Raw genomic sequence first — 115,343 nt, 5'->3', positions numbered from 1 at the left:
GATAAAAAAACATTTGCGCCTTCATCTTTGCTTTTTTATGTAGGGTTTGACAAGAAGTTAAAAAATGTATGTCATCATACCTTGTTTTTTGATACAGATTTTGATGCGCATGCGAAAACAATATATGATGTTCCTTGTTGGCCAAAAGAACCATTGTTTTATGCTAGCTTTCCCTCAATTACAGATGGTTCTTTTGCGCCTAAAGGAAAAGAGGCTGCTACTTTTTTAATTCCATTGGCGCCTGGTATAGAAGATACTCCGGAGCTAAGAGAACGTTATTTTAATATTATAATAGAGAGGTTAGAAAGACTAACAAATCAATCAGTAAAAAAACATGTGTTGTTTAAAGAAAGCTTTTGTGTAAATGATTTTATTAAGGAATATAATTCGTATAAAGGAAATGCCTACGGTTTGGCAAATATTTTAACACAAACAGCATTTTTAAGACCAAAAATAAAAAGTAAAAAAGTAGAGAATTTATTTTTTACAGGACAATTAACGGTACCAGGACCAGGAGTTCCTCCGTCTTTAATTTCAGGAAAAATAGCTTCAGATTTAATTTTAAAAACGTATAAAGATGAAACAATTATTTGATGAGGTTTCTTATGCATGTAGTAAGTTAGTAACTCAAAAATACAGCACCTCATTTTCGTTAGCTACGAAGATGTTATCACCAAAAATACGTACAGATATTTATAATATTTATGGTTTTGTACGCTTTGCGGATGAAATAGTAGATTCTTTTCATCAGTACGATAAGAAACAATTATTATTAAAGTTCGAAAGAGATTATTACGAATCTAAAAATAGAGGAATTAGTTTAAACCCTATTTTAAACTCGTTTATACATACTGTAAATAAGTACAAAATTTCTGATAAGCAGGTTCAGGCTTTTTTAAAAAGTATGAAAGCAGATTTGTATAAAACAGCATATACAACTACAGAAGAGTATAATGAATATATATATGGTTCTGCTGATGTTGTAGGGTTAATGTGTTTAAAGGTTTTTGTAAATGGGAATCAGCAAAAATATGAGGAGCTAAAAGAGCCTGCAATGCGTTTAGGGTCAGCGTTTCAAAAAGTAAATTTTTTAAGAGACTTAAAAGAAGATTTTAACGAATTGAATAGGTCTTACTTTCCAAATATCAATTTTGGAGATTTAAGTACAGAAGGAAAAAATGCAATTATTAAAGAAATAGAAGATGATTTTGATGTTGCTTATAAAAACGGAATTTTAAAGCTGCCTGTTGAAGCAAAATTTGGAGTATATATGGCATATAGGTATTACAAAAAACTATTAAAAAAGCTAAAAAACACACCTTCAACAAAAATCATGGACACAAGGATTCGAATTTCAAACCCGATGAAAATTAATCTTCTAGCAAGAAGTTATGTAAGGTATAAATTAAACTTTTTATGATAAAAAGTGGTATCTTAGGAGTACTGTTATTTATGTCGATAATAAGCTTCAATAATGCACCTAATCATGTTAAAAAATACCATGAATTAGTTACAAAAGAAGCTGAGTTAGCCTATATAGCCAATTATAAAAATAGTAAAGAAGTGAGTATTCAAGGCTATATAATTTCTCTTGAAATGAAACAGGCAAAATATAAAATAATGCCTTGGAGTAAACTAAAAGTTTTTAACACAAATAAAAACAAATTAGAAGAGTTGATTTTAAAGAATCCTAATAATGTTCACCTAAGGTATCTAAGGTTAATAATACAAGAAAATACACCAAGTGTTTTAGGATATACATCTTCTATTAAAAAAGACAAGCAGTTTTTAAAAGAAGTGCTTCAAAAAAAAGACAGTGTAAGTTATTTACATACATATATAATTAACAATACATCATTATGAATATAGTAATTTACATAGCAGTAACTACACTAACGTTTATTGTTATGGAGGGGGTTACTTGGTGCACGCATAAATATGTGATGCATGGGTTTGGTTGGTACTTACATGAAGATCATCATCAACCAGGATATCCGCATGTTTTTGAAAAAAACGATGCTTTTTTTGTTGTCTTTGCAATACCTAGTATGTTATTATTTTACTTCGGAATTCGACCAGAGTTAAACTTTTTGTTTTTCATAGGTCTGGGAATATTATTTTATGGTATTGCTTATTTCTTGGTGCATGATGTGTTAATTCACAGAAGGTTCAAGTGGTTCGACAAAACAAACAATCAATACTTAAAAGGATTGCGAAAAGCACATAAAATTCATCATAAACATTTGGGGAAACACGACGGAGAATGTTTCGGTATGTTGTTTGTGCCCTTTAAATATTTTAATAAAAGACAGTGAGTCAGTATTTATATCTAATATTAAATCTAGGCAGTTTAAGTATTCCGCTATTATATAGTGTTTTTGAAAAAAAACTACACTTTATACAATATTTCAAACAGGCAGCGCTTAGTATTTTGTTAGTCGCCTTGTTTTTTTTAATCTGGGACAGTTGGTTTACGCAAATGGGAGTATGGGGATTTAATCCAGACTATCATTTATCGCTAAAACTGCTGAATATGCCAATAGAAGAATGGATGTTTTTTTTCTGTATACCCTATGCATGTTTGTTTACACATGAAGCGTTGAAGTTTTTATTTCCAAAATTTAAAATGTCAAAACCTGGGACAGTAATTGTAAGCTTTTTCCTCATTGTTTTAGTTAGCTTATTGTTGATCTTTAACTTCGGAAAGTGGTACACCACAGTAAATTTTGTGCTGTTTTTACTTTTGTTAGGTTATGCGCTAAAAAATCATTTAAATACATTGCAAGAATACTACCCTAGCTTCTTGGTAATATTAATTCCTTTTCTACTAGTCAATGGAATTTTAACAGGAAGCTTTATAGAAGAACCGGTAGTTTGGTACAATAACGCAGAGAATTTAGATTTTAGAATTTTTACGATACCTGTAGAAGATGCTTTTTATGCATTTACAATGTTATTTTCAGTACAGTTAATTTTTAATTTCTTAAAAAACAGAAAACTTGAAAGAAAATAAATACATACGTTTTTTAATATTCTTAATAGCTAACCTTTCAGCCTTAGGTATTGGTGTTTGGTTAATGAATGAAGGACCAAGAACAGATTGGTACTTGTCTTTAAATAAAGCTCCATGGACACCAGCAGGCTGGGTTTTTGGAGTAGCTTGGACAATCATTATGGTATTGTTTTCTGTATACATGACAAAAGTGAGTTTTCAGCATGAATTTTTAAACAAAAAGGTACTCATTTTATATGTAGATCAGTGGATTTTAAACGTAAGCTGGAACTATATTTTCTTTAATCAACATTTAACAAAATTAGGCTTGGTTGTAATCGCTTTATTATGGCTACTTATTGGGTATTTCACTTTTGAGTATTTAAAAAAAGTAAGGTGGTATACTCTATTTATACTTCCATATTTAATATGGATGACGATTGCAACTAGTCTCAACGCATATATTGTATTAAATAATTAAACTATGGCCAAAAAAAAGAACATAACACAAGAAAAAATAATAGAATGGTATATGAATACGGTACTATTATCAGGTCAACCGAATTCAATATTTTCTTTTGCGAAAGAAAATAACTTTGAAGAAGCGGAATTTTATAAACACTTTTCAAGCTTTGAAAGCTTAGAAAAAGCTGTTTTCGGAATTTTCGCTAAAGAAACCATTCATTTACTACACAAAACAGAAGCTTATAAAGACTATTTGCCAAAAGATAAACTATTAAGTTTCTATTTTACCTTTTTTGAATTATTAACAATAAATAGGTCGTATGTATTGGCGCAGTTAAAAAGGGTAAAAACAGATTTTTCGAAATTAAAAGTATTGCAGGAACTGCGTACTGAGTTTATTCATTTTGTAAATGAAATAAGCCTTGAAAAAATTGATTTTAAAAATGATAAAATCAACAAAATTCAAGATAAAACTATTGTAGAGGGGTATTGGATGCAGCTATTGCTTATTTTAAAGTTTTGGATAGAAGATGAGTCATCAAACTTTGAGAAAACAGATTTATTTATAGAAAAATCAGTAAAGGCAAGTTTTGATATTCAACAAATAGCACCTGTAAAAAGTGTGATTGATTTAGCGAAATTTTTGTGGAAGGAAAAATCACCAATGACATGAAAACCTTAAACAGAATACCTACGTCAAAAATAGAACGAGCTACCAAGTTGGTTTCAACAGGAGTGAAAGTTGGTGTAAATTATGCCAAGTACTACGGCAATAAAATCACTAAATCAGAAGAGGAAGCTAAAAAGCAACTTAATGAAGATAATGCTGCTGATATTTACGATGGATTAAAAGAACTAAAAGGGTCAGCATTAAAAGTAGCACAAATGCTAAGCATGGAAAAAAATATTTTGCCCAATGCTTATGTAGAAAAATTTTCATTATCACAATTTTCAGTTCCACCATTATCAGGACCTTTAGTAATCAAAACGTTTAAAAAATACTTCAGTAAAACACCAAACGAAGTTTTTGATACGTTTACAGCAGAATCAGTAAATGCAGCAAGTATAGGACAAGTTCATAAAGCCACTAAAGATGGAAAAGAACTAGCTGTAAAAATTCAATATCCAGGGGTTGCTGATAGTATTTCAACCGATTTAGCATTGGTGAAACCTATTGCGATGAAAATGTTTAACATTAAAGGAGAAGGTTCAGATGAATATTTTAAAGAAGTTGAAGAAAAGCTCTTGGAAGAAACTAATTACGAATTAGAACTTGCGCAGAGTAATGAAATTGCTCATGCCTGTAAACATATTCCAAACTTAAAATTTCCAAAATACTATCCAGATTTGTCATCAGATAGAATTTTAACGATGGATTGGATGGATGGAGTTCACCTGTCAGAGTTTACTAAAAATGAGCAACCAGAAGATGTTGCAAATAAACTAGGGCAAGCTTTGTGGGACTTTTACATGTATCAAATGCACAAGCTAAAAAAGGTACATGCAGATCCGCATCCAGGGAATTTTTTAGTGTCTAAATCAAATGAATTGATTGTTATCGATTTTGGATGTATGAAAGAAGTTCCTGAAAGTTTTTATGTGCCTTATTTCGAACTAGCAAAAAGAGAAAATATAGATAATCCAGCTTTTTTTGAAAGTAAACTCTATGAGTTAGAAATCTTGAGAAAAGATGATACACCAGAAGAAATAACCTTTTTTAAAGCATTGTTTTATGAAATGTTATCACTCTTTACACAACCTTTTCAGCAAGAAGAATTTGATTTTTCAGATGAGGAGTTCTTCGGGAAAATAGCAGATTTAGGTCAGAAATATGCCAAGAGTACCGAGCTTAAAAAGATGAACGGAAATAGAGGATCAAAACACTTCATTTACATTAATCGAACATTTTTTGGTTTATATAACCTAATGCACGATTTAAAAGCAAACAAGGTAAAAATTAATAATTTTAATACGATATAATGCATATTACACGTCAGCAAATAGACGAGTTTCCTCATCTGTATAAAATAAACTTGATGAACAGTATTTCTGGTTATAAACCAGCAAACCTTATTGCAACAAAATCAACTGATAATATAACCAATGTTGCAGTTTTTAGTTCGGTGGTGCATTATGGTTCAAGTCCAGCAATTTTAGGGTTTGTATTACGTCCCACAACCGTTGTTAGGAATACGTATAACAATATAAAAGAAACAGGGTATTATACTATTAATGCTATTAATGAAGTAATGATTGAGGAGGCACATCATACTTCTGCTAAATACCCGTCAGAGATTTCAGAATTTGATAAAACAACATTGTCAGAAGAGTTTAAGAATGGTTTTTATGCTCCTTTTGTTGCGGAATCACCCTTACAAATAGGAATGAAGTTTTTAGAAGAGCATTATATAAAAGTTAATGGAACTATTTTAGTGTTAGGAGAAGTTACTGATTTGTATTTTAAGGACTCTATGCTTTCAGAAGATGGTTTTTTAAACTTATCAAAAGAAAAAGTAGCTGCAATTAATGGGTTGGATACCTATATGGTAGCAGAGAATTATAAAAGACTGTCTTATCAAAGACCAAAATAATAATGAGGATTCTAATCACAGGAACAACGGGTTATATAGGTAAAAGATTAATACCTATGCTGTTATCAGAACAGCATGAACTTGTATGCTGTGTTAGAGATGTACGTAGAATTCCATTAGAATTTAAAGATAATACACAAATATCTTTTCTAGAAATAGATTTCTTAAAGCCTAAAAAAGAGCTGCCTAAAAATATTGATGCAGCTTATTATTTGATACACTCTATGTCTACAAGTAGTAGTGACTTCTCTAAGTTAGAATCGGATTGTGCAAATAATTTTAAGAGTCTATTAGAAAAAACTATGTGTAAGCAGGTTGTGTATTTGAGTGGTATTGTAAACGATAATTCATTGTCAAAGCATTTAAAATCGAGATATGAGGTAGAAAAAATACTACAATCAAAAACGTATGCAGTAACAACTTTTAGAGCAGGAATAATAGTAGGAAGTGGTAGTGCGTCATTTGAAATTATAAGAGACCTTGTAGAAAAACTTCCTGTAATGGTAACTCCAAAATGGTTGTATACAAAAACACAGCCTATTGCAATAAGAGATGTTTTAACATACTTAACAAAATCGTTATTAGAAGAGAGAGTGTACGATAAATCATTTGATATCTATGGTCCAGAAATTCTCACATATAAAGAAATGTTATTACAGTTTGCTGAGGTAAGAAAGTTAAATAGAATTATATTCACAGTGCCATTTTTATCACCAAAGCTATCATCTTATTGGTTGTACTTTGTTACCTCAACTTCGTTTAATTTGGCAAAATCACTCGTAGATAGTATGACCGTTGAGGTTATAGGGAGTAAAAGCAATATTAATGAAATAATTGAAGTAACACCTATTACTTATAAACAGGCGGTAAAAAAAGCTTTTGTTAAAATAGCGCAAAATTCCGTTATATCAAGTTGGAAAGATGCTAAGGTAAGTGGTGTTTTTAGAAAAGAATATTTTCAATACATAAACCTTCCCAAGTATGGGTGCTTTATTGATGAAAGAATCAGAAAAGTTTCAGATGAAAACATAACACTTAAGAAAATATGGGAAATAGGAGGTAAGCGAGGTTGGTATAAATTTACTTTTTTATGGAAAGTAAGAGGTTTTATAGATCAAGTTTTTGGAGGTGTTGGGCTGCGTAGAGGTAGAAGAGATCCGACTGAGTTAGAGCCAGGAGATGCGCTTGACTTTTGGCGTGTGTTATTAGCGGATAAAGATAATAAACGTTTATTGCTCTTTGCAGAAATGAAACTACCAGGAGAGGCATGGTTAGAGTATGTTATTAAAGACGGCTTACTTTATCAAAAAGCAGTATTCAGACCTAAAGGAATATGGGGTAGAGTTTATTGGTTTGCTGTTTTACCGTTTCATGGACTTATATTTAAGCAACTCATTAATTTTTTGTCAAAATAATTTGTTTAAAATTGAAAAAACAGCACTTACCAACCAAAATTTGTAAAGTTTGTGGGCTTTCTTTTTCATGGAGGAAGAAATGGGAAGCTAGTTGGAGTGAAGTAAAATACTGTAGTAAAAAATGCAGGAAAAACAAAAACAAGAATGCACCTTAATTTGGTTTAGAAATGATTTAAGAGTTTTTGATAACAAACTGTTAAAAGAAGCAATAGCGACTAAACGTTATTTGGTGGCTTTTTATGCGTTTGATCCTGTGTTTTTTAAACGTCAATATTCTTTTGAGAGAACAGGAAAATTCCGTCTTTGTTTTTTAATTGAAACATTAAAAGAATTAAAGGAGAGTTTAGCTAAATATAATATACCTTTTTATGTAGGGTTAAAAAAAACAGAAACCGTTGTTAGAGAGATTCAAAACGATTTCTTAATTACTACGCTAGTTTATCAAGAAGATGAAACTAGTGATGAAAAAGATATAGAAAAGAGAGTAAGAAAAGTAGTTGGTAGTAAGGTAAAAAAGATAAGGGTAACAAATCAATATTTGTATGAGCCACATCAAATAGATACGTTATTTAACAAAAAATACCCGTTGTCTTTTTCATCTTTTAGAAATAAAGTTGAAAAAAAATTAGATATAGACACAGAGTTAAATTATCATTTACCCTATCAGGATATATATTCTCAGGCATTTTTTGAAATACCAAACTGTTCTCGTGCAGAAAAATTTTTAGGAAATTCTTTTCCTTTTAAAGGAGGAGAAAAGCAAGCATTAGTAAGGTTGAAAAGTTATTTTTTTGAAACAAAAAAAGTGATTGACTACAAGAAAACACGAAATAATTTATTAGGAATAAATTGTAGTACAAAATTTTCACCTTGGTTATCTAATGGATCTATTAGTGTAAAAACAATTTATAAAGAACTAAAGAGATTTGAAGACGAATATGAGGCAAATTCATCAACATATTGGGTGTATTTTGAGTTGTTATGGAGAGAGTTCTTTAAACATGCAGTTCGTTATCACAAAAATAACTTCTTCAAATTAGGGGGTATTCAGAAAAAAACGATACTAAGTATTCATGATAATAAGGTGATAAAAAATTGGGTTTTAGGTAATACTACATCCGATTTTGTAAACGCTAATATGATAGAGTTAAGAAAAACAGGTTGGATGAGTAATAGAGGAAGGCAAAACGTAGCATCTTATTTTGTACATAACTTACAGCAAGATTGGAGGATTGGGGCAGCCTACTTTGAATCTTTGTTAGTAGATTATGATCCGCACAGTAATTATGGTAACTGGATGTATATAGCAGGAGTAGGAAATAGTTCTGAGAGTAAAAAGTTTGATATAGAATGGCAAGCTAATACATATGATAAGTATGGGGAATTTAGAGCTAAATGGATTGATAAGTAATGGACGTAATACTTAGAGTGCTTTTAGGTGATCAGTTAAACGAATCTCATAGCTGGTTTAAGCAAAAAAACAAAAAAGTAGTGTATGCTATGTTTGAAATGAAGCAAGAAACGGAGTATGTAAAACATCATATACAAAAAGTTGTAGGTTTTTTCTTAGCAATGAGGAGTTTTGCTAAAAAACTAGAAGAGAAAGGTCACGCAGTAGAGTATTTTAAAATATCAGATTCGCATAACACGCACAATCTTATAAAAAATATTAAAGTATTACAAAAAAAATACTCAATTACAAAAATTGAATATCAGTTGCCTGACGAGTTTCGTTTAGATGTGCAATTTAAAAATGAACTCAAGAGCTTACAGATACCAGTTAAATCGTATGATACAGAACATTTTTACACTACAAGGAATGAGTTAAAAGAGTTTTCTGAAGGTAGAAAGAAAACAGTTATGGAAGATTTTTATCGCTATATGAGGAAAAAGCATAAGATACTTGTAGAAAATAATGAACCAGTTGGCGGTAAATGGAATTATGATGCATCTAACAGAAAAAAATGGAATCAAGATGAATTAGTTCCTTTGCCTTATGAGACTAATATTGACTGTAAAGCATTATTAAAAGAGCTTAATGAAGCAGAAGTGGTTACATTTGGAGAAGAAACATTAACTTTTACTTATCCAATAAATAGAGAACAAGCAATAAAGCAACTAGATTTTTTTTGTGACAATTTGTTAGAGTTTTTTGGAGATTATCAAGATGCAATGCATTCATCACAAGATTTTCTGTTTCATTCTCGATTATCATTTGCTCTTAATTTAAAATTAGTAACCCCGAGAGAAGTTGTAGAGAAGGTTGTTGATGTGTTTTATAAGAAACCTTCAATAGCCGTTTCTCAGGCAGAGGGCTTTATTCGTCAAGTATTAGGATGGAGAGAGTATATGAGAGGTGTTTATTGGCAATTAGGAGAAGATTTTAAAAAAAAGAATTTTTTTAATAATAAAGTTTCATTACCAGATTTTTTTTGGACAGGAAAAACAAAAATGAATTGTGTGAAGCAATCGTTAAAAAACTCGTTAAATAATGCATACGCGCATCATATACAGCGTCTTATGATTTTAGGTAACCTAGCGTTATTGTTAGAGGTTCATCCAGATGAGGTAGATGCTTGGTATTTAGGAGTATATATAGATGCTGTAGAGTGGGTGCAATTACCAAATACAAGAGGGATGAGTCAGTACGCGGATGGTGGGATAGTGGCCACAAAACCTTATGTATCTAGCGCAAGTTATATTAATAAAATGAGTAATTATTGCAAAGAATGCTTTTATAATTACAAAACAAAAACAGAAGAAGATTCGTGTCCGTATAATACTTTGTATTGGGATTTTCTTTATAAAAATAAAGAGAAGTTGAAAAATAACCACCGAATGCGTATGATGTATACTTTAATGCAAAAAATGGAAATATCAAAAGACTTCTCAGAAATTCTAGAAAAAGCAAAAACAATTAAACAAAAAATTAATAGTTATTGATTTTTTTGTTTAATTATTTCTTTTATTAATTAAACAAAAATTGTATTTTTGATTCAAAGCGCACATTGGATTGAAAATAACAGGAGAAATAGCAGTAGTTTGGTTTAAAAGAGATCTTCGGTTGCAGGATAACGAGGCTGTTTTTAATGCAATAACTTCAGGTAAGAAAATATTATTTGTTTATATTTTTGAAGAAAGCATTATACAAGATGAACATTATTCTAAAAGACATTGGGATTTTGTTAAAGAATCTATACGAGATATAAACCAAGAGTTGTTGCTGTATAATACACAGGTTTTAACAGTAAACTCAGAGGTACTTTCTTTTTTTAGGTATTTAATGTCGGTGTCAAATGTTACTAATGTCTACTCTCATATAGAAACAGGTATTCTTGCAACTTATAATAGAGATAAAACCTTTAAAAGGTTTTGTAAGAATAATGTAATAGAATGGAAAGAAAATATTCATAATGGAGTATTTAGGGGGCGAGAAAACAGAGAAGGTTGGAAAGAGGATTGGGAAAACTACATGAAATCAAGTCAGATAATATTTGATTCAACAAATGTTTCTTTTGTAACAATAACAGAAATAAAAGAAATAGCAAAAAACTTGATAATTGTAAATTTAGATACAGAAGAAGAAAAGCTATTTCAAAAAGGAGGACGAGCTACGGCTCTTAAGTATTTACATAGTTTTTTTAACAAAAGGTATGAGGGGTATGCAAAAAATATTTCAAAGCCAACAGAAGCAAGAGAGAGCTGTAGCAGACTGTCACCTTATATTGCTTGGGGGAATGTTTCAGTAAGAGAGGTATATCAGTTAGCAATAAGTATTCGTTCTAGTTCAAGAAATAAAAGAGCAATAGATGCTTTCATTTCAAGACTTAAATGGCAGGCACATTTCATCCAGAAATTCGAAATGGAATGTATAATGGAGCAAGAAAGTATCAATAAAGGGTTTCATAAGTTAAAGAAAAATATTACTAAAAAATACATATATGCATGGAGAAACGGAAAAACAGGTATTCCATTTATTGATGCGTGTATGCGTTGTTTAATTCATACAGGATATTTGAATTTTAGAATGCGAGCTATGTTAGTGTCTTTTTTTACACACAATCTTTGGCAACCATGGCAAGAAGCATCAAAATATTTATCAAAATTGTTTTTAGATTTTGAACCAGGAATTCACTTTCCTCAGTTGCAAATGCAGGCAGGAGAAACTGGAATTAATACGATTAGAATTTATAACCCAGTAAAAAATGGTTTAGAGCACGATCCTGAAGCAGTTTTTATTTCAAAATGGATACCAGAACTTAAAGGATTACCATTAGCGTTTAAGCACGAACCATACAAAATGACAGCTTTAGAACAAAAAATGTATGGGTTTACTCTTGGTAATGATTACCCAAAACCAATAGTAGATATAGGTGTAACTAGAAAAAATGCCTCAGATACTATTTGGAAAATGCGTAAAGATCCAGAGGTGATAAAAGAAAGCTATAGAATTTTAAACAAACATGTAGTTAAATAAAAAAATGTTGTTTGATATAACATACAATAATAAAGAAAGTGTATTAAAAATCAATAAATTAGTAGGAGAACCTATGTCTTTTTTACAATCTTTAAAAATTAAAGGAGTTGGTTCAAGTAGAATGATTGTTGAAGGAGTAAGTGAAAGCTTTAAAAGTATTTTAACAACAATTAGCGATTTAAATTATGGAAGTATAGAAATACGTCCTAAAGGAATTATAGTTTACATAACTAATAAATTACAACGCTTTTGCTGGGTAATACCTTTTTATAAAATAGTGGTTTTTAATCATGAATTCTTTAGTATTCATTCCGATAACCACTTTATTAGCTTTAGAAAAGATAATAAATATAATCAGAATAAAAAATTTATAAAAAAAATGATGGATTTGAAAATGACATCAACACAAAGTTATTTTTTATGACATTAAGAGAGATAGATAGAGTTATTGAAATGGCTTGGGAAGATCGAACAACTTTTGACGCTATAAAACTTCAATTTGACTTAAAAGAACAAGAAGTAATTAATTTAATGCGAAGAGAATTAAAACCATCAAGTTTTAAATTATGGAGGAAAAGAGTACAGGGTAGAAGAACAAAACATCAAGCAAAAAGAATATTTAATAAAGGAAGGTTTAAATGTACGAGACAAAGAAGTATAAGTAATAATAAAATAGCAAAACGATAAATGAAGCAAGCAAAAGTGGCTATTACGAGAAAAGAACATTTTAATGCAGCCCACAGGTTGCATAATACGAAATGGTCTGAAGCAAAAAACAAAGAAGTTTTTGGCAAATGTAATAATCCAAATTTTCATGGCCATAATTATGAGTTAGAAGTAACTGTTGTAGGAGAAGTAGATGAAAACACAGGATATGTAATTGATACAAAAGTTTTATCTAACCATATACAAAAAGAAATAATAGATTGTTTAGATCATAAAAACTTAAATAAAGAAGTAGAAGAATTTAAAACACTCAATCCAACAGTAGAAAATATAGCAATTGTAATTTATAACAAACTAAGGTTAGTGATAAATAATCATTTAGAAATTAAAATAAAACTTTATGAAACACCTAGAAACTTTGTTGAATACCCCTGTTAGCGATAATATAAAGAACTTATCGGTTGAAGAAATTGGAGATGATCATATTTATACAGGAATTGAAACGCCTATGGTAGAAGATGCTTTTTTAATTTCTGATGAGGAAAAAAAAGAAAAAATAGCACAATTATTTTCAGAAATAATGCAAACTATTGGGCTTGATTTAAATAATGACTCTCTTAAAGGTACTCCACAAAGAGTAGCTAAAATGTATATAGATGAAATTTTTTCAGGTTTAAATCCAGCCAATAAGCCTAAAATAGCATTGTTTGAAAATAGGTACCAATATAACCAAATGTTGGTAGAAAAAGACATACAGTTTTATTCTAATTGCGAACATCATTTTGTACCAATAATAGGAAAAGCACATGTGGCTTATGTTTCATCAGGAAAAGTTATAGGCTTATCAAAATTAAACAGAATTGTTCAGTTTTATGCTAAAAGACCCCAAGTACAAGAACGCTTAACTAATCAAATAGCCAGAGATTTACAAGAGATATTACAAACAGAAGACGTAGCTGTAATTATAGATGCAAAGCATTTATGTGTTTCTTCTAGAGGAGTTAAAGATGATTCGTCATCAACAGTTACCTGTTTTTATGGAGGCATTTTTAATACCTCAGAAAAAATTGTTGAACTTCAAAATTATTTAAAATGAGTACAATAAACTTACTTCAAGAAGCTTTAGAATTTGAGAAAAATTACAAATCTTTTAAAACAAGAAATGAAAAAATTTTAGCATCAAGGAAAGCGAAAGAAATTATTTTATCAATTAATGAAGTGTATAAAAAGAGTAAAGATAAAAAGTTGATGGATGTTATGAAACGCATAACAACTGTTAAACAAAAAGTAGAAAAACGATTAAAAGGACGATTATGAAAACAATTGTTGTAGTTGGTGGTAGTAGTGGTATTGGTAAGGCGATAATAACCAAATTAAAACACACACATAAAATAATTAACATTAGTAGAACAGCACCGTCTAATATTGAAAATATAAAACATTATGCATGCGATGTAACCAAAGACGAACTTCCAGAATTAGAAAAAGTTCATGGATTAGTTTATTGTCCCGGAAGCATTAATCTAAAATCCTTTTCGAGATTAAAAATAGCAGATTTTAAAACTGATTTTGAAATAAACGTAATAGGAGCAATTAAAACGCTAAAATCTTATGAAAGTTTGCTAACTCAAAACAATGGAAGTGTAGTGTTATTTAGTACGGTAGCGTCATTTTTAGGAATGCCTTATCATGCAAGCATAGCAACTAGTAAATCAGCAGTAGAAGGGTTAACCAAATCGTTGGCAGCAGAATACGCTACGAAAGTTAGATTCAATGCAATTGCTCCTACGGTTACTGATACACCTTTAGCAGCTCGCTTATTACGAAATGAAAAACAACAAGAGAGTATGCAGAACAGACACCCATTAAAAAAATACCTAAAAGCAGAAGAAGTAGCTAGTTTAGCTACCTATTTATTGTCTGACGAAGCATCAGCAATTACTGGACAAGTAATTCCTGTAGATGCAGGAATTGTAAGTATAAAAATTTAAAAAGTAAATAATGAAATGGCTTTTAATTTTAAGTTTTCTTATGTGTTTAAATGATGAAATTATAATTTTTGATAAAGATAATAACACCCAAAATTGGTATGTTGTTAATGATACTGTGATGGGAGGAATTTCTACATCAGCTGTAAAAATTAATGATAAGGGAAACTTAATCTTTTCGGGGAAAGTATCTACTGAAAATAATGGTGGATTTTCGATGACGAGAATGCCAATAGCCATAGGTTTAAACAAACAACATTCAAAAATTGTATTAAAAGTAAAAGGAGATGGTAAACAATATCAACTACGATTAAAATCAAATGAGTCTCAACGTTACTCATACGTACAAGCATTTAGAACAAATACACAAGAACAAGAAATTACATTACCATTAACAGGATTTTATCCTACCTTTAGGGGTAGAAAGTTAAATTTTGGTAATTTCTCTGATAATCAAATAGAAGAGGTAGCAATTTTAATAGGAAATAAAAAAGACGAAGATTTTTCGTTAGAAATCATAAAAATAGCAATTCAATAAAATGAACACAGTAAAAATATTCTTAATCATGGCACTATTTAGTTTATCAGGTAAAGCGCAAACAGTAACTCCTAAAGAATCGTTATACGACATAAATATTGAAGGTATTAATGGAGAAAACTTAGACCTCAACAAGTTTAAAGGGAAAAAAATATTATTTGTAAATGTAGCATCGAAATGTGGTTTTACCAATCAGTATGAAGGTTTGCAAGAACTGTATTCAAAACACAAAGATAAATTAGTAATCATAGGATTACCTTGTAATCAATTTGGAGGCCAAGAACCAGGAACAATAAAAGAAATTCAATCGTTTTGTAGTGTAACCTATGGAGTAGATTTTCCTATGACAGAAAAAATTGAAGTTAAAGGAGAAAATCAACACCCGTTATATCAATGGTTAACACAAAAAGATAAAAATGGAAAAATGAGTTCTTCAGTAAAATGGAATTTTCAAAAATACTTGGTAGATGAAGAAGGAAAGTTAATTGATGTTTTTTACTCAATAACCAAACCAATGAGTAAGAAAATTACCAAATTAATATAAAAATGAAGAAAAAACCAGATAATGTAGTTTTTAATGAGGAAACAAATGAATATGATGCGTATTTAAAACCATATGCAACTAATTTTACAGCACCAGTTATTAAAGAAAGTAATTCAATAAGCTGGAAAAAACAAAACATTTACCAGGCAAATACTCAATTTTTAGCGTCTTTTGAAGAAATAAAACAACAATACAACAATCTTGTAAAAGAGTATCAATATAATGAGCTTATTTATAGTGCTAAGTTTAACTTTGAGCCAATTGTAGGTAAGGTCTATCATTTGTATAGAAAAGAAAAAAACACGTTATTTTTATCAATATTAAGCCCCAATGAATGTGGTTTCAATTTTGTTGGTAGTTTTCAACTTAACTCAGACAAAGTCTGGAAAAAAGTAAAATAAATAATGGTACTATTTAAAAAGCATTCGGGTATTTATACCTTATCTACTGAACAAATATTAAACGTTCGGTTAGAAAAAGCATGGGAATTTTTCAGTGCTCCAGGAAATTTGCAAAAAATAACCCCTTCACATATGGGGTTTCAAATTACTTCAGAGGTTGATAAAAAAGCCTATGCAGGACAAATAATTACCTACAAAGTAGGAATTTTACCAGGTATTAAGTCTAGTTGGGTTACCGAAATTACACAAGTAAAAGAACAACAATTTTTTATAGATGAACAGCGATTTGGTCCTTATAGCATGTGGCATCACGAACACTGGTTTGAAGAGTTGTCAAATGGAAAAACGTTAATGAAAGACAAAATTTCATACAAGATACCTTTTGGTTTTTTAGGACATATCGCCCAATCAATCTTTATAAAAAGGCAGTTAAAAAAAATTTTTAAACATCGCTATAGTACGTTAGAAAAATTATTTAATGGAAGATAAAGTATCTATTTTTTGGTTTCGTCGAGACTTACGTTTAGAAGATAATAAAGGTTTGTATGAAGCGCTACAATCAGGTAATAAAGTAGTTCCGTTATTTATTTTTGATGAAGATATTTTAGAAAGCCTTCCTAAAAATGATGCTCGAGTAACTTTTATTTACGAAACCTTGCAAAACTTAGATGAAGAGCTGAAAAAGCATCAATCTTCTCTGGTAGTTAAAAAAGGAAAACCATTAGCAATTTGGAAAAAACTAACTGAAGAATTTATAATTGAAGCAGTTTACACAAATAAAGATTACGAACCTTACGCGACTAAAAGAGATAAGGAAGTAGAAGACTTTTTAGTATCAAAAGGAATAATATTTAATGCTTTTAAAGATCAAGTAATTTTTGAAGAAAACGAAGTTTTAAAGAATGATGGAACTCCGTATACAGTTTTTACTCCGTATAAGAATAAATGGTTACAAAACTTCTCAGAAAAGAAAGATACGCAAGACTTTACGATAGACTTTGCTAATTTTTATCAGTTTTTATCTGAATTTCCATCATTAGCTTTTATAGGTTTTGAAGAAAGTACGATTAAAGTAAAACCATACAACCTATCTAGTTTGGATTCGTATGATGAGGTGAGAGACTTTCCCTCGCAAGATAAAACGTCGTATTTATCACCTTATTTACGTTTTGGATTGGTAAGTACTCGAAAAATGATCCGTTTTGCTTTGAAAACCAACCAAACTTTTTTAAGTGAGTTAATTTGGCGTGAGTTTTTTATGCAAATTTTATATCATTTTCCGAAAGTAGTTACTGAGAATTTTCGAGAAAAATATAATGCTGTTCCTTGGAGAAATAACGAAGAAGAATTTAAAAAATGGTGTGAAGGTAAAACTGGGTACCCTATGGTTGATGCGGGCATGCGAGAGTTAAATGAAACTGGATACATGCATAACAGAGTTCGTATGATTACTGCTGGGTTTTTATGCAAACATTTATTAATAGATTGGCGTTGGGGAGAAGCGTACTTTGCAGAAAAGCTGTTGGATTATGACCTGTCAGCAAATAACGGAAATTGGCAATGGGCAGCAGGTACGGGTTGCGATGCAGCTCCGTATTTTAGAGTGTTTAACCCAGAATCTCAATTAAAAAAGTTTGATAAAGATTTACAGTATGTTAGAAAATGGGTAAAAGACTTTGATGAATTAACTTACCCACAACCTATGGTAGAACACAAGTTTGCGAGAGAACGAGCGATCAATACCTATAAAAAAGCACTACAATAAAAAAAGGTTCAGAATTTTCTGAACCTTTTTTAGTATGTATTAAGCGATATAATCTTTTGCTCTCTCTAATGCCTTTGGAATTCCTCCAGGGTTTTTACCACCAGCGGTTGCGAAGAAATTTTGTCCACCACCACCACCGTGGATTAGCTTTCCTAATTCTCTAACTACCTTTCCAGCATCATAGCCTTTTTCATTAGCCAAATCTTTAGAAATATAACACGTTAACATTGCTTTTTCAGCAGAAGGAGCGGTAGCAAATACCACAAATAAATTGTTAACTTCTCCTCCTAACTCAAATAATAAGTTTTTAATGCTGTTAGGATCTAAATCTACTTTAGTTGCTAAAAACTGAACTCCATTTACTTCTTGTAATTGGTTTTTAAGTTCGCCTTTCATGTTTTTAGCTTTATCTTTTAATAGTTGCTCAACTTGCTTTTTTAAAGCAGCATTTTCATCTTGTAAACTACTTACCGATTTAGCAACATCTTTAGGGTTTTTCAATAATTGCTTTACTGCATCATAGTTGCGCTCAACATCTTCAAAATAATCACCCACAGCTACATTAGTAATTGCTTCGATTCTTCTAATTCCTGCAGCGACAGCACCTTCCGATTTTATTTTGAAATACCAAATATCACCAGTTTGTTGTACGTGCGTACCTCCACATAATTCCATTGATTGTCCAAAACGAATGGTACGAACACTATCACCATATTTTTCACCAAATAAAGCTACAGCACCTTCGTCAATAGCTTGTTGCATTGGGATATTTCTTTGCTCTTGTAATGGAAGATTTTCACGAATACGAGCATTTACGAATTCCTCAACAGCCTCTAATTGATCATTGTCTACTTTAGAGAAGTGAGAAAAGTCAAAACGTAAATAATCAGGACTCACCAATGAACCTTTTTGTTCTACATGGTCTCCTAAAATAGTACGTAACGCTTGGTGTAATAAGTGAGTAGCTGAGTGATTACTAGCCGCTAAACTTCTATGTTCTTTATTTACAACAGCTTTAAAAGTTTCGTGTAAGTTTTTAGGTAAATTCTTTGTGAAATGAATGATAACATTGTTCTCTTTTTTGGTATCAAGCACATAAATAATATCACCATTAGGAGATTCAATATATCCTTTGTCACCAACCTGTCCACCACCTTCTGGATAAAAAGGAGTCATGTTGAATACCAGTTGATATTGGTCACCTCCTTTTTTGGTACTAACTTTTCTGTAGCGAGTTAGTTTTACATTAGTGGTTAATATGTCGTAACCGATAAACTCTTCAACATCATCATCTAATAAAGTAACCCAATCACCCGTTTCACTAGCAGAAGCTGCACGAGAACGCTCTTTTTGAGCTTTCATACCAGCATTAAATTCCTCTTCATTAATTTCATACCCCTTTTCACGAGCGATTAACTGCGTTAAATCAAGAGGGAATCCGTAAGTATCATATAATTCAAAAGCACGTTTACCAGATACAGTTTTACCATTAGTAGTTGCAATAACTTGATCTAATAATAATAATCCTTGGTCTAGTGTACGTAAGAAAGAAGTTTCTTCTTCCTTAATAACATTGTGTACTAAAGTATTTTGTTTTCTAATTTCAGGGAATGCACTTCCCATTTGATGTGCTAAGGTTTCTACTAACTTATAAATAAAAGGCTCTTTTTGGTTTAAGAAAGTAAATCCGTAACGAATAGCACGACGTAAAATTCTACGTATTACATAACCTGCACCGTTATTACTAGGTAACTGACCATCTGCAATCGCAAAAGCAACAGCACGAACGTGGTCGGCAACTACACGAATAGCAATATCAATTTTTTCATCTTTTCCGTACTTAGTACCAGTAATTGTTTCTATCTCACGAATTAAAGGAGTAAATACATCAGTATCGTAGTTCGATTGAACACCTTGTAACACCATACATAAACGTTCAAATCCCATACCAGTATCGATATGTTTCGCTGGAAGTTCTACTAGAGAACCATCAGCTTTACGATTGTATTGCATGAATACCAAGTTCCAGATTTCAACAACCTGAGGATGATCTTCGTTTACTAACGATTTTCCATCAACCTTAGCTTTTTCTTCAGCGGAACGAATATCAACATGAATCTCAGAACACGGACCACAAGGACCTTGTTCACCCATTTCCCAGAAGTTATCTTTTTTGTTACCCATTAAGATGCGATCTTCAGCAATGTATTGTTTCCAAATATCGTATGCTTCTTGATCCATTTTTGTACCGTCCTTTTCATCACCTTCAAAAACAGTTACATACAAAATGTCTTTATCTACTTTGTAAACTTCAGTTAATAATTCCCAAGCCCAAGCAATAGCTTCTTTCTTAAAATAATCACCAAAACTCCAGTTACCTAGCATCTCAAACATGGTGTGGTGGTAAGTATCGTAACCAACCTCTTCCAAATCGTTGTGTTTACCAGAAACACGTAAACATTTTTGGCTATCAGAAATTCTACCATTTTTAGGAGTTGAGTTTCCTAAGAAAAACTCTTTAAATGGCACCATACCAGCGTTGGTAAACATTAAAGTAGGATCGTTCTTTAACACCATAGGTGCTGAAGGAACTATTTCGTGTTGTTTTGATTTAAAAAAATCTAAAAATTTAGCTCTAATATCTTGAGATTTCATACAACTCTGGGTATCTGTGTTTTGTTAAAATATATTTAAAAAACCTCTTGTAAAAAGAAGTTTTAAAAGATTTTGTAAATTTGCGAGTTTTCAAATTGTACATCCCCTTAGGATGCTTCATTTAAAAAGCACAAAAATAGTACATTTAGCATTATGGCAAAAGTAAAATATTATTATGACCCAGACACTTTATCATATAGAAAGATAGAGGTTAAAAGAAGTGAAAAATATAAGAAAACTATCTTGGGACTACTTAGTTTTTTATTAATTGCTTTTTTCGGTTTTATAGGTTTTAGCCAGTTTTTAATGTCTCCAAAAGAGCGTGCTCAAAAGAGAGAATTAGAAAACTTAAAATTACATTACGAGTTGCTTTCTAAAAAAATGGAAGAAAGTGCTCAAATCTTAACCGATTTACAAGAAAGAGATAACAATATTTACAGAACATACTTTGAGGCAAGTCCAATACCAGAAGAGCAACGAAAAGCAGGTTTTGGTGGTGTAAATAGGTATAAACACTTAGATGGTTTTGATAATAGCTCAATGGTAAAAAAGGTAACAAAAGAGTTAGATATTTTATCAAAGCAAATGGTAGTACAATCTAAATCGTTAGATGAAATTGTTGAGCTAGCTAAAGAAAAAGAAAAAATGTTGGCATCAATACCTGCTATTCAGCCAGTAAAAAATCAAGATTTAAAAAGAATGGCATCAGGTTATGGTATGCGTTTGCACCCTATATTAAAGTCGTGGCGTATGCATAATGGAATGGATTTTACAGCACCTACGGGTACACCAATTTTTGCATCAGGAAACGGTATTGTAAAAAAAGCACATAGAAGCTCTACTTTTGGTAAAGTAGTTTACATAAACCATGGATATGGTTACGAAACTGTCTATGCTCACATGAGTAAAATACTTGCCAAGAAAGGACAAAAAGTAAAACGTGGTGATTTAATAGGGTATGTAGGAAATACAGGACGTTCTGCAGCACCACATTTACACTACGAAGTACATAAAAATGGTAGACCTGTAAATCCTATTTACTATTACTACGGAGATTTAACTCCAGAAGAATTTGTAGCCATGCAAAAAGCTTCGCAACAAAAAGGTCAGTCGTATGACTAAACACGTAACAAGCTGTGAAAAATGTATGTAGACTTACCCGATAAACGGTATTATAAAATAGGAGAAGTTGCTAAAGCTTTTGGGGTGAATAGTTCACTTATACGATTTTGGGATAAAGAGTTTGAAATTATCAATCCTAAAAAAAATGCCAAAGGCGATCGATTGTTTACACAAGAAGACGTAAAAAACTTTAAAATTATTTACAACCTTGTAAAAGAAAGAGGTTTTACCTTAGATGGCGCAAAACAAAAACTAAAGAAAAACCCAGAGGGAGTCTTAAATAATCAGGAAATTATTAGTAGATTAGAAACTGTAAAAGCAGAATTAATTAAAATTAAAAATCAATTATAATTAAAAAAAATCAAGAATTATGAAAAAATGGTTAGTGCCTTTAATTATTATAGGAGTTCTAGTATTTGGAATTTATTCATGGGCAAAAGGATTTTATAATACAGCAGTAACATACCAAGAAGACGCCAAAACTACATGGTCTAATGTAGAGAGTTCTTACCAACGAAGAAACGACTTAATCGGCAACTTAGTAAAAACGGTACAAGGAGCTGCCGATTTTGAGAAAAGCACGTTAACAGACGTAATTAACGCAAGAGCAAAAGCAACCTCAGTAAATATAAATGCAGGAGATTTAACGCCAGAGAAAATGGCACAATTTCAACAAGCACAAACAGGGTTAAGCGGAGCTTTATCTAAGTTATTAGTATCTGTAGAGCGTTATCCAGATATCAAAGCAAATAAAAACTTTTTAGAATTACAAAGTCAGTTAGAAGGAACAGAAAACAGAATTAACGTAGCACGTGATCGTTATAACGAAAGCGTTAATAAATATAACAAGCATATTAAAATGTTTCCTGGTAACTTGCTAGCGGGGATGTTTAACTTAACTGAAATGGCACGTTACAAGGCTGATGCAGGTTCAGAGAATGCGCCTGATGTAGATTTTAAATTCTAACAATATGTCTAACGTAGAAGATTTTCTTACTGCCAAAGAAGAAGAGGAAATCGTTCAGGCTATTCGACAAGCAGAGCGAAATACTTCTGGTGAAATTCGTGTACATATAGAGAGAACTACGGAAGGTTCTCACTACGACCGAGCACTAGAAGTATTTCAAATGCTAAAAATGTTTAATACCCAACAACGAAATGGTGTGTTATTGTACATCGCTGTTGACGATCATAAATTTGTAATTTTTGGCGATGAAGGTATTAACAACGTAGTTCCCGATAACTTTTGGGAAACAACCAAAGAAGCCATCCAAAACCAATTTAAACAAGGAAACTTTAAACAAGGAATTATAGATGGTGTGCTAAAAGCAGGAAAAGAATTACAAGCTCACTTTCCATGGACTACCGATGATGAAGATGAGTTAAGTAACGAAATATCAAAAGGCTAAAACCTTCATAGAAGGAAGAAATATGATAAAAAATATAACGTCATTATATAAAAGAACAAGTAAGTTACAAAACGTAAAAGTTGTTCTTTTTTTTATTGCATTTTTATGCGGACACACTCTTTTCTCACAAGGGTTTCAAATTCCTGAGACACCTAAAGAGCAAACGAGTGTTTACGATTATGTAAATCTTTTATCACCCAGTCAAAAAGCTAGCTTAGAAAATAAGTTAATTAAATATGCCGACACTACTTCAACACAAGTAGTGGTAGCAATTATAAGCTCAACCCAAGGAGAAGAAATAGGATATTTAGCTACCAATTGGGCACACAAATGGGGAATAGGAGGAAGTAAAGAGCAGGATAATGGAGTGTTCATGTTACTGGCAAAAGACGATCGCAAAATAACCATCCGAACAGGTTATGGAACCGAACATTTATTAACAGATTATGTTTCTCGACAAATTATAGAGTACGACATTATTCCTTACTTTAAACAAGGTGACTATTACGCTGGGTTAAACAGTGGTGTAGATGCTGTTTTTAAAGTAATGAGTGGTGAATACAAAGGTGCTAGAAAACAATCTAAAAAAACAGACTTTAGCTTTATTATCTTTATCATCATTCTGGTAGTATTCTTTATCATTATTTCAAGCGGAAGTAGAGGAAACCGTGGAGGAGGAAGAGGTTATAGAAAATCGGATGTAGCAAGAGGTATTTTAGAAACCATTATTTTAAGCAACGCAGGTAGAGGCGGTTTTGGCGGAGGAAACTTCGGTGGAGGATCTTCAGGAGGCTTTGGAGGCGGAGGCGGCTTCGGCGGAGGTTTCGGCGGCGGAGGCTTTGGTGGTGGTGGAGCCACAGGAGGCTGGTAGTAACTTCATTTATTTGGTAAAGGTTAGTTAACGTTAAAGCAACGTTGAAATAGTACTTATGCAGGGAAATTAAAAGACCCCTATGTATGAAGACTAACATTAAAAGAAGAAGCTTTTTAAAAAACTCATTATTAGCAACTGGAGGACTACTTTTAGTCCCTAACTTTATTAGTTGTAAAGATGATGATATTGATGAGCTACCTATTCCAGATAACTTAGCAGAGAAAAACTTTGAGCAAGGAGTTGCTAGTTTTGACCCCACAAACTCGCAAGTTATTATCTGGACTCGTTACACCACGCAAAACGCTTCAGCAACCTTAATTTGGCAACTCGCAAAAGATAAAAACTTTAAAGAGGTTGTTCGTCAAGCAGAAGTAACTACCGATGCTTCAAGAGACTTTACCATAGCTGTTGAAATTAAAGACTTAGATGCAGGACAAAAACTATACTACCGTTTTGTAAGTGTTGACGATAAAGCAACATCACCAGTAGGAGAAACCCTAACATTTAGCGAATCAATTAGTGAAGTAAAACTAGCAGTAGCATCTTGTGCAAACTTTGCCTACGGTTACTTTAACGTATATGAAGAAATAAAAAAATCGGATGCAGATGTTGTCATCCACCTAGGAGATTATATATACGAATACGGAGAGAACACTTACGGTTCGTTTAGAACACCAGAACCAAAAGGAGAAATTATTTCGTTAGACGATTATCGTATCCGCTACCGCCAATACCGTTCAGATGAGCAATTAAAAGAATTGCACAGAACCAAACCTTTTATTTGTGTTTGGGATGACCATGAGGTAACTAACGATGCGTATAAAGACGGAGCGGAAAACCATCAAGAAAATGAAGGAAGCTATACTTCAAGAAAACAAAGTGCCTTAAAAGCATATAGCGAATACTTACCTAACATGACGAATTTGGTAGATAATTCAATTATTTACAGAAACTTGAAAATTGGAAGTTTGATAGATTTAATTATGTTAGATACGCGTATTGTTGGTAGAGATAAGCAACTAGAGTATTCAGCGTATTATGATGAAAAAGGAGCGTTTGATGCAGCGGCTTTTCAGCAAGCATGGTTAAACCCACAACGCACCCTTTTAGGAACTACCCAATTAGGATGGTTAGAAAGTGAATTAGCAGCAAGCAATAGTACATGGCAACTAATAGGACAGCAAGTTTTAATGGGAAAAATGTTAGTTCCTGCTGAATTATTAACATTGTTAGCAACAGTGGTGGCAGAAGCATCAGCAACAGGTGGGGCAAGTGAAGCAACTTTTAATCAATTTAAAAAAACGATAACAGAATTAGTAACGATTAAAACAAGAGTTTTACAAAACGACCCTACGTTAACAGCAGAAGAAAAAGCAAGAGTACAAACCGTATTACCATATAACTTAGATGCTTGGGATGGTTATTTTATGGAGAGAGAACGCATTTTAGCGAGCTTTAAAAGTAAAAATGTAGTAGTGCTGGCAGGAGACACTCACAATGCGTGGTATAGTGATTTAAAAGATAATTCTGGAGAAAAAGTAGCCGTAGAGGTAGCTACAAGTTCAGTATCATCACCAGGATTAGAAACTTACTTAGGAGCATCTGCAACAGAATTAGAAGGCGCTTTAGGCTTGTTAATAGACGATTTACAATACAGTAATTTCTCTCAAAGAGGCTATATGAAACTTACAGTAACAGCAGCAGGTATACAAACAGACTGGAACTTTGTTGATACTGTTACCAACAAAACCTATTCAAATAGTATAGGAAAAACAGTAACCTTATAATTACATAACCTGTTGTGCATTTTTGAAGTTTTTAGCCGAAAGAATGTCTGTTCGAGTGATTTTCGATAGAAAATCGTATCGAGAACAACAATCTAAGTTGTAAAGTTTTATTCTCGATACTAATTTTACGGGTTTTTACCCGCAAAATTCACTCGAATTGACAAATTTTACTCAAAATGTACAACGTTTACATAGCATTACCAATATATTAAAAGGCTCCTGAGTTATTCAGGAGCCTTTTGTATGCTATAAAAGAAATACAAAATCAACTAATGTTATACTTCTTCGGTAGTTGGAGTACTAGATTTAGACCTGTTATCTACTACCAAATTATATTGCTTAGCCAACACATCAATCTCATTAAGTAAGGTTGGGTAGGCTTCATTTTCTGAAAGTGTTGCATGCGCTTCAATATGTAATACAAGTTTTCTGTAAGTAAGCGAAGCTTCAGTACGCAACTCTTGAATATTGTTTTCTGGTGAAGCCGCTGTTTCACCTACACGCTCAATATACTTGGTAGAAAACTCGGTATTGGCATTTTTTAATTCAGCAACCCAAGTAGCTATATCAAGTAAAGAAATGGCTTGAATAAGCTCAGGTTCAGTTTCAAAATCTTTACAAATACTATCTAAAATAGCGGTTTGTTCTTGGTAGCTTTTACGAATAATATTAGTACCATGTGCATTTATAGTAGCAAGTAGTGCTTTGGCGGCACTTACTATAGCTTCATTAAAATGGTTCTCATAACCATTTAAAATCATTTTAATTCCAGAAATAGCTTTATCCCTTCTAGTGTCAAGAGTTATAATTTCTTGTGTTAGGGTGCTTCCCTGCACTTGTTGGTATAAAGAATCAATACGATTAACAATGGTTGTTAATTCGTTAGTGGGGTTTGTCAATGCTAACGCATCAACGTCTTGTAAGTTTACAAGTTGTAAAATATCTTTCATGTACTGTAGATATTCACCATTACGGTACCGGTTTAAATACGGACTGTTCATAAGCTAATTTTTTAAATTAATATTAAATATTTGTAGAAAGTGATTTGGTAACTTTCATAGCATCAGCAATTTAAGAGTATAAAAGTTTTTAAAAAAGTTAACAATTGTTAAAATTTACTCACTAAGCGAGGTTTACATAGGTTACTATAGTTAACAGGGTGCACTGTAAGGAAACTTGTGGAGAATTTTGTTATTTAAAGGAACACTCAGCGAGTTTCGCTGATGGTTTCGTTGTGTTGAGGAACGTTCAGCGCGTCACGCTGATGGTTTCGTTGTGTTGAGGAACGTTCAGCGCGTCACGCTGACGGTTCCGTTGTGTTGAGGAATGCTCAGCGCATCACGCTGATGGTTCCGTTGTGTTGAGGAACGTTCAGCGCGTCACGCTGACGGTTCCGTTGTGTTGAGGAATGTTCAGCGCATCACGCTGATGGTTTCTATGAAAAATGTACAAAAAAGCCTTTTTTTGAGAGTTAAAATACTGATAATCGTACAATTGACGTACTGAAAAAGTAAGTCAGTGACTTACTTTTAGTAAGTCACTGACTTACCTGTTTCTAATTTTTTATGTTTTACTTTGGAGTCAAGTAGCAGTATATTAGGTTTTTATGCTAAAAATGTTAAAGAAAACTCAGGGGTATCCCTGAGAAGAAGTTAAAACAACAAGGGAAACCCCTTATTGTGTAAAAAACCATGAGCAACTACTTTTAAATAAAAAATTGTAACTAATTTTAAAACTATAAATAGTATGGAACAAAGAAACAAACAAATTGCTAATCTTTTAAAACTAGGCGTTTTCCTGTTTGGGATTTCACTGTTGCTGTGGAATTGTGAGAAAGATGAAATTATACCTAATACCCACACAGATAATACAACAAAACCATATACACTAGCAACATTAAATTATAAAGAACTTACTCACGATGCCGAATTTTCAAAATCCTTAAAGAAAATTGAAAAAAACCTGAGTACTAAAAATGTAAGTAGTAAAGGAAGTACAGGTAAAAAAAGACTCTCTATTTTAACCAATCAAATTGCTAAAATAAAAACCAAAACAACAATTTCTTGGACGTTTAAACTTGAAAACACATTAAAAGAAGCTTCTGTTTTTGAGAACTTACTAGTAAGAAAGTATAATAATGAGTTTAGCTATTTTTTGGTTTCGTACCAAGGAGAAAATAATACTAATAACGGAAAGAATACAGAAAAGTCGTTATTGTATAGCCTATCAAAAGAAGATTTTGATTTTAGTGAACTAGATATACAAGCAAGGAGCGACTCTTTTGATACACCAGGAGAGGACGATGGTGATTATGGAGGTGGTGGAGGAAGTACACCATGTAATGGAGTATGGATACCTGAATATAAAAGCTGTGATGCAGGAGGAAATGCAGATGGTCATTCTCCACAAAAACAATGGGATGGATCATATTGTAGCAGAAGTCAATTAACAGGTTATGTTATAGACTTTTCACACTGTACAAACTATACCCCACCAGGTGGCCCTTCAAACGATATACCAACAGATGATACTTCATCAGGAGGTGGAGGTTCAGGAACAGGAAGTTCTACAGGAGGAGACCCTATAATAACAACCCCTGTAGAAGATGCTGATGGAAATACTTATACAGAAGCACAAATTAGAACCAATAATATTAATAGAACTTTAGATAATAGCTTATCACTATCGGAGCTCAACTTTTTATCAGACAGTAATAATTTAGCCACGACTAAAGAGGTAGAGGCTTTCTTATTTAAAAACACGACCTCAGAAGCCAAAACATTTGCTAAACAAGCCATTAAAGCGTTAACAAATGGTGGTGAAGTAGATTTTGATGATAGAATTATTAATAACACCAATAACCCGTGTGTAAGTGCTATTATAAAAGCCTTACAAGAAAAAGATATGAAAGGTGCTTTAGTACCTGATTTAGAAGGTATGGGACATTTGTCGCAAATGATTTTAGATTTGTTTGACCACTCTAGAAAGTATAATTTAACTTTTAAGATAGGGCAATTAAATAACATAGGTTCTGGTGTAAATGGAAATACCAGTGGTTTTGATATTACGCTAGACACCGACTTAGTAAAAGATGCTACAAAGTTATTTATAGCCAAAACTGTTATACACGAAAGTTTCCACGCATATATTCATTACGTTGTGAGGGAAAACCCAGGGTCTACAATGACAACTATTTTAAAAGCATATCAAAACTTTTATACTAAATCAAACCCAACAAATGCAGGAAATTTAACAGAACACAAATTTATAAGTCAATATGTAGAAGCTTTAGCGTACTCTCTTTCTTCTTACGACAACCATCAACAGCCTATGGATTATTATAAAGCCTTATCTTGGGCTGGTTTGGAGTCGTCTAGTGCCTATCAAAGTTTAAGTAATACAGATAAAACAAAAATTCAAAATATAATACAAAATGAAAGATTTAATAAAAGTGGTGCGAAAAGCACTAAGTGTTAGTTTACTACTGACCTTTTATTGTTGTGTAATATCATGCAAAACATCTAAAGAAGTTTATAATACAGACAATAAAAACTACAAAATAGAAAGATATAAATCTAAAGGCCTTTTTACTGGTGTAACAGTAAAAACGTATGATAATATTAAAAAAGATCTATTATTACCATCAACCAAAGTAATTAATAATGTATATCTAGAAGGTAAAGTATTTAGTTTGGGGTTAGGAAAACATAATTTGTCAATACTTTATCCAAGTAAACAAAACATAGATATAAAACTTCTTATTAAAGAAAAAGACTCCATAGTTATCAAAGCTCATTTGCCAGACGAAAATATTGTAGATTAATTTATGGGGTTATAAGAAAAAGGAAATGAAAAACATATTAAAAATACTAAGTGTTAGTTTATTACTAAGCTTTTATTATTGTAAAGCTTCAAAAAATGTTTTAGTTAATGATGAACTCTTCAGTATAAAAAGATTAAAATCTAATATGAGTACTACGTTAACTTTACAAGCTTATGATTATAATTCTAAAGAAAAGATTGGAGGTTTTGTGGAGATAAACAATGTGTATGTTGATTTTAAATATGAGAATAACGACTTTTCTCCAATAGTACTTGATGTAAAGCCAGAGAATGAATTTGACATTTCATTTCATTTTGTTGGTAGTAAAAGCAATAGAATAAATAAATTAAAAGTTGTGAAAAAAGATTCAATTATAATTAAGGCGTATTTAAAAAATGATGACATAATAGATTAAGAATATAACTTGTTAATAATAATTCGAAAAGTACCAAGTGTCCTTAAAATAATAATTATTGTAATTTTTATGAGTAGTTGCTCTTCTTACAGAGAAGTAGTTAACAATATGAATACTGAATATGAAGTTTTGAGTTCTGTCTTAAAAGAATCAAGTGGAAATATTTATTATAAGACAATTATAGAAGAAGGAAATATACCTATAGAATTGTATATAGAAAATAAATATTTAGAATTTTATTTATGTAGCAATGGTGTTGACTCTCCAGTTAAAATACCTAAAGAAGAAGTGGCTTTTTTAAAACAAAAGGTCAAAAGTGTTTCTGTTCAGAGAATAGATAAATTGTTTCCTAATCTTAAAGATAAAACGACTGAAAAAAAGATACGCTTTAAAACCTCATTTATTTCCATGCCTATTTTATTTAGAAATAATACTATGGCTATCTATTATTCCACTCAAACATATGGGGGAGAATTTAAATTACTACAAAAAGTAAATGGTGAATGGGAAACTATTTGTGCAAATTCGGTTTGGATAGAGTAAAAAAATGGAAAACTCAATAAAAGTGGTGCTAAAAGCACTAAATGTAAATAAATTGATATGCGTATATATATGTTTATTAATATTTGGATGCAGTAGTTCAAAAGAAAGTTTCAATAAAAACTTTTCTAATTATACTGTAAATAAATTCAAATCTGATCGTAGATCTATTAAAATAAATGCTTTGGATAAAGGGGTTTCTTATGACACAATACCAAGCCCTCTTATAATTATAAATAACCTTTATTTTGGTGAAACGAGTTTTTTTAGACCAAAAGTTGGTAAGCATAATATAGAAATAGCGTCACCAGGGAAAGTCAGTGTTATAATAAAAGATTTAGTTGTAAAAAAAGGAGATTCTATAGTGATTAATGCCTACTTAAAAGATGACCCTACACCAATAGTTGATTAAGCATAAGAAAAGGAGTGGATTTCCACTCCTTTTTTAACCTATTCTTTTTATTCCGCTTACGACAATCATCAACAGCCTATGGAGTATTATACTGCTATGAGTTGGGGAGGGTTGGAAAGTTCAGATGCATATAAAGCATTAAGTAGCACAAAAAAAACAGCAATACAAAAAATAATTAAAAATGAAAGATATGCAAAAAGCGATGCGAAAAGTACTAAATGTCCGTAATTTCATCTGTTCTATAAAACTTATCGTTAGCTTCTTTAATAACATATTTTCTACTAGGATATACCCTTTCTACATTTACCAAAGTAGGTTGAGTTAAGATTTTAAAAGGTTGGTGGTGTTTACTCATTTTTTACAACTATTTACCATCCTGCAATGCGTCTGCGCTCCGCTTGTTGCTCTTTCGTAAATTCAGGTGTTGGTATGGTACTTTTATACAAAGGTCTTGGAAAGCCTAATGCTTTTCTGCGCTCAAAGTCTTGTTGTCTGTATGGGTCAAAAGCAGTACCCGGTGGCAAGGGGCGGTTTTTATCCATATACCAGACATACAAGCTCCATTCTTGGTAAGGGTCATCGTAACTAATAGTACGTAAAATATCTATTTTTCGAGGTCTAAAGGTATTTACAAACTTTAGTTTTTCATCACCTGGAGCACCATCAATATCTCCACTAATAGAGATTGCCGCTTTTAGTTCTGAAAACTTACCTTGTAAAGGTTTGCTATAAAAAAAATCAGGATAACTAACCGTACCATTTAACCTGTCTAATACCAGTTCTTTATGTTTGCTTTTAACTGTAAGACGATAAATAAATAAAAATGAACCTAAAATTATAAGAAAAACGGAAAGACTATCTTCTTTCCAATTAAATTTTCCATCTAAAAACCAAATGCCACAAAATATACCAAGTAACCCAAAAAAACCATATACTTTTGGTAACGTCATTTCATCTGTTCTATAAAACTTATCGTTAGCTTCTTTAACTAACACTCCTTTTTTTGGGTAAACATCTTCTACATTTACCAAAGTAGGTTGAGTTAAAATTTTAAAAGGTTGGTGGTGTTTACTCATTTTTTACAACTATTTACCATCCCGCCATACGCCTACGCATAGCTTGTTGTTCTGGTGTGTGTTCATCGGTTGGTACAAAGCTAGGGTATAAAGGTTTTGGAAAGCCTTCTTTTAATCTACGGTCAAAATCGGCTTGTCTATATGGATCGAAAACCTCTCCAAGGGGTAAGGGCCTGTTTTTATCCATATACCACACCATAAAACTCCAAAAACGTTCTGGATTATTATGTGCTAATGTCCAAGCGAAATCTTGTTTACGGTCACGTAATACCAAACTATATCCCATAGGAGTAAAATCTCCTCCAGCATCTAAACTTTTATATACAGTAACCAACCTAAAAGGTACAGTTTCTTGTTTTTTGCTAAAAAATAAACGGGGGTAACTTATGGTACCATTTATTCTGTCTAACACCAATTCTTTATGTGGGTTGTAATAATACACTGCTAAATGAAATAATCCTAAGGTAATAAAAGGAGCTGTAAACAAAAGGTAGTCAATCCAAGTAATACCTCCCCCATTTTTACTTATTAATTGTAATAAAAATATTATCAATATAACAAATCCTCCAAAGAATAAAGTGTAGTCTTTAAATGCTGATAACCCTCTTGACATATTTAACACAAAGTATTCATCATTGGCTTCTTGAATTTTTTCAGGTCTACCAGGTTGTAGTTTACTTTGTATTTGTACTGAACCATATTCAACTATTTCATGTGGTAGGGGTTTGGCTTTTAAAAAACTCATAGTGTCTTAATTAGTTTTACCATCCCGCCATACGCCTACGCATAGCTTGTTGTTCTGGTGTGTGTTCATCGGTTGGTACAAAGCTAGGGTATAAAGGTTTTGGAAAGCCTTCTTTTAATCTACGGTCAAAATCGGCTTGTCTATATGGATCGAAAACCTCTCCAAGGGGTAAGGGTCTGTTTTTATCCATATACCATACCATAAAACTCCAATAACGTTCACATCTATTATATGCAAGAGTCCAAGTAAAATCTTGCTTACGGTCACGTAATATTAAATTATACCCCATAGGTGTAAAGTCCCCACCTGTTTGTAAGTTCTTATATACTGTAACTAACCAAAAAGGTACAGTTTCTTGTTTTTTGCTAAAAAATAAACGGGGGTAACTTATGGTACCATTCATTCTATCTAACACCAATTCTTTATGTGGGTTATAATAATACACCGCTAAATGAAATAAACCTAGTATAATAAAAGGTAAAGGAATTAAATAAATGTGTAGTGGCGTAGGTTTCTTTATTATAAACTGAATTAAGAAAAATAACAATAGTATTCCTCCTCCAAAATAAAAAGTAAACATTCTAAATAAAAATAAGCCTTTTGCCATGTTTAGGACAAAGTATTCGTCGTTGGCTTCTTGTATTTTTTCAGCTTTATTGGGTTGTAAATTAAATTTGAATTGGGTAATAGGGTAGTCAACTATTTCATGTGGTAGGGGTTTGGCTTTTAAAAAACTCATGCTGTCTTAATTAGTTTTTACCACCCCGCCATACGTCTTCGCATAGCCTGTTGTTCTGGTGTGTGTTCATCGGTTGGTACAAAGCTTGGATACAAAGGTTTTGGAAAGCCTTCTTTTAATCTACGGTCAAAATCGGCTTGCCTATATGGATGGAAAACATCGCCAAAAGGTAGGGGTCTGTTTTTATCCATATACCATACCATAAAACTCCAATAACGTTCACATCTATTATGTGCTAGTGTCCAAGAAAAATTTTGTTTACGGTCACGTAATATTAAATTATACCCCATAGGTGTAAAGTCCCCGCCTGTTTGTAAGTTTTTATAGACCGTAACCAACCAAAAAGGTACAGTTTCTTGTTTTTTGCTAAAAAATAAACGGGGGTAACTTATGGTACCGTTCATTCTATCTAACACTAATTCTTTATGTGGATTGTAATAATATACCGCTAAATGAAATAAACCTACAATAATAAAAGGAGATGGATATATACAATAATCTACCCAAGTAATCCCCCCTCCATTTTTTCCTATTAATTGTAATAAAAGAATTACTAGCATTACTCCTCCGCCAGTACAAGCAAACATTTTAAATAAATATAGACCTTTTGCCATGTTTATGACAAAGTATTCGTCGTTGGCTTCTTGTATTTTTTCAGCTTTATTGGGTTGTAAATTAAATTTGAATTGGGTAATAGGGTAGTCAACTATTTCATGTGGTAGGGGTTTGGCTTTTAAAAAACTCATAGTATTATTTTAATGTTGTAAGGGAAATTTATTAAAAAACAAGGATGCATCTTCGATGATGGTTGCTTTGCCTGCTTTAACGTTTCTAAAGGTAATATATTCCTCTTCTTTTTTACTGTCTTTTACCAAAGGCATAATATTCCATAAATAACCTTGCTTATCTTTTGGGTGTAAAGGTAATTGTATTTGTGCATCGGTGTATTTACATAATACAGCAATATGCGAGTACTTGTTTAGGTACACTTTATTTCCTTCGTATTCTTGCTTAACAATATTATTGGCAGCTAGTAGGTGTTTTACTTGTAAGTATTTAGGAACTCGCACCCAAATGTGAAATTGTTTAAACGAAGCGTCCATGTTTCCGTTACGTAACGATTGTTCTTTAAACTCTGGTTTGTCATCAACTGTAGAGGGTGCTGTTACTATAGTATCGTAACAATGTTTCGGTAACTTGTAGCTCTTATTACCTAGTAAAGGGTCATTGCATTGTACCAAATAAAGTTCGTAGGTTAGTCCGCTTGGATTGTTAAAAAACGCCCCAAACGAAATGTCAATGGCTAGGTTACTCCAAAGGGTAGCACTGTTGTCAACCCAATTTTTATGCAAGTCTTGATTAGCGGCACGAAAAGTTGGAGTGCTACTTTTGGGAGAAGCATACCGTGTACTACTTGCCTTTATAGTAATGGCACTTCCTACGATTAAATTTAGTAAGCGTACATATACACTTTTATAGCTTTCATCAAAACTTGAGGATAAGTACTCTTTTTTATAGGGGTTAATTAATTTTTCTTTGCCTCGATACATTAAGCGTGCATTGTAGTATGGATTGTAATAACTTGGATTTTTCATATAGGTTTTGTTACTAAACGGAAAAAACTTAAAAAAAGTTTCTAACTCATCATCGGTTAAATAATACGCTAATCCGTAAAAAGCTAATCCTAGGCCTCCCACAATTAAACCAGGGACTCCTGTTAACGAAATTAATCCGAAGGTTTCTAGTAAAGATACTGCTGAAAGCACCGCGGCACCACTATACGCTAAGGCGGCATCGTTGTCAGCTTTTGCTAAACTTTTATTTACATCTTCAATGGTGGCAATTAGAGTATAAGCAGATGCTAAACCTCCAAAAAATTTAATAGCTTTTGTACCTTTTGTAGCAAAAGACTTTTCTTTAATATTATCTATTACATCTTTCACTTCTGTAGCAGTAGCTCTTGACTGTGTGGTAACAAAACTTTTAATTTTTTGTTGGGCAATATCTTTAGAAATACTTTCGGTTACATTTAATCCTGCTGAAATCACTTTTATACCAACACCAACAGTCTTCATAATATCTGTTGCCGAAAAATTTTCTTTATTAGTCATTTTGTTAACTTGTTGAGCTAACGAAAACATTTCAAAAACTAATACGGTACTCCTAAATTGTTGGCTTTGTATAATACTTTCTAACTTGTGGGCATAGGGGAGTTTTTTACCATTTCTAATATATATGGCTAGTTTTTCAGGGTTTGTTTTGGCAGTCGCCATTTTAGCGTCTATTTCTCCTTTAAACTGTTCTTCTACTAATAACCAATAGGTAACGGGTACTTTGGCGTGTTTTATAGCATCAATACGTTTATGTTGCGGGTGTTTAGAAGCTATGTTTTTCTTAACTTTTTCAAAGTCGTTTAAAAACTCTTTATAAATTAAATTTTTACCTGCTGTAACTAAGTGGGTTTCTTTAACTCCGTTGTTAGTACGAGTTATTAAATCAAATTGGTTTCTTAGTAATTCAACTTTTATTGCTTTACCAAAACCAATGTAAGCCTTAGTTACTTTTTTGAAATGACTAAATAATTTTTTTTCAAACTTAACTATGTATTTCCAGTCTTTGGTGTCTTGTTTTTCTAAATCGGTAACTTCAATTGGGCAGAAGAGTACATCGTTTATATGTTTTAAAGAACTTTCACCTTTACTGGTTTTTATAATTTCTTTTACCCAAGTATCTTCATACGGTTTGTACTCACTTTCGGGTAGTAATTGCCTGTCTATCATTTCGGGGTAATGCGCCAAACACAATAAGTGGTCTGAAATTATATTTTTACCCTCTATACTAGCTAATGGGGTAGGGTTATTTTCATAACAAACGTCAATAGCGGTTTTGTAGTACTCGCTTTTTAAGAGGTTTCCTAAATCGTTTCTAAATCCGTTTATTACTTTACGAATACGTTTGCGTTCTTCAATAGCGAGTATGTGGTCTAATTTATCGTGCGATATACCATGGTTTAAATACCACTCTCCTCTTTTACGTGTATAGTCTTCTTTTAATTCAGGGTTGTTGTAAACAAACTTATAGGTAGTTAAGGCAATTGAGAAGATGTATTTTAGTTCTTCTGCCTCCTCTTTAGAAATTTCATCACTTTGTATTTCTCCATAGTCTATAAGCCCTAATTTGTACTTGTATAAATCCATATGGTGTACAGAGGTAGCTAAACACTCTACCATAGAACGTAAATAATCTAGTTTATAAAAAATGATATCTACGAGGTCATAGGCACAGCCAACAGGGTCTGGAAGTGTAATAAACATATCCTCTAATAATGTGTTTTCATTATTAGGGTCGTCGGCATTTTCAATAGCATGAATGGTTTTTAGCTTTTCTTCTAGTCTAGTTGCTTCTGGAAAGTGTTTGTAATCAAATACTGCAATAAAAGAATGATAGGGACGGTCGTGTATAACTTCTGCTTTTTTTAACTCTTTCCCTTTTTCGTAGCCTTTGCACTCAACTTTTATCATTCGTTCGTTTTCTTCTGGCGAAGAAGCAATTTGTTCCAATTGTTGCATAGACCATTGCACATGAGAATAGGCTACCCAAATTACAGAATCTGGTGCTACAATGTAAGTTTCTTTACCTGAGGTGTTTGTAGCGTCTCGTATATCGTTATATTCTCCATTTTCTTTGTTGTCTTTCCAATAAATAGGATTTAAAAGACCACTTGTATCTATTTCGTATTCAAGCCATTTTTTAGGTTCCTCGTCATGCAAAATATATAAATATCCATGTCTTAAACCTGTTCTTTCGTAACGACTATGGGTTAGTTTTGGAGCTAAATTAGAAGGATTGGCACTTTTTCGTTTTGCAGATACAACAACTTCACTAAGCTTATAATCAATTGTTTTTTTATCATTCTTATCGTGTGGCTCAACTTCAACTTCAATATCAGGGGCTCTAACAAACTTGTTGTCTTGTATATGATAGGGAAATGGATTAAAAATCCCGTATCTTAAAAAGTGTAATTCAATTCCTTGTTTCTTAGCTTGTAAGTCAGAACTAATGTTGGTTTTTCCGTCCGGTCCTTTTATTTCAAATTTATAAGTACCTATATTATCATTATAGGCGTCTTCTTGAAATTTTTCTAATGCAATGTTTTCTTTCATAATTTATTATTTTCTTTTTTTTCATGTTTTTTGCATAGCAAAAACATGACCATAGCAATAATAGCTACAGCATAGCACAGGGGGAGAATATTTTTTGGATTACAATTTTTCAAAAAAGCACGCTAGCAATTTTTTAAATAAGTACTCTTTTGATGTTTCAAATGTATAGATAGAAAGTTTATTAATCAAAAAAAGTTTGTTTTTTTATAAATAATGTTGTTTTTGTTAAAGGAATTCATGTGTTATAAAGAGATGAGGTGTTTAGGACGGAAGAAAGAATCTTAACATAAATCTTTTTATTTTTACAGCTACAAAACTTATGATATGAAAAAGCTATTATTACCATTGTTAACCATTTTATTAATTACTAGTTGTACCAATTATGGGCAACTGAAGCTAGTGTCGTACTTATCGGAAGATTTAAAAGAAGTTTCTGGAGTAGAGAAAAGTAACGACTTAAATGTACTATGGATGCATAACGACAGTGGTAATGCAGCGGAATTATTTAAAGTTAGTACCCAGGGAAAAATTTTACAAAAAAGAGTATTAGCAGTAAAAAATCATGATTGGGAAGACATAACTTCTGATACCAATGGAAACATATACATCGCCGATTTTGGTAACAATAATAACAAAAGAAAGAACTTAGTAATTCTAAAAATTAAGGAAGAAGAATTGCTAAAAGGAGACAATGTTGAGGTAGAAAAAATACAATTTTCATACCCCAATCAAACCAAGTTTCCGCCCAAAAAGAAAGACCGTTTTTTTGATGCAGAATCGTTAATTTATAAAGATGGGTTTCTGTATATTTTTACCAAAAGTAGGGTTAAAAATAAGCAAGGTAAAACAATGTTGTATAAAGTTCCGGCAACAAAAGGAGAGTATACTGCTAAATATATTTCCGAGTACACAAACTGCGATGCTTTACATTGTGCAATTACAGCAGCAGCAATATCTCCTGATAAACAAAAAGTAGTTTTGTTAACACATCAATCCGTATTAGTATATGCCAATTTTAAAGAAGATGATTTTTTTAGCGGAGATGTAAAAGAGTATTCATTTAACCATGTTTCTCAAAAAGAAGGGGTTACTTTTAAAAATAATACAACGCTTTACATAACTGATGAAGCCGCTAAAGGAGGAAACAGCAAGCTATATGAATTTATAATAAAAGATTAAAAAAAACAGTTACCAAAGCTATGTGCAATGATAACTGAAAAAGGGGAGGGGAATTGTATTTTTTTAAATACTTACACGTAATCTATTTGCCTAGAATAACCCGCATTTATAGCCAATAAAATGGAGTCTTCTCGACTAAAACTAAACGGAATAACAGAGCTTAAAGGTTCTTCAAGCTTCTCTTCTATTGTTTGTTTAGATAACATCAAAGCCTGCTCTACCAATTTATGATATTCGGTTATAAAGTATTTTTTAGGTAAGTTTTCAAACTTAGCAACATCAAAATCATAAAATTTAGTTCTTGTAATAGCTTTGTATTCTTGGTTGTTATGTATAAACAAATAAGTAAGATCAACGTGAATAGTAGTATTAGCACCACTAGGATCATCTGGCCAATTATAAATTAATAAGTAGGCTCCATCAATACTAACTTTAGGTTTAGAAATCTCTTCAATCTTTTCAAAACTTGTTAAATCACAAGATCCTGTTTTAATAACTTCTTCTATAGTTTCAACTGTACTCATTTTTATCATTTTATTTTAGTCAAATATCTTAGAAAATAGATTTTTGTTTTATAAATGTTTTGTATGCGTAGATGTTAATTTTATAAGTGCTTTGTTAAAGTGAATGAGATGAAGGCAGAATAAAAATATATAACTACTTTAGTTGCTTAATTTTTTACAGAAAATGTTTTTGGTAACCAGAACCAACTTTTTATACGCTATTAGTATTTGTGTTTTTTTTGCAGCTTGTACGAAAAATAAAGTAGATAAAAAACTACAAGAATATTTATATACTATTGATAGCATTTCTCAGCAAAAACCCAATGAAGGGTTAAGAAAAATTGATAGTTTATTAGAAAAGAAACAAAATTCTAAAAACGAAGCGCTATTATTATTTAGTAAAGGAGAATTATTTTACTTAAACGATAAATTAGTAGAGGCTAAAAATATTCATTTAGAAACGTATAGGTTATTTACAAAACTAAAAGACGATTATAATAAAGGTAGGAGCTTAATAACATTAAGTGCTACTTGTATGAAATTAAATGAGCTAGAGGAGGCTCAGAAGTACGCATTAGAAGCTTTAGAAATAGGGAAAAAAATAAAAAATACAAGGTTACAAGCCAAGGCAAATAATCAGCTATTCAATCTTCATTTTATATTAAAAGACTACGAACAGGCATTGTTTTACATAAAAAGGTCTGAAGAATTATTTACCGATCCAAATGATCCTAATTCAATTATAGCAATTAAAAGTAATATTGCAGGTGTCTATTTAATGTTAAAGCAATATAACAAAGCCCTAGAACAATTTTCAGAGGCATTGGCTTTGGGTGAGTCTGCAAAAGACCCTAAGACGATTGTAAGTGTTCTTAATAATATTGGATATACGTATTTGGAAGCAAAACGTTTTGAAGAATCGGAGAAGTTCTTACGAGGAGCAGTAAAACTTAACCAAAAAATTAAAACAATTAACGGAGCTCCGTATAAAGGATTAGGAACCCTTTTTTTGGTAACGAATAGGTTAGATTCGGCAGCAGTAAATTATAATAAGGCAATGTCAATCTACAAAAGTAAAAACAACCTTTCAGAAGAAGTAGAAATACGAGATAAATTAATATCAATAGCCATACTTAAAAAACAGTATGAAGTAGCACTTAACCATCAAATTATACGAGATAGTATTGAGGTGGTAAAAAATAAAAAACAAAATAAAAAACTACTTCATTTTGCCAATGTAAACTATAAAATAAAAGAAAAAGAAATAGCGTTAACACATCAAAAAGAAATAAATAAACAAAATTGGTGGTTAGGAATTAGTGTAATTGTTTCGTTGGTACTTATTTTAATTATAGCATTGTTTATTGGATATAATAATAAATTAAGAGCAGCCAATAAAGCATCTAAATTAGAACAGCGATTGCTTAGAGCCCAAATGAATCCACACTTTATATTCAACACCTTAGCGGCGATACAAAACATAACGTTAGAAGGAAACCCAGTAAAATCTTCAAACTATATAGCTAAGTTTTCAAAACTCATTCGACAAAATTTTGATTATGTTCGAAAAGAAGAAATTAGTTTAGAAGAAGAACTAGCTATGATTTCTAACTATATAGATACACAGCAATTACGCTTTAACAATAGTTTTAGTTATCACATACATATTTCTGAAAACTGTGATACAAAACAAGTAAAAGTACCTCCAATGCTATTACAACCTTTTGTAGAAAATGCTATTGAATATGGTTTGAAAGAAAAGAAATCAGGAGGAATATTGAGTCTCAATATTCGAAAAACAGCACAAGAGCTGTTTTTTGAAATAGAAGATAACGGAGTAGGAAGAGAACAAAAAAAGAGTCAAGAAAAAATAGCAAAAGATTTACACGCTACCGATATTTTTATTGAAAGACTACAGATAAGAAATAAAGGGGAAGAAAAATCTTTTACAATAGAAGATTTACACGATAATGATGGAAACCCATCAGGAACAAAAGTTGTATTTAAATTAAAGTTATAAAATGATAAAGGCTGCTATAATAGAAGATGAGTTTAATGCGCTAAACACTTTAACAAAGCTGTTGCAATACACGCAAAAAGATATAGAAATTGTCGCTAAAATTGATAATGTAGATGAAGCTATAGATTTTTTAAGTAACAACAATCTAGACTTGGTTTTTATAGATATTGAGTTGATTGGTGGAAATGCTTTTCAAATATTAGAAGCTTTAGAAACCATAAACTTTAAAATGATTTTTACCACAGCTTACGATGAGTTTGCGATAAAAGCAATTAAGTTTGATACGGTAGATTATTTATTAAAGCCTATAGATTCTGATGAGTTAAATGCTTGTATAGGTCGTTTTAGAACTGAATTTGAAAAAGATAAAAAATATACACAAGCACTACATAAAATAAGTGAATTAGATAAAAAAGAAGCTCAAAAAACATTGCTTATTAAAACTACTGAAGAGCAACATTTTTTGCATGTAGATGATATTGTACGTTGCCAATCTGATGGAAGTTATACCGTTTTTTATACTACAGATAAAAAAATAATGAGTGCTAGAAACTTAAAGTATTATGAAAATATTTTAAGCACGCACGCCTTTGCTAGGGTACACCAATCTCACTTAATCAATATAAAATATTTAGCTTCGGTAAGTGCCAATACAGTTAAATTATCAAGTGGTGAAAACGTTCCTTTATCATCAAGAAAGAAGACGTATTTAAAGCAGTTTTTAGAGAACTTTAATACGAATACAAAATAGAAAGTAACACATATAAAACTCATTAAAAGAGTACTAAAGTTCCCTGTAATTTTGAGGTAAATAATAGAAAGTAACCTTAAAAAAACAATCATATGGGACTTAAAGAAAAAAGATTTACAAAAGCTTTTCAAGAAGAAAAATATCCTGCATTAAAAGAACAAATAAACAATGCAGCAGGTTTTGATGTAACAATAGATGTAGAGTGGGACACTATGTTTGAAGATAAGTTTTTACACTTATATGATGATAGTTACCCTAAAATTTACTTCCAACCACTTATCAATGCTTTTTCAGCCATAGCAACTGATGATATGGGAAAAGAAGCATTAGCAGAATCGTTAAAGAAAGTGGTTATTACCAACAAAGACGATCACCACAACCCAACGCATGCTTATACTTTTGAAGAAGGAGTTTTACAAGTAAACCATAGCCCAATTTTAAACGCAGATAAAGTTCAAGACAGAACAGATGCACTTGTTGATTTATTAGAAAACAACTTATAGTCTAATAAGATATAACAAAAAATAAAAATTGCTATGGAAACAGATTATATCAATCAATTTAAAGCGCAATCGCCAGCGGCTATAATTCAAGATATGTTTAATGAAAAGAAACAACTAAAAGTTGCTTTGTCATTAAAAAATGGAGTTTATATAGAAGGTTTTGTGGTTGATGTTGCTAAGGAAGAATACCAAACATTTGTGTGTATGAAAACCGAAGAACAAGAAGTATTGTTTTTCGACCTCCAAGAAGTATCCGTTTTACGAATTAAACACCCTAAAAAAATAGCTGTTTCTTTATCTAAAGGAAATATCAGTCGCCCGTTAGGAGAGGAGCCCATAAGTACTTTACAATTAAGAAGATGGATTGTAGATCAAGAATCGTTGCTAGATGCAACAATCAACTTATCGTTAGAAAAATCAGTATTGCAAGAAGCAAACGCTCGATTAAATAGTAAAGATGTTATTACTAGTTTGTTAAAAGCAAAACAATTAATAATAGAGGATGAAATGGGATTAGCTGCATGGAAAGAAATAAAAACTGTAGCTATTACTAATACAGAAAAATTGCAGGTAAGTAAAGAAGGAAATGTATTAAAAATTGGTATTGAAATTACCAAAGCTCTACCAAAAGAGTTAGAGCATCTTTTTGTTGAAAAGATAGAAGAAATATTGTAGAATACTAAAATTATTAAAAAATGGGTCTTAAAGAAAAAAGAGCAGTTCAAACATTTAAAAACGAATCATTTCCAGCATTAGAAGCGGAAATAAACAATAAAGCAGGATTTAATGTATCATTAAACATAGCATGGGATACGTTGGTAGAAGATAAGTTTTCTCACCTTTACAATGATACGTTTCCAAAAATATATTTTCAACCGTTAATTGAAGCAATCAAAGCTGTAAACATTGATGAAATTGGGGGAGAATTGCTAAAAAATGGATTAAAAGAAGTAAAAATTGTTAATGAAAATAACGAGCACAATTTAGAAAGAGCAATCACTTTTGTAGATGGGGTGTTAACTATTAATCACAGCCCAATTATGAATGCAGATAAGGTGGAAGAAAAAACAGAAAGAATTGTACACCTTTTAGAAACTCATTTAGAAGAATTTGCAGGAAGTGAAGCTAGTGTTGAAAGTACAGAAAACCCAAATAATATTGTAGGAGGGAAGGTAGATAATACTATAAAGTTGAGCTTACCTCAGTTGCACAACCAATATGTAGCTTTAGCTTTTGAAAAGCAAGATAACTTAGCAGATATTGTTGAGGATTTACCTTGGACTTGTGATATGCTTCAAGGAACGGTAACCTACGGTGATTTAACTTTTAAAATGCAGGTATTAGGAACCTACTCTCACAATGAAAAATCATGGTTATGGGCTTGGGCAAATAAACAAAGCGGTATTCCAGAACAATTTTTAGAAGCTTCATTACAAATGAAAGCTCTAGGAGAACGCCATGGAATAGAAGACTTACTTTCCTCAAAAATAGAAACAGAACACGATCCAGGACATTATTTCTCATTCGTAGCAACAGGAGTAAATCAGGCAAGTTGTTATGCACCATTACCTTTTAAAGGGCTTACTGTGTATGTATTATTATATACGGATATAGTTGATGAAAAAGAGATAAACATTCCTGCTTTAATTTGTTCACACTTCTCAAAAACAACTACTCGTATGGATTTTGAACACAAGCATGCATTGTTTTGCTATTTAGTTCAAAAAGGATATGAAGTTGAGGTATCAGGAAATAATATCGTTGCTAAAAAAGGAGAAGATCAAATTTTAGGAATTTTTGACCTAAAAGGAAGATTATTAAAGTTGTCTAACTCAACAGTTCCTGTAGGAGCTTAAAAAAAGAAAAAGTATGTATCAATCTACCACACTATCAGAATTAGAAAAAGAGCATCAAGACGCATTAACTCAGGCGCAAAATAAGATGATGGAAGATTTGAATCTTGCACAACAGAACGGTGATAACGATTTAATTCACCAAGCAAGTGTTCATTTTCAAAACGTAGCTAAAGAATTAGCAGAACAATACACTAAACGTATTGAAGAAATTAACGAGTTAAACCTTAAAAATGTAACAGAAAACATTCAAGAGGTGTATGATAATTCTAGAGCAGATATTGACTTAAACGCATTGGTATATGACGGTGATCGTGATTACGTTTTAGAGTTTCAAGAAGATGAGTTAATTCAAAAAACCTTAGAAAGAATAAAAGAAAACAATCCAGTTTTTAAATCGAGAAGACATTTGTTGAAATCAAGTTTACGATTAACAAAAATGTTAGCTCCAGTGCTTCACGAAATTGGAGAACATTGTAAAGAGGTTTTAAAATTGAAAGCTGATATTGAGTTTTTTGTGTATCAGAACGATAAATTCAATGCGTCATGTTATCCGCCAGATGAAGATAAACTGTATATTATTTTAACTTCAGGAATTTTAGAACGTTTTACAAAAGACGAATTAGCTTTTGTTATTGGTCATGAAATAGGGCATGTATTATTCGAACACTTTAATTATCCAGTAAAACATATTTTAGACGAAGGTGCAAACGACTTAGCGCCAATTCATGCAATGAAGTTATATGCGTGGAATCGTAACGCTGAAATTAGTGCCGATAGAGCTGGTTTATTATGTTGTAAGAGTTTTGAGGCAGCAGCAAGAACATTCTTTAAGCTATCGTCTGGAGTAACTTCTGATTCTTTAGATTTTAAACTAAACGAGTATATCAATCAGTTTTCAGATTTAGAAGAAGTTTTAAATGATGACACACACGATCCGTCAGATTGGTATAGCAGTCACCCGTTTAGTCCACTTCGTATTAAAGCTTTAGAGCTGTTTAATAAGAGTAAAACGTATGAGTTATTCAATCCTGAAGTTAATGGAGAAATAACAGAGGAAGCTATGGAGCTAGAAATACAACGAATTATGTCGTTAATGGAACCAGAAGACTTAGGAAATGAAACTGAACATTCAGAAAAAATTCAACGTTTTATGTTCTTAGGTGGTTATATGATTTCAAAGGCAGATGGCGTTGTGGATGATTCTGAAATACAGGCGTTGAGTAGTGTGGTGTCTCCATCGGTTTTTGCTCAGTGTATGTTAACTATTAAAGGATTAACAGAGCAAGATATTATTGATGAAATTATAGCTTTGGCTAAAGAATTAGATATCGTAATTTCTGTGATGCAAAAACTAAATATTCTAAGAGATTTATCTATTATTTCTTATGCTGATGGAAGCATAGATGCTTCAGAAGTTGAGGTGCTATATAACTTAGCAAAGCAACTATATATAAAAACTGAATTTATTGATAGAATTATCAGTGACGCACAAGGCGTTGATTAATAACATAATTTTTGTTTACCATGCTAGCCAAACTATATATATTTAACTGTGTATGGTTTGGCTTATGTTATATATTAAAAGAACCCATCCAACAATAAGTAGTAGACCTCCTAAAGGAGTAATAGGACCTAAAAAGGTCATTTTTTTACCTTTAGCGTCAGATAATACTAAACCATAAATGCTAAAGGAAAACAGTATAATTCCAATTAGAAAAGCGTAATATACTGCTGAGCTAGGTGCGTCAAAATAACTTCCAACGAATAATAAAACGAGTGCATGATACATTTGATATTTTACACCTGTTTCAAATGATTTTAATTGCTCTTCATTTAAAATTTTCTTTAAAGCATGTGCTCCAAAAGCTCCAAATATTACAGCAAGCATACCAAATAAAGCTCCTGTAATTAATACAATTTGTTGTGTCATGTTTTTTAACAATTAAAAAGAAAAACCAATACTAAAAGCTACCCTGTCTTCTTGAGAAGTTCCTCTAAAGTATGAAATATTAGCTGTGAATAAGTCGATTCCGCTTAGCCAAAAAGAACCACCATAACTAGTATGCCATTTCTTTGAATTAGGTGAATAAGGAGACCATACTCGACCGTAATCAAAACCACCAGTAATACCAACTTTTATAGGAATAACTCCTGTATGAATACGTCCAAAACGTAAACGTAAATCGTTACTATGATAAAAACTTTCGGTTCCAGAAAAACGTTCTCTGTTAAAACCACGTAAATTACGGTCACCGCCTAAAGTAGCCGCTTGGTAAATTTCAAAACGATTCCCTACATTAATTTGAGTTCCAACTTCAGAAGCAAAAACTAATGAGCGGTTGAATACTAGGTTTTGATACATAGCCAAAGAACTTTTAATGTAACCAAAGCGTCTGTCGAAATCGTCTAAGTTGGCTTTAGCCCCAACAGCTAAATCGAAGTTCATACCTTTGGTAGGAAAACTACTATTGTCTACTCGGTTGTGATTAAAGTTTAATTCACCTCCCCAAAAATAATTAGTATCAAAAATAGCTGTAGGTTGATTGTCAAAATTATTAATAAATCTACCAGGTGTATCTTCAATCTCAATAGCCTCAAAAAGGCCTGAAATTTTAAAGATACTTCCACCTCGTAAGCGCTTTAATAAAGAAGGAGAAAAACTAATTTCTTCTTTTTTAACACGATAATGATCCAAATTGAAACTTTGGTCGTAAATACTTTCATTTCCCCATCCAAAGAAATTAAAGGAATAGTTATCGCTAGTGGCTTTGGCACGTAAGTGTAAGCTCCAATTGCCAATTAACTCTGTAAATTCACCATTGTATTCTAAATCGTAGCCACTAGTTGAAGAATAATAGTTTGCCGCTAATGTGTGTTGGCTAGCGAAGGGTTGTTTTTTAAAGCCTTGTTGTGTATGTGTAACCGAAGTACCAAAAAAGAAACCGTCATCTGGATTGCTACCTAAGCTCGGATAAACAACAGTAGTGTTGTTGTTAATATCATGCGCATCATAGGTGTTTTTAAAGTAACTATTTGAACGTAAATCCGCAGTTTCAGAACTAGGGTTTATTGTATTTTTCTTTGATTTAAAATCGTAGATTTTAGTCTTCTTTCCCCAACCTGCAACAGATGATTTATCAGTGTATACATCGTGATTCTGTCCCCCTATAATTCGTAGTAAAATACCATCATGTACATCACCAGAAATTAAAAACTCATCATCTCCATTTAAACCATAAAGTTGTATTTCTTTGGTTTCTTTTGTTTTGAAAACACGGTTATAAATTTCATTATCTTTTCTTAAAACAACAACGCTAGTTTCTTCATCATTTAAACGTTTAATAATGAATTTATCGTCTTTATCTGTACCAACTACATGTACAACTTTGTTTAGTTTGGTATAATAACGTTTAGCAATTTTTTTTAATTTATCTCTTCGAGCTTTAATTTTAGCAATGGTTTCTTTTCCATCAATATCATAAATAACCTTTGGTAATTGTTGGATTGATTTTTCAATTACTTCATCAGTTAAATGTTGTTGAATGTACTCAGCTTGTTTATTCCATTCATCGAGTGTTAATTCATTTAAAAAAGCAGTATCAAAAAAGCGAGCATAATTGTTGTACCATTTCATGTTTTTGATATCGTTGTCAAAAGTTTGCATATTTCTTACTAAGGGTGCAAACTGTTGAAAAAGCGGAATCATAACTCCATCAAACTTAGAAAAAGGTTGGTCTCTATCTCTTGGAATTGGGCGATAATACTTTTTACCATCTTTGGTTTTAAAAGAAGCCCATCGCCATTGATCTTCATGTCTATCCCAGTCACCAATAACCATATCAAATAAGCGAGAGCGAATTACCCATTCTTGGTCGATAGAGTGCTTACCGTTTTTTCTAATTTTTTCTAACACATCAAATGTGCTAATAATATCGTCTGAATTTCCAAAGTTGTCTAATTCACTACGGTCATCAGCAGGTCGTTCTTCTAACAAGTATAACTGTCCGCCAAAGATGTCGTTATGCTTACCTAAAGCGGGTTGCTTAGGCATGTAGTATAATTTGGGGTTGGTATGGTAAATATTTACGGATTCTGCCATACCAGGAAGAACAAAAGCAGCATATGGGTGCGACATGGTAAAAATATCTTGAACTACATCAACTAAAAAAGTACCTTTTAAAATACCTCCCATAATACGACTTCCATCTTTAACCATTGAGCGTAACACGTATTGTTTACCATCAGGGTTTTCTAATCGTAACGAATTGGTTTGGTTACCACCACCTCTTCTAATAGGGGTTAAGCCTCCAAAAACATTCTCTAACTCCAAAACAGGAACTTTTACTGTTTTTCCGTACTTATCTCTGTTTAAATCTCCCCACATAAATTTATGAAAACCACTAACCTCTGTGGATTCTGGAGGATAAATTGAGGTTTCTACAAATTTCTTATGCTCTTCGTATTCAGGAAAGCTAGTATATTTTTTTGTTTGTTTTGGTTTTACAATTTCTTTACTGAATAAAAGTTTGTGACCATCTGTGGTATTGGCAGCATAGTATTCAATAACAGCTGAACCATCTTTGTAGTAATTTAATTTAGCATATCCATGATTACCATAGGTAAATTGAGCTCCATAACCAACCAAAGCAGCTGATTGCTTTGAACCCGAGCCACTAATTACTTGTTTAAACCCGTCTTGTTCTATATATTGTAAGTTGTGATCGTGACCAGAAACAAATACAACATTGTCTGTGAAATCATTAGATACTGTTTGTATTTGAGTAACAAAGTCACTATAACTTTTATTAAAAATATCGGTTTGTATACCTACGTGTGAACGTAACGCATTTTTTAAAGTACCTAGAACAGGTAGTGGACTCATGTGATCTTTTACAGAAAAACTTCCTCCATGTGGACCATTACTATATAAAGGATGGTGTACAGCTACTACAACATTTTTATATCTATTTTTTTTAAATAAACTAGAAAGCTCTTGAATAAAGTGTTCACGAGTTTTAATGTCGCAGTTATCGTTCATTTTTGGCTCTTTGTCCCAGTTCATAATAAACCAACGACTATCAATAAGAATTAAAGTGAGGTCATCGTTAATTTTTACTTTGTCTAGTCCACAACCACCTTCAGGTAAAAAGGAGTTTTTACCTAAAGCTTTTTCAACCAATCGCTCCTGCTCTTTTAAGCCATCAACACCATTATACCAGTCGTGATTTCCAGGAATAAAAATTGTATTTCCTTTAAAGTCTTTCAGAGCGTCAATTTGTGTTTGTAAACGATGCTCTGCCAAGGCTCTATCTTTGTGTTCTTTACTTGGTATTCCGTAAGGGTAAATGTTATCTCCTAAAAATAACGTAGTTGATTTTTTAGGAGCTTTGGTTAATTCTTTTTGAAAATAAGTTAAGGTAGGAGTTGTTTGTCCCATTTCGGCATTACCAGCGTCTCCAATTAAATAAAAGGAGTGTAACAATTCTTTATTTATTTGAATTGTTTTTGGTGAAGTCTTATCTGCGTACTTAGCTTTATAGGATGCACAAGCACTAACTACAACAATTATAGTTAGATACATGCAAAACTTGGTAAAGTTCATGTCTTATTTTTTAGTTATGTAAAAATAAGGCTTTTTAGAGTAAAATTACTGTTTTAATAAATACTGATAATCTTCAGGAGTATCAATATCTAGTAAGTTTAAAGAGGAGTTTACTTTGAAAATATTATCGTCATGTTGTAATAGAAAATTTTTAGCTCCTTTATCACCTTTTAAGTTTAGTAACTTATTAAAATATTCTTTTGGAAATACGGCAGGAACTCCAACACTTCCTTGATAATTGGAAGTAATTATTTTAGAAGGATTTTTTTTTGAAACTTTAATTAAGGAGTTCAAATATTCAGATGTAACATGAGGCTGATCTGCTAACATTATTAGAGCATTGTCAAAACAGTGTTTTTGTAAAAGATTAATTCCTTCTACTATGCTAGTACTTAATCCGTTTTTATAATTAGGGTTGTAAATGACTTCAACAGTTTTTGTTGAAAGTTGCTTTTCAATCACATTTTTATTAGCTCCCAATACACAAAAAACATCTTTTATGGTCGATTTTTGAGCTTGTTCAATAGTCCATTCCAGTAACGTAGTGTTTTTATAAGGAAGCAGTTGCTTTATTTTTCCCATTCGAGAAGCACTTCCAGCAGCTAATATGAGAATTGCTGTTTTTTGCATCTAATTATTCATGGATTCGTCCAGTAATCTTTTTTAGAGAAAAAACTTCTTTGTTACGAATTACGGATAGTATTTCTGCTAAGATTGATAAAGCAATTTCTTCTGGGGTTTCTGCTCCAATATTTAATCCAGCGGGAGTATGAATTTTATCTAAAAATTCATCAGTAATATCGGGTGAAAATTCAAACAGTTCGTTAAATAGTTTTTCTCGTCGTTTAGCAGCACCTAAAATACCTATATAAATAGGATTTTGTTCTTGTAATTTAATAAGCCAACGTAAATCGTAAGTGAAATTATGATTCATAATAACAATAGCAGTATTGTTATTTACTTGAGAAAGTTGAATTAATTCTGGAGTTTGTGCAACTACCGATTTAGCTCCGGGAAAATCGATTAATTCTTTTGGATCTTTTATAGAGGTAATTACATCAACTTCCCAGCCTAACTGAGTGGCTAGTGTACATAGTTTTACAGCATCGTGCTCTCCGCCAATAATAAGCAAACGAAATAGTGGTTGTAAAGTTTGTTTAAAATTAGCTAACTGACCTGTTTTTTCAGTATCAAACTCTTTGTTGAAAGTAAATATTTGTTGATTGTTAAACTGAATTATGGAACCGAAATCTCCGTGTGCTTCATCTTCTTTTTGAAAAAAAGATATAATATCATATGGTCTTCTTTCTTTACTATTTTTAGAAAAAGCATCAATAAATTCAGTTGAAAGATAAAAGGGTTCTAAAAGAACATACAATATTCCCTCACAACCTAAACGGTAACGACCATCATAGGTCACTATTTTTGGTTTGTTGTTTTCAAAAACAGATTGTGCTCTACGTTGTATTTCTTTTTCAACACAACCACCGCTAATAGCACCGATTATTCTTCCATTAGAAGAGAGTAACATTCTAACTCCTGGTTTTCTGTAAGAAGAGCCATCTAAATCTACAACCGTTGCTAAAATATTTTGTATGCCTTGTTGTTGATTTATAGAGGCTTGTTGTATTATTTCTTTAAATTCGTGTGTCATTTCGTGTAAAAATACTCTTTTAAAAGTACGCTTTTTTATCACTTTATTAAAAATTAATACTGGTTAATAATTTATTATTTTAGCAAAAACCTTTTTCATGAACAGTTTGATACAAGAAACAGAGCAATTTGTAATTGATTTATTAAATGAAAATTTAGATAAAAACTTTGTATATCACAATATTGCCCATACTCAACGAGTGGTTGAGAAGTCACTCGAATTAATTGAAGGAGAAAATTTCTCAGAAGAGCAGCAACAAATTTTAACATTAGCAGCATGGTTTCATGATGTTGGATATACAGTTAATCCTGAAAATCATGAAGAGGAAGGTATAAAAATAGCAACAGAGTTTTTAAAGAGTAAAAAAGTATTAGGAAGTGTTATAGATGAAGTATCTAAATTAATAGCTTCAACTAAAATGGGAGCAAAACCTAAAAGACAATTAGAGAAGGTTTTAAGAGATGCAGATTGTTCTCATGTTGGAAGTAAAAATTATACAGACTTTAATGAATTATTACGAAAGGAAAGAGAACTAGTATGTAAGAGAAAAATTAAAACTGTTGAATGGGATGACGCTAATCTTGAGTTTTTAACAAAACATCGTTTTTATACAAGCAAAGCTTCTAAGCTTTGGGAAAAACAAAAAAGTAAAAATATAGCTCAACTTTTAAAGAGAAAACAAAAAGAGTTGCAAGAAGCCGCTAAACTTAAACAGAAAAAAGAAGAGTTAGCATATAAAAAAAATAAGATTGAATTACCAGAGAGGGGTATTGAAACTATGTTTCGTGTAGCACTCCGTAATCATATTACGTTAAGTGATATTGCAGATACAAAGGCAAATATTTTACTATCCGTAAATGCAATTATTATTTCGATGACATTGTCAACGTTAATCCCTAAATTAGATAATCCATCTAATTACTACCTAATAATACCTACGTTAATTTTTTCAATTTTTACGGTAATATCTATTGTGTTATCGGTTTTAGCAACAAGACCCAATGTTACTGAAGGGAAATTCACAAAAGAAGATGTAGCTAATAAAAAAGTAAATCTTTTGTTTTTTGGGAATTTTCATCAAATGCAATTGCCTGATTTTGATTGGGCAATGAGCGAAATGATGAAGGATCGTGATTATTTATATGGATCACTTACTAAAGACTTATACTTCTTAGGATTAGTGTTAAATAGAAAGTATAAGTTGTTGCGTATTACATACACAGTTTTTATGATTGGTATTTTGGTAAGTGTTGTTGCTTTTGTATTTGCTTTTTATCAACAAGAACAAGCAACAAAGTTAGGAGAAACTGTTTCTGTAATGTGTGCTATTTAAACTCCTGAATAAGTTCGTCAATAGTCATTGTTTTTTGAGTATCAAAGTCTTTGTTGTAAATAACCTCTACACGTAAGGCTTTTAATCCAGAAACACCTTGCAAATCTTCAATATCTAATTTTTCTATATTACCTAATAGTTTCTTAGATTGTAAGTACTTGATATATTTGTAATACTCATCTGCATCTTTGTCTTGAGAGTACACAATTGCTATCTTACCAGGGACTGTTAATCGTTCTTCAGTTCCTTTAATGTGAGCCTTATCAATACGTTTCTTAATAATTTCGTAACGAATATTATAAGCACCATCAACGTCAAACTGTTTTTCATCCATTCTAAATTTTATAGCTAAAGGATTGCTGTGAACTAAAATTAAAGAAGCTACTCTAAGTTTATGTTCCATTTTTTCAGCAGCTTTTAAAGCTATATTTTCCATTTCACACATCACCTGTAGTTGCCATAACCTAAGGTTGTATAAATATAAGTCGTCATATTTTTTTTCTTTTGTTAAAGATTGTCCTATGTACATATTATACTCAACACCATCTGTTTTATAGCGTTCAAAATAATGAGGAAACATCTTTTGCGCTTCTTCTTGCCTAATATCTATAAAAGAAGCTAGTTTATCGTTTAATAAAGTAACACTATCTTCATAAGATTTTCTTTTCTCATATACAACCTGCAAATCAGGATCTAAACGATTGATATAAGATTTTACTAATATGCTTAAATCATTGTTTACTTCCTTTATGTGGTTAAAAACAGGATAAATTTCACGTTTTAAAAAATCTAAAATAGCAATTTCATCACCAGCTTTTAAACCTTCTTTTACATCTGATAAATATTCTTGAACTCTAAATTGTAACTCTTTGTAAATAGGGAGGCTCTCAACTTTACAGGCTTCTAATAATACTGAAATAGCTAGGGAAAGTTGGGTTATTAAGTCTTCTTTAATAGCAGCGTTTCTAGCTACCGATGAACCTTTAATATCAGACTGTCCATATAAAGGGTGTACGTCAGGAAAAATAATATCCTCAATTTTAACTTTTTCCTTTGCTTCATATGATTCTCTATGAAACCTTTCAGCAGCTTCATAAAAACGCCATTTTACAGTAGGATGAATAGATGTATAATTTTCTTGAATTGTAGCCTCTAAGATATTTTTATGTTCTTCAGAGAAACGATCAACCGCAATTTTAAACAGTGGAATTAAGTCTTGTAATTTATTTTGATTAATAGAGTTTAGTTCAAAAGGTCTAGGAGAAGCAAACTCAATAATAGCTATACTGTTTTTTGTTGATGCTTGTATAGGAACCAAAATTATACTGCCAATATTTTTGTCTTTTAAACGTTGATAAAGGTTTTTATTTTCAGCTTGATTTCCATACTTTTCTACATCAGAAATAGCAAGAGTTTCATTGTTTATGAAAAGTTTTTCTAAAGTGTAATTACAAAAAATGCAATCACAAGAAACATCTTTATCGTAATTTAATACTAAACTTTCTTCTTTATTTATATGTGAAGAGGAAAAGTTATTAGAATCTGTTTCAAAAATAGAAAACCCTAAAGAGAGGTCTGGAATTCCAAAAAACCTTTGAAAGATGCCTTCTAAGGTATGAACTAAATTATCGTCTTTTTTTATAAGGCTAGTTCTTATTTCTGAAATAATTTCATCTGTTGTAACGTCAAACAAGTTCATAATCCCAAAACCTTTAAAAATATAAGATTTAGGAGGGAATTTTTCTTTCCAAATATTTATATCTTCAAAATTATCAAGTAATATTTTTATATCCTCTTCAGTGATTTTAGGAGTGCCTTCTGCGGGGAAAATTTCCATAAAATCAGCATTAAAAGCTGCGCGATATTTTTTTATAGTATTAATTGTTTTATCAGGGATATCAAAGAAAAAAGGTCGTTTTAAATCAATAGGATAATCGTAAACACTGGCTAAAATTAAACTACATGCATAAATATACATTAAATCACTTTCAAAGTTTCGAACTTTTAATTCATAATCATTTCCAGCATTTTGTAAAATTTTTTCAAATCGAGTAGTAAACTTGAAAGAAGTAAATGTAAATGGAATGCTTACTGCTTTAATTTCATTTTCTAATAATAATTCAGGAAACAAAGGTTCAAGCAATAAATCAATAGCTTCTTTATGTTTTTCTAATATTGATTCATCAGAAAACCCATTAATCAATTCAGGAGCTTTTTTTGCCTCTCGAACTATGTTTATTGATGATTGATGATAAGGATGTTTTTCATACTCTTTAGAAGCATATTTTTGAAATAAAGCGACTACCTTTTCAAAACTTATTTTTAGTTTAAAAGGAAGTTCTAGATTTTGAATGTCTTTTGTTCGTCTTATGTTCATAGAGTAATAAAAAAATAATCAATACAAATTTACAAAATTGTAAGTAATCAGTCGTTTTTATTACTACTCCCTTTCAAAAACAATAACTTTAAAAGCTTTAAAATTATTTTTCATACAATTATGTTTTAGAGTAGAAGTAATGTTTTTACAAATAGGATTATAAATTCAAATAAAATTTATTTTTAATAAATCTAAATAAGTAATGATTGTTATATTTGCTGAGTTAATTTAACTGAAGTTTTCCCATTAAAAGAATAAAAACATATAGGCTTACAAAAGAGAAAAGTTTTGAAAAACTTTATAGAACTCATTGGAAGAGCTTATACCTCTTATGTTATTCTAAAACCAATAGTAAAGAGGCAGCAGAAGAGATTGTTCAAGATGTATTTATTTCTTTATGGAAAAGGGTTGATAAAATAGAATTTACTAGTCAAACTCAAAATTACTTATTAAAATCTGCTCGCAATAAAATTGTAGACTACTATCGCTCTAAAAATTCTTATAAGAATAAAAAAAAATTGGAGGAAATAACATCAGATCGTGTTTTAAAAGAAACAAAGTCAATAGAGCATAATCTGGCAGTGACCAATTTTTTAGAGAATGATTTACAATTAGTTGTTAATCGATTACCAAATAGATGCCAAGAAGTATATCGATTAAGTAGAGAGCAACAACTTTCTACAGCAGAGATAGCTATTCAGTTAGAGATATCACCAAAAACGGTAAAGAATCACCTCACTAAAGCTTTGGCTTTTATTCATGAAAACTTAAAAATTATTTAAAATTTGATTATCGTTTAGGACTCTGTCAAACTATATCCGTTCCTATATATAAACCAAAGTAGTTTATATGGAAATAACACCTGAACTTTTAACACGATATGCAGAAGGAAAGTGTACAGAAACTGAAAGAAAAAGAATAGAGGAATGGGTGAATACCACTGAAAACGAGATCAAATTTCCTGAAACCAATATTGAGACATCACCACATATTGAAGAGAAACTTTGGAATACCATTGCAAAAGATACAATAAAGTCAACAAAAAGAAACTTCTTTTTTAGATGGAGTGTAGCAGCAACATTTACTATTTTTTTATTAGTGTCAGCCTTTTTTGTTGTTAACAAACCAATAATATATACAACACAGGCAGGTGAAGTAAGAACAATAGTACTTAAAGACAGTACTAGAATCACCTTAAATGCATTATCATCTCTTGAAGTATCAAGAGAGTATGGAAAAACACATAGAAATGTAATATTGAAAGGAGAAGGTTACTTCAAAGTAGAAAAGAACGCTCAACTTCCATTTGTAATTAAAACAGAAAAAACAGTAACAAAAGTTTTAGGAACTAAATTTAATTTATCTGCTTATACAGGAGAGAATAACGTTATATTTTTAGATGAAGGAAAAGTGTTTTTTTTCTCAAAAAAAGAAGGAAAAGAAAAAGGAATGACACTAAATCCAAAAGAGAAAGCAATACTTGTTAAAGAAAGGTTGGTAAAGAAGGTTTTTAAAGAAAATGACCATACGGCATGGATGCAACAAAAATTAATTTTTAAAGATGAAACCTTAAGTAGTGTAATAAAAGTGTTAGAACGATTTTATAATTGTAGCATAGAGATAAAAAAAGAAGAGTTAAAAAGGAGAAAATATAACGGAATTCATACAAAAGAATCAATAGACACAGTAATGAAAGATATTGGTTTTGTGTTGAATTTTAATTTCAAAAAGACAGGGGATAGAATAATAATTTTTTAAAAAAAAATAAATACAAATGACATAGAAAACAAAATAAAAAAACCAGTATTCTGTCGGCAAAACTTCATACTGGTTAAAAGTAATTCAACCAAAAACACGATTAAATCACAAACTATAAATATATGAATAAAATAAATTATACAGCTATTCATAGAACTGTAAAAAGTATACTAATAATAGTTTTTTGCATTACAGTTCAAAGTTCATTTGCACAAGAATCTATATTAGATAAAAAAATTTCAATAAACTTTATAAATAATACGATACCAACTGCTTTAAGAAAAATAGAAGAAAAAGCAAGTTGTAAATTCGCTTTTGAGTCTATCGATGAAAAGAAGAAAAACGTTATTACCAAAGAGTATAAAAAAGTAACATTACGAGAAATACTTAATGAAGTATTAGTTAAATATCACATTTATTATAAGGTAAGAGGAAACACTATTTTAATACAAAATCAAGCAGAAAAAGGTGTAATAACAGGAACTATTTTAGATGATAAAGGACTTCCTTTACCTTATGCATCAATAGTATTAAAAGGAACTAGTTTTGGGGCATCTTCTGATAAAGATGGGAGGTATAGTTTTTATGCACCAGAAGGAAATTACATTGCTATAGCGTCTTCAGTAGGATTTGGTAATAAACAAAAAACAGTAACAATTTTAGCAAATCAAAAGAATATATTAGATTTTTCTTTAACTGAAACTGCTGAAAGTTTAAATGAAATTGTGATAACAGGAACAAGAAATCAAGGGTATATTGTTCCGTTAACTAATGCATTAAAAACACCAATAAAAACACTAAAAGCTCCAGCTTCAATAGCTGTTTTAAGTGACAATTTTTTAGAGGATATTGGAGCTAGAAATTTAAGCACAATTATAACATTTGTGCCAGGTGTTAGTAATGCCGATAATGGTGGAGGACAAGTAGAAAATGTGATAATTAGAGGTTTTCCACAATCAGAATCTTATATAAATGGTATTCGACAACAAAGAGCTCCAGAAGGAGTTAGAGCTATAGAAACGATAGAAAGAGTTCAAATATTAAAGGGACCCTCTGGTGTTGAAGCGTCATTAACTTCTTCAGGAGGTTTTATGAATATTATCACAAAAAAACCAAAAGACACTTTTGCTGCTGAAGTAATTTTAGGAGGAGGAGATCATAATTTTATGCGTGTAGTTGGAGATGTTACAGGCCCTTTAGTTGAAGGAAAATTAAATGGTCGTTTAATTGCAGGTTATCAAAAAAGGCAATTTTGGAGAAATGGACAGGATGATAGGCCGTATGTAACTATTGCCCCATCGTTTGATTGGAAAATAACAGATAAAACAAACCTTATTGTAGAATATGAATATAATTGGGCTAATGATCCTTTAGATAGAGGAACTATTTATATTGAAGGAGCTGGATTGAAAAATAATTTTTTACCTAGAAATTTTACTTTTCATGGAGAAAAGGACGATTATAAAATAGGCTCTAATAGGTTTGATATAACGTTAAATCATAAATTCAACGATAAAATTTCAGCAACGGTACAATATCATAATTTTTCTCAAAAATCAGAAGAACATTCATTTAGAAATGCTGATGCAGAAGGTGGTTGGGGGCCTCTTTTTAAAGAAGATGGAGTCACTTTTTCAGGAAATTCAGTAGTACCAATATTTTTTGCTGAAGTTGGAGCTGACATTGGTACAGAAACGGTACAGGTAAATTTTAACGGAGACTTTACAAATGAAGAAGGTGTTGGACATGCTTTTAATTTTGGAGGAAGCACTGCAGTTAGTGATGCTACTTATACTGATGCTGATAGAGACTTTGTGTATAGAAGTTTTGAAAATACTTTAGATGTTTTTAATCCAGATAATAATCAAGAGCCTAATGTTGTTGGAGAAAGTATACGTCCAAACTTTAGAGTTGGAGATAAAATTAATGCAGTTTTTGGGCAATGGCTGGGTAAATGGACACCTAAGTTTAGAACAGTTGTAGGTATGAGGTATGATGATGTAAAAAAGATAACAGAACAAAACTTAAATGGTATTAGCCCAGAAGTATTAGCAAAATTAGAAGCACAATCTGCACCTAATCCAATTAACTTAATTAACCGTAATTATAATGATGATTTATTTTCATTTAGGTTAGGATCATCATATGACGTAACATCAACATTAACAGGTTTTGTAGGTTATTCTTCATCAGCACAACCACAAAATGGAGTAACTCGTAAAGGAAATGGAATTAAACCTATTAGAGCAAACTCTTTTGAAGGAGGTTTAAAATGGCAACTGTTTAACGGAAAAGCTTTAGCAACAGCATCTGCTTACTTTTTAGAAAGAAAAAACATAGCTATTTCAGATCCAAGCAATACGCCTGAAGAACGTTTTATGTTACCGTTAGGAAGCGCAGAAATAAAAGGAATAGAGTTTGAATTAACAGGAAAGCTAACTAGAGATTTATCTTTTATGGGAGGTATGAGTTTCCAAAATTCTGAAATAACAGAAAGTGATCAAGATATTATAGGAAACAAGTTTGCAAACATTCCAGAGTTTCAATTTAGTGGGTTTTCTAATTATAATGGAAAAAGTATAGGTTTATCAGGGTTAGATATTGGTTTGGGTGTAGTACATCAAGGAAAACGTGAAGCTAACAGTGGAAATCAATATCAACTACCAGGGTATACTCGTATGGATTTTGCTTTAGGTTACACATTTAAAAACAATTTACAAATACGTTATAATGTGTTTAATGTTTTTGATACAACTTATTATACCTCGGCACAAGACAATATTTTAAGAGGATCCGATCAAATTGGAGTAGGAGATAGGCGTCTTTTTCAAATTACATTAACTAAAAAATGGCTTTAAAAATTAAGCAAAAAACTTTTTTTACTATTCATTCTTGGATAGGTATTACTGCCGGACTTTTACTATTTGTTATATGTTGGTCTGGCAGTATTGCCGTTTTTTCTCATGAAATAGATTGGTTACTAAATTCTAAACTTCAAAGTGATTACATAAAAAACGATAAAAAAGAAGTTAATTGGCAAAAAGCATATAATTCTTTTCATATAAAATATCCAAAATCTGAATTAGGAGAATTAGCTGAAGCTGAAAGAAGTGGTTATACATTGCATGGGTGGGGAAGGAAGCAAAGTGGTGAACTTTTTCGTTTTCATATGAACCCTTCATCTTATAATATACAAGAAGAAACAACATATTTTAATGTACAACGCTTTTTTAGAAGTTTCCATATGTCTCTTTTTGATCCAGATGTATCACGTATTTTTGGAGTAAATTTTGGGTACTTCATAGTGGGATGTTTAGGGTTTGTTTTAGTTCTTTCAACTCTCACAGGTTTTTTATTTTATAAAAAATGGAGATCAGGTTTTTTTAAGTTAAATATTAAAAAAGGAGCTAGAAGGCTTTGGTCAGATACTCATAAGTTAATCGGATTATGGTCACTATGGTTTGGTTTATTAATAGGACTTACTGGAACTTGGTATTTGTTGGAATGGTGGCTTCCAGAGCCGCCACATATTGATACTTCACAAATTACACAAAAAAATAAGGAAAAGTATTTAAGTATTAATGAACTGGTAGAAAAAGCAGAAAAAGAGTTTCCTGAATTGGAAATTCAGCGTTTGTTTTTTTACAATTACAATAAAGGACTTTTATCATTTGAAGGTGATAATGGAGCATTACTTGTAAGAAAAAGAACAGCACATATTACTCTGAATACTTTAACAGGAGATGTAATTAAGATTCAAAAACCTGAGGAGTTAACCATGTATCATAGATGGTGGGAAACTGTAGATGTCTTACATTTTGGCAATTTTGCAGGATTGTGGTCTAAATGGTTGTATTTTATTTTCGGACTTTCATTGTCTGTGCTGTGTTTAACAGGAGCGTATTTACAAGCAAAGCGGCAAAAGCTGAAGTCAGGGGTGAAAAAATATAGAATATCAATAATTGTAGCATACAGTATTACTGTGATAATTTTAGGGTTGTCTTTTTGGGGAGGAGTTGAAGAAATAACTCGCTATGGAGTTAACGGTAGTTTACCTAAAACACCCGCTCCCATAGTTTGTTTTATTGTTTTATGGGGAGTAACAACAATAGGTATACTTATTTTTTGGATGAAAAAAGTAAAATAATTTTTAAACAAAGCAATAAAAAACACGCTGTATTTTCTTATACAGCGTGTTTTTTTATGAGGTGCATTTTGTAAAATTATAATGATAAATTACATTTTTTACCTAAAATATCATTTATACTGGGGTTATACGCATTGTTATAAATAAAGTTGTTTTCATCAAAATCTTTATGCTTAATTTCGGTTAGTAGCTTTTTTAATCCACAAAAATTAACAAGTTTTTTATTATTTGAAATGTCTATAACACCTCTTTCGAAAGTATAGTTTGAAAGAGCATCTAAGGTTGTAATTTTAGGATTGTTTTGAATAAAAAGTTCCTTATTTGTGGGGCTGTTATCGTAAACTATATTTTGTACTCCATTAAGAGAAGTTAAATTAGAATTATCTTTTACTTCTATTAAATAACTAACAGACGTTAAAGATGATAAGTTAGAAATACTTGCTAAAGAAGCATTGTTAATAATTTTAATAGCGCCAACACTCTTTAAACTAGAAAGACCATTTAACTTAGTAAGTTTAGTATTGTTTTCAATAGTAAAGTAAAGTTCACAAGATGTTAAGTTCTGTAAACCTTCCATAGTTTTTAAAGAAGTATTATTTTTAATTACAACAGCGTTGACTTCTGTTATTTGTTCTAAACCGTTTAAGTTTTCTAAAGAATCATTTCCAATAATATTAACTTTATGAAGCTTACTAAGATTCTGTAAAGCAGTTAGATTATTTATAGAATGATTCAAACTGATTGATAACTCTTGTCGAATAGTTTTTAGTTTATGAAATCCGTTCAAGTTTTGTAACAACTTATTGTTTAAAATGCGAAGAGAACCTAAAGCTGTAATTTTTGATAAAGCTTCAACATTGGTAAGTTCATCGTTATTAATAATAACGAGTCTAGCTTCATTAGAAGTTAATGTTACACCTTCAAAACCACTTAAGTTTTTAAGAGAGGTATTTATAATAAACAAGTCTCCATGTATTTGACTAAGGTCATTAAAATTAGAAAGATTTTTTACAGAGGAAGTTTTACCGTTTATAATTAGATTTCCTTTGATAGCATTGTACCCTTTAGAGGTAAAGTTATCAATATCTTCTTGACTTTTTAACTCTATATTACCTTCAAATTGTTTTTTATTAGTAAAAAATTTGTATTCAGTAGAAGTAATAGTTTTGTTATTTATGTCCTTGGCGATTACTTTACCTTGGTATTCAGTTAAGCCTTTAAGCTCTTCAAATTCGAAAGTGTTACCGTCAATATATTCAGCTATTAGTTCATCTCCTAAGTAAAGGTCGTAATAGGTGGTTTTGTTTTGTGAATTATCAGTATTAGTCCATTCTATTTTGCTGTTTAACGGATTAGTTGAGCTAATTTTTACAGTTAGTTGTGTAGAAGGAGGTAGTTGGTTTTCTTCTGATTTAGAGCAAGATGTAAAGAGTAGGATTATAACTATTAATTTATATAAATTGTATTTGGGCATTGTATAGCTAATTTTTAATTTTATTTAAGTAAATATTGGGATAAATTAACAAAAAAAGGAAACGATATAAATGGCGTGAAAAGTTAAATTATATGTTAAATATAATGCTTAGGTATTGGAGTAAAAAATAAAAAATCCCTGACCAGTTTTTGATAAGGGATTTATAGTTCTTTTGAATGGAGATTTAAAAACGGAAATCGTAGTTTTGTATTTTACCTTTTTTACCTAAACTATTAAATTTCCAACTAAACCCAAGCATAAAATATTGTTGCAATACGGTGCTTTCGGAATCTTCTATGTAGTTTGAGGTTGCTCTACGTTGAGCGTTGGTGTTTTGATTTAATAAATCATATGCTTTTAAGCTAATAGTACCTTGATCTTTTAAAATAGAATAAGCTAATGTAGCATTCCAAAACCAAGCAGCTTTATTAAATCCAATTACGTTAGGGTTGTATGTGTAACGAATGTCATTTAACCATTCTAACTTTTTTGGGATGTTTGTTTTTGTTCTTATATTAACAGAATGTCTAGTGAAGTCTTGATTTTGATCAGTGTTAACGTCGTATTTAGTATTTGAAAAAGAAATACGATACTGTGTTTCTATAGAAGCCAGTTTGTCCCACTCTAATGTGATTCCAAAATTAGGGGTTAACGAAGTTGTTTTAGCTCCTTCTTTTATGTTATTTAAGATATTAAAGTTTTTATTGGAGCCAATGTTTCCACCAGCTCTAAATTTAATACTAGAAATGGAGTCTAGTTTTATTTTTTTTGTATAGCTACCACCACCCCATAAATCATAACCCCCATCATTGTTTTCATAAGAGGTTTTTCTGACTAAATTATCGTCAATAGAGGTGTTTGTTATTACTTGATTTTCATAAAGAGTACCACTTATATAAAACCAAAAACCAGTACGAGCTTGCCAGTTAAACTTGTTAAAATTAATATATGCTCTGTGATTTTGAGCTGGTTTTAAATTTGGATTACCGGTAACAATATTGGAAGGGTTGGTCACATCAGAAAAAGGTTGAACTTGATTAATGCTGGGAGCATTATTGTTTAAACGATAATCAAAGTAAATAGAGGCTTTGGAGTCAAATCTATATCTGAAACTAGCATCTAAATCTAAATTATTGTATTCTTTTTTTAAGCTTAATTCAGGGCGCAATTTATCATTGTTTTCTAAGGTTCTGTTAACAAAACCAGTACCAAAATTTAAACGCCACTTTTTAGATCTATACACTAAATCTACTGAAGGGGTTTTAGTAATATCATTATATGTAAAGTCAGAACTCAATTCAGTATTAAAGTCACTGTACTGTTGCGTTGTTGAGTTAAAATCAAAAGTGTTTTCTTGGTTTTTTCGTTCATCACGTTGATAACTATACTTAGTATCTAAAAATAATTTCTTAGCAATTAGAGGAAAACGATAGGTTAGACGTGAGGAAAGTCCTGTTAAGTTATTTTCAATAATGCTTTTTTGGTCTCTATTTTCTGTGCTAGCATTATTTCCAAAAGTTTCAATTATAGACTTGTTAAATTCTTCGGTATCTGTTTTATCAATACTGTTAGTTATAGAGGCTTTAATAAAGGAACCTTTAGCTCCAATTTTTTTGGTAATATCTAATCTGTTTTGAAAATTGTTTGCTGTTGCTTTAGAATAGGCTGAACTCACGTAGCTATTCGTAAGTGTATTATTTTCATTTAAAGATTCTTCTTGTCTACGGCTATTACTTTCACGTTTGTTAAAAATGAACGTAGGTCTAACATTAATTAAAAGAGTAGAATCTATTTCAATGTCAAACTCTGTATCAAAACTATGATTGTGATTTTCATCATCAGAAGTAGTAGTAGAGTTGGAGAAATACTTTCTATCAGGAAGTGTGTACTCTCTATTACTTTTCGATTCGTTGTTTGAATTACTTCCTGAGTAAAAATAGTTTGCGTTTACATCTAAACCTTTACCAAATTCATCAGCATAGGTTGCACCAGCAGTTTTTGATTTTATAATACCGCTACCGCCTCCAAAACTTCTTCCATTAACATTAAAACTACCATTTCCACCTATCCAAATATTACCACCTCCTCCAAACATTTTTTGAATTTCTCCAAAGCTAAAACCTGGAGAATTGATATTGTTTGTGCTGGCTAATATGCTAAATCGTTGATTGTTATCAAAACGGTTTACCATGGCAGCTCCTTCAAAGCGTTTGTCGGTTCCAGCGCCACCAGATACTCTACCAAACCAACCTTTATTATTTTCTTTTTTTATGGTAAGGTTTATAGTTTTGTTATTTGCATCTCCTTTTTCACCAGTAAAAGCTTCTGATTTAGATTTAGTATCTGTTATTTGAACTTTTTCAATAATATCTTTTGTTAAATTTTTAGTGGTAATACTAGGATCATTTCCAAAGAAAGGTTTACCATTAACCAAAATTTTATTGACTTCTTTCCCGTTTACAGTAATTTTTCCATTTTCATCGACTTCAACACCAGGAAGTTTCTTTAAAAGATCTTCAACATTGGCATCTTTTTTAGTTTTAAAAGATTTAACATTAAATTCTAAAGTGTCTTTTTTCACAGTAATTGGAGCTCGTGATTGTATAACTACTTCACTAAGTACATTACTTTCTTCTTTTAAAAAAATTGTACCTAAATTGAGATTAGAGGTTTTGTCTAGCTCTATAAGTTTAGAGAAACTATCCATGCCAACATAAGAAATAAAGAGTTTTACGTCTTTACTAAAAGATTTTCCTTCTAAAGAAAACTTTCCTTTGTCGTTAGAAATAGTGTAAGTAACAATCGAGCTGTCTTTAGCTTTTTCTACATGAATTGTTGCTGCTTCAATAGCAGTTTTGTCTTTTTCAGAGTTAATTGTACCAGTAATTTTAAACGGATAGGATTGAGCAAAAATTGAACTAGTAAGTAATAAGGTAAAAATAAAAAGTAGTTTTTTCATTGTTTATAGCAAAATGATTTTCAAAGAGCTACAAATAAAAAGAAAAAACTACTTTCTAAGAGTTAAATATTGTTAAACTTATTTCTGCCTGAAATAAATACTAATAGGTACTCCATTAAAGTTGTAATGTTCGCGTAACTGATTTTCAATATAACGCTTGTAAGGATCTCTAATATACTGAGGTAAATTAGCAAAGAAAGCAAACTGTGGTGTATGCGTCGGTAATTGCATACAGTACTTTATTTTTATGAATTTACCTTTTGTTGCTGGAGGAGGATTATGCTCCATAATTTCTAACATCGTTTCGTTTAACTTACTTGTTTGAATACGACGTTTTCTATTTTCAAAAACTTCAACAGCAGTTTCAATAGCTTTAAAAATACGTTGTTTTGTTAATGCTGAAATAAATACGATAGGAACATCGGTAAAAGGAGCAATTGCTTGACGAATTTTAGCTTCAAAATCACGCATAGTATTGGTTTCTTTTTCAACTAAATCCCATTTGTTTACTAAAATGACAATACCTTTTCTGTTTTTCTCAGCTAACCAAAATATCTTTTCATCTTGTCCTTCAAATCCACGAGTTGCATCAATAACTAATACGGCAACATCACAATGTTCAACAGCACGTACAGCACGCATTACTGAATAGAACTCTAAATCTTCTTTTACTTTTGATTTTTTTCTAATTCCAGCGGTATCAACTAGGTTGAATTCAAAACCAAAACGATTATATTTTGTATCGATAGAATCTCGTGTAGTACCTGCAATATTGGTTACAATATTTCTGTCTTCTCCAATTAAAGCATTAATAAACGATGATTTTCCTGCGTTTGGACGTCCAACTACAGCAAAACGAGGCAATTCGTCTTGTTTTTCTTCATCTTCTTCAGGTTCAGGAATTTCTTCTGCAATAGCGTCCAATAACTCTCCTGTTCCGCTTCCGTTAATGGAAGAAATAGTGTAATAGTCTCCTAATCCAAGGTTGTAAAACTCAACAGCATCAGCATCACGCATTGCATTGTCAACTTTGTTTACAGCCATAAATAATGGTTTTTCAACCTGACGTAAAATTTTGGCAACCTCAGCATCCATAGGGGTAATACCTTGTTCAACATCAACTACAAAAACAATAATATCAGCTTCATCAATAGCTAACTGAACTTGTTTACGTATTTCTCCTTCAAAAATATCATCAGATCCAACAATATAACCACCAGTATCAATTACAGAAAATTCTTTTCCGTTCCATTCAGATTTTCCGTAGTGACGATCTCTTGTAACTCCACTAACAGAATCAACAATAGCTTCACGACGTTTTACTAATCGGTTAAATAAAGTGGATTTACCTACATTTGGTCTTCCTACAATCGCAATAATACTCATTTTGCAAAAAATTTGTGCAAAGATACAATTTAGTATATGATTTGTAATGTTTTTTAGATAGTATATAGTTTTTGCTATATTGTTGGCACCTAATATTTTATTTAATGGATGATAAATTATACAACCAGATTTTTTTAAAACCTCGTTTTCAATTAGAGTATGAAATAAATTCTCAGGTTTTGTTAGAAGAAATAAAGAAGCATTTAAACGATGTTTCTAAGTACAAAATGAAGGTTGTAGATAATCATGTGGTTATTGATGTACCTGAGAAGGAATCACATTTATGGTCACCGCAATTGCATATTGAAATAGAAGAGGTTTCAGAAACTTCATCAAATATAAAAGGTTTGTTTGGTCCCAAACCTCAAGTGTGGACTTTTTTCATGTTTTTACACTTTTTGGTGGGAACAGCTTTTGTGATTTTTGCCATTATAGCTTACAGCAATTGGACGTTAAAAAAAATAACGATGCTGCCTATAGTAATGCTGGTTGTTTTACCTATTGTATGGGTTGCTTTATACTTGTTAGGAAGCCTAGGGAAATCAACAGGAAAAAAACAAATGGATGAATTGAAAGAGTATACGAAACAGTTATTACGAACAATAAAAAGAGGCTAGTCTTTGTATCCAAATCGTTTTAATTGACGTTCGTTAGAGCGCCAGTTTTTATTGATTTTTACATGTAAATCTAAGAAAACCTTTTTATCAAAAAATTGCTGAAGGTCTTTGCGGGCTTCAGTTCCAACACGTTTGATTGCACTTCCTTTGTGTCCGATAATAATTCCTTTTTGTGTTTCACGTTCTACCATAATAACAGAACGGATCTTTATAATATTATCTTCTTCAACAAAGCTTTCAGTTTCAACTTCTACAGAATAAGGGATTTCCTTTTTATAATGTTGAAGAATTTTTTCACGAATTTTTTCATTCACAAAAAAGCGTTCAGGTTTATCGGTTAACTGATCTTTTGGGTAAAAAGGAGGAGAGTCTGGTAAAAGCTCAATAATTTTATAAAAAACGGTATCTACATTAAAGTTTTCAAGAGCAGAAATTACATACACAAAAGAATTTGGAACCTTCTTTTTCCAGTATTCAATTTTAGCTTCAACCTCTTCTTGAGTTGATTTATCAACTTTGTTTAACAGCAAAATTACTGGAATTTTGCTATTAATTATTTTGTTGAAAAAAGCTTCGTTTTTAAGAGCTGTTTCACCAACTTCTACCATGTAAATAAGAACATCGGCATCTTCAAAGGCAGATTTTACAAAATCCATCATAGATTCTTGCAACTCATAAGCTGGTTTTATGATTCCTGGAGTATCCGAAAAAACAATTTGATAATCGTCTCCATTAACAATCCCCAAAATACGATGTCTAGTAGTTTGCGCTTTTGAAGTGATGATAGATAGTTTTTCACCAACTAGTGCGTTCATCAAGGTAGATTTCCCAACATTTGGGTTTCCAATAATATTTACAAATCCTGCTTTATGTGTCATGATGCAAAGATAGGTTGTTTTGTGTAAGAAGTATTTATTTTTTACATGCTTGTTATTTAAAGGGATATATTTATATGAAAAATAAATGCTTTTTTATTTGGGCAGAACAAGAAAAAGGATGTATATTTGCAACCGCAAATCGCGGGATAGAGCAGTAGGTAGCTCGTCGGGCTCATAACCCGAAGGTCACAGGTTCGAGTCCTGTTCCCGCTACTAAGCAAAGGTTTTCAATTAAATTGAAAACCTTTTTTTTATGGTTAAAAATTCATGTTGGCATGTTTTATTTTAATATTTAAACACAATTCTTAGTAAGCCTAAACCCATCTCAATTTGTTCTCATTTGATTATGTTTTACTGAATTGTATTGATAATAGTGTTGATTTTTTTGTTTTATGATTTGAGTGTAACCAAGTAATAACCATCTTTTATTATATTTTATTAAGAGAAATGTTGATTTTCTGTTTAGTTTGTTAGGATGTAGTTCCATCTTTAGAATGAAAGTAAGGATTATTTGCTTTTTATTTGGATAGTACAAAGAAAAAGATGTATATTTGCAACCGCAAATCGCGGGATAGAGCAGTAGGTAGCTCGTCGGGCTCATAACCCGAAGGTCACAGGTTCGAGTCCTGTTCCCGCTACTAAGCAAAGGTTTTCAATTTAATTGAAAACCTTTTTTGTTTTGTGCTTAGTTGTTAATGTTAAACTTTTTTTAATCTTTTGTTTTTTAGCAAATAAAGGCGTTACATTTACAAGTTTAAGATAATGCAACTAAAATAAAACAATGAAAAAATTATTTTTAATTCTATTATTGGCTGTTTGTACTACTACATTTGCCCAAGTGCACGATCCAGTAAAGTGGAGTACTTCAGTAAAAAAGATATCAGATAAAGAAGCAGAGTTAGTAGCTACCGCAACAATTCAAAAAGATTGGCATTTGTATTCACAAGAGATTCCAAAAGGAGGGCCAATTCCAACCTTATTTACTTTTGAGGGAGATACTAAATACTTGAAAAAAGGAAATACTAAAGAAGAAGCAGGACATGTAGTGGACGATCCAATCTTTGAAATGAAAATTAAATATTTCGATACTAAAGCTACTTTTACTCAGAGAATCCGTTTAAAAACTACAGAAAAGTTTACAGTTAAAGGAGTGGTAGAGTATATGGTGTGTACAGGAATGAACTGTTTACCTCCAAAAGAAGTAGAATTAACTTTTAATGTAAATTAATCCTTTTTCCCCAAAGATGATGAAAAAAATACTAGCATTTTTGCTTTGTTTTACTGTTGGGTTTTCGGCAATGAGCCAAATTCACAATCCAATAGAATGGAAAACGAGTGTAGAGAAAATTTCTGAAACAACATATGACTTAGTAAGTACTGCGACAATACAAGGAAGTTGGCATTTGTATGCACAACAAGTTCCTAGTGGAGGGCCTATTCCAACAACTTTTACGTATGATGATGATGGAGGGAAAATTAAAATTGTAGGAAATACTACAGAACCAGAAGGAGAAATTAAGTTTACCACACTTTTTGGTGAAGAAGGAATGAATATTAAATCCTTTGCAGACAAAGCAGTTTTTAAGCAGAAAGTAGAGTTGATTGATGCTAGTTTAACTCAAATAAACGCATTTGTAGAGTTTATTGCCTGTACAGATGAGATGTGCTTGCCTCCAAAAGAGGTAGATTTAGTGTTTGATTTAACTAAAGCGACAGCAGTTAAAGTTTCTTCAGATAACGTTAAAGAAACAAAAACAACAGATAAAGAAGCTTCAAAAGAAAGTGAAAAGGAAGAAAAGAAAGGTTTATGGGGAATTTTCTTCATTGCTTTTTTATCTGGGTTTGCAGCATTGTTAACTCCGTGTGTATTTCCTATGATACCGATGACAGTAAGCTTTTTCACAAAACAAAGCAAAAGTAAATCAGCAGGAATTCGAAATGCAATTATCTACGGAATATCTATTATAGGGATTTATGTATTATTAGGGTCGGTAGTAACTGCTGTTTTTGGAGCTGATGCTTTGAACGCATTATCAACGAACGTATGGTTTAATATAGTTTTCTTCTTAATCTTAGTGATTTTTGCTGTGTCTTTCTTAGGAGCTTTTGAAATTACTTTACCAAGTTCATGGGCAACTAAGGTAGATTCTCAAGCTGATAGAGGAGGGTTAATTGGAATTTTTTTTATGGCGTTAGCCTTGGCAATTGTATCCTTTTCGTGTACAGGACCAATCGTAGGTACTTTGTTAGTAGAAGCAGCTTCTAAAGGAGGAATAGCTCCTATTGTTGGAATGTTAGGGTTCTCTTCAGCTATTGCACTACCATTTGCCTTATTTGCAGCTTTTCCAGGATGGTTAAATTCATTGCCAAAATCAGGAGGATGGTTAAATACGGTGAAAGTAGTTTTAGGGTTCTTGGAATTAGCTTTAGCGTTTAAATTCTTATCAAACGCGGATTTGGTATTACAGTTACACTTATTAGAAAGAGAAGTATTCATCGCAATTTGGATAGCTATTTTTGGAGCTTTAGCTTTTTATCTATTTGGAAAAATACAATTACCACACGATAGTCCAATCAGTCATATTTCTGTAGGAAGATTAAGTTTAGGGTTGATTGTATTATCTTTTACCATTTATATGGTTCCAGGGTTATGGGGAGCACCGTTGAATTTAATCAGTGCATTTCCACCGCCACAACATTATAGTGAGTCACCTTACGGAGTAGGGTTTACAAAACAAGCAGTAGTAAGTTCAGGTAATCAGGAAAATGGACATGAGCGTTTGCCAGAAGGAGCACATTTAATGCCACCACATGATATTATGTCGTTTCATGATTATGATAAAGGATTAGCTTATGCTAAAAAAGTAGGAAAGCCAGTAATGTTAGATTTTACAGGACATGCTTGTGTAAATTGTAGAAAAATGGAACAAAACGTTTGGGTGAAACCAAAGGTTTTAGACGTGTTGAAAAACAAATTAGTTTTAATTTCTTTGTATGTAGATGATAAAAGACCATTAGAAGAAGACGAGGTGGTAGAATCAAAGTTAAACCCAGGAAAAAAACTAAAATATATTGGTCAAAAATGGAGTGAAATGCAAACTATTAAGTATAAAGCAAACTCACAACCATTTTATGTATTAATGAATCATGATGAATCAAATATAATAGACCCTATAGCATACACACCAGATGTAGATGAATATTATAACTGGCTTGAAAATGGGATTACTAATTTCAAAAAGTAATTAGAAATTATATCATAATTAAAAGGCACTTCAGAAAAATCTGAAGTGTTTTTTTGTTTAATTATATTGTGCTATAAACCTAGAAAACATTGTAAAGGGTTCTTTTACAGTAGCTGTTTTGAAATTATCTATAAAATTCGTACCTTTGTACGATATGGTAGATACTACACACGAGAAAAAAAATCAACGAGTTTTTACATTCAACTACCTTGTGTTCCGTAATCAATCGGACAAGTTTATCCCACCAGGGTTCTAATTTAAGTTTACAATAACTCCTCCTTTGTGAGAAGTTTCTCTAATATATTTAAAAACACTTTGTAGAACTATTTACCAGTTAAAAAATAGATTTATAAAATGTTTTTTTTGACCTTACGAGTATCCGTTTATAGATAATCGTACACTTTTCTAAAAAGTATTCCGCATTAAAAGACAAATACCAAAATAAATAGGTTTTGTATTTATTGCTATTTAAGTTTCAGTAGAAAAAACTAAAGAAACTTACAGTTATTACATACCTATTCTTTTTTATAAAAATCAAATTATGACAATAAAAACTTACGATGCATTTAATCGTATAACCCCTTTAGAAATAGAAAGAGTAACTAACTTTTTATACAAACACCTTGAAAAATATGGAGATGAAAAATCAGCAATTCGTAAAGCAATAGACTATGCAGCAAAAGAACGAACAGGATTAGGAGGATATGTTTTTACGATAGAAGATAAAGGTGAAATTATAGGTGCAGTGGTAATAAATAAAACTGGAATGGATGAGTATATCCCAGAAAACATTTTAGTCTACATAGCCACTCATAATGAATATAGAGGGAAAGGAGTAGGAAGAAAAATAATGACACATGCTATAGAAAACTGTAAAGGAGATATTGCTTTACATGTAGAAAAAGATAATCCAGCAAAGTTTTTGTACGAAAAGCTAGGATTTACCACTCCGTATTTAGAAATGAGACTAAAGAGATAATATGAGACAGTTAAAAATAACAAAACAAGTTACCAATAGAGAATCAAAATCTATTGAGAAGTACTTACAAGAAATTGGTAAGATTGATTTGATTACTGCAGATGAAGAGGTTGAGTTAGCTCAAAAAATCAAAACAGGTGACCAAAGAGCATTAGAAACTTTGGTAAATGCTAACTTACGTTTTGTAGTGTCGGTGGCAAAACAATATCAAAATCAAGGATTACGCCTTTCTGACTTAATTAATGAAGGAAATATAGGTTTGGTTAAAGCAGCAAGACGTTTTGATGAAACGCGTGGATTTAAGTTTATATCGTATGCCGTTTGGTGGATACGCCAGTCTATTTTACAGGCCTTAGCAGAACAATCTCGTGTGGTTCGTTTACCGTTAAATAAAATAGGAAGCATTAGTAAAATTAATAAAGCAGTTTCTAAGCTTGAACAAAGTAATGAACGAATGCCAACTCCAGAAGAAATAGCTAAAGTTTTAGATATGACTGTTTCAGATGTAAAACAGTCAATGAAAAACTCTGGAAGACATATTTCCATGGATGCACCTTTAAAAGAAGGAGAAACATCAAATTTATACGATGTAATGAAAGCTTCAGAAGCTCCTAAACCAGATAAAGATTTAATACAAGAATCTTTACAGTTGGAAATTAGTAGAAGTTTAGAAACATTATCTCCAAGAGAATCTGATATCATAAAGCTATTTTATGGTTTAGAAGATTACCGCCCTATGAGTTTAACTGAAATAGGAGAAACTTTTGACTTAACAAGGGAGCGCGTACGCCAAATTAAAGAAAAAGGACTTAGAAGACTCAAACAAAGATCGAGAACTAAAGTGTTACAAACTTATTTAGGCTAGTTTCGACTTTGTTTAATCCATAAAAAACAGAAATAATAATTTTAAAAAGATCTAAATATGTTAATAATACAAGTAAAAGAAGGTGAAAATATCGATAGAGCGATTAAACGCTACAGAAGAAAATATAGAAATACAAAAGTTTTACAAGAAATAAGAGATAGAAAAGAGTACACAAAACCATCTGTAAGCAGAAGGGAGCAATTAAAAAAGGCTCAGTATAAAGAGCAGTTTTTATTAGAGCAGGAAAAATAAGATATGGATATACATTTTATTGATCTATTAATATTTGTGTTATATCTAGTTTTTATGCTTGGAGTAGGAGTATACTTCATGAATAAAAACAAATCAAAAGACGATTACTATGTAGGGGGAAGAAACATGTCAGCAGGTCATATAGGACTCTCTGTTGTTGCAACGGATGTTGGAGGAGGTTTTTCTATTGGCTTAGGAGGTCTTGGTTTTTTAATGGGACTCTCCGGTAGCTGGATGCTTTTTACAGGGTTACTAGGTGCTTGGATAAGCGCCGTTTTTTTAATCCCTAAAGTATATCCAATAGCAAAAAAACATCATTTTCTAACGTTTCCAGAGTCATTAGCTTTTCACTACAATGCAAAAGTCGCTCTAATGGCAGGAATTATTTCGTTAATAGGGTACATAGGTTTTACAAGCTCACAAATTTTAGCAGGAGCAAAACTAGCATCCGCTACATTTCCTTCTATATCTATTACTAATGCAGTTTTAATTATGGGAGTCATTGCAGTGGTGTATACAGTTATTGGAGGAATAAAAGCTGTGATTTATACAGATACCATTCAGTGGATAATTCTAATGATAGGGCTAATAGGAATTGGAATTCCTATCGGTTATGCTGAAATAGGAGGATGGAATGGAATTAAAGAAATATTACCAGCCAGTTTTTTATCACTAACCAATGTTTCGTTTATTGATATGTTTAACTGGATAATCACAATAGTACCTATTTGGTTTGTTGGAATGACCTTATACCAACGAATTTATGCATGTAAAGATGAAAAAACTGCAAAAAAAGCATGGAAAATAGCGGGACTTTTTGAATATCCAATAATGGCATTTATGGGGGTTGCCTTAGGGTTATTTTCAAGAGTAGCCTATGAGCAAGGAATGTTCGCTAGTATAGGATATGCCCCAGGAGTAGAATTGGATGCAGAATTGGGACTTCCATTGTTGCTAAGAAGTATTTTACCAGTGGGTTTAATGGGATTAATGATGTCGGCTTATTTTTCGGCAATCATGTCTACAGCCGATAGTTGTTTAATGGCAGCTTCAGGAAACTTAACAACAGATATTTTTGGGTATTTCAAGAAAAGTATCAGTATAAAAAACTCACAATTAATAACTTTTTTAATAGGTGGCTTAGCTATTGTATTGGCAACAAAAATGCAAAATGTATTAGAGTTAATGCTGTATTCGTATGCCTTTATGGTATCAGGGTTGTTAGTTCCTGTTTTAGGAACATTATTACTGAGAAAACCATCACCAATTGCTGCTTTTTATGCAATGATTTCAGGAGGATTGATCACTTTACTATTAATTATTTTAGAGGTAAAATTACCTTTTGGTTTGGATGCAAATTTCTTCGGAATTACATTATCAGCTATTGTATTTTCAATAATTCAGTTAATTAATAATCCAAAATCATGGAAAGCCTAAAGGATACTTTAGAGAAGGTAAGAAAAGAATTACATAAGTTTCCTGAAGTTTCTGAAGAAGAATATGAAACTAAAAAAAGAATACAAACTTTTTTAGAGGAACACACATTTTGTGAGATACAACCAGTGGCTAAAACAGGTTTGTTAGCAATCTTCAATGGAAAAAAAGAGGGGAAAACAGTTATGCTAAGGACTGATATTGATGCGTTGCCTATTCAAGAAATAAATAGTTTCGAACATAAATCTGTAAATGAAGGAGTCTCTCATAAATGTGGACATGATGGGCATACAACTATTTTACTTGGAGTAGCAAAGCTTCTTACGGAAAAACCGTTGTCTAAAGGAAAAGTAGTATTACTTTTTCAACCTTCAGAAGAAAATGGAAGAGGAGCGCAGTCTATTTTAGAAGATACTTATTTTAAACAACTTAATATAGATTATGTTTTTGCACTACATAATTTACCAGGTTTTACCAAACAAGAAATAATTGTAAAAGAACATGAGTTTACTAGCAATGTAAAAAGTGTTATAATTACTTTGGAAGGAAAAACAGCACATGCAGCAGAGCCAGAAAAAGGCTACAACCCAGCTAATGCAATTGCTGAAATTCTTCATTTTGTAAGACAAGAAACAAAAAATATACCAGAAGATTCTGATTTCTTTTTAGCTACTCCCATATACGTAACAATGGGAGAAAAAGCCTATGGAGTATCAGCAGGATATGGAGAAGTACATCTTACATTAAGAAGTTGGAGTACGCGTTTAATGAAAGAAAAACAGAATAACCTAGAACAACTACTTCAAAAGCTTCAAGAAAAAGAAAAGTTAAGTATTAATACTTCTTGGTTTGAAGAGTTTTACGCAAATAAAAATAACAAAGAAGCTGTTGAGTATATAAAAAAGGTAGCGGAACAACTAAATTTATCAATTAACGAAATAAATACCCCATTTAAATGGGGCGAAGATTTCGGGTTGTTTACACAACAATATAAAGGAGCTATGTTTGGACTAGGAGCTGGGAAAAACACTCCTGCACTACATAATCCAGATTATGATTTTCCTGATGATATAACATTAACAGGAGCACAATTATTTTATAATATTTTAAAAGAAGTTCAACAATAATGACTCATACATCTTATTTAGAATTATCTGAATCAGCAATAAAAAATAACATCAATTTTATACGTGAAATAATAGGAGATACTACTATTTTTTCATCTGTAGTAAAAGGAAATGCTTACGGTCATGGAATTAAAACCTATTGTATGTTGGCATACAAATACGGAGTAAGACATTTTAGCGTTTCTGATGCGAATGAGGCTTTTGATATAAAAAAAACACTACCTTATGAAGATGTAACCATTATGATAATGGGAATGATTGAAAATAGCCAGTTACCATGGGCAATTGAAAATGAGATAGAGTTTTTTGTTTTTGAAGAAAATAGACTACAAAAAGCGATAGAAGCGGCAAAAAAAGTAAAAAGAAGAGCTAAAATTCATTTAGAAATCGAAACAGGAATGAACAGAACAGGCTTTGTTCCAAAAGAAACAACAAGAGTTCTTAAATATATTGAGACACATAAAGAGTTTGTTGATGTTAAAGGAATTTGTTCTCATTTAGCAGGAGCAGAAAGTATATCAAATTACAAGAGAATAACCGATCAAAAGAAAAAATTTAAAAATGTAAGAAAGAGAGTAAAAGAACTTGATTTATTCAATCCAAATTACCATTTAGCAAGCTCAGCAGCTACAATTCGATACCCAACAACAAGGTTAGATTTGGTAAGAGTTGGTATCTTACAGTTTGGATTTTTTCCAACAAAAGAGATATTGGTTCATTATTTAACCAAAGAAAAAATTGTAGAAAATCCGTTAAAAAGAATCATATCTTGGAAAACAGAAGTTATGGATGTTAAAACGATAAAGGCTGGTCAGTTTATTGGCTATGGTACATCATACTTTACAAACCAAGAAACCAAAATAGCAATTATACCAGTTGGATATTCTTCAGGATATAGCCGTTCTCTTAGTAATAAAGGAAAAGTTTTAATAAGAGGACAACGACATAAAATAGTAGGAACCATTAATATGAATATGATGGCAGTAGATATAACACATGCCGATACTATTGAAAAAGGAGATGAAGTTGTATTAATTGGAAGTCAAGGTGATGTTGAAATAACTGTTTCATCATTCAATGATTCAATACAAATAATTAATTATGAATTATTAACACGACTTCCTGAGAATTTACCAAGAATAATAACAAAATAATTATGGCAGAATTAATTATATATTCTGAAAGAATAAAAGATAACATAAAAAAACTAAGTAATTTCTTTGAAAAAAATCATATCGAATGGAGCTTGGTAACAAAAGTTTTCTCGGGAGATAAAACATTTTTAAAAGCAATTTTAACTCCGGATGTAACTGAAAAAATAAACTCGATTGGAGATTCTAGATTAACAAGTTTAAGAAACTTAAGAGAGGTGAATCCAGATTTACGTACTATTTACATAAAACCCCCAGCAAATATTTATGCAGATGATGTGGTAGAGTACGCAGATATTTCTTTAAACAGCTCTTTATCTACTATAGAGTCACTTAATGAAGCAGCGAAGAAGAAAAATAAAATTCATAAAATTATTATCATGATTGAAATGGGTGAGTTAAGAGAAGGAGTAAAAAGAGATGATATTTTAGGGTTTTATGAAAAAGTATTCAATCTACCGAATATTGAAGTAATAGGTATAGGTTCAAATTTAGGATGTATGTACGGAGTAGAGCCTACTTATGATAAGCTATTGCAATTATCGTTATATAAAGAATTAATATCGGCTAAATTTAATAAGGATTTAAAATATGTGTCAGGCGGTACATCAATTACGTTACCATTGGTGGAAAATGGAGTCGCTCCTAAAGATATAAACCATTTTAGAATTGGAGAAGCTGCATTCTTTGGAGTAAGTCCGTTAGAGAATAAGCAGTTTAAAGATTTGCATACAGAAACATTTGAGTTTTATGCTAATGTAATAGAGTTGGAAAAGAAAAAAATAGTTCCCGATGGCATTATAAGTGAAGCAAGTATTGGACATACATCTACTTATGATGAAAACGATGTACAAGAAACATCGTACAAGGCAATTTTAGATTTTGGTTTATTAGATGTAGATAAAAATGATATTGAAGTTGAGGATAAAAGTATATCTTTTGTGGGAATTACTTCTGATATGTTAGTAATTGATGTTGGGTTGAATAAAAATGAAGCAGGAGATACAAAATATAAAGTAGGTGATAAAGTAAAGTTTACACTTAGCTATATGGGGGTAGCAAGATTGTTAAGTTCTAAATTTATAGATAAAGTTTATGTATAAAATAAAGATATCTACCCTCTACTTTTTTAGGGGGTAGATAGTAATGGTATTACCTAACCATGCTTGTAATTTATCATACATGATTTTTTGTTTTTCGTCAGAAAAATGTCTTATTCTAGTAGCATGATTTGCATTAGGTAATACCATTTTTAAGGCATCAACCTCTTTTTTAGGTATAGGAGCACAAGCGTACCAAGGATCATTTTCGCCGTAAATGTATAAAATTCGATTCCCTTTATTTTCTACATAATTGCGCACTTTTTTTATATAATTTGGGTTGTAGCTTATATCAATATTTTTAGGAGCGAAACGCTTATTAGAACTACTGGTAACCACTTGAAGCAAATCTTTAACAGGTGTTAAGTCATATCCATAATACCCTAATTCTGTCATATGTTGATAAAAGGAAGGAAGGTAATAGTTATATCCCCAATCACTATAAACAGTAATATCAGAGTTCTTTATTAAAAAGTTAAATAATACGTTGATATCATCATTGTTCTCAGGTATTTTATCACACTTGCCATCTCCCCATTGCCAAAAAGAAAAAGGAAATTCTAATACAGCATATTCTAAAACTTCATTAAAAGGAACTTCATTAAAAGTAATCTCATTAGTCGTAGCATATTCTTTTAGTAATGGAATTATATCGCTTCTTTTATGTAAAATAGCACGTTGAAATGTTTTAATTCTATCTCTACAAGTTTCATTCTTAATAGTATTTATGAAATCGTTAGTTCTAATATCTTCTGTACCGTTTATTAAAGGAGCTACGTAAGGCACAGTTACATCAATATCATTAGGAAAATTATATTTATAAATTAATGCAGTTTCTCCTCCTTTACTAATACCCGTAGAAATCCATTTATTCTTGTACAAAGATTTTAACTTCTCAACAATAAAGTGATAATCGTTTGTGGCATTATCATTTGTTAGATATTTCCAAGGAATTTCATCAGGTCTAGATTTTCCGTACATTCTGTATTCTACAATAACTTGATTACCCTTAAAAATCTTGCTTAATTCGGTAGTTCTATTATGGGAAGCATACCCATCTGTAACCAAAATAGTAGGGTTATTATAGTCACTATGTGATATGTAAATATATTGCTTAAAAGTACCTTCTTCCGGATGTTTATGATCCAAAAATTGATTTAAAATAACTTGATAAGACTCTATAAAATGATCTTCAGTTTTTATAGTATTAATTTTAGCATTAGGAAAAACTTCTTGTAGTTTACTTTTAAAAGATTTATTATTATTTGTGTTACATGAAAGTAAAACAGTAATAATAAAAGTAAAAAGAAAAGTAGGAATTAACTTCATAAAATAATTTTGTATAAAATTATAGGCTTTCATTTTTTTAAATTGATACTATTTTATCTAACAGTGTGCAAATATTAAGTAGTTTAAGGGTAGATTCTATCGCAAGATTTTAAAAAACGTACATTTAGCTATGGAACAAATTGTACAAATTAATAATCAGTTTATAGAAAGTAATACATCTTTTCAAGAGTTAATAAATGAACTTAAAAAAGCATTTTCGGACAACAAGGTACAAGTACCTTTAAGGCACCATCATGATTTTACAAATCCTAAAGCAACTCAAGATTCAACCTTACTTTTAATGCCTGCTTGGAACCCAGGAAAAACAGCAGGAATAAAAATAGTTACCGTTAGTCCAGAGAATCATCAATTTAACTTACCAGCTATTCATGGAACATATATTTTGTTAAATTCTGTAAACGGAACTATTAAAGCAATTTTAGATGCTAAAAGCTTAACAGCAAAAAGAACCGCGGCTGCTTCTGCTTTAGCATCTTCTTTTTTATCAAGAAAGAACGCAGATTCATTATTAATGATAGGTACAGGAGCTTTAGCTACTAATTTAATAAAAGCGCATTGCACAGTTAGACCAATAAAAAAGGTATATGTTTGGGGAAGAAACTATGAAAAAGCGAAAAAAATAGCAAAGCAGTGTAATAGTAATATTGTAAAAGTAGTACCAGTAGAGACAATAGAATAAAAAATAAAGGAAGTAGCGATTATATCTTCAGCAACATTATCTAAAATGCCATTAATTAATGGTGATTTATTACAAAAAGGGCAACATATAGATCTTGTAGGAGCTTACAAAAAAGACATGAGAGAAGCTGACAACTCAGCTATACTTAAATCAACAGTTTTTGTGGATACTTTTCAAGGAGGGCTTAAAGAGAGTGGAGATATTGTAATTCCATTAAACCAAGGGATAATAGAAGAAAAAGATATTAAAGCAGATTTATTTAGGCTGTGTGCTAATAACATTTTAGCTAGGACATCAGAAGAAGAAATTACACTTTTTAAATCAGTAGGTCATGCTTTAGAAGATTTAATAGCGGCAAATTATTATTATAAACAATACATATAATGAATAGGAGTAAAACATATAAAAATATTATACAAAAAACAACATTTACTATTCCCAAAGATTGGATACAGATAGAAACTATCGACATGCATACTGGGGGAGAACCGTTACGAGTAATAATAAAAGGATTTCCAGACTTAGAAGGGAAATCAGTTTTAGATTATAGACGATTTTGTAAAGAAAATTATGATTATTTACGAACAGCTTTAATGTTTGAACCAAGAGGACATGCAGATATGTATGGATGTATTTTATTGCCTCCAAATGATGATGAAGGAGATTTTGGTATTATTTTTTTGCATAATGAAGGGTACTCAACTATGTGTGGTCATGCCATTATTGCAGTCTCTACTCTTGCAATACACATGAAATGGATAGAGGTTGTAGAAGGAGAGAATATATTGAAAATAGATGCCCCTTGTGGTAGAATTGTTTCTTATACAGAGGTGAAAAACAATGAAGTAATAGGTGTAAAATTTCATTGTGTACCTAGTTTTGTTGTTGGCTTAGACCGTACAGTAAATGTAAAAGGGCTAGGAGAAGTTACATATGATTTAGCTTATGGTGGAGCTTTTTATGCATATGTAGACATGTGTAAAAATAACTTTGATTTTGATTTATCTGCAAAAAACTATAGAAATTTAATAAACGCAGGAATGGCTATTAAAAATGAAGTAATGTTGCAAGACAAAGAAATTTTACACCCTTTTGAGGATGATTTAAGCTTTTTATACGGAACTATATTTATTGATAATACTAAACAAATGTCTGGTAATGATAGTAAAAATGTATGTGTTTTTGCAGAAGGAGAAGTAGATAGGTGCCCTACAGGATCAGGTGTTTCAGGGCGAATGGCAATTCACAAAGCAAGAAAAGAAATAGATTTTAATCAAGTAATGAGTATTGAAAGTATTACAGGTTCTACTTTCAAAGGTTCTGTAATCTCCGAAGAAAATTATGGAGCATTTAAAGCTGTAATTCCTCAAGTTGAGGGAACCGCATATATAACAGCCGTACAAACTTTTATAATAGACCCAAAAGATCCAATGAAAAAAGGGTTTATACTTCGATAAACCCCAAAATATTAATTAATTTTTGTGCATTTTTTAGCTAGCCAAATATTTTCTTCTTTAGTTAAGAAAGGAGAAAGTGTTTGGTAAACTTTACTATGGTAAGCATTTAACCAGTTTTTTTCATCAATAGTAAGTAAGTTTGCATTAATTAATGTGGTATCAATATAGCATAGTGTTAGTGGTTCAAACTCTAAAAAAATACCAAAACTAGAAGTTTTTTGTATTTTTGAAAGAACTATATTTTCTATCCTAATACCGAATTCTCCAGAAATATATAATCCTGGTTCAATAGTTGTTAGTTGGTTTTCAAAATGTGAACTTGTACCTCTTTCAGTTACTGTAGTGCTAGCAAATCCTTGGTCAGGTTCGTGTACCATACCAAAACTACCAATACCATGTCCTGTTCCATGTGGGTAATCTAATCCATTTTTCCATAATGGAGCTCTAGCAAAAGCATCTAATTGTACTCCTGTTGTTCCTCTAGGAAAAACAAGTTGTTCAAGTCCAATATAACCTTTTAGAACAGCTGTGTATGCTGTTGTTATTTTTTTACAAGGTGTGCCTCCAAGCCAAATAGTTCTGGTAATATCAGTAGTTCCATCTTCATATTGGGCACCACTATCTAACAATAAAATATTTTCATTTTTTACAAGCAAACAATTGTCTTTAGTAGCAGTGTAGTGAATGATGGCTCCATTTTTTTTATAGCCTACAATTGTAGCAAATGACTCACCTTTATATAAATCTTGTTGTTGCCTAAAATAATTAAGTTTTTGTCCTATTTCATATTCAGAAACAACATTTTTACAGAGTTTTTTTTCAAGCCAAATAAAAAACTTAGTTAAAGCAACTCCATCTTTAATCATACACTTTTTGGAACCTTCAATCTCAGTAATATTTTTAACTGATTTAAGAGTTTTAGCATAAGATTTTTCAGAAATAAGGGTTCCTTTTAAATTAACAAAAGACTCATAATTTAAAGTAGAAAAGTCAACAATGGTTTTTTTATTATAAGTTATTTCAGACAGATAAGTTATGACTTCATCATAGTTTTTTATAAAAACATTATTAGCGTCAAAATCATTAATAACTGGGGGTGTAAATCTCTTTTTATCACAAAAAAAATAAATATCTTGTTTACCTATAAGAGCATAAGCTGTAACCAAAGGGGTATAGTCGACATCACTAGAACGAATGTTAAATAACCAGGCAATCTCATCTAATGATGAGAAGAAATAAAAATCTACATTTTTATCTTTTAACCTTTCCTGAATTTTTCTAATTTTAGATAAAGTTGAAGCTCCACTGTATTTAATTGAATGATGGTAAATAGGTGTATTAGGTAAACTAGGCCTATTTATCCATATATTTTTTGCAAAATTAGGTTGATTTTTAAGTTGTATGTTTTTTAAAGTTGTATGTGATGTTAAATAATTTATTTGTGATATGGAAAACAACCTAAAGTCTAAGCCAATACAAGTTTCTGTATTCAGTAAATTACATAACCAAGCTACATGTTCTGGAGCATGAGGAATAGATTGTTTATGTAGTTGTACTTCAGAAGTGTTACACTCTTCTTCAAACTGTAAAAAATATCGAGAATCAGTCCATAAAGCAGCTCTATCTTTTGTGACAATTAGAGTTCCAGCAGACCCTGTGAAACCAGAAAAGTATTCACGAAGTTTCCAATGATCAGCCACATATTCCGATTGATGAGGGTCAGTTGATGGAATTATAAAGGCATCAATCTTTTGAATAGACATGAAGTCACGTAAAGCTTTTAATCTTTCATTAATCATAATAGCTTTTTTAAGAAAAACGTTCAATGTTAAACGGTTTTATATCTAAACTTGTTTTTTTATTACTTATGATTTCAGAAACTAATTTACCCGTTGCTGGACCTAGACTCCATCCCATCATCGCATGACCAGTAGCTACTGTCACATTTTTAATTTTTGAGAGTTTACCAATATATGGTAACCCATCTGGAGAGCAAGGTCTGAGTCCACTTTCTACATTATCAATGTCTTTTTTTGTAATTTGTAAATTGTCATAATATTGTTTAGCGGCTTGAGTAATTGTATGTACTCTTTTTAGGTTTATTTTATTGTTAATACCAGCAATTTCCATGGTGCCACCAAAACGAGTAAAACCATTCATAGGTGTTACAGCTACTTTTGCCTCAGTTAATATAGCAGGAATTGTAATACCCGTATTCTCTTTTACATTAACCCGATAGCCTTTACCTGCTTGAATAGGAATATTAATACCAAGTTTTTTAGCTATTCTTTGTGTCCATGAGCCAGTTGCTAATATAAATTCATCTGCAGTAATTGTATCATTAAGAGTATTGATATATTGTATTTTATTGTTTTTGATATGAAAATCAGTAACCTGTTCGTTAGCTAAAAAAGTTACATTATTTTGTGTTAAATATAGCTTTAACTGGTTCATGTACTCATTAGGTGTCATGTGAGCATCTGAATGATAGTAGATAGAACCTTTAATATTTAGTTTAATATTAGGCTCTAATTTTTGAGTTTGTTCTTTAGTTAAATGTTCTACTTTTAACCCTTCTTTTATGCCTAATTTTCCTATATTCCACTCTTCTTCCCCCATTTTATCAGTTTTATAATGCATTAATAAACCTTTATGTTGATAATGAAAATCAAAATCATTAGAAGTTTTAATTTCCTCATAAAGCTCTTTACTAAATACATTAATATTTTTGATAATAGGAATAGAAGTTGCAACTTTTTTATGTGTAGCAGATTTTTTAAATAACCATGCCCATTGAAAAAAGTCATAATCTAACTGAGGTTTAATAGAAAAAGGACTTGTAGAGCTAAACATCCATTTAATACCTTTATTAATAATGCCTGGTGCGGCTAGTGAAATAATATGACTAGGTGTTATAATACCTGCATTAACATAGGAAGCACCCGAAGAAAAGTTAGATTTATCTATAACAGTTACCTTATGACCTTCTTTTTGAAGGAAATACGCAGTAGATAAACCTATAATTCCTCCACCAATTATAATACAATCTTTCAATAATGTAACGTTTTAATTGTTTATTAATTGTTTTTTACCAATAACCTAAAATTAATGATTTAAATAACTTGAAAACCATAAGCATATGGGTCATCTTTATCATCTATTATAATGTTATTATACCCATATACTTTTGCCCATCCTTGTATACTGGGAATAATAGCTGGTTTACCGTTTAAAGTTGTTTCTTTTTCTACACGACCAATAAACTTACTACCTATAAAGCTCTCATGTATAAAGTCTTCTTCAATTTGTAATTTTCCCTTTGTAAATAATTGAGCTAATCTAGCAGATGTACCAGTACCACAAGGGCTTCTGTCAATTGCTTTATCACCATAAAATACAGCATTTCTTCCTGATGAGCTTGGGTTTATTGGATCACCTGTCCATAGCATATGTGTAACGTCTCTAATAGTTTTATTCTCTGGATGAATAAACATGTCAGGATATTTTTCATTTATTCGATTTCGAACAACTTGAGAGTATTGAATAATTTTAGATGCTGTAAAATTGTGTACACCCGAAAAGTTTTTTTGAGGATCTACAATTGCATAATAATTTCCACCATAAGCTACATCGAAAGTAATTTCTCCTAAATCTGGACAATCTACTGTGAGTTCTTCAGCTGCTAAATAACTTTTTACATTTGTCAAACGAACCCAATCTACTTTTTTTCCGGTTTGCTGATATTCAATTTCAACTAAGCCAGCAGGAGCTTCCATTCTAATCTTTCCTGGAACTTTAGGTGTAACTAAGCCTTCTTCAATTGCTATAGTGATTGTTCCAATTGTTCCGTGACCACACATGGGTAAACATCCAGAAGTTTCAATAAATAAAATAGCAAAATCATTTTTTGGGTTGTGAGGAGGAAACAAGATAGAGCCACTCATCATATCATGACCACGAGGTTCAAACATTAAACCTTTACGAATCCAATCATACTCTCTAAGGAAGTGTTGACGTTTTTCGCTCATGTTGGCTCCTATTAAGTTAGGACCACCTCCTGCAACAACTCTCACAGGATTACCACAAGTGTGTGCATCTACACAAAAAAAAGTTTTTTTCATCTTAAATTGAATTGCCAGCTTGTATTCTGTAGTAGAAAAAACCCTTCAAATTTTTCTATTTTGGAAAGACGAAGCTGGCTTTATTTCAATTTCTTTAGATGCTCCAAAAGTAAGGTTTTGAACTTACAGGTTTTCTAAAGAAATTATTAAATTTTATTATACTATTTTCTCTTTTGTTAGTGTACCGTTAACAGAACGTAAAATATATAAAGGGTTTTCGTTTTTTAGTTCTTGAGGAAGCAGATAATTAGGCCAGTCTTGATAGCTAAATGGACGTACCCAACGTTTAATAGAGTTTATTCCTACTGCTGTGAATCTGCTGTCTGTTGATGCTGGGTATGGACCTCCATGAACCATTGATGGACAAACTTCTACACCAGTAGGAACACCGTTAAAAATAATTCTTCCAACCCTGTTTTGTAAAGCTGAAACTATAGTAGGGTAGTCAGCTACTTCATTATCATCTGAAATAACTGTTCCTGTAAGTTGCCCTTCTAAGCTCGAAATTATTTCTTCTAACTGTTTTTCGTTTTTACATTGAACCACAATAGAATATGGGCCAAATACTTCTTGGTGTAAAGTAGGATTGTCTAAAAATGTTTTTCCTTTAACAGTTGTAACTATTTGAGAAGCATAGTTGGCTTGTGTTTCCTCTTTATAGTTAGTAACTACAGTTAATCCTTCTTGAGCAATAGCTTTAGATTTGTTACTCTCGTATGCTCTAACAATGTTTGGATGTAGCATACAAGTTGGATTGATTTCTACAATTTTTTTAGCTAAAGAATTAATAAAATGATCTAAACCATCGCTTTCTATTCCTAAGATCAATCCAGGATTCGTACAAAATTGTCCTGTACCTAACGTAATAGAATTAGCATAAGTACTTGCTATGCTTTTACTTCTATTTTGTAATGCTTTTGGAAGCATAATAACTGGGTTAATACTTCCCATTTCAGCAAATACAGGAATCGGCTCCTCTCGTTTTGCAGCTAAATCTAATAAAGCTCTTCCTCCGCGGATACTACCTGTAAAGCCAACAGCTTTTACTTTAGGGTGAGCTACTAATTGCTGACCTACTTCAATACCACTAGAGTTTAAGTTAGAAAAAACACCATTAGGCATTTCAGTTTTTTCAGCAGCTTTAATAATTGCTGAAGCTATAAGTTCACCCGTACCTGCATGCATTGGGTGCGACTTAACTATCACAGGACAACCAGCGGCTAAAGCAGCTGCAGTATCTCCACCTGCTGTAGAATAGGCAAGAGGAAAATTACTTGCGCCAAAAACAACTACAGGACCTAAAGGAATATTCATTTTACGTAAATCTGATTTAGGACTTGGTTCTCTATCAGGAATTGCAGTGTCGATGGTAGCCTCTACCCATGAGCCCTCTTCAACTAAATCAGCGAAAGAGCGTAATTGAAATACAGTTCTTCCTCGTTCTCCTTTTGCACGACCTTCTGGTAATCCAGATTCAGCACAATATGTTTGTATCAATTTAGTACCTAAGGCTAAAATTTCATCAGCAATAGCATTTAAAAATTCAGCTTTTCTTTTACCAGAAATAGTTTGGTATTCTTTAAACGCTGTTGTAGCTAAATCGACAGCATTATTAATCTCTTCTGGAGTCGCTTCGGTAAAAATATATTCATTTTCCTGGTTTAGTTCAGGGTTAAATGTTTTGTAAGTTGTACTTCCTAGATTCGATAACTGATTTCCTATATAGTTTTTTCCTGTAATCATATTTAAATTGACAAAGAGTTAATTAGTGAGTAGCTAAAGTTTTATAATTGGGTAAAGTTGGTCTGTTTTTTAAGCCTGTTTCTATTACGCTTAAAACGTGTTTACGCTCTTCACCAATTAATGGTAGCCTTGGTGCTCTTACGTTTTCAGTACCGATACCTGTAGCTACTTCTGCTAGTTTAATGTTTTGCACTAATTTAGGGTTTATATCTAATTCCAACAACGGTAAAAACCAACGATAAATTTCTAAAGCTTCTTGTATACGCCCCGCTTTTTGTAGTTCATAAATAGCTACTGTTTCTTTAGGAAAAGCACAAACAAGACCAGCAATCCAACCATCTGCACCCATTAATAAACTTTCCAAAGCTATTGTGTCTACACCAGTCATTATCTTTAATCGATTACCAAAACGGTTCTTAATTCTAGTTACATTAGAAATGTCTCTTGTAGACTCTTTTACAGCTTCAATATTATCATGTTTTAATAATTCTTCAAACATATCTAGTGTAACCTCAATCTTATAATCAACAGGATTGTTATAAACCATAATTGGAAGTGAAGTGTTTTTTGCTACAGCTTTAAAGTATTCTACTGTTTCTCTGTCCCCAGACTTGTATCTCATGGGAGGAAGCATCATTAAACCCTTTGCCCCATCTTCTTCAGCTTTTTGAGCTGCTTCTATGGCTGCTTTTGTAGTTTGTTCAGCTATGTTAATTAATACAGGCACTTTATTATTAACAAGCTTTACGGTAGTTTGGGTTAATATCCTTTTTTCATCATCAGATAAAGTACTAGCTTCTCCTAGCGTACCGCCTAATACTATGCCGTGTACACCAGCATCTAATTGTGCTTTTATGTTCACTTCAAACATGTTTAAGTCTAGGGCATCATCATTTGTAAACTTTGTAGTTACTGCTGGCATTACACCGTTCCAATTTATACTCATTTTAGTATTGTTTTTTTGGCAAAGTTATAAGTGAAGATGTGACTGTCTTAGCTTCAAATTACCTAATACTGGTATAATATTACCTTATTAATTATTTTGATTAGTATTTGTTAGTAGTATTTGCATATTTTTGAATACTAATAGTAGTTTTATTAATGAAAGTTTTACCCTTTAAAATACCAAAAACTCATAATATTGGTTTGATCTATCAGGAGGATAAAGAACAATTCTTTTATGATAAATTCCATCAGCATGAGGAAATACAATTATGTGTAATAGTGAAGGGAGAGGGAACTTTAATTGTTGGTGATACTGTTAATAAATATTCATCTGGAGATGTATTAGTTATAGGAGGTAATTTACCACATGTTTTTAAAAGTGATGCTTCCGTTATTAAAGAGTCTTTTATGATTTCCCTTTTTTTTACAAAAGAATCTTTTGGGAAGAGTTTCTTCCAGTTAGATGACTTTAAAGAATTAATTCCTTTTTTTGAAAAATCTATATCAGGATTTAAACTCTTAAATAACAAAAAAAAAGTTATAAGAATTTTATTAAGTTTACAAAAATCAAGTAATCTTAATCGTTTCATAGGTTTACTAAGAGTTTTAAAAATTTTAGTTGATTCTGATACAATAGAGCTTGCTAGCTTTATCTACCCTAAAAGATATACAGATAATGAAGGAAAAAGAATGCGTGATGTAATGGATTTTACAATAAATAATTTTGAAAAAAATATAGATTTATATGAAATAGCAGAAAAAGCAAATATGACTCCCAATGCTTTCTGCAGATATTTCAAACAAAGAACAAATAAAACGTACTTTACTTTTTTAAATGAATTGCGTGTAGAGAATGCTTGTAAATTATTAGTGTCAGACAAAAGCCTTCCAATTAGCTCAATAGCATATAAATCAGGATTCAATAATTTATCTAATTTTAATAGAAAATTTAAAGAAGTTAAAGGAATAAGCCCTTCAATTTTTAGACATAAAAATATATAAATAGTTTTTTGAATAATAGTTATTTTGTTTCTTAAAATTTAACATAAAAAGCAATATTTCTTAGTTATATTTGTTTTTTATTTTCAAAAAATTATGAAGAGGGTAATTGTTTCTGTTTTTTTTTTATTATTAAGTTTAGTTTACAATGTTTCAGCACAGGAAACATTACCAATTTATGCTGATTATTTGTCAGATAATGTATATTTATTACATCCTGCAGCTGCAGGTATAGGAGATTGTGGGAAAATAAGATTAACAGCACGTCAACAGTGGTTAGGGGTTGATGATGCTCCTGCTTTACAAACAGCAAGTTTTCATACAAAGCTAGGAGAATACTCTAACACAGGAGTTGGAGTAATTCTTTTTAATGATAAAAATGGATATCATTCACAAAAGGGAGTTCAAGGTACCTATGCTTATCATATAGATATGGGAAATGAAAACCTTTTTAATCAGTTATCTTTTGGATTGTCTTTTTCTGTGGTTCAGAATGAAAGAGATCAAAGGGCTTTTATAAACGATCCTACAGTAAGTCAGGTTATAGAAAGTGATTTTTATTTTAATGCTGATTTCGGAATGGCATATCATAAAAATGGGCTGTCATCTTATTTTACTATAAAAAATATTTTCTTATCAGCAAAAAACAATTTAAACCCAGATTTTGAATCATATAATCTTAGAAATTATATTCTTGGAGGAGGATACTTTTTTGGTGATAAAGAAAAGTTACAATTTGAGCCCTCATTAATGTTTCAATACAAAGAACAGACTAAAGAAAAAATAGCAGACATAAATTTTAAAGTATACAAAACACTAAATACAACTCAAATATGGGCTGCCTTATCTTATAGAAAGAGCTTTGGAGGAAATGTCTTTGGAGATTCACAATACGTAACTCCAATAGTTGGAGTTAATTATAAAAAATGGATGTTTGCTTATACTTATACACAGCAAACAGGTGATGTAGTATTTTCAAATGGAGGTTTTCATCAATTATTATTAGGTGTAAATCTATTCTGTACTAAAAGAAGAGCAGCTGCGTGTCCTAATATTAATGGAAGTTTTACGTATTAAAAATTTAAGAATTTTATTGTACTATTTTTATAGTCTTTCAACATTGATTTTAAAACATCAGCCTCTTTGTTAATATAAAATGTGTTTTCGGTAACTTCATTACTATTATTTAGTAAATTTTGTTGAAGTAAAACATTTTTAACTTGTCTGGCTACAGCTTCGCCAGAGTCAATAATCTTTACATTTTCACCCGTAATTTTTTGTATTTGAGGTAATAAATAAGGATAGTGAGTACAGCCTAAAACAATATAGTCACATTTTTTATCTAGCATTGGTGTTAGGTACTTTTTTAATAATAAAGTCATCTTATTAGAATAGATGTTTCCATTTTCTATAAGTTCAACTAATCCTTCTCCTACTTGTTCAATAATATTAATTTGATCATTTAAACTTGAGGTTGTTTTTTCAAACAAAGCACTATTTAAGGTTCCCTTAGTAGCCAATATACCAATAGTACCCGTTTGAGTTTGTAATGAAGCTGGTTTTATAGCAGGTTCTATACCAATAAAAGGTATTTTATAATTAGCTCTTAGATATTCAATGGCATTAGTAGTAGCTGTATTACAAGCAACAACTATAATTTTGGCTCCTTTATCAATTAAAAATTCAGTATTTTTTATTGATAAATTAACTATTTCTTGTGTTGATTTTTGACCATATGGAGCATTTTTACTATCTGATAAATAAATAGTGTTTTCTTTTGGCAGTAGCTGATGGATTTCTTTCCAAATAGATGTACCTCCAATACCAGAATCAAAAATACCAATAGGTTGTTGTGTAATCATTTTCATACGTATAACAAAAATAAAAATCCTGCTGTTTAAACAGCAGGATTTTTATATAAATATATGTATTCTTTTTAGAATCCTAATTTAGCTCTTACAGCATCATAAATATCTTCTCCTTTGTCGTAAACGATTAAACCTTTACCTGGTGCAGCATCGAAAACGTATATAATTCCTTTTTCAGAAGCAACAGCTTTAATAGCATCTTCAGCTTTCTTTAAAATAGGAATAGTTTTTTCTTGATATTTCTTTTGCATTTCTTTACCAGCAGCTTGTTCAGCTTGGCTAATTCTTAATCTTTCTTGTTGAACTTCAACAGCTCTTTTTTGGTTTACCTCTTGTGTTTGACTTTTACCTTCAGCTTCATATTTCTTCATTTTAGCCTCAAGTTTCTTATACATTGTTTCAATGTCATCACGGTATGTTTTGTTTAGCTTTTCTAGTTCTGCTTTCATAGCTTTTGTAGCAGGCATTTCAGCTAATAATTTATCAGTGTTAATATGTGCAGTTTTCTGTGCATTCGCCACACCACCTAATCCAACCGTAAAAATTGCAACTAATAATAACGTTTTTAAATGTTTCATCTTTGTTTAATTTAATTAATGTTATTTTATTCTTGATTTATTTGTTCTGTTTTGTTTCCTCTTCTTTTTTCTTTCTAGCTTCTTCTTGTGCTTTTAATAAGGCTTTCCTCTTTTCTTGTAAAAGTTTTCTTTTATTAGCTCTTTCTTCTAAACGTTGTTTTCTTTTTTCTTCTATTTGTTTAATTTTAGCAAGTCTATCAGCTTCTTTTTTCTTTTTTAATTCTTCTCTTTTAGCTATTTTTTCTTTTTGTTCGTCACTTAAATTATCATTTTTAAGTAATGACTTTTTAGCTTCAATTTTATCCTTTTTAGCTTGCCTTCTTTGATCGATATTAATCATTTGTACAACAAGGTCGCTAATATCGTGTTTTTTGTTGGAATATAGCATAACTAAATCGCTAGATTTATCAAAAACAAAATCGTATTTTTTTCTAGAAGCAATCGTTTGTACAGCATTGTATACTTGGTCTTGCACGGGTTTTACTAATTGCTTTCTTAAATTGTACATGTCACCGTTTGGACCAAAATATAAAGACTCTAACCTTCTTAAAGATTCTTGTTTAATGGTGATGTCTTCTTCACGCTCTTCAATTAAATCTTTAGTTAAAATGGCTTTTTCGTTAGTTAAATCAACTTTCAAAACTTCAATAGCACGAGCCTCTTTATCTAGTTTAGATTTCCATTTTTCTACTTTAGCATCTAAAGAGTTTTGTGCTTCTAAATATGCTGGGATACTTTGAAGAATATACTCCATATCAATGTAAGCTATACGTTGATTTTTTTGGGCAGCGGTTATACTTGCTATAAGTAAAAGAACGATTGATAAAATACTTTTTTTCATCTTTGATATAATGTGTTTAGAAAAAACCGTGCCAAAACCTAGACGCATTATGAATGCATGATTTTAGAACTGTCTTCCAATTATAAAATGGGTTTGCCAACCAGATTTTTCGGTTAAGCCAGGTAAAGGATCAAAACCATGAGCGAAATCAATACCTAATAATCCAAATGCAGGCATAAATATACGAACACCTACTCCAGCTGAACGCTTTAACTTAAACGGATTAAATTCGCTAAAATTGTCATAAGAATTACCTGCTTCTAAAAAGCCTACAGTGTAAATCGATGCAGTAGGCTTATCTGTAATAGAATAACGCAGTTCTAATTGAAATTTGTTATAAATAGCCCCACCATCAATAGAAGAGATACGGTTGTTCTCATATCCTCTTAATCCAATTGTTTCACGACCATCTAATTGACCTTGTGCAATACCGTCTCCTCCCACAAAGTATCTTTCAACTGGCGTTAAGCCTAATTCATCATTGTAAGAACCTAAATAACCTACTTCGAAATTAGACATTAATACTAATTTGTTAGCTAAGGCTGTATACCACTTACCTTTAGCAGAGATTTTATAGTATTCTAACCATCTGTATTTATCAGCTAAATAAGCTTGTCTTTCATCAGAAGTTGGGTTCGTAGGCTCAGTGTAGTCTTTTCCATTAACTAATGAATAAGGGAAAGTAGCTTTAGCTTTTAAAGTAAATTCAGAACCGTAAGTAGGGAAAATTAAACTAGGACCTGCAGAATTACGGCTAAGTGCTACTGTATATGCTAAGTTGTTTAAATCTCCTTGGCTAAGAATATTATTAGAAGAACCTACACGATAACCATAGTTTTGTAATTCTATTCTTTGATAACTAATGTTTTGAGAAAGAGTAAAATAATCATCAGGCCATTTTAAACGTTTACCTAAACCTATAGATGCACCAATTATACTAAGACTTTCATCTTTATTTACATCGTTCGTAGTAAAATCATAACGATATTGATTTGAAAAATATACAGAGAAAGATAAAGATTGAGGTGTTTTACCGCCTAACCATGGCTCTGTAAAAGAAAAACTATATGTATTGTAAGTTCTACTTGCTTGTAAACGAAGAGAAAGTTTTTGACCATCTCCCATAGGTAGTGGCTTATAAGCATCTTTATTAAAGATGTTTCTAACTGAGAAATTGTTAAAAGAAAGACCTAAAGTACCTATAAAGGAACCACCACCATAACCTCCTTGTAACTCAATTTGACTTCCTCCTTTTTCAACAACAGAAAAATCAATATCAGCAGTTTTATTCTGATAATCAGGTTTAACATCTGGTGTTACATTAGTGTCGAAGAAACCTAATTGCCCAATTTCACGAATAGACCTAATAATATTTTCACGGCTAAATAAATCTCCCGGCTTAACACGTAATTCTCTATAAATTACATGGTCGTTTGTTTTATCGTTACCCGTTACTGTTACCTTTTTTATTGTTGCAGGTTCATCTTCTCTAATACGAACTTCAACGGTAATGGAGTCATTTTCTACTTTAGTTTCTACAGCGTTTACTTGAGAGAATAAGAAACCATTATTATGATAGAGAGTTTGTATGTCTTGAGAAGTAGGTGTACCATCTCCAGAGATACGCTCTTTTAAAACCTTTCCATTGTAAATATCTCCTTTGTCTATTCGGAGGATGTTACTTAACTGTTCATCTGTATATTGTTTATTACCAATAAAAACAATTTCATCAAAACGGTATTGACGGCCTTCTTCAACTTCAATTTCAAGATTAATGGTATTGTCATCATTCCAAACAACTTTGTCAGATAAAATCCTAGCATCACGATATCCGTTTTCGCTGTATTTTTCAAGAATATTTTTTAAATCTTCTTTATAATCATCTAAAATATATTTAGAAGCTTTCCAAAAACGACCAAAAACTTTACGTTTGGTGTTTTTCATGGCACCGCGCAAAGTAGCGTTAGACATGGCTTTATTGCCAGTAAAATTAATTTCTTTAATCTTTATACGATTACCCCTATCGATAAAAATAGACATGCTAACAGTGTTAACATCAGAAGTGTCTTTTTTAGTATCTAATGAAACCTTTGTTTTTAAGAAACCTTTATCTGTATATTTCTTTTTAATAAAGTTGCGAGTGGTAACAATAAGGTTATCTGTGACCATTACCCCTTTTTTTAATTCTGTTTCTTTTTTTATCTCTTTAATTTGTGATTTTTTTATCCCAGAAATGGTAACTCCAGTTAATTGAGGTAACTCAGTTACATCAAATTGAAGATATACTGTTTCACCATCGCGTTTAGATAAATAAACATCTACTTCACTAAATTGTTTACTTTCATATAGCTTTTTAATGGCACTTGTAAGTTTGTCTCCTGGTAATTTAATTGGTTGTCCTTCAACTAAACCAGTATATACTCTTACTGTTTGTTCGCTAAATTTTTGTAAGCCAGTTACAGTTATACCTCCTAAAATATACTCTTTTCCTTTTTCGTAGGAAATAATATTTGTGACAGTACTGTCTTTAGGAGTTGTGTCTTGCGCTTGAGTACTCACCACAAATAGGGTGATAAAAAATACTAGTAAATACGAATATTTATTCATTTGTTTCAATCTGTTCACTGGTTTTTCCAAATCTTCTTTCTCTATTTTGATAATCAATTATTGCGTTATAAAGATGTTGTTTTCTGTAATCAGGCCATAGTACATCAGTAAAATATAACTCAGCATAAGCCATTTGCCACAGTAAATAATTGCTTATTCTTTGTTCCCCACTTGTACGTATCATTAAATCAACATCGGGCAAATTAAACGTATATAAATGATTATTTATAATTTTCTCGTTAATTTTTTCAATTTCTATCTCGTTATTAACAACTTTTTTTGATATGTTTTTGATAGCATTAACAATTTCCTCTCTTGAACCGTAGCTTAAAGCAAAGGTTAAAGTAATTTTAGTATTGTTTTTAGTTGCATCAATAACCTTACTCAATACTTTTTGGGCATTGCTTGGTAAATTTGTTAAGTTACCAATAGCATTGACTTTTACATTTTTACGTTGAAATTCGGGGAGTTCTTTTTTTAGAGTAGTTACCAATAAACTCATTAAAGCATCTACTTCTAGTTTTGGGCGATTCCAGTTCTCGGTTGAAAAGGCATACAGGGTTAAAAATTTAACACCAAGCTCAGAAGCAGTATCAGCTGTTTCTCTAATAGCTGTTAAAGCATTTCTATGTCCAAAAACACGTTGCATACCTTTACCTTTTGCCCATCTACCGTTACCATCCATAATAATGGCTATATGGTTTGGTACTTTTTGTAAATTAATACGCTGTAGTTTTTCTTCCATAATTATTGTGCTATTCCACCAAAGCAAGGTGGTCTTCCAAAGGTATATACAATAGAAACTCCTGAGAATACATACCAGTCATTTCCATTACCCCCAAAATCTAGTGAGTTTATTTTATCTGTTGTAAAGTCTAAATCGTCTACGAATGTGAATCGTATACCTGTTTCAAAAGCAATGGCAAAATTATCGGTTAATCTTCCTTTTAATCCAATACCTACAGGAATAGTATATGAAAATTTGTTTTTTAAGAGAACTGTATTACTTGATGAAGTTGGTTCTGGACTTTTGTAATTAAAAGCAGCAATTTCAGCTAATATATAAGGTGTAAATGAAGTTCTGTAATCGCTGATGTTATAATCAAAGAAATTAAATTCTACTCCAGCTGCAAATTCATGAATGGTGTTTGAAAAGCTAATACCTCTGTTTTGGCGAAAAGCATTATCAGCATTGTTATCATTACCAGAAATAGGCATGTAAGTATATGTTCCTCTTAAGGCAATTCTTGGGTTTAGGTTATACTTGTATATAAGACCACCAGCAAACTCATTAGGGTGTATGTAATTGGTACTACCAATATCACCAACATAGTTAGAACCACCGGCAAAGAAACCAATTTCGTGTGTTTGTGATTGTAAAGGTGTTACTACACAAGCCAATAATATTAATAAAATAAGTCCTCTCATTGTAAAATAGCGTGCAAATATAGGGAATTGAATTTGCTTTAAAAAGTTAATAATCTGTCTTTTTGATTAACTTTTTTTTTATGGTTTTATTGTAATCATTATCGTTATAACGATTCATTTCGTATGTCTTCTCCCCATAAAAGTTTTCCGCGCAAGGTATTTAAATAAGATTGATTCTTTGGTAAAATACTTTTTATGGTAAATGGTGCTTTTTGTATTTTTATTTCAGTTCCTAAGGAAACAGTGGTAATGCGTGAATCTAGAGAGATTAAAAAATCTTTTTCTCTAGCACTTACTTCTAAAAGAATATCAGTATCATCTGGAATAACCATTGGACGCGCATTTAAATTATGTGGTGCAATGGGAGTAATAACAAAGCTTTTTGAATTAGGTAAAATAACAGGACCATCACAACTAAGTGAATATCCTGTAGAACCTGTTGGTGTTGCTATAATTAATCCATCAGCCCAATAATTTGTTAAATATTCTTCGTTCAATGAGGTTTTAATTCCAATCATAGAAGTTGTGTTTCTTCTAGCAATAGTAACCTCATTAAGAGCAAAGTTAAGTTCAGAAAAATCTTCTGTTGTAGGAGAAGTTTCTATTTGTAATAAAGATCGTTCTTGAAGTGTATATTCTTTTTTAAGCATTAAGTTAATTGCTTCTTCAATTTGATCTTTTTGTATGGTGGCCAAAAAACCTAAACGCCCCGTATTAATACCCATAATAGGAATATCTAAATCTCTAATGTAGGTTACAGCTCTCAAAATAGTACCATCTCCACCTATGGTAAACATTACATCAAAAGTGTTTGATAAGTCATTAAAATGTGCGTAGGTAGGATACTTTTTATTTAGTGAATTCTTTTCAAGAAATAAATTATAGAATTGTTGTTCAAAAAAAACAACAATATTATGTTTTTCTAAGATAGTTAAAAGAATTTTAACCTCTTTATCTGCAAGTGTAGTATATGCTTGACCGTAAATAGCGACTTTTTTCACTGTTAAAATTTTGTGTTGGTTATTGAAAAAATTACATATCCAAGTACTTTCTTAAATAAGCAGCTCTATCTTTAAGTTCTTCTAAATAAAAATCATCTTCGTGTTGTGTAATAACGTTGTAACCGTACCTACGAAATGTTTGAATAATTTCATTTATTTCTTCTGAAACAACTTTAAGGGTTACTTCAATGCTATTTATGTTTTCTGAAGAAATATATGCACCTAATAATTTACCGTTATTGGCTTCAACTATTTGAGCTACTTGCCCCATAGAATAATCTGTTTTATTCTTGTCAATAATTAAAGTATCACTTTCATTATGTAAAAAAGGGCTGTTAGCAAAAGCATCTAAAATATCACTCAATTCATAATAGCCTACATAATGCAGGTTTTTATCTATAACAGGAATTAAATTCGAGTCGTTATCAGCAAATAAAGTAATTAAATCGAGTAGTGTAGCATTTTCATTTGTGTAAAAATGATCTAGTAAATAAGAGTATTCACTCAGTGTACGATTTTTATTTTCAATAGTTTGAATATCACTTTCAGGTAAACAACCTATTAATCTGTCGTTTTCAACAACAGGAATATGAGTTATAGGTAAATCATTACACAGCTTTTGAGCACTTTTCACTGTGTCGTTTAGCGTAAGTGCTTTAATTTCTTTTAATATAAAATCATTGATTTTCATTACTACGAATATAGTTTAAAATGTTTGAATGCGTTACCTTTGTCCTATAATTTTACAACATGACAAAGTTAAGTGTTAATATTAATAAAATAGCTACACTTCGTAATTCTAGAGGTGGTAACGTGCCTAATTTACTAAAAGTAGCAACTGACATACAAAGTTTTGGGGCCGAAGGAATCACAATTCATCCAAGGCCAGATGAACGTCATATTCGTTACCAAGATGCTTATGATTTAAAATCAATTGTAACAACTGAATATAATATTGAAGGAAATCCAATTGATAAATTTAAACAAATGGTGTTAGAAATTAAACCAACACAAGTAACGTTGGTGCCTGATAGCGTTGATCAACTTACATCTAACGCTGGTTGGGATACTATAACACATCAATCGTATTTAAAAGATGTGATTGCTGAGTTTAAAGAAGCAGGAATTAGAGCATCAATTTTTATTGATACAAATTTAAAGTTAATTGAAGCTGCGGCTAAAACAGGAGCCGATAGAGTTGAGTTGTATACAGAGGAGTTTGCCACGCAGTACGAAAAAGGAAACAAAGAAGCGGTAAAACCATACGCGGAAGCTGCAATTTTAGCAAATGAATTAGGTTTAGGAGTTAATGCAGGTCATGATTTAAGCTTAGATAATATTCAATTTTTTAAACAAAATATTCCTCATTTGGCTGAAGTGTCTATAGGGCATGCGTTAATATCTGAAAGTTTATATTTAGGCTTAGAAAATGTTGTGAATATGTATTTACATCGTTTGCAATAATTATGGAAGTATTACATTCAAAAATCATTGGAGAAGGATCCCCGTTACTTATTTTGCATGGATACTTTGGTATGGGAGACAATTGGAAGTCGCATGCCAATAAATTTGCAGAAGATGGTTTTGAGGTGCACTTAATAGATCAGCGTAATCATGGACGAAGTTTTCATTCGGACGCTTTTGATTATGAGTTAATGGTAGGAGATTTGTATAATTACATTCAATATCATAATCTTAAAAAAGTAGATTTGTTAGGGCATTCTATGGGAGGAAAAACAGTAATGTTATTTGCAACCGAATACCCTGAGTTAGTAAATAAACTAATTGTAGCCGATATTTCTCCAAGAATGTATCCGCCACATCATCACGAAATTTTAGCGGCGTTAAACTCCGTAGATTTTTCGGTGCAAACTTCACGTAAGTTAGTAGATGAAAAATTAGCTGAGTTAATTCCAGAAAAAGGAATCCGTCAATTTTTAGCCAAGAATGTGTATAGAAAAACGAAAGACGAATTAGGGTTTCGTTTTAATTTAAAGTCGTTAACAGAAAATAATAGTGAAGTAGGTGTTGCGTTGCCGTCTTTTACAGTTTTTGAAGGAAAAACGTTGTTTTTGCGTGGATCGAATTCAGGATATATATCAAAAGAAGATGAGCCATTAATTCAGGCACATTTTCCAAAAGCAGTGATAAAAACAATACCCAATGCTGGACACTGGCTGCATGCTGAAAATCCAGAATATTTTTATAAAGAAGCTGTAACTTTTTTAAAATAAAAAGCGAGGAGGAATTTATTAATCCCTAGTCCCTCGCTTAAAATAATCGCCCCCCGGCGAAAAACAAAAAAATTATTAAGGGAAATCACTGTTTATCTCGTCAATTAAATAGTTGATATTGTCATCAATTATTTGTTGGTTTTTCATGTAGTTGTAAAAAACATTTACTATAGCTTTTTCAACAATTAAGTTTTTCCTTTTACCTGAGTATACTTTTTGTATGGTTTCTAAAGAGAAATCATGACCGTTTTTACTCAAGTAGTTTTTTACCTTGTCGCGGTATTTAGGTGGCTTAATTTTTTCTAATTCTTTTCGTTGTGTAGCAGTTATCATAAAAACTCAAGTTGTTTTTTAGAAGTTGATAGCACTTTTTAATTTATATTTGTACGTATTGTGTACTTATTACGAAGTAAAAATACAAACAAAAATCTAAACACGAAAACAAAATTAAATAAATTTTAGAAAAAAGTTATTTTTAATGAGCGACTTTGTAGATGAAACATATAAAAGGGTAGAGGAGGTGATTAACTATAAAAGGTTAAATATAAGGTCTTTTGAAGAAATCATTGATGTTTCTAACAACTCTATTGGAACGGCAATACGAAGAAAATCATCATTTAAAAGTAATGTTTTAAACAAAATTCTACATTCTTTTCCTGAAATAAACCCAACTTGGTTATTAACAGGTAAAGAAGAAATGCTTTTGTCAGTAACAAACGAACCTTCTTCAATATATAAAATCAAAGATATTAATAGTCGTTTAAAAGATAGTTTGTTGTATTTGTTACAAGAAGATAAAGAAGTTAAAGAGGCAATAGCCAGTCAAGTAGCGAAGGTGTTAAAAGAATAACTAGCTAATCTAATTACTTGTTTTGGTTAAACTTTCTAAGGCGTAATATAATCTATTTTGAGCATTATCTTGCGACCCAAAAATAGATCGATATACTTCACCTTTTGCGGTTAGTAACACCCATTGAGGCGTTCCTTCCGAATTAAAGAAATCGTACATTTTGTGATCTTTATCAATGTAAATTGGGAATGGAAGTTCGTTGATGGTGAAAATGCTTAGAATATCTTCTTTAGAAACATTGTTGCTTGTAAAATTACTATGGATGCCTATAACTTCAATATCCTTGTAATCTTGCTTAAATTGATAAGCAAGTGGTATAGCTCTACCCGTACATCCTAAACAAGCATTGTTGTAAAACAACAATAATAGAATTTTGTTAGCATACTTTTCAAGTAAGTTAACTTCGTTTTGATTAAAATCGGTTACTTTTATTGAGGTTACAGGTTTAATAGGGTTATTTTTTAATAGCTCAAAAGTACAAAAAGTTAATTATTTAAATTGTAAGCATTTTTAACCATTCTCTTAACAACTAACCTATGAAAAGGTTTTATAAGCTTCATGTATGCTTCACCTTTTTTATTATTGTATTCAACCAACGTAATAACTTTGATGTTGTGAAAAGGATCGTGATTGTTGTGTACGATTGCTCTAAAATTTAAATGAGTGTCATTAGCACCTAATACAACTTCATTGCTAGATATAGAAAAAATTTTAAAGAAACTTACATATCCGACAACATCAAACCGCTCGTTATAATCACCAGGGTAGTTGTTTTTTAAATTAAAAAAAGCAGCAATTTTATTACGTAATTTAAATAAAAAGTCTACCCAAACTGGAGGTTTATTAAAGATTAAATTTACAATTTCTTCTATTGTGTTTGTATGATTGGTGGTAGAGAATGTATCATAAAAATTTATTTTAGGAAGTAGTTTTTTAATGTCTTTATTCAAAAGAGTTTTATCTTCTTTAACTTTTTTCATATTACTAATCTTATAAAGATATGTATGTAAATATATAAATAGTAATTGTAGGATTTTAGCATATAGCTATTTAAATTTTAACATAAACTAGTATTTTTTTAACCAAAAAAAAGTTAAGTTACTGTTGGTTTTTACCTAAGGTATGTACTTTCTCTAACCACTTATTTCGTTGTTTAGGGCTTGAATTTTTAATTGTTGATAAGAAAGTAGTTTTAACAGGTTTAATGCCACAGAACTCTAGTGTTCCTTTTTTAAATTGTCTAATGGCAGGTCTTTTCATAAACAGATAATCATACCAACTTGGAGTGTCAGAAGTTATGATAAGTCGAGCAGTTTTACCTTTTAAAAGCTTTTCAGGAAAAGGTTTTCCTTCAATAGGTTGGAATGTAATTCCGGGTAAAAAAGTCCTGTCAATAAAACCTTTCATTATTGCAGGGTAACCAGCCCACCAAACAGGAAAGAACCATACAATATGATCTGATTTTTTAATTTTAGTTAAAGCTTCTTGTAAATCAGGTTCAAGTTCCGTTCTTTTTCGGTAACCAAATTTAAGATTCGGATTGAAGTTTAAGTCAGTGATAGTTATTTCTTCAATAACAGCTTCGGTTTCTAAAGCTCCTCTTTTGTAGGAAGCTGCTAGTGCATGGTTAAAACTTTCTTTATCTGGGTGTCCGTTTATTAATAAAATATGCTTCATACTATAGTTAAGATTATGAAGCAAAGTACGGTTGGTTTTACAAGCTTAAAAAGGACAATTGTCTAATAAAAAACTGATTTTCTAATTCTGCTTAAATGTCGTTGTGTTATGCCTAAATATGAAGCTAGGTACTGTAACGGGATAGTTTTTAAGTAGTTTGGATGCGTTTTTAACAGTTTTTTGTAACGGTTTTCAGCGCTTTCATTTTGCAAAACAAATATTCTGTTTTCAAGATTTATATATTCTTGTTCTGCAAATATTTTAAAAAGACGTAACCAATTGGAGCTTGAGTTTTCTAGCGCTACAAATTGTTCTTTGGTAATGCTATATAGCTCAGCATCGGTTAATGCTTGAATATTTTCGTTAGTTTTTGTTTGAGAAATAAACGATGAATACGCAGTAACAAAAGAGTTTTCTGATAGTAAACAATACGTAGCTTCTTTTTCGTCTGAGGAATGATAAAAAGACCTGAAAATACCCGAGGCAATAAAAGCTACTTCTTTGCAAGTGCTTCCTTCTTGAATAAAAAAATCACCTTTGTTAAGTTTTTTATAACTGACTAAACTTATAAAATTGTCTATTTCTTCTTCAGTAAGAATATTATATGAAGTTAGGTGTTTTTTGAGCATTTTATTGTCTTGGTTAAGAATAAAGCGAAGTTAAATTAAAATCCCAAAAACTAAAACAAAGTTTTTAAACCTGCCAAAACAGCAGGTTTCTGTTTTTGGTATGGTTGTGGTAAAGTATAATGGAGTGTTATGAGTTAATAGTTTCAGTGAAAAAGAGTAAATTTATAATTCATAACTAACTTAAATAAAAAAGAAAAATGAAAACGTTTTTAAAAGTATTGTTAACAGCATTAGTGGTAATTGTATTGGCAAATATTTTACCAGGAGTAACCGTGGCAAGTTATACAACTGCAGTAATTGTGGCAGTGGTTATAGCCTTGTTAAACTTATTTGTGCGTCCATTACTAGTGTTTTTTACACTACCAGCAACCATTGTTACACTAGGGTTGTTCCTATTTGTAATTAATGCGGTAATTATTTTATTGGCAGATAAATTAGTGTCAGGATTTGCAGTTAGCGGATTTTTTACAGCACTCTTGTTCAGTGTGTTGTTGTCAATTTTTAGATCGTTACTATTTTCGCTATTAAAAGAAGGAGACGAATAAGTAACCTAACACAGTAAAAACTAGAAAATAAGGGTGATAAAAAAGTAGATATTTTTATGTTTAAAAGTATTGGTTATCAATAAATAAAGTAGTAATTTTGCACCCGATTTTTTAAGAAACAGATTTTTAAGATGAATATAACAAAAGAAAACGTAGATGCATTAAATGCAGTTGTAAAAGTTGATATTGTTGCAGAAGATTATCAAGATAAAGTAACAAAAGTATTAAACGATTACCGTAAAACAGCGAACATTCCAGGTTTTAGAAAAGGTCACGTACCAATGGGAATGGTTAAGAAGCAATACGGAAAATCAGTAATGATTGATGAGGTAAACAAGCTTTTACAAGAGTCGTTAAACAAATTCTTAGTTGAAGAGAAGTTAGATATCTTAGGTAACCCATTACCAAGAGTTCAAGAAGATTTCAATTGGGATGCTGATAAATTCTCTTTTGAGTTTGAATTAGGATTAGCTCCTGAGTTCGACGTAAACTTACAACCAAAAAACAAAGTAACTCAATATAACATCGTTGCTACAGACGAGTTAATCGAGAAAGAAGTTGAAAACATTCAATCTCGTTACGGAAAAATGTCTGCTAAAGACGAAGCTACAGAAGAAACTAACGTTACTGGTACTTTCGTAAACGAAGAGAAAGAAATCAACAAAAAGTCTACAATTTCTGTAAAAGATATTAAAGGAAAAACAAACTTAAAGAAGTTTGTTGGTGCTAAAGTAGGAGATGTTTTAGAGTTAAAAACTAAAAACTTATTCGAAGACGAGCACAAGTTACAAGGAGCTTTAGGCGTATCTCACGATGAGGTTCACGACTTAGACATTCCTGTAACATTTACTATTGAAGAAATTACTGAGATAGAACCAGCAGAATTAGATCAAGAATTATTTGACAAGTTATTTGCTGACGGAAGCGTAAAAACTGTAACTGATTTAAAAGATAAAATTAAAGAAGACGCAGAAAAGCAATTTCAACAACAAGCAGATCAACAATTGTTAAACGCAATTACTGAGAACTTAGTAGAGAATACTAAATTTGATTTACCAGTTGAATTCTTACAAAAGTGGTTACAAACTGCAGGAGAAAAAGAATTAACTGCTGAAGAAGCTGTTGAAGAGTACAACAAGTCTGAAAAAGGATTACGTTACCAATTAATTGAAGGAAAGATTATGAAAGATAACGATATCAAATTAGACTATGCAGAGTTAGTAGACTACGCTAAAGGATTTATTAGAGCTCAAATGGCTCAGTTTGGTAACATGAATCCAGAAGAAAAAGAGTTAGAAGATATCGCAGGAAGAATCTTACAAAATCAAGATGAAGCTCGTCGTTTACAAGAGCAATTAATTTCTCAGAAATTATTAGCTTTCTATAAAGAAAACATGAGTTTTGATACTAAAGAAGTTTCTTTTGAAGATTTCATTAAAGAAGTATACAAATAACAGTTTATAACTGATGTAATAAGAAAAACCTGAATCTACATTCAGGTTTTTTTAGCCATTAACTGTAACAAAATACTAACGAAATAGTTCTTATATTTACATCATTATAACCTAAAAACATTTTAAATGGATTACGGAAAAGAGTTCGAAAAATACGCAACTAAGCACCACGGAATAAATAGCAACTACTACGGAAAAATAACAAGTAGCTTAACTCCATACATTATGGAAGAACGCCAAATGAATATTACTCAAATGGATGTTTTTTCTCGTTTAATGATGGATAGAATTATCTTTTTAGGTACAGGTATTAACGATCAAGTAGCTAACATAATTCAAGCACAATTATTATTCTTAGAAAGTGTAGATGCTAATAAAGATATTTCAATTTATATCAACTCACCAGGAGGAGGAGTGTATGCTGGTTTAGGTATTTACGATACCATGCAATTTATTAAGCCAGATGTAGCAACTATTTGTACTGGTATGGCAGCTTCTATGGGAGCAGTATTAATGTGTGCAGGAGAAAAAGGAAAGCGTTCAGCGTTACCACATTCTCGTATCATGATTCACCAACCGTTAGGAGGTGCTCAAGGACAAGCATCTGATATCGAAATTACAGCTCGTGAAATTTTAAAATTAAAAGATGAGTTGTATGAAATTATCGCAAAACACTCAGGTCAAACTATAGAAAAAGTAAACAAAGATTCTGATAGAGATTATTGGATGAAAGCCGATGAAGCGAAAGCTTACGGAATGGTTGACGAAATTTTAACTAGAAAATAATTTTTGCATTAAGCACTAAGCAATATGCGACACGCTAAAAATAGTATTTGCATAAAGCCTTAAAGCCTAATGCCTAAAGCATAAGATAATGTCGAAAGAAGAAAATTTACAATGTTCCTTTTGTGGTCGTAAAAAACCTGAAACCGATTTATTAATTGCAGGTTTAGATGCTCATATATGTGATAAATGTATAGAGCAGGCTCATGGAATTGTAGAGGAGGAAATAGCGGAACTTAAAACAAGTGATTTATCAAAAGACCTAACTTTAAAAAAGCCGAAAGAAATCAAAGCTTTTTTAGATGAGTATATTATTGGTCAAGATGAAACCAAAAAAGCAATGTCTGTAGCAGTATATAATCACTACAAAAGATTATTGCAAACTAGAGGAGATGAAGACGAAGTAGAAATTGAAAAATCTAACATTGTTTTAGTTGGTGAAACAGGAACAGGAAAAACCTTAGTAGCGCGTACTATTGCAAAAATGTTAAACGTGCCGTTTTCTATTGTTGATGCTACTGTTTTAACCCAAGCAGGTTATGTAGGAGAAGATGTTGAGAGCATCCTTAGTCGTTTGTTACAAGCAGCTGATTATGATGTTGAAAAAGCAGAAAGAGGTATTGTATTTATTGATGAAATAGATAAGATTGCTCGTAAAGGTGATAATCCGTCTATTACACGTGATGTTTCTGGTGAAGGAGTGCAACAAGCGTTGTTAAAACTATTAGAAGGAGCTGTGGTAAATGTAGCGCCTAAAGGAGGAAGAAAGCACCCAGAACAAAAATTTATCGAAGTAAATACCAAAGATATTTTATTTATCGCTGGAGGAGCTTTTTCTGGAATTGATAGAATTATCAGCAAGCGTTTAAACATGCAAGCTGTAGGATATAGCGCTTCGGTTGAAGAGGATAAAATAGATCAAGATAACTTGTTACAATACATTACACCATTAGATTTAAAATCTTTCGGATTAATACCAGAAATTATTGGTCGTTTACCGGTGTTGAGTTATATGAATCCACTAGATGCAGAAACATTACGAGCTATTTTAACAGAACCTAAAAATTCAATAGTAAAGCAATACACTAAATTGTTTGCTATGGATGATGTTGAGTTCACAATGACGGAAGAAGCATTACAGTTTATTGTTGATAAGGCGGTAGAATACAAGTTAGGTGCTCGTGGTTTACGTTCTTTATGCGAAGCAATTTTAACTGATGCAATGTTCGATATGCCAAGTTCTGATGAAAAAGAATTTAAGGTAACAAAAGAATATGCTGAATCTAAACTAACAAAATCGGCATTAAAAAAATTAAGAGCAGCATCTTAAAAATATTAACTGAAAGAAATAAAAAAAGCCATCAAATTTGATGGCTTTTTTAGTACGTTTGAAACTAAATATGTTATTCTGTTTTATGAAGCTTACTATATTGCTGTATCCATTTAGTAATCTCTTCGTCTTTAATATCATATTTGTACATAAGATCTTCTCTTATCTGCTTTAAATATGTTTCGTTTAATACACTTTTTTCATATTCAGAAACAACCAATTTTATAAAGCTTTCGGCATACTTTTGTACAGGTTTTTTTATTTCCTTAGGTTTGTTTTCAGTAGATTCTACTTTATTTTCTTCCTGTTCTACAACAATCTCTTCTTTTGCTACATTGTTATCAGAAACAGTACCATTACTGGTTGTATATGTAGTTTTTTCGTCTTTATACCATCCTTGAGGAATGTTAGCTAATTGCTTTTCACTAACAATTATAGTTTTAATTTTATTACCAGTAACATCCATACTTTCTAAGTTAGGGCAGTTTGAAACGTCTAACGTAGTAAGTTGATTGTAACTAGCGTATAAACTTTGAATGTTTGGGTTTTCACCAAGTATTAAAGATGTTAATTTGTTATAATCACAACTTATATAAGTTAAATTATGATTTTTGCTAACATCCAAACGTTCAATTTTATTTTCACTACAGTTTAAAAAACTAATAGAAGAGCTTTGTGATAAATCAATTTTAGTAATTTCATTGCCAAAACAATCTAAACGTCTTAAATTAGGAAAACTTTCTAAGCCTGTTAAGTCTTTAATTTTAGAATATACATTAGGTAAATCTTTATTAGTAACAGGATCATTAACATTTAAGTTGGTAACATACTCAGCATCACTAATTGTAATACTACCGTTCAAACCATTCGAGTCAATTTTTAAGTTAATTAAACATTCTTCTAAGCCAATATCAGGAATACGAATTGTTTCTTGTGAATATATGTTAAATGCAAAAAAAGTTGCAAAACAAGCTGAAGTAATTATTTTCATTAATTTGTATTTGGGGAAATTTTTGTCAAAATTATGTAATTATATGTTTTTAGCAAATTAAATTTGCCTAGAGTTTTGTAACAATAAAATAACTTTTAAAACTAGTAGTATATTTGTTTGCTGTATTTCTGTAGTATATGATAACCCAACAAACCATTGATAAAGTTTTTGAGAACGCTCGAGTAGAAGAGGTGATAGGAGAATTCGTTCAGTTAAAAAAATCAGGAAGTAACTTTAAAGGGTTAAGTCCGTTTACAGACGAACGTACTCCTTCGTTTATGGTATCGCCTGTAAAACAAATATGGAAAGATTTTAGTACGGGAAAAGGAGGGAATGCAATTTCATTTTTAATGGAACACGAGCATTATACCTACCCAGAAGCAATAAGGTGGTTAGCTAAAAAATACAATATTGAAATTGAAGAAACCGAGCAGTCTGATGAACAAAAACAGCAGATGAATGAGCGAGAAAGTATGTTCCTGGTTTCAAAATTTGCCAAAGACTACTTTCATGATGTATTAATGAATACACAAAACGGAAGAGCAATTGGGCTGTCTTATTTCAAAGAGAGAGGGTTTAGAGAAGATACTATTGAAAAGTTTGATTTAGGGTATTGTAAAGACGAATGGGATAATTTTACCAAAGCAGCGTTGGACAAAGGGTATGATTTAAAATATCTAAAATCTACTGGTTTAACAATTGTAAAAGAAGGAGGAGCAGAAGATAGGAAGTTCGACCGATTCAAAGGGCGTGTGATGTTTCCTATTCACAGTATGTCTGGTCGTATTTTAGGTTTTGGAGGTAGAATACTTACTAACGATAAAAAGGCCGCAAAATACCTCAATTCTCCTGAGAGTGATATCTATCATAAAAGTAAAATTCTTTACGGTCTATACCAAGCTAAAAAAGAAATAGCGAAAGAAGATAACTGCTTTTTAGTAGAAGGATATACTGATGTAATTTCATTTCATCAATCAGGAATTGAAAATGTCGTAGCCTCTTCTGGTACAGCATTAACACCCGATCAAATTCGTTTGGTAAATCGATTAACACAGAATATAACTGTGCTTTTTGATGGTGATGCAGCTGGAATTAGAGCCTCAATTCGTGGAATAGATTTAATTCTTGAGCAAGGAATGAACGTTAGGGTAGTAGCTTTTCCAGAAGGTGAAGACCCTGATAGTTTTGCTAAAGCGCATTCGAATGCTGAATTAAAACAATATTTAGAAGAAAAATCACAAGACTTTATAGAGTTCAAAGTTTCTTTATTAATGAAAGAAGCAGCGAATGATCCTGTAAAAAAAGCAGGTTTAATTCGAGATATAGTTACAAGTATTTCTAAAATTCCTGATGGTATTCAACGGGAAGTGTATGTGCAAGAGTGTGCACGTATTATGGACATTTCCGAGAGAGTATTATTTAGTGAGTTAGCCCAGTTGTTAAAAAAAGGAGCAACAGCAACGAGAAAGAGTAGTGCAGGGCAAGACCCTAACCAACCACCTTCAGAATACTTTCAAGAGCAAGGACAAGCTTCAATGGAAGCAATAAAAGGAGGAAAAGGGAAGTTGCAACACAATATCAACCAATTAAATATTCTTGAAAAAGAGGTTATTAGAATATTGTTGTTATACGGAAATGAAGTTGTTGATTTTGTAAACTGGGTAGATGCAGTTGATGAAAGAGGGCGTCCATTTTTAGAAAAAGAAGAATATCAAAATACGGTTTCAAATGAGTTGTACTTGAACTTACAAGAAGATGAAATAGAGTTTACCAACGAAATATTTCGATTAACCTACTATGAGTTAATTCATCAATTAAATCAAGATGAAAAAATTAAAGTAGATCATTTGGTAATGCACGAAAATCCACAAATATCTAGTTTAGTAACTAATATTTTGATGGATGAAGAAAAATATAACCTAAGTGATTGGGAACGCAAAGAGGTTTTTGTAACAGAAACCGTTAAAATTCTTCCAAAGTTGGTAACTGATGCTATTTTAAACTTGCGTAGAGTCTTAATTGAAGAAAAAATTAAAGAAATCCTACAAGAAAGCCAAGAGCAAAAAGCAGTGCCTAATCTAGAAGAAATAGGTAATTATACAGGGTTGAAAAAACGTCTTTTTGAAAAATTAAACCGTGTAATCTAAATATCACTTACTAAGAATAAAATTAATAGAAAAGTAAAATTATTTTATTATTTAAATTCTTTAGGAATTTCACAAATAGGAATAGGTATCATTTTATGCTGATTAATTCGGTTAAGACGCGTGTATATTTTATATACCTCTAGTTCTCTACCAGAAAAGTCATCCACAGTTTTACCAGCATCTTGCATTTCCATTGCCCATTCTAACTCGTCGTATGAAGCTCCTATTTGGTCTTCGTCTGTTCTACTATCACCAAATAAACCATCAGTAGGTTGTGCTTTTTGAATAGAAGAAGGAACATCTAAATATGCGGCCAATTCATATACTTCTGATTTTACTAAGTCAGCAATAGGACTTAAATCTACACCGCCATCACCGTATTTGGTATAAAACCCAACACCAAAATCCTCCACTTTGTTTCCAGTTCCTGCAACTAATAAACCGTGCAACCCAGCAAAATAGTATAAGGTTGTCATACGTAAACGAGCACGAGTGTTTGCTAAAGCTAAATCAACTTTAGGAGAAGACTCTATTGGAGGAACCACCGTTTTAAAATCTTCAAAAGTAGAGGTTAAGTTTACCTCTGCTTCACTCACATTGCTAAAACGTTCTTTTAATTGTTTTATGTGTTCATTAGCTCTGTTTACCTGACTTTTAGCTTGATGAATAGGTAACTCAACACACAACGTAGGTAAACCAGTTTTAGCACACAAAGTAGAGGTAACTGCACTATCAATACCACCAGAAATTCCTACAACAAAACCATTCACTTTTGCATTAGTAGCGTAATCTTTTAACCAATTTATAATGTGTTCAGCAACCTTAGGAGTATTCATTTTTGTGATATTTTAAGAGTTTACAGTTAAGAGGTAAAAACTAATTTAGTAATTTCGACGTTGTAATTTAGAATGTAAATATACTAAAGTTCATGAGAAAAATTTTAGCACTAGTTGCCTTAGTTTTTATAAGTTTTTCATGTAAAAACGAAGAAAGTAATAAGTTAGATGTTGATGTATCTAATATTAGTGTAAATGTCAATTTAGAACGTTTTGATGTTGACTTTTATACAACTAAAACAAACGAGCTTACTAAGACAAAAGAAAAGTACCCGATGCTTTTCCCTCCACAACCTGATAGTGTTTGGATAAATAAGATTAATAATAAAGATGAGCAAGAATTATTTGCTGAAACTCAAAAGGTTTTTTCTGATATCGAAGAAGAAAAGGAGCAATTAATATCATTGTTTAAGCATGTAAAATATTATAACCCAAGGTTTGTTAGTCCGAAAGTGATTACCATGCTAACAAATATTGATTATAATAACAGAATTGTATATACAGATAGTTTGTTGTTGGTTTCTTTAGATGCTTATTTAGGTGAAAAACATGAATTTTATAATGATTATCCAGCTTATGTAAAACAAAATAATACTAAAAAGCACATCGTAGTTGACGTTGCCAAGGCTATAGTAGGTAAACAAATGCTACCTAGTATGGCAAGGAGTTTCATAGATAAAATGATTTATCGAGGAAAAAAAATGTATTTGCTAGATGCTTATTTACCTAACGTAGCCGATGCTGTAAAAATAGGGTATTCACAAAAAAAACTAGAGTGGGCAGAGAGTAATGAAGAACAAATATGGATGTATTTTATAGAAAAAGATTTGTTGTACAGTACTAGTAAAGATGTAGATAAACGCTTTTTAGATTTAGCTCCTTTTTCTAAGTTTTATATGGAAGAAGATAGTCAATCTCCAGGAAGAATAGGAGAGTGGATTGGTTGGCAAATCGTACGTTCGTACATGCAAAAGAATGATGTATCTTTGCATCAATTATTACAAACGAGTGAAGAGGAGATTTTCAAAAACTCAAGATATAAACCAAAAAGATAATGGCGATAGAACATACATCAAAAATAACATTTAAAGTAGGGTTAGACGAAAATAGAATTCCAGAAGAAATTACTTGGAATGCAGAAGACGGAGGTATAAAAGATGAAGCTTCAAAAGCAATTATGCTATCTGTTTGGGATCATAAACAAAAAGATACGTTACGTATGGATTTATGGACTAAAGATATGCCTGTAGATGAAATGAAGCAATTTTTCCATCAAACTTTAGTGTCTATGGCAAACTCTTTTGAAAGAGCTACAAACGACGAAAAAATGAGTGCTACCATGCGTGATTTTTGCGATTACTTTGCTGAAAAGCTAGAGTTAATTCAGAAATAAAAAAAGCAGCTTTAAAAGCTGCTTTTTTTATGCATTGTAATTTTTTATCTTATTAATAATTGTTTCATAATCATTAGAATTGTTTACAAAATCTAAATCAGAAACATCAACAATTAGGATGTTTAAATCAGGTTGTGTTTTAATGAAATTACTGTAACCATCATGGATTTTTTGTAAATAACTTGCTTCTATATTTTGTTCGTAATCGCGCCCGCGTTTTTTAATGTTTTCTAACAAACGCTCTGTATTTTGATATAAATACACATATAAATCAGGCTTTGTGATTTCTTTGTACATTAAATCAAACATTTTTCTGTACAATTTATACTCATCACTATGTAAAGTAATTTGAGCAAAAATAAGTGATTTAAAAATGTAGTAATCTGAAACAATAAAATTTTTAAATAAATCGAACTGTGCTAAATCATCAGAAAGCTGTTGGTAACGATCTGCTAAAAAACTCATTTCTAAAGGAAAAGCATAGCGTTCATTGTCGTTATAAAACTTTGGTAAAAACGGATTGTCCGCAAAACGTTCTAAGACAATTTTTGCATTAAATTCATCAGACATCATATTGGCTAATGATGTTTTTCCGGCACCAATATTACCTTCAATAGCTATATAATTATACTTTTCGGTAATAGGAATTGGCCTTTCTAATTTTACATCTAACTTGATAATTTCAGAAGTGTCTGGGCAATTTTCTAAACAAATATATAAATGTTTTTTTTCTATTGGATGAATAACATTACGGGCAATATCAACCAAAGGAACTAAAGCGAATTTACGTTCTAACATTCTTGGATGTGGCACGATTAAGGTTTTAGAGAAGATAATCTCATCATCAAATAATAAAATATCTAAATCTATTAACCTATCAGAATATCCTTCGGTATTTTTTCGAGTTCTTCCAAGCTCTTTTTCTATAGAAAGTAATCTAAGTATTAACTGTTCTGGAGGTAAATACGTTGAAACTTTAATACAAGTATTGTAAAAATTATTACTGTCAAATCCCCATGAAGCCGTTTCGTATACAGATGCTACTTTTAATACAGCACCTACTTTATCTGCAATTAAGTTAATTGCTTTCTGAATGTTAGCCAGCTTATCTCCTTGGTTGGTTCCTATAGAAATGTATGTAATTCGTTGTATTTTCATGAATGGGATGCAAAGAAAACTAAAACTAAAAAAAGAAAGGCTAAAAAAAGATTTTTTATTTAAATAAATTTTTCAAAAAAAAGGTAGGGTATTTTATTAGTCACTTGTTATAGTAGTGGATTTCTTTATAGAGTAAGATTTTTATATGATTATTGGGGAATGATCTGAAATAACTCTAAAGTTAAAGGCTGCTAATTTTAGCAGCCTTTCTTTATTTAAAGAGGTGTATAAAAACAAAAAGCAACCTTATAAGGTTGCTTTTTTATATCTAAAGAATTTTTATGATTCTTTTTTATCTTGTCTAGGTTTTCTATCGTCACGACGATTATCGCGATTACGATTATCTCTTCCTTTGTTGTTATCTCTAGGTGGTCTTGCTACATAACCTTCTGGTTTAGGTAATAAGGCTTTACGAGATACTTTTTCTTTACGTGTTTTTGGGTCAATTCCGAAGTATTTTACATCTAAAATATCTCCTAAATTAACAACGTCAGTTACGTTGTTTGTACGTTCCCAAGCTAATTCGCTAACGTGTAGTAAAACTTCATTTCCTGGAGCTTCAGTATATTCTACAACAGCACCAAAATCTAATAACTTCACTACTTTTACTTCATATACAGAACCTTTTTCAGGTTTAAACATCATTGAATCGATGCGAGCGATAACCTTATCAATTCCTTCTTGGTTTGTTCCTAAAATCTCAACGATACCTTCTTCAGTAACAGGGTCTTCGTTAATAACAATCGTAGTTTCTGTTTCTTTTTGTAACTCTTGGATATGTTTTCCACCCGGACCAATAAATGCTCCAATTAAGTCGTTAGGAATTACTCTATTTACCATTTTAGGTGCATGAGATTTAACATCGTCATTTGGAGTAGCGATAGTATCCGTTAATTTTTCTAAGATATGTAAACGACCATCACGAGCTTGTTTTAAAGCTTTTACTA

The 115,343-nt window shown here is 31.3% G+C and carries 113 protein-coding genes, 2 tRNA genes and 1 pseudogene (2 of these 116 only partly in view); 75 read left to right on the top strand and 41 right to left on the bottom strand.

What is annotated here, in order from left to right:
* From crtID to AC3VJB_RS10195, 25 genes are all read left to right on the top strand, one after another.
* On the top strand, nt 1–594 hold the final stretch of the coding sequence (crtID, locus tag AC3VJB_RS10315) for a bifunctional phytoene desaturase/3,4-desaturase (RefSeq protein WP_159614254.1). Its footprint begins 888 nt before the window's first position; 594 of the gene's 1,482 nt are visible here — the last part of the coding sequence; its start codon lies beyond the left edge, outside the window; the stop codon is at nt 592–594.
* Entirely contained in the window at nt 578–1,420 is an 843-nt protein-coding gene (locus AC3VJB_RS10310; protein WP_167713004.1) for a phytoene/squalene synthase family protein, read from the top strand. The genes crtID and AC3VJB_RS10310 overlap by 17 nt, the downstream gene beginning before the upstream one ends.
* Complete coding sequence (locus AC3VJB_RS10305) at nt 1,417–1,863, top strand: hypothetical protein (protein ID WP_159508953.1); 447 nt, start codon at nt 1,417–1,419, stop codon at nt 1,861–1,863. The genes AC3VJB_RS10310 and AC3VJB_RS10305 overlap by 4 nt, the downstream gene beginning before the upstream one ends.
* Entirely contained in the window at nt 1,860–2,315 is a 456-nt protein-coding gene (locus tag AC3VJB_RS10300) for a sterol desaturase family protein (RefSeq protein ID WP_172644857.1), read from the top strand. Before AC3VJB_RS10305 ends, AC3VJB_RS10300 begins: the two co-directional genes overlap by 4 nt.
* Nucleotides 2,312–3,013 (top strand): lycopene cyclase domain-containing protein, encoded by a 702-nt coding sequence (locus AC3VJB_RS10295; RefSeq protein WP_497667111.1) that lies wholly within the window; start codon nt 2,312–2,314, stop codon nt 3,011–3,013. The genes AC3VJB_RS10300 and AC3VJB_RS10295 overlap by 4 nt, the downstream gene beginning before the upstream one ends.
* The gene (locus tag AC3VJB_RS10290; RefSeq protein ID WP_047790019.1) at nt 3,000–3,473 is read left to right on the top strand and encodes a TspO/MBR family protein; all 474 of its coding nucleotides are present in this window, start codon (nt 3,000–3,002) and stop codon (nt 3,471–3,473) included. Before AC3VJB_RS10295 ends, AC3VJB_RS10290 begins: the two co-directional genes overlap by 14 nt.
* 3 nt (nt 3,474–3,476) lie before the next feature.
* Nucleotides 3,477–4,130: a TetR family transcriptional regulator C-terminal domain-containing protein gene (locus AC3VJB_RS10285; RefSeq protein WP_497667110.1), complete on the top strand. Its 654-nt coding sequence runs from the start codon at nt 3,477–3,479 to the stop codon at nt 4,128–4,130.
* Nucleotides 4,127–5,437 carry an ABC1 kinase family protein gene (locus AC3VJB_RS10280; RefSeq protein ID WP_497667109.1) on the top strand — a complete coding sequence of 437 codons (1,311 nt, stop codon included), beginning with the start codon at nt 4,127–4,129 and terminating at the stop codon, nt 5,435–5,437. The genes AC3VJB_RS10285 and AC3VJB_RS10280 overlap by 4 nt, the downstream gene beginning before the upstream one ends.
* Nucleotides 5,438–5,493: 56 nt before the next feature.
* Nucleotides 5,494–6,048, top strand: coding sequence for a flavin reductase family protein (locus tag AC3VJB_RS10275; RefSeq protein WP_231128376.1), 555 nt, complete (start codon nt 5,494–5,496; stop codon nt 6,046–6,048).
* A 2-nt stretch (nt 6,049–6,050) separates the two neighbouring features.
* Nucleotides 6,051–7,463, top strand: a complete 1,413-nt coding sequence (locus AC3VJB_RS10270) for an SDR family oxidoreductase (protein WP_047790023.1) — start codon at nt 6,051–6,053, stop codon at nt 7,461–7,463.
* Between the two features lie 11 nt (nt 7,464–7,474).
* On the top strand, nt 7,475–7,618 hold the full coding sequence (locus AC3VJB_RS10265) for a DUF2256 domain-containing protein (RefSeq protein WP_073182036.1): 144 nt from the start codon (nt 7,475–7,477) through the stop codon (nt 7,616–7,618).
* Nucleotides 7,585–8,874 carry a DASH family cryptochrome gene (locus AC3VJB_RS10260; protein WP_173358843.1) on the top strand — a complete coding sequence of 430 codons (1,290 nt, stop codon included), beginning with the start codon at nt 7,585–7,587 and terminating at the stop codon, nt 8,872–8,874. Before AC3VJB_RS10265 ends, AC3VJB_RS10260 begins: the two co-directional genes overlap by 34 nt.
* Nucleotides 8,874–10,406, top strand: a complete 1,533-nt coding sequence (locus tag AC3VJB_RS10255) for a cryptochrome/photolyase family protein (protein ID WP_497667108.1) — start codon at nt 8,874–8,876, stop codon at nt 10,404–10,406. The genes AC3VJB_RS10260 and AC3VJB_RS10255 overlap by 1 nt, the downstream gene beginning before the upstream one ends.
* A gap of 70 nt (nt 10,407–10,476) precedes the next feature.
* Nucleotides 10,477–11,940: a cryptochrome/deoxyribodipyrimidine photo-lyase family protein gene (locus tag AC3VJB_RS10250; protein ID WP_497667107.1), complete on the top strand. Its 1,464-nt coding sequence runs from the start codon at nt 10,477–10,479 to the stop codon at nt 11,938–11,940.
* Nucleotides 11,941–11,944: 4 nt separating this feature from the next.
* Complete coding sequence (locus tag AC3VJB_RS10245) at nt 11,945–12,364, top strand: hypothetical protein (protein WP_497667106.1); 420 nt, start codon at nt 11,945–11,947, stop codon at nt 12,362–12,364.
* Nucleotides 12,361–12,627 (top strand): TIGR03643 family protein, encoded by a 267-nt coding sequence (locus AC3VJB_RS10240; protein ID WP_047790028.1) that lies wholly within the window; start codon nt 12,361–12,363, stop codon nt 12,625–12,627. The genes AC3VJB_RS10245 and AC3VJB_RS10240 overlap by 4 nt, the downstream gene beginning before the upstream one ends.
* Complete coding sequence (locus AC3VJB_RS10235; RefSeq protein ID WP_253679554.1) at nt 12,628–13,044, top strand: 6-pyruvoyl trahydropterin synthase family protein; 417 nt, start codon at nt 12,628–12,630, stop codon at nt 13,042–13,044. It abuts the gene before it with no gap.
* Entirely contained in the window at nt 13,007–13,702 is a 696-nt protein-coding gene (gene folE / locus AC3VJB_RS10230) for a GTP cyclohydrolase I FolE (RefSeq protein WP_047790030.1), read from the top strand. Before AC3VJB_RS10235 ends, folE begins: the two co-directional genes overlap by 38 nt.
* A 5-nt stretch (nt 13,703–13,707) precedes the next feature.
* Complete coding sequence (locus AC3VJB_RS10225; protein ID WP_047790054.1) at nt 13,708–13,923, top strand: hypothetical protein; 216 nt, start codon at nt 13,708–13,710, stop codon at nt 13,921–13,923.
* A complete protein-coding gene (locus AC3VJB_RS10220; RefSeq protein WP_437823296.1) occupies nt 13,920–14,597 on the top strand; it encodes an SDR family NAD(P)-dependent oxidoreductase in 678 nt (225 codons plus the stop codon). Before AC3VJB_RS10225 ends, AC3VJB_RS10220 begins: the two co-directional genes overlap by 4 nt.
* Before the next feature lie 10 nt (nt 14,598–14,607).
* A complete protein-coding gene (locus tag AC3VJB_RS10215; RefSeq protein ID WP_253679556.1) occupies nt 14,608–15,132 on the top strand; it encodes a CIA30 family protein in 525 nt (174 codons plus the stop codon).
* 1 nt (nt 15,133) lies between these two features.
* Entirely contained in the window at nt 15,134–15,676 is a 543-nt protein-coding gene (locus tag AC3VJB_RS10210) for a glutathione peroxidase (protein WP_047790032.1), read from the top strand.
* A 2-nt stretch (nt 15,677–15,678) separates the two neighbouring features.
* Nucleotides 15,679–16,077 (top strand): DUF2452 domain-containing protein, encoded by a 399-nt coding sequence (locus tag AC3VJB_RS10205; RefSeq protein ID WP_159614242.1) that lies wholly within the window; start codon nt 15,679–15,681, stop codon nt 16,075–16,077.
* Between the two features lie 3 nt (nt 16,078–16,080).
* Nucleotides 16,081–16,566, top strand: a complete 486-nt coding sequence (locus AC3VJB_RS10200) for an SRPBCC family protein (protein WP_497667105.1) — start codon at nt 16,081–16,083, stop codon at nt 16,564–16,566.
* A complete protein-coding gene (locus tag AC3VJB_RS10195) occupies nt 16,556–17,842 on the top strand; it encodes a cryptochrome/photolyase family protein (protein ID WP_349264605.1) in 1,287 nt (428 codons plus the stop codon). The genes AC3VJB_RS10200 and AC3VJB_RS10195 overlap by 11 nt, the downstream gene beginning before the upstream one ends.
* 39 nt (nt 17,843–17,881) lie before the next feature.
* Here AC3VJB_RS10195 and alaS read toward each other — a convergent pair whose 3' ends face one another.
* Entirely contained in the window at nt 17,882–20,497 is a 2,616-nt protein-coding gene (gene alaS / locus AC3VJB_RS10190; protein ID WP_497667104.1) for an alanine--tRNA ligase, read from the bottom strand.
* Nucleotides 20,498–20,650: 153 nt separating this feature from the next.
* On the opposite strand from alaS, the gene AC3VJB_RS10185 reads away from it, so the two are divergent.
* From AC3VJB_RS10185 to AC3VJB_RS10160, 6 genes are all read left to right on the top strand, one after another.
* The gene (locus AC3VJB_RS10185; RefSeq protein ID WP_047790037.1) at nt 20,651–21,619 is read left to right on the top strand and encodes a M23 family metallopeptidase; all 969 of its coding nucleotides are present in this window, start codon (nt 20,651–20,653) and stop codon (nt 21,617–21,619) included.
* Nucleotides 21,620–21,640: 21 nt separating this feature from the next.
* Complete coding sequence (locus tag AC3VJB_RS10180; protein ID WP_047790038.1) at nt 21,641–21,970, top strand: MerR family transcriptional regulator; 330 nt, start codon at nt 21,641–21,643, stop codon at nt 21,968–21,970.
* A gap of 19 nt (nt 21,971–21,989) precedes the next feature.
* Complete coding sequence (locus tag AC3VJB_RS10175; RefSeq protein ID WP_073182016.1) at nt 21,990–22,586, top strand: LemA family protein; 597 nt, start codon at nt 21,990–21,992, stop codon at nt 22,584–22,586.
* A 4-nt stretch (nt 22,587–22,590) separates the two neighbouring features.
* Nucleotides 22,591–23,028, top strand: coding sequence for a TPM domain-containing protein (locus AC3VJB_RS10170; protein WP_073182014.1), 438 nt, complete (start codon nt 22,591–22,593; stop codon nt 23,026–23,028).
* Nucleotides 23,029–23,050: 22 nt separating this feature from the next.
* On the top strand, nt 23,051–23,899 hold the full coding sequence (locus AC3VJB_RS10165; protein WP_497667103.1) for a TPM domain-containing protein: 849 nt from the start codon (nt 23,051–23,053) through the stop codon (nt 23,897–23,899).
* Nucleotides 23,900–23,985: 86 nt separating this feature from the next.
* Nucleotides 23,986–25,689 carry an alkaline phosphatase D family protein gene (locus tag AC3VJB_RS10160; RefSeq protein ID WP_497667102.1) on the top strand — a complete coding sequence of 568 codons (1,704 nt, stop codon included), beginning with the start codon at nt 23,986–23,988 and terminating at the stop codon, nt 25,687–25,689.
* 275 nt (nt 25,690–25,964) lie between these two features.
* On the opposite strand, the gene AC3VJB_RS10155 is transcribed toward AC3VJB_RS10160, so the two are convergent.
* Nucleotides 25,965–26,639, bottom strand: coding sequence for a DUF6261 family protein (locus AC3VJB_RS10155; protein ID WP_520980974.1), 675 nt, complete (start codon nt 26,637–26,639; stop codon nt 25,965–25,967).
* Between the two features lie 796 nt (nt 26,640–27,435).
* Here AC3VJB_RS10155 and AC3VJB_RS10150 point away from each other — a divergent pair.
* The 6 genes from AC3VJB_RS10150 (at nt 27,436) to AC3VJB_RS10125 (ending at nt 31,107) form a co-directional block, all read left to right on the top strand.
* Nucleotides 27,436–29,166 carry a hypothetical protein gene (locus tag AC3VJB_RS10150; protein WP_497667100.1) on the top strand — a complete coding sequence of 577 codons (1,731 nt, stop codon included), beginning with the start codon at nt 27,436–27,438 and terminating at the stop codon, nt 29,164–29,166.
* Nucleotides 29,123–29,512: a hypothetical protein gene (locus tag AC3VJB_RS10145; RefSeq protein ID WP_497667099.1), complete on the top strand. Its 390-nt coding sequence runs from the start codon at nt 29,123–29,125 to the stop codon at nt 29,510–29,512. The genes AC3VJB_RS10150 and AC3VJB_RS10145 overlap by 44 nt, the downstream gene beginning before the upstream one ends.
* Nucleotides 29,513–29,537: 25 nt before the next feature.
* A complete protein-coding gene (locus tag AC3VJB_RS10140) occupies nt 29,538–29,927 on the top strand; it encodes a hypothetical protein (RefSeq protein ID WP_497667098.1) in 390 nt (129 codons plus the stop codon).
* A 108-nt stretch (nt 29,928–30,035) separates the two neighbouring features.
* On the top strand, nt 30,036–30,470 hold the full coding sequence (locus AC3VJB_RS10135) for a hypothetical protein (RefSeq protein ID WP_497667097.1): 435 nt from the start codon (nt 30,036–30,038) through the stop codon (nt 30,468–30,470).
* 4 nt (nt 30,471–30,474) lie between these two features.
* The gene (locus tag AC3VJB_RS10130; RefSeq protein ID WP_497667096.1) at nt 30,475–30,879 is read left to right on the top strand and encodes a hypothetical protein; all 405 of its coding nucleotides are present in this window, start codon (nt 30,475–30,477) and stop codon (nt 30,877–30,879) included.
* 78 nt (nt 30,880–30,957) lie between these two features.
* Nucleotides 30,958–31,107 carry a hypothetical protein gene (locus tag AC3VJB_RS10125; protein ID WP_497667095.1) on the top strand — a complete coding sequence of 50 codons (150 nt, stop codon included), beginning with the start codon at nt 30,958–30,960 and terminating at the stop codon, nt 31,105–31,107.
* Here AC3VJB_RS10125 and AC3VJB_RS10120 read toward each other — a convergent pair.
* The 6 genes from AC3VJB_RS10120 to AC3VJB_RS10095 are packed head-to-tail and all read right to left on the bottom strand — an operon-like array spanning nt 31,094 to nt 37,602.
* Nucleotides 31,094–31,234, bottom strand: a complete 141-nt coding sequence (locus tag AC3VJB_RS10120) for a hypothetical protein (RefSeq protein ID WP_159432112.1) — start codon at nt 31,232–31,234, stop codon at nt 31,094–31,096. The two genes, AC3VJB_RS10125 and AC3VJB_RS10120, sit on opposite strands and share 14 nt — an antisense overlap.
* A 13-nt stretch (nt 31,235–31,247) precedes the next feature.
* A complete protein-coding gene (locus AC3VJB_RS10115; RefSeq protein WP_497667094.1) occupies nt 31,248–31,955 on the bottom strand; it encodes a hypothetical protein in 708 nt (235 codons plus the stop codon).
* A gap of 13 nt (nt 31,956–31,968) precedes the next feature.
* Entirely contained in the window at nt 31,969–32,700 is a 732-nt protein-coding gene (locus AC3VJB_RS10110) for a hypothetical protein (RefSeq protein ID WP_497667093.1), read from the bottom strand.
* Between the two features lie 16 nt (nt 32,701–32,716).
* Nucleotides 32,717–33,439 carry a hypothetical protein gene (locus AC3VJB_RS10105; protein WP_497667092.1) on the bottom strand — a complete coding sequence of 241 codons (723 nt, stop codon included), beginning with the start codon at nt 33,437–33,439 and terminating at the stop codon, nt 32,717–32,719.
* Between the two features lie 17 nt (nt 33,440–33,456).
* The gene (locus AC3VJB_RS10100; RefSeq protein WP_349264591.1) at nt 33,457–34,185 is read right to left on the bottom strand and encodes a hypothetical protein; all 729 of its coding nucleotides are present in this window, start codon (nt 34,183–34,185) and stop codon (nt 33,457–33,459) included.
* Between the two features lie 9 nt (nt 34,186–34,194).
* On the bottom strand, nt 34,195–37,602 hold the full coding sequence (locus AC3VJB_RS10095; RefSeq protein ID WP_497667091.1) for a toxin VasX: 3,408 nt from the start codon (nt 37,600–37,602) through the stop codon (nt 34,195–34,197).
* A gap of 324 nt (nt 37,603–37,926) precedes the next feature.
* Here AC3VJB_RS10095 and AC3VJB_RS10090 point away from each other — a divergent pair, with 324 nt between their 5' ends.
* The gene (locus AC3VJB_RS10090) at nt 37,927–38,781 is read left to right on the top strand and encodes a YjiK family protein (protein WP_497667090.1); all 855 of its coding nucleotides are present in this window, start codon (nt 37,927–37,929) and stop codon (nt 38,779–38,781) included.
* 71 nt (nt 38,782–38,852) lie between these two features.
* Here AC3VJB_RS10090 and AC3VJB_RS10085 read toward each other — a convergent pair whose 3' ends face one another.
* A complete protein-coding gene (locus AC3VJB_RS10085; RefSeq protein ID WP_167713041.1) occupies nt 38,853–39,305 on the bottom strand; it encodes a hypothetical protein in 453 nt (150 codons plus the stop codon).
* A 163-nt stretch (nt 39,306–39,468) separates the two neighbouring features.
* Between AC3VJB_RS10085 and AC3VJB_RS10080 the strand changes: the two genes are divergently transcribed.
* From AC3VJB_RS10080 to AC3VJB_RS10055, 6 genes are all read left to right on the top strand, one after another.
* Nucleotides 39,469–41,304 (top strand): tetratricopeptide repeat-containing sensor histidine kinase, encoded by a 1,836-nt coding sequence (locus tag AC3VJB_RS10080; RefSeq protein WP_167713042.1) that lies wholly within the window; start codon nt 39,469–39,471, stop codon nt 41,302–41,304.
* Nucleotide 41,305: 1 nt separating this feature from the next.
* Nucleotides 41,306–42,055 carry a LytR/AlgR family response regulator transcription factor gene (locus tag AC3VJB_RS10075; protein WP_047790718.1) on the top strand — a complete coding sequence of 250 codons (750 nt, stop codon included), beginning with the start codon at nt 41,306–41,308 and terminating at the stop codon, nt 42,053–42,055.
* Between the two features lie 92 nt (nt 42,056–42,147).
* Complete coding sequence (locus tag AC3VJB_RS10070; protein WP_497667088.1) at nt 42,148–42,558, top strand: hypothetical protein; 411 nt, start codon at nt 42,148–42,150, stop codon at nt 42,556–42,558.
* Nucleotides 42,559–42,591: 33 nt separating this feature from the next.
* Nucleotides 42,592–43,233: a hypothetical protein gene (locus tag AC3VJB_RS10065; protein WP_497667087.1), complete on the top strand. Its 642-nt coding sequence runs from the start codon at nt 42,592–42,594 to the stop codon at nt 43,231–43,233.
* 20 nt (nt 43,234–43,253) lie between these two features.
* Nucleotides 43,254–44,414, top strand: coding sequence for a DUF6882 domain-containing protein (locus tag AC3VJB_RS10060; protein ID WP_196781605.1), 1,161 nt, complete (start codon nt 43,254–43,256; stop codon nt 44,412–44,414).
* Between the two features lie 13 nt (nt 44,415–44,427).
* Entirely contained in the window at nt 44,428–45,918 is a 1,491-nt protein-coding gene (locus AC3VJB_RS10055; protein WP_159493271.1) for a M48 family metallopeptidase, read from the top strand.
* Nucleotides 45,919–45,960: 42 nt separating this feature from the next.
* Here the strand turns inward: AC3VJB_RS10055 and AC3VJB_RS10050 are convergent, their stop codons facing one another.
* The 4 genes from AC3VJB_RS10050 to AC3VJB_RS10035 all read right to left on the bottom strand — a co-directional run bounded on the left by AC3VJB_RS10050 (nt 45,961) and on the right by AC3VJB_RS10035 (nt 51,670).
* The gene (locus tag AC3VJB_RS10050; protein WP_125343326.1) at nt 45,961–46,344 is read right to left on the bottom strand and encodes a DUF423 domain-containing protein; all 384 of its coding nucleotides are present in this window, start codon (nt 46,342–46,344) and stop codon (nt 45,961–45,963) included.
* Nucleotides 46,345–46,356: 12 nt separating this feature from the next.
* A complete protein-coding gene (locus AC3VJB_RS10045; protein ID WP_497667086.1) occupies nt 46,357–49,995 on the bottom strand; it encodes a ShlB/FhaC/HecB family hemolysin secretion/activation protein in 3,639 nt (1,212 codons plus the stop codon).
* Nucleotides 49,996–50,061: 66 nt separating this feature from the next.
* Nucleotides 50,062–50,646, bottom strand: coding sequence for a nucleotidyltransferase family protein (locus AC3VJB_RS10040; protein ID WP_073181968.1), 585 nt, complete (start codon nt 50,644–50,646; stop codon nt 50,062–50,064).
* A 4-nt stretch (nt 50,647–50,650) separates the two neighbouring features.
* Nucleotides 50,651–51,670 carry an XdhC family protein gene (locus AC3VJB_RS10035; RefSeq protein WP_437823262.1) on the bottom strand — a complete coding sequence of 340 codons (1,020 nt, stop codon included), beginning with the start codon at nt 51,668–51,670 and terminating at the stop codon, nt 50,651–50,653.
* A 97-nt stretch (nt 51,671–51,767) separates the two neighbouring features.
* Here AC3VJB_RS10035 and AC3VJB_RS10030 point away from each other — a divergent pair, with 97 nt between their 5' ends.
* Nucleotides 51,768–53,003 carry a Pycsar system effector family protein gene (locus tag AC3VJB_RS10030; protein WP_047790725.1) on the top strand — a complete coding sequence of 412 codons (1,236 nt, stop codon included), beginning with the start codon at nt 51,768–51,770 and terminating at the stop codon, nt 53,001–53,003.
* Here the strand turns inward: AC3VJB_RS10030 and AC3VJB_RS10025 are convergent.
* Nucleotides 52,996–55,380, bottom strand: a complete 2,385-nt coding sequence (locus tag AC3VJB_RS10025) for a hypothetical protein (RefSeq protein WP_047790726.1) — start codon at nt 55,378–55,380, stop codon at nt 52,996–52,998. The two genes, AC3VJB_RS10030 and AC3VJB_RS10025, sit on opposite strands and share 8 nt — an antisense overlap.
* Before the next feature lie 245 nt (nt 55,381–55,625).
* Here AC3VJB_RS10025 and AC3VJB_RS10020 point away from each other — a divergent pair, with 245 nt between their 5' ends.
* From AC3VJB_RS10020 to AC3VJB_RS10005, 4 genes are all read left to right on the top strand, one after another.
* Nucleotides 55,626–56,162 carry an RNA polymerase sigma-70 factor gene (locus tag AC3VJB_RS10020; protein WP_159616536.1) on the top strand — a complete coding sequence of 179 codons (537 nt, stop codon included), beginning with the start codon at nt 55,626–55,628 and terminating at the stop codon, nt 56,160–56,162.
* 67 nt (nt 56,163–56,229) lie between these two features.
* The gene (locus AC3VJB_RS10015) at nt 56,230–57,138 is read left to right on the top strand and encodes a FecR family protein (RefSeq protein ID WP_437823259.1); all 909 of its coding nucleotides are present in this window, start codon (nt 56,230–56,232) and stop codon (nt 57,136–57,138) included.
* A gap of 122 nt (nt 57,139–57,260) precedes the next feature.
* Nucleotides 57,261–59,996, top strand: a complete 2,736-nt coding sequence (locus AC3VJB_RS10010) for a TonB-dependent receptor domain-containing protein (RefSeq protein WP_437823256.1) — start codon at nt 57,261–57,263, stop codon at nt 59,994–59,996.
* Nucleotides 59,987–61,285, top strand: coding sequence for a PepSY-associated TM helix domain-containing protein (locus AC3VJB_RS10005; protein WP_497667085.1), 1,299 nt, complete (start codon nt 59,987–59,989; stop codon nt 61,283–61,285). The genes AC3VJB_RS10010 and AC3VJB_RS10005 overlap by 10 nt, the downstream gene beginning before the upstream one ends.
* Nucleotides 61,286–61,361: 76 nt before the next feature.
* On the opposite strand, the gene AC3VJB_RS10000 is transcribed toward AC3VJB_RS10005, so the two are convergent.
* The 3 genes from AC3VJB_RS10000 to der form a co-directional block, all read right to left on the bottom strand.
* Nucleotides 61,362–62,759 (bottom strand): hypothetical protein, encoded by a 1,398-nt coding sequence (locus AC3VJB_RS10000; protein ID WP_437823254.1) that lies wholly within the window; start codon nt 62,757–62,759, stop codon nt 61,362–61,364.
* Nucleotides 62,760–62,943: 184 nt separating this feature from the next.
* Nucleotides 62,944–65,718: an outer membrane beta-barrel protein gene (locus AC3VJB_RS09995; protein WP_437823252.1), complete on the bottom strand. Its 2,775-nt coding sequence runs from the start codon at nt 65,716–65,718 to the stop codon at nt 62,944–62,946.
* Nucleotides 65,719–65,796: 78 nt separating this feature from the next.
* Entirely contained in the window at nt 65,797–67,104 is a 1,308-nt protein-coding gene (gene der, locus AC3VJB_RS09990; protein ID WP_125065875.1) for a ribosome biogenesis GTPase Der, read from the bottom strand.
* Nucleotides 67,105–67,208: 104 nt separating this feature from the next.
* On the opposite strand from der, the gene AC3VJB_RS09985 reads away from it, so the two are divergent.
* Nucleotides 67,209–67,721 (top strand): ABC transporter ATP-binding protein, encoded by a 513-nt coding sequence (locus AC3VJB_RS09985; protein WP_047790734.1) that lies wholly within the window; start codon nt 67,209–67,211, stop codon nt 67,719–67,721.
* Here the strand turns inward: AC3VJB_RS09985 and era are convergent.
* Nucleotides 67,718–68,599, bottom strand: coding sequence for a GTPase Era (gene era / locus AC3VJB_RS09980; protein WP_073181948.1), 882 nt, complete (start codon nt 68,597–68,599; stop codon nt 67,718–67,720). The two genes, AC3VJB_RS09985 and era, sit on opposite strands and share 4 nt — an antisense overlap.
* A gap of 140 nt (nt 68,600–68,739) precedes the next feature.
* Here era and AC3VJB_RS09975 point away from each other — a divergent pair.
* The 11 genes from AC3VJB_RS09975 to AC3VJB_RS09925 all read left to right on the top strand — a co-directional run bounded on the left by AC3VJB_RS09975 (nt 68,740) and on the right by AC3VJB_RS09925 (nt 78,755).
* Nucleotides 68,740–68,812: transfer RNA gene (locus AC3VJB_RS09975), tRNA-Met, on the top strand.
* A 352-nt stretch (nt 68,813–69,164) separates the two neighbouring features.
* Nucleotides 69,165–69,237: transfer RNA gene (locus AC3VJB_RS09970), tRNA-Met, on the top strand.
* A gap of 143 nt (nt 69,238–69,380) precedes the next feature.
* Nucleotides 69,381–69,827 (top strand): protein-disulfide reductase DsbD domain-containing protein, encoded by a 447-nt coding sequence (locus tag AC3VJB_RS09965; RefSeq protein WP_047788654.1) that lies wholly within the window; start codon nt 69,381–69,383, stop codon nt 69,825–69,827.
* Nucleotides 69,828–69,846: 19 nt separating this feature from the next.
* Nucleotides 69,847–71,844: a protein-disulfide reductase DsbD family protein gene (locus AC3VJB_RS09960; protein WP_497667316.1), complete on the top strand. Its 1,998-nt coding sequence runs from the start codon at nt 69,847–69,849 to the stop codon at nt 71,842–71,844.
* Between the two features lie 541 nt (nt 71,845–72,385).
* Nucleotides 72,386–72,823, top strand: coding sequence for a GNAT family N-acetyltransferase (locus AC3VJB_RS09955; RefSeq protein ID WP_083574767.1), 438 nt, complete (start codon nt 72,386–72,388; stop codon nt 72,821–72,823).
* Between the two features lies 1 nt (nt 72,824).
* Nucleotides 72,825–73,688, top strand: a complete 864-nt coding sequence (locus AC3VJB_RS09950) for a sigma-70 family RNA polymerase sigma factor (protein WP_497667084.1) — start codon at nt 72,825–72,827, stop codon at nt 73,686–73,688.
* Nucleotides 73,689–73,745: 57 nt separating this feature from the next.
* Nucleotides 73,746–73,940, top strand: coding sequence for a 30S ribosomal protein S21 (gene rpsU / locus AC3VJB_RS09945; protein ID WP_073181894.1), 195 nt, complete (start codon nt 73,746–73,748; stop codon nt 73,938–73,940).
* 3 nt (nt 73,941–73,943) lie between these two features.
* Nucleotides 73,944–75,377 (top strand): sodium:solute symporter family protein, encoded by a 1,434-nt coding sequence (locus AC3VJB_RS09940; RefSeq protein WP_520980973.1) that lies wholly within the window; start codon nt 73,944–73,946, stop codon nt 75,375–75,377.
* Nucleotides 75,365–76,501: an amidohydrolase gene (locus AC3VJB_RS09935; RefSeq protein ID WP_497667082.1), complete on the top strand. Its 1,137-nt coding sequence runs from the start codon at nt 75,365–75,367 to the stop codon at nt 76,499–76,501. Before AC3VJB_RS09940 ends, AC3VJB_RS09935 begins: the two co-directional genes overlap by 13 nt.
* The gene (gene alr, locus AC3VJB_RS09930) at nt 76,501–77,655 is read left to right on the top strand and encodes an alanine racemase (protein ID WP_173360548.1); all 1,155 of its coding nucleotides are present in this window, start codon (nt 76,501–76,503) and stop codon (nt 77,653–77,655) included. Before AC3VJB_RS09935 ends, alr begins: the two co-directional genes overlap by 1 nt.
* Nucleotides 77,656–77,657: 2 nt before the next feature.
* Nucleotides 77,658–78,755 carry an alanine racemase gene (locus AC3VJB_RS09925; RefSeq protein WP_047788646.1) on the top strand — a complete coding sequence of 366 codons (1,098 nt, stop codon included), beginning with the start codon at nt 77,658–77,660 and terminating at the stop codon, nt 78,753–78,755.
* A gap of 18 nt (nt 78,756–78,773) precedes the next feature.
* On the opposite strand, the gene AC3VJB_RS09920 is transcribed toward AC3VJB_RS09925, so the two are convergent.
* A complete protein-coding gene (locus tag AC3VJB_RS09920) occupies nt 78,774–80,081 on the bottom strand; it encodes a S28 family serine protease (RefSeq protein WP_073182689.1) in 1,308 nt (435 codons plus the stop codon).
* Nucleotides 80,082–80,211: 130 nt separating this feature from the next.
* On the opposite strand from AC3VJB_RS09920, the pseudogene lhpI reads away from it, so the two are divergent.
* Both lhpI and AC3VJB_RS09910 read left to right on the top strand, forming a co-directional pair.
* Nucleotides 80,212–81,165 (top strand): annotated as a pseudogene (gene lhpI, locus AC3VJB_RS09915) (bifunctional Delta(1)-pyrroline-2-carboxylate/Delta(1)-piperideine-2-carboxylate reductase).
* A complete protein-coding gene (locus AC3VJB_RS09910) occupies nt 81,165–82,238 on the top strand; it encodes a proline racemase family protein (protein WP_497667081.1) in 1,074 nt (357 codons plus the stop codon). The pseudogene lhpI and the gene AC3VJB_RS09910 overlap by 1 nt, the downstream one beginning before the upstream one ends.
* Before the next feature lie 11 nt (nt 82,239–82,249).
* Here the strand turns inward: AC3VJB_RS09910 and AC3VJB_RS09905 are convergent, their stop codons facing one another.
* The 5 genes from AC3VJB_RS09905 to AC3VJB_RS09885 form a co-directional block, all read right to left on the bottom strand.
* Nucleotides 82,250–84,037 (bottom strand): aminopeptidase P family protein, encoded by a 1,788-nt coding sequence (locus AC3VJB_RS09905; protein ID WP_497667080.1) that lies wholly within the window; start codon nt 84,035–84,037, stop codon nt 82,250–82,252.
* Between the two features lie 10 nt (nt 84,038–84,047).
* The gene (locus AC3VJB_RS09900) at nt 84,048–85,292 is read right to left on the bottom strand and encodes an NAD(P)/FAD-dependent oxidoreductase (protein ID WP_462099313.1); all 1,245 of its coding nucleotides are present in this window, start codon (nt 85,290–85,292) and stop codon (nt 84,048–84,050) included.
* 59 nt (nt 85,293–85,351) lie between these two features.
* Nucleotides 85,352–86,359 (bottom strand): 4-hydroxyproline epimerase, encoded by a 1,008-nt coding sequence (locus tag AC3VJB_RS09895; protein ID WP_047788642.1) that lies wholly within the window; start codon nt 86,357–86,359, stop codon nt 85,352–85,354.
* Nucleotides 86,360–86,515: 156 nt separating this feature from the next.
* Nucleotides 86,516–88,102: an aldehyde dehydrogenase (NADP(+)) gene (locus AC3VJB_RS09890; protein ID WP_497667079.1), complete on the bottom strand. Its 1,587-nt coding sequence runs from the start codon at nt 88,100–88,102 to the stop codon at nt 86,516–86,518.
* A 22-nt stretch (nt 88,103–88,124) separates the two neighbouring features.
* The gene (locus AC3VJB_RS09885) at nt 88,125–89,048 is read right to left on the bottom strand and encodes a dihydrodipicolinate synthase family protein (RefSeq protein ID WP_073181885.1); all 924 of its coding nucleotides are present in this window, start codon (nt 89,046–89,048) and stop codon (nt 88,125–88,127) included.
* 155 nt (nt 89,049–89,203) lie between these two features.
* Between AC3VJB_RS09885 and AC3VJB_RS09880 the strand changes: the two genes are divergently transcribed.
* A complete protein-coding gene (locus AC3VJB_RS09880) occupies nt 89,204–90,049 on the top strand; it encodes an AraC family transcriptional regulator (RefSeq protein ID WP_073181883.1) in 846 nt (281 codons plus the stop codon).
* A 93-nt stretch (nt 90,050–90,142) separates the two neighbouring features.
* Nucleotides 90,143–91,123, top strand: coding sequence for a PorP/SprF family type IX secretion system membrane protein (locus tag AC3VJB_RS09875; RefSeq protein ID WP_497667078.1), 981 nt, complete (start codon nt 90,143–90,145; stop codon nt 91,121–91,123).
* Here the strand turns inward: AC3VJB_RS09875 and murI are convergent.
* The 8 genes from murI to AC3VJB_RS09835 form a co-directional block, all read right to left on the bottom strand.
* Nucleotides 91,120–91,908, bottom strand: a complete 789-nt coding sequence (gene murI, locus AC3VJB_RS09870; protein WP_073181880.1) for a glutamate racemase — start codon at nt 91,906–91,908, stop codon at nt 91,120–91,122. The genes AC3VJB_RS09875 and murI overlap by 4 nt on opposite strands.
* Before the next feature lie 74 nt (nt 91,909–91,982).
* Entirely contained in the window at nt 91,983–92,492 is a 510-nt protein-coding gene (locus AC3VJB_RS09865; protein ID WP_047788636.1) for an OmpH/Skp family outer membrane protein, read from the bottom strand.
* A 37-nt stretch (nt 92,493–92,529) separates the two neighbouring features.
* Entirely contained in the window at nt 92,530–93,333 is an 804-nt protein-coding gene (locus AC3VJB_RS09860; protein ID WP_047788635.1) for an OmpH/Skp family outer membrane protein, read from the bottom strand.
* Between the two features lie 63 nt (nt 93,334–93,396).
* Entirely contained in the window at nt 93,397–95,940 is a 2,544-nt protein-coding gene (bamA, locus tag AC3VJB_RS09855) for an outer membrane protein assembly factor BamA (RefSeq protein ID WP_497667077.1), read from the bottom strand.
* Nucleotides 95,933–96,685: an undecaprenyl pyrophosphate synthase gene (gene uppS, locus AC3VJB_RS09850; protein WP_167713082.1), complete on the bottom strand. Its 753-nt coding sequence runs from the start codon at nt 96,683–96,685 to the stop codon at nt 95,933–95,935. Before uppS ends, bamA begins: the two co-directional genes overlap by 8 nt.
* A 2-nt stretch (nt 96,686–96,687) precedes the next feature.
* Nucleotides 96,688–97,368, bottom strand: coding sequence for a type IX secretion system protein PorG (porG, locus tag AC3VJB_RS09845; protein WP_239179320.1), 681 nt, complete (start codon nt 97,366–97,368; stop codon nt 96,688–96,690).
* Between the two features lie 104 nt (nt 97,369–97,472).
* Nucleotides 97,473–98,369 carry an NAD kinase gene (locus AC3VJB_RS09840; protein WP_082118619.1) on the bottom strand — a complete coding sequence of 299 codons (897 nt, stop codon included), beginning with the start codon at nt 98,367–98,369 and terminating at the stop codon, nt 97,473–97,475.
* Between the two features lie 31 nt (nt 98,370–98,400).
* Entirely contained in the window at nt 98,401–99,060 is a 660-nt protein-coding gene (locus tag AC3VJB_RS09835) for a CBS domain-containing protein (protein WP_047788630.1), read from the bottom strand.
* Between the two features lie 59 nt (nt 99,061–99,119).
* Here AC3VJB_RS09835 and AC3VJB_RS09830 point away from each other — a divergent pair, with 59 nt between their 5' ends.
* The gene (locus tag AC3VJB_RS09830) at nt 99,120–99,833 is read left to right on the top strand and encodes a pyridoxine 5'-phosphate synthase (RefSeq protein ID WP_073181874.1); all 714 of its coding nucleotides are present in this window, start codon (nt 99,120–99,122) and stop codon (nt 99,831–99,833) included.
* A 2-nt stretch (nt 99,834–99,835) separates the two neighbouring features.
* Nucleotides 99,836–100,603 carry an alpha/beta fold hydrolase gene (locus tag AC3VJB_RS09825; protein ID WP_253056286.1) on the top strand — a complete coding sequence of 256 codons (768 nt, stop codon included), beginning with the start codon at nt 99,836–99,838 and terminating at the stop codon, nt 100,601–100,603.
* A gap of 75 nt (nt 100,604–100,678) precedes the next feature.
* On the opposite strand, the gene AC3VJB_RS09820 is transcribed toward AC3VJB_RS09825, so the two are convergent.
* Nucleotides 100,679–100,936 carry a hypothetical protein gene (locus AC3VJB_RS09820; RefSeq protein ID WP_047788627.1) on the bottom strand — a complete coding sequence of 86 codons (258 nt, stop codon included), beginning with the start codon at nt 100,934–100,936 and terminating at the stop codon, nt 100,679–100,681.
* A 145-nt stretch (nt 100,937–101,081) separates the two neighbouring features.
* On the opposite strand from AC3VJB_RS09820, the gene AC3VJB_RS09815 reads away from it, so the two are divergent.
* Nucleotides 101,082–101,453, top strand: coding sequence for a hypothetical protein (locus tag AC3VJB_RS09815; RefSeq protein WP_047788626.1), 372 nt, complete (start codon nt 101,082–101,084; stop codon nt 101,451–101,453).
* A 9-nt stretch (nt 101,454–101,462) separates the two neighbouring features.
* On the opposite strand, the gene AC3VJB_RS09810 is transcribed toward AC3VJB_RS09815, so the two are convergent.
* From AC3VJB_RS09810 to AC3VJB_RS09795, 4 genes are all read right to left on the bottom strand, one after another.
* Nucleotides 101,463–101,885: a TlpA family protein disulfide reductase gene (locus AC3VJB_RS09810; protein ID WP_497667315.1), complete on the bottom strand. Its 423-nt coding sequence runs from the start codon at nt 101,883–101,885 to the stop codon at nt 101,463–101,465.
* Between the two features lie 53 nt (nt 101,886–101,938).
* Nucleotides 101,939–102,433, bottom strand: a complete 495-nt coding sequence (locus tag AC3VJB_RS09805; protein ID WP_497667076.1) for a DUF2867 domain-containing protein — start codon at nt 102,431–102,433, stop codon at nt 101,939–101,941.
* A 118-nt stretch (nt 102,434–102,551) separates the two neighbouring features.
* Nucleotides 102,552–103,130 carry an NAD(P)H-dependent oxidoreductase gene (locus AC3VJB_RS09800; RefSeq protein ID WP_497667075.1) on the bottom strand — a complete coding sequence of 193 codons (579 nt, stop codon included), beginning with the start codon at nt 103,128–103,130 and terminating at the stop codon, nt 102,552–102,554.
* A gap of 62 nt (nt 103,131–103,192) precedes the next feature.
* Complete coding sequence (locus AC3VJB_RS09795) at nt 103,193–103,759, bottom strand: Crp/Fnr family transcriptional regulator (protein WP_497667074.1); 567 nt, start codon at nt 103,757–103,759, stop codon at nt 103,193–103,195.
* A 197-nt stretch (nt 103,760–103,956) separates the two neighbouring features.
* On the opposite strand from AC3VJB_RS09795, the gene AC3VJB_RS09790 reads away from it, so the two are divergent.
* From AC3VJB_RS09790 to clpX, 4 genes are all read left to right on the top strand, one after another.
* A complete protein-coding gene (locus tag AC3VJB_RS09790; RefSeq protein WP_497667073.1) occupies nt 103,957–104,304 on the top strand; it encodes a phage holin family protein in 348 nt (115 codons plus the stop codon).
* Nucleotides 104,305–104,435: 131 nt separating this feature from the next.
* Complete coding sequence (gene tig, locus AC3VJB_RS09785) at nt 104,436–105,758, top strand: trigger factor (RefSeq protein WP_274633258.1); 1,323 nt, start codon at nt 104,436–104,438, stop codon at nt 105,756–105,758.
* A 126-nt stretch (nt 105,759–105,884) separates the two neighbouring features.
* The gene (clpP, locus tag AC3VJB_RS09780) at nt 105,885–106,544 is read left to right on the top strand and encodes an ATP-dependent Clp endopeptidase proteolytic subunit ClpP (protein WP_435255542.1); all 660 of its coding nucleotides are present in this window, start codon (nt 105,885–105,887) and stop codon (nt 106,542–106,544) included.
* Nucleotides 106,545–106,632: 88 nt separating this feature from the next.
* Nucleotides 106,633–107,871 (top strand): ATP-dependent Clp protease ATP-binding subunit ClpX, encoded by a 1,239-nt coding sequence (gene clpX / locus AC3VJB_RS09775; protein ID WP_497667072.1) that lies wholly within the window; start codon nt 106,633–106,635, stop codon nt 107,869–107,871.
* A gap of 73 nt (nt 107,872–107,944) precedes the next feature.
* Here clpX and AC3VJB_RS09770 read toward each other — a convergent pair whose 3' ends face one another.
* Nucleotides 107,945–108,862 (bottom strand): leucine-rich repeat domain-containing protein, encoded by a 918-nt coding sequence (locus AC3VJB_RS09770; protein ID WP_389862534.1) that lies wholly within the window; start codon nt 108,860–108,862, stop codon nt 107,945–107,947.
* 137 nt (nt 108,863–108,999) lie between these two features.
* Here AC3VJB_RS09770 and dnaG point away from each other — a divergent pair, with 137 nt between their 5' ends.
* Nucleotides 109,000–111,009 carry a DNA primase gene (gene dnaG, locus AC3VJB_RS09765; RefSeq protein ID WP_239179311.1) on the top strand — a complete coding sequence of 670 codons (2,010 nt, stop codon included), beginning with the start codon at nt 109,000–109,002 and terminating at the stop codon, nt 111,007–111,009.
* 47 nt (nt 111,010–111,056) lie between these two features.
* On the opposite strand, the gene nadE is transcribed toward dnaG, so the two are convergent.
* The gene (gene nadE, locus AC3VJB_RS09760) at nt 111,057–111,845 is read right to left on the bottom strand and encodes an NAD(+) synthase (protein ID WP_047788616.1); all 789 of its coding nucleotides are present in this window, start codon (nt 111,843–111,845) and stop codon (nt 111,057–111,059) included.
* Between the two features lie 92 nt (nt 111,846–111,937).
* Between nadE and gldB the strand changes: the two genes are divergently transcribed.
* Entirely contained in the window at nt 111,938–112,900 is a 963-nt protein-coding gene (gldB, locus tag AC3VJB_RS09755) for a gliding motility lipoprotein GldB (protein ID WP_437823213.1), read from the top strand.
* Entirely contained in the window at nt 112,900–113,238 is a 339-nt protein-coding gene (gene gldC / locus AC3VJB_RS09750) for a gliding motility protein GldC (protein ID WP_047788614.1), read from the top strand. Before gldB ends, gldC begins: the two co-directional genes overlap by 1 nt.
* 27 nt (nt 113,239–113,265) lie before the next feature.
* Here gldC and folK read toward each other — a convergent pair whose 3' ends face one another.
* Together folK and AC3VJB_RS09740 are read right to left on the bottom strand one after the other, a co-directional pair.
* A complete protein-coding gene (gene folK, locus AC3VJB_RS09745) occupies nt 113,266–114,396 on the bottom strand; it encodes a 2-amino-4-hydroxy-6-hydroxymethyldihydropteridine diphosphokinase (protein WP_437823210.1) in 1,131 nt (376 codons plus the stop codon).
* A 279-nt stretch (nt 114,397–114,675) separates the two neighbouring features.
* A protein-coding gene (locus AC3VJB_RS09740; RefSeq protein WP_047788612.1) for a polyribonucleotide nucleotidyltransferase crosses the window boundary here: on the bottom strand, nt 114,676–115,343 show its final stretch. It continues 1,561 nt past the right edge of the window; the window shows 668 of its 2,229 coding nt (coding positions 1,562–2,229); its start codon lies beyond the right edge, outside the window; it ends in the stop codon at nt 114,676–114,678.

It is taken from the genome of Tenacibaculum sp. TB-53 (assembly GCF_059716285.2).
The sequence above is the reverse complement of the archived record's forward strand: the minus strand, read 5'-3'. Positions and strand labels throughout refer to the sequence as shown.

Coding starts and splice junctions, on each gene's coding strand:
- AC3VJB_RS09965 (WP_047788654.1), top strand. CDS start 69,381: ATGAAAAAATTATTTTTAATTCTATTATTGGCTGTTTGTACTACTACA.
- AC3VJB_RS10065 (WP_497667087.1), top strand. CDS start 42,592: ATGGAAACAGATTATATCAATCAATTTAAAGCGCAATCGCCAGCGGCT.
- AC3VJB_RS10040 (WP_073181968.1), bottom strand. CDS start 50,646: ATGCAAAAAACAGCAATTCTCATATTAGCTGCTGGAAGTGCTTCTCGA.
- AC3VJB_RS10310 (WP_167713004.1), top strand. CDS start 578: ATGAAACAATTATTTGATGAGGTTTCTTATGCATGTAGTAAGTTAGTA.
- AC3VJB_RS10055 (WP_159493271.1), top strand. CDS start 44,428: ATGTATCAATCTACCACACTATCAGAATTAGAAAAAGAGCATCAAGAC.
- AC3VJB_RS09875 (WP_497667078.1), top strand. CDS start 90,143: ATGAAGAGGGTAATTGTTTCTGTTTTTTTTTTATTATTAAGTTTAGTT.
- AC3VJB_RS10255 (WP_497667108.1), top strand. CDS start 8,874: ATGGACGTAATACTTAGAGTGCTTTTAGGTGATCAGTTAAACGAATCT.
- AC3VJB_RS09880 (WP_073181883.1), top strand. CDS start 89,204: ATGAAAGTTTTACCCTTTAAAATACCAAAAACTCATAATATTGGTTTG.
- AC3VJB_RS10270 (WP_047790023.1), top strand. CDS start 6,051: ATGAGGATTCTAATCACAGGAACAACGGGTTATATAGGTAAAAGATTA.
- AC3VJB_RS10145 (WP_497667099.1), top strand. CDS start 29,123: ATGAAAGATTTAATAAAAGTGGTGCGAAAAGCACTAAGTGTTAGTTTA.
- AC3VJB_RS10085 (WP_167713041.1), bottom strand. CDS start 39,305: ATGAGTACAGTTGAAACTATAGAAGAAGTTATTAAAACAGGATCTTGT.
- era (WP_073181948.1), bottom strand. CDS start 68,599: ATGACACATAAAGCAGGATTTGTAAATATTATTGGAAACCCAAATGTT.
- AC3VJB_RS10110 (WP_497667093.1), bottom strand. CDS start 32,700: ATGAGTTTTTTAAAAGCCAAACCCCTACCACATGAAATAGTTGAATAT.
- AC3VJB_RS10130 (WP_497667096.1), top strand. CDS start 30,475: ATGGAAAACTCAATAAAAGTGGTGCTAAAAGCACTAAATGTAAATAAA.
- AC3VJB_RS09910 (WP_497667081.1), top strand. CDS start 81,165: ATGAATAGGAGTAAAACATATAAAAATATTATACAAAAAACAACATTT.
- AC3VJB_RS09835 (WP_047788630.1), bottom strand. CDS start 99,060: ATGAAAATCAATGATTTTATATTAAAAGAAATTAAAGCACTTACGCTA.
- AC3VJB_RS10305 (WP_159508953.1), top strand. CDS start 1,417: ATGATAAAAAGTGGTATCTTAGGAGTACTGTTATTTATGTCGATAATA.
- AC3VJB_RS10075 (WP_047790718.1), top strand. CDS start 41,306: ATGATAAAGGCTGCTATAATAGAAGATGAGTTTAATGCGCTAAACACT.
- AC3VJB_RS10175 (WP_073182016.1), top strand. CDS start 21,990: ATGAAAAAATGGTTAGTGCCTTTAATTATTATAGGAGTTCTAGTATTT.
- folE (WP_047790030.1), top strand. CDS start 13,007: ATGAAACACCTAGAAACTTTGTTGAATACCCCTGTTAGCGATAATATA.
- AC3VJB_RS09830 (WP_073181874.1), top strand. CDS start 99,120: ATGACAAAGTTAAGTGTTAATATTAATAAAATAGCTACACTTCGTAAT.
- AC3VJB_RS10135 (WP_497667097.1), top strand. CDS start 30,036: ATGAATACTGAATATGAAGTTTTGAGTTCTGTCTTAAAAGAATCAAGT.
- AC3VJB_RS09895 (WP_047788642.1), bottom strand. CDS start 86,359: ATGAAAAAAACTTTTTTTTGTGTAGATGCACACACTTGTGGTAATCCT.
- tig (WP_274633258.1), top strand. CDS start 104,436: ATGAATATAACAAAAGAAAACGTAGATGCATTAAATGCAGTTGTAAAA.
- alaS (WP_497667104.1), bottom strand. CDS start 20,497: ATGAAATCTCAAGATATTAGAGCTAAATTTTTAGATTTTTTTAAATCA.
- der (WP_125065875.1), bottom strand. CDS start 67,104: ATGAGTATTATTGCGATTGTAGGAAGACCAAATGTAGGTAAATCCACT.
- AC3VJB_RS10215 (WP_253679556.1), top strand. CDS start 14,608: ATGAAATGGCTTTTAATTTTAAGTTTTCTTATGTGTTTAAATGATGAA.
- AC3VJB_RS09985 (WP_047790734.1), top strand. CDS start 67,209: ATGGATGATAAATTATACAACCAGATTTTTTTAAAACCTCGTTTTCAA.
- folK (WP_437823210.1), bottom strand. CDS start 114,396: ATGAAAATACAACGAATTACATACATTTCTATAGGAACCAACCAAGGA.
- AC3VJB_RS10155 (WP_520980974.1), bottom strand. CDS start 26,639: ATGAAAGATATTTTACAACTTGTAAACTTACAAGACGTTGATGCGTTA.
- AC3VJB_RS10185 (WP_047790037.1), top strand. CDS start 20,651: ATGGCAAAAGTAAAATATTATTATGACCCAGACACTTTATCATATAGA.
- AC3VJB_RS10025 (WP_047790726.1), bottom strand. CDS start 55,380: ATGAACATAAGACGAACAAAAGACATTCAAAATCTAGAACTTCCTTTT.
- AC3VJB_RS10300 (WP_172644857.1), top strand. CDS start 1,860: ATGAATATAGTAATTTACATAGCAGTAACTACACTAACGTTTATTGTT.
- AC3VJB_RS09795 (WP_497667074.1), bottom strand. CDS start 103,759: ATGCTCAAAAAACACCTAACTTCATATAATATTCTTACTGAAGAAGAA.
- AC3VJB_RS10210 (WP_047790032.1), top strand. CDS start 15,134: ATGAACACAGTAAAAATATTCTTAATCATGGCACTATTTAGTTTATCA.
- AC3VJB_RS10170 (WP_073182014.1), top strand. CDS start 22,591: ATGTCTAACGTAGAAGATTTTCTTACTGCCAAAGAAGAAGAGGAAATC.
- AC3VJB_RS09860 (WP_047788635.1), bottom strand. CDS start 93,333: ATGAAAAAAAGTATTTTATCAATCGTTCTTTTACTTATAGCAAGTATA.
- AC3VJB_RS10000 (WP_437823254.1), bottom strand. CDS start 62,759: ATGCCCAAATACAATTTATATAAATTAATAGTTATAATCCTACTCTTT.
- clpX (WP_497667072.1), top strand. CDS start 106,633: ATGTCGAAAGAAGAAAATTTACAATGTTCCTTTTGTGGTCGTAAAAAA.
- AC3VJB_RS10180 (WP_047790038.1), top strand. CDS start 21,641: ATGTATGTAGACTTACCCGATAAACGGTATTATAAAATAGGAGAAGTT.
- AC3VJB_RS10105 (WP_497667092.1), bottom strand. CDS start 33,439: ATGAGTTTTTTAAAAGCCAAACCCCTACCACATGAAATAGTTGACTAC.
- AC3VJB_RS10245 (WP_497667106.1), top strand. CDS start 11,945: ATGTTGTTTGATATAACATACAATAATAAAGAAAGTGTATTAAAAATC.
- AC3VJB_RS10060 (WP_196781605.1), top strand. CDS start 43,254: ATGGGTCTTAAAGAAAAAAGAGCAGTTCAAACATTTAAAAACGAATCA.
- AC3VJB_RS10120 (WP_159432112.1), bottom strand. CDS start 31,234: ATGAGTAAACACCACCAACCTTTTAAAATCTTAACTCAACCTACTTTG.
- AC3VJB_RS10165 (WP_497667103.1), top strand. CDS start 23,051: ATGATAAAAAATATAACGTCATTATATAAAAGAACAAGTAAGTTACAA.
- AC3VJB_RS09960 (WP_497667316.1), top strand. CDS start 69,847: ATGAAAAAAATACTAGCATTTTTGCTTTGTTTTACTGTTGGGTTTTCG.
- murI (WP_073181880.1), bottom strand. CDS start 91,908: ATGATTACACAACAACCTATTGGTATTTTTGATTCTGGTATTGGAGGT.
- nadE (WP_047788616.1), bottom strand. CDS start 111,845: ATGAATACTCCTAAGGTTGCTGAACACATTATAAATTGGTTAAAAGAT.
- AC3VJB_RS10045 (WP_497667086.1), bottom strand. CDS start 49,995: ATGTATCTAACTATAATTGTTGTAGTTAGTGCTTGTGCATCCTATAAA.
- AC3VJB_RS10035 (WP_437823262.1), bottom strand. CDS start 51,670: ATGACACACGAATTTAAAGAAATAATACAACAAGCCTCTATAAATCAA.
- AC3VJB_RS10280 (WP_497667109.1), top strand. CDS start 4,127: ATGAAAACCTTAAACAGAATACCTACGTCAAAAATAGAACGAGCTACC.
- AC3VJB_RS09925 (WP_047788646.1), top strand. CDS start 77,658: ATGGCAGAATTAATTATATATTCTGAAAGAATAAAAGATAACATAAAA.
- dnaG (WP_239179311.1), top strand. CDS start 109,000: ATGATAACCCAACAAACCATTGATAAAGTTTTTGAGAACGCTCGAGTA.
- AC3VJB_RS10010 (WP_437823256.1), top strand. CDS start 57,261: ATGAATAAAATAAATTATACAGCTATTCATAGAACTGTAAAAAGTATA.
- AC3VJB_RS09820 (WP_047788627.1), bottom strand. CDS start 100,936: ATGATAACTGCTACACAACGAAAAGAATTAGAAAAAATTAAGCCACCT.
- AC3VJB_RS10030 (WP_047790725.1), top strand. CDS start 51,768: ATGAACAGTTTGATACAAGAAACAGAGCAATTTGTAATTGATTTATTA.
- AC3VJB_RS09865 (WP_047788636.1), bottom strand. CDS start 92,492: ATGAAACATTTAAAAACGTTATTATTAGTTGCAATTTTTACGGTTGGA.
- AC3VJB_RS09950 (WP_497667084.1), top strand. CDS start 72,825: ATGAGACAGTTAAAAATAACAAAACAAGTTACCAATAGAGAATCAAAA.
- bamA (WP_497667077.1), bottom strand. CDS start 95,940: ATGAATAAATATTCGTATTTACTAGTATTTTTTATCACCCTATTTGTG.
- AC3VJB_RS10200 (WP_497667105.1), top strand. CDS start 16,081: ATGGTACTATTTAAAAAGCATTCGGGTATTTATACCTTATCTACTGAA.
- AC3VJB_RS10115 (WP_497667094.1), bottom strand. CDS start 31,955: ATGAGTAAACACCACCAACCTTTTAAAATTTTAACTCAACCTACTTTG.
- AC3VJB_RS09905 (WP_497667080.1), bottom strand. CDS start 84,037: ATGATTAATGAAAGATTAAAAGCTTTACGTGACTTCATGTCTATTCAA.
- AC3VJB_RS09935 (WP_497667082.1), top strand. CDS start 75,365: ATGGAAAGCCTAAAGGATACTTTAGAGAAGGTAAGAAAAGAATTACAT.
- AC3VJB_RS10005 (WP_497667085.1), top strand. CDS start 59,987: ATGGCTTTAAAAATTAAGCAAAAAACTTTTTTTACTATTCATTCTTGG.
- AC3VJB_RS09800 (WP_497667075.1), bottom strand. CDS start 103,130: ATGAAGCATATTTTATTAATAAACGGACACCCAGATAAAGAAAGTTTT.
- AC3VJB_RS10100 (WP_349264591.1), bottom strand. CDS start 34,185: ATGAGTTTTTTAAAAGCCAAACCCCTACCACATGAAATAGTTGACTAC.
- AC3VJB_RS09940 (WP_520980973.1), top strand. CDS start 73,944: ATGGATATACATTTTATTGATCTATTAATATTTGTGTTATATCTAGTT.
- AC3VJB_RS09995 (WP_437823252.1), bottom strand. CDS start 65,718: ATGAAAAAACTACTTTTTATTTTTACCTTATTACTTACTAGTTCAATT.
- AC3VJB_RS10015 (WP_437823259.1), top strand. CDS start 56,230: ATGGAAATAACACCTGAACTTTTAACACGATATGCAGAAGGAAAGTGT.
- AC3VJB_RS10220 (WP_437823296.1), top strand. CDS start 13,920: ATGAAAACAATTGTTGTAGTTGGTGGTAGTAGTGGTATTGGTAAGGCG.
- clpP (WP_435255542.1), top strand. CDS start 105,885: ATGGATTACGGAAAAGAGTTCGAAAAATACGCAACTAAGCACCACGGA.
- AC3VJB_RS10090 (WP_497667090.1), top strand. CDS start 37,927: ATGAAAAAGCTATTATTACCATTGTTAACCATTTTATTAATTACTAGT.
- AC3VJB_RS09770 (WP_389862534.1), bottom strand. CDS start 108,862: ATGAAAATAATTACTTCAGCTTGTTTTGCAACTTTTTTTGCATTTAAC.
- uppS (WP_167713082.1), bottom strand. CDS start 96,685: ATGGAAGAAAAACTACAGCGTATTAATTTACAAAAAGTACCAAACCAT.
- rpsU (WP_073181894.1), top strand. CDS start 73,746: ATGTTAATAATACAAGTAAAAGAAGGTGAAAATATCGATAGAGCGATT.
- AC3VJB_RS10070 (WP_497667088.1), top strand. CDS start 42,148: ATGGGACTTAAAGAAAAAAGATTTACAAAAGCTTTTCAAGAAGAAAAA.
- AC3VJB_RS09825 (WP_253056286.1), top strand. CDS start 99,836: ATGGAAGTATTACATTCAAAAATCATTGGAGAAGGATCCCCGTTACTT.
- AC3VJB_RS10195 (WP_349264605.1), top strand. CDS start 16,556: ATGGAAGATAAAGTATCTATTTTTTGGTTTCGTCGAGACTTACGTTTA.
- AC3VJB_RS10235 (WP_253679554.1), top strand. CDS start 12,628: ATGAAGCAAGCAAAAGTGGCTATTACGAGAAAAGAACATTTTAATGCA.
- AC3VJB_RS10205 (WP_159614242.1), top strand. CDS start 15,679: ATGAAGAAAAAACCAGATAATGTAGTTTTTAATGAGGAAACAAATGAA.
- AC3VJB_RS09890 (WP_497667079.1), bottom strand. CDS start 88,102: ATGATTACAGGAAAAAACTATATAGGAAATCAGTTATCGAATCTAGGA.
- AC3VJB_RS09805 (WP_497667076.1), bottom strand. CDS start 102,433: ATGAAAAAAGTTAAAGAAGATAAAACTCTTTTGAATAAAGACATTAAA.
- gldC (WP_047788614.1), top strand. CDS start 112,900: ATGGCGATAGAACATACATCAAAAATAACATTTAAAGTAGGGTTAGAC.
- AC3VJB_RS10125 (WP_497667095.1), top strand. CDS start 30,958: ATGGAGTATTATACTGCTATGAGTTGGGGAGGGTTGGAAAGTTCAGAT.
- AC3VJB_RS10080 (WP_167713042.1), top strand. CDS start 39,469: ATGTTTTTGGTAACCAGAACCAACTTTTTATACGCTATTAGTATTTGT.
- AC3VJB_RS10160 (WP_497667102.1), top strand. CDS start 23,986: ATGAAGACTAACATTAAAAGAAGAAGCTTTTTAAAAAACTCATTATTA.
- AC3VJB_RS10260 (WP_173358843.1), top strand. CDS start 7,585: ATGCAGGAAAAACAAAAACAAGAATGCACCTTAATTTGGTTTAGAAAT.
- AC3VJB_RS10140 (WP_497667098.1), top strand. CDS start 29,538: ATGAAAAACATATTAAAAATACTAAGTGTTAGTTTATTACTAAGCTTT.
- AC3VJB_RS10095 (WP_497667091.1), bottom strand. CDS start 37,602: ATGAAAGAAAACATTGCATTAGAAAAATTTCAAGAAGACGCCTATAAT.
- AC3VJB_RS10150 (WP_497667100.1), top strand. CDS start 27,436: ATGGAACAAAGAAACAAACAAATTGCTAATCTTTTAAAACTAGGCGTT.
- AC3VJB_RS09815 (WP_047788626.1), top strand. CDS start 101,082: ATGAGCGACTTTGTAGATGAAACATATAAAAGGGTAGAGGAGGTGATT.
- AC3VJB_RS09790 (WP_497667073.1), top strand. CDS start 103,957: ATGAAAACGTTTTTAAAAGTATTGTTAACAGCATTAGTGGTAATTGTA.
- AC3VJB_RS09920 (WP_073182689.1), bottom strand. CDS start 80,081: ATGAAGTTAATTCCTACTTTTCTTTTTACTTTTATTATTACTGTTTTA.
- AC3VJB_RS09955 (WP_083574767.1), top strand. CDS start 72,386: ATGACAATAAAAACTTACGATGCATTTAATCGTATAACCCCTTTAGAA.
- porG (WP_239179320.1), bottom strand. CDS start 97,368: ATGAGAGGACTTATTTTATTAATATTATTGGCTTGTGTAGTAACACCT.
- AC3VJB_RS10240 (WP_047790028.1), top strand. CDS start 12,361: ATGACATTAAGAGAGATAGATAGAGTTATTGAAATGGCTTGGGAAGAT.
- AC3VJB_RS09885 (WP_073181885.1), bottom strand. CDS start 89,048: ATGAGTATAAATTGGAACGGTGTAATGCCAGCAGTAACTACAAAGTTT.
- AC3VJB_RS10275 (WP_231128376.1), top strand. CDS start 5,494: ATGAACAGTATTTCTGGTTATAAACCAGCAAACCTTATTGCAACAAAA.
- AC3VJB_RS10050 (WP_125343326.1), bottom strand. CDS start 46,344: ATGACACAACAAATTGTATTAATTACAGGAGCTTTATTTGGTATGCTT.
- alr (WP_173360548.1), top strand. CDS start 76,501: ATGACTCATACATCTTATTTAGAATTATCTGAATCAGCAATAAAAAAT.
- AC3VJB_RS10285 (WP_497667110.1), top strand. CDS start 3,477: ATGGCCAAAAAAAAGAACATAACACAAGAAAAAATAATAGAATGGTAT.
- gldB (WP_437823213.1), top strand. CDS start 111,938: ATGAGAAAAATTTTAGCACTAGTTGCCTTAGTTTTTATAAGTTTTTCA.